General features: G+C 61.1%; 78 protein-coding genes, 1 tRNA gene and 1 pseudogene (2 of these 80 running past the window's edge). 43 read left to right on the plus strand and 37 right to left on the minus strand.

The genetic code is table 11. The annotated features are described in order from the left end of the window. On the plus strand, positions 1–558 hold the 3' portion of the coding sequence (locus tag AB4N47_RS09070; RefSeq protein WP_445941193.1) for a biotin/lipoyl-binding protein. It extends 366 nt beyond the left edge of the window; 558 of the gene's 924 nt are visible here — the last part of the coding sequence; the start codon falls outside the window, past its left edge; it ends in the stop codon at positions 556–558. A 223-nt stretch (positions 559–781) separates the two neighbouring features. Here AB4N47_RS09070 and AB4N47_RS09075 read toward each other — a convergent pair whose 3' ends face one another. From AB4N47_RS09075 to AB4N47_RS09090, 4 genes are all read right to left on the minus strand, one after another. Next, positions 782–2,203 carry a TolC family protein gene (locus AB4N47_RS09075; RefSeq protein ID WP_341637399.1) on the minus strand — a complete coding sequence of 474 codons (1,422 nt, stop codon included), beginning with the start codon at positions 2,201–2,203 and terminating at the stop codon, positions 782–784. Further along, positions 2,200–5,391 (minus strand): efflux RND transporter permease subunit, encoded by a 3,192-nt coding sequence (locus tag AB4N47_RS09080; RefSeq protein ID WP_024013078.1) that lies wholly within the window; start codon positions 5,389–5,391, stop codon positions 2,200–2,202. Before AB4N47_RS09080 ends, AB4N47_RS09075 begins: the two co-directional genes overlap by 4 nt. Before the next feature lie 15 nt (positions 5,392–5,406). Next, complete coding sequence (gene mexE / locus AB4N47_RS09085; RefSeq protein WP_341637400.1) at positions 5,407–6,660, minus strand: multidrug efflux RND transporter periplasmic adaptor subunit MexE; 1,254 nt, start codon at positions 6,658–6,660, stop codon at positions 5,407–5,409. Positions 6,661–6,936: 276 nt separating this feature from the next. Further along, complete coding sequence (locus AB4N47_RS09090) at positions 6,937–7,389, minus strand: DUF805 domain-containing protein (protein WP_122611336.1); 453 nt, start codon at positions 7,387–7,389, stop codon at positions 6,937–6,939. 310 nt (positions 7,390–7,699) lie between these two features. Here AB4N47_RS09090 and gcvA point away from each other — a divergent pair, with 310 nt between their 5' ends. From gcvA to AB4N47_RS09105, 3 genes are all read left to right on the plus strand, one after another. Next, a complete protein-coding gene (gene gcvA / locus AB4N47_RS09095; RefSeq protein WP_341637401.1) occupies positions 7,700–8,605 on the plus strand; it encodes a transcriptional regulator GcvA in 906 nt (301 codons plus the stop codon). A 75-nt stretch (positions 8,606–8,680) separates the two neighbouring features. After that, positions 8,681–9,508: a DMT family transporter gene (locus AB4N47_RS09100; RefSeq protein WP_341637402.1), complete on the plus strand. Its 828-nt coding sequence runs from the start codon at positions 8,681–8,683 to the stop codon at positions 9,506–9,508. Between the two features lie 29 nt (positions 9,509–9,537). Continuing rightward, on the plus strand, positions 9,538–10,299 hold the full coding sequence (locus AB4N47_RS09105; protein ID WP_341637403.1) for an SDR family oxidoreductase: 762 nt from the start codon (positions 9,538–9,540) through the stop codon (positions 10,297–10,299). 6 nt (positions 10,300–10,305) lie between these two features. Here AB4N47_RS09105 and AB4N47_RS09110 read toward each other — a convergent pair whose 3' ends face one another. Beyond that, a complete protein-coding gene (locus AB4N47_RS09110; protein WP_016774850.1) occupies positions 10,306–11,220 on the minus strand; it encodes a LysR family transcriptional regulator in 915 nt (304 codons plus the stop codon). Between the two features lie 270 nt (positions 11,221–11,490). Between AB4N47_RS09110 and AB4N47_RS09115 the strand changes: the two genes are divergently transcribed. The 4 genes from AB4N47_RS09115 to pgm all read left to right on the plus strand — a co-directional run bounded on the left by AB4N47_RS09115 (position 11,491) and on the right by pgm (position 17,735). Next, positions 11,491–12,513, plus strand: coding sequence for a zinc-dependent alcohol dehydrogenase family protein (locus tag AB4N47_RS09115; protein ID WP_016774849.1), 1,023 nt, complete (start codon positions 11,491–11,493; stop codon positions 12,511–12,513). A 550-nt stretch (positions 12,514–13,063) separates the two neighbouring features. Then, positions 13,064–14,530 (plus strand): hypothetical protein, encoded by a 1,467-nt coding sequence (locus tag AB4N47_RS09120; RefSeq protein WP_460154466.1) that lies wholly within the window; start codon positions 13,064–13,066, stop codon positions 14,528–14,530. A 49-nt stretch (positions 14,531–14,579) separates the two neighbouring features. After that, positions 14,580–15,980 carry an aminotransferase-like domain-containing protein gene (locus tag AB4N47_RS09125; RefSeq protein WP_341637405.1) on the plus strand — a complete coding sequence of 467 codons (1,401 nt, stop codon included), beginning with the start codon at positions 14,580–14,582 and terminating at the stop codon, positions 15,978–15,980. Positions 15,981–16,088: 108 nt separating this feature from the next. Next, on the plus strand, positions 16,089–17,735 hold the full coding sequence (gene pgm, locus AB4N47_RS09130; RefSeq protein WP_133336210.1) for a phosphoglucomutase (alpha-D-glucose-1,6-bisphosphate-dependent): 1,647 nt from the start codon (positions 16,089–16,091) through the stop codon (positions 17,733–17,735). Between the two features lie 54 nt (positions 17,736–17,789). Here pgm and AB4N47_RS09135 read toward each other — a convergent pair whose 3' ends face one another. Further along, positions 17,790–18,485, minus strand: coding sequence for a pirin family protein (locus AB4N47_RS09135; RefSeq protein ID WP_016774845.1), 696 nt, complete (start codon positions 18,483–18,485; stop codon positions 17,790–17,792). Positions 18,486–18,742: 257 nt separating this feature from the next. On the opposite strand from AB4N47_RS09135, the gene AB4N47_RS09140 reads away from it, so the two are divergent. Continuing rightward, positions 18,743–21,217 carry a UvrD-helicase domain-containing protein gene (locus AB4N47_RS09140; RefSeq protein WP_341637406.1) on the plus strand — a complete coding sequence of 825 codons (2,475 nt, stop codon included), beginning with the start codon at positions 18,743–18,745 and terminating at the stop codon, positions 21,215–21,217. A gap of 50 nt (positions 21,218–21,267) precedes the next feature. Here AB4N47_RS09140 and AB4N47_RS09145 read toward each other — a convergent pair whose 3' ends face one another. Further along, complete coding sequence (locus AB4N47_RS09145; RefSeq protein WP_038862172.1) at positions 21,268–21,540, minus strand: DUF1652 domain-containing protein; 273 nt, start codon at positions 21,538–21,540, stop codon at positions 21,268–21,270. Between the two features lie 265 nt (positions 21,541–21,805). On the opposite strand from AB4N47_RS09145, the gene AB4N47_RS09150 reads away from it, so the two are divergent. The 14 genes from AB4N47_RS09150 (at position 21,806) to AB4N47_RS09215 (ending at position 43,617) form a co-directional block, all read left to right on the plus strand. Beyond that, positions 21,806–22,621 carry a helix-turn-helix domain-containing protein gene (locus tag AB4N47_RS09150; RefSeq protein ID WP_073476200.1) on the plus strand — a complete coding sequence of 272 codons (816 nt, stop codon included), beginning with the start codon at positions 21,806–21,808 and terminating at the stop codon, positions 22,619–22,621. 52 nt (positions 22,622–22,673) lie between these two features. Next, on the plus strand, positions 22,674–24,080 hold the full coding sequence (locus AB4N47_RS09155; RefSeq protein WP_341637407.1) for an NAD(P)/FAD-dependent oxidoreductase: 1,407 nt from the start codon (positions 22,674–22,676) through the stop codon (positions 24,078–24,080). Positions 24,081–24,111: 31 nt separating this feature from the next. Then, positions 24,112–24,456 carry a cupin domain-containing protein gene (locus AB4N47_RS09160; protein WP_341637408.1) on the plus strand — a complete coding sequence of 115 codons (345 nt, stop codon included), beginning with the start codon at positions 24,112–24,114 and terminating at the stop codon, positions 24,454–24,456. Between the two features lie 54 nt (positions 24,457–24,510). Continuing rightward, a complete protein-coding gene (locus AB4N47_RS09165; protein ID WP_341637409.1) occupies positions 24,511–25,596 on the plus strand; it encodes a polyamine ABC transporter substrate-binding protein in 1,086 nt (361 codons plus the stop codon). A 171-nt stretch (positions 25,597–25,767) separates the two neighbouring features. Beyond that, entirely contained in the window at positions 25,768–26,205 is a 438-nt protein-coding gene (locus AB4N47_RS09170; RefSeq protein ID WP_341637410.1) for a hypothetical protein, read from the plus strand. 448 nt (positions 26,206–26,653) lie between these two features. Beyond that, positions 26,654–28,099, plus strand: a complete 1,446-nt coding sequence (locus tag AB4N47_RS09175; RefSeq protein WP_341637411.1) for a serralysin family metalloprotease — start codon at positions 26,654–26,656, stop codon at positions 28,097–28,099. Positions 28,100–28,189: 90 nt separating this feature from the next. After that, positions 28,190–28,618, plus strand: a complete 429-nt coding sequence (locus tag AB4N47_RS09180) for an AprI/Inh family metalloprotease inhibitor (RefSeq protein WP_163012695.1) — start codon at positions 28,190–28,192, stop codon at positions 28,616–28,618. Between the two features lie 202 nt (positions 28,619–28,820). Beyond that, positions 28,821–30,596 (plus strand): type I secretion system permease/ATPase, encoded by a 1,776-nt coding sequence (locus AB4N47_RS09185; protein WP_341637412.1) that lies wholly within the window; start codon positions 28,821–28,823, stop codon positions 30,594–30,596. Further along, a complete protein-coding gene (locus tag AB4N47_RS09190) occupies positions 30,593–31,942 on the plus strand; it encodes an HlyD family type I secretion periplasmic adaptor subunit (protein WP_122611323.1) in 1,350 nt (449 codons plus the stop codon). The genes AB4N47_RS09185 and AB4N47_RS09190 overlap by 4 nt, the downstream gene beginning before the upstream one ends. 2 nt (positions 31,943–31,944) lie before the next feature. After that, entirely contained in the window at positions 31,945–33,315 is a 1,371-nt protein-coding gene (locus tag AB4N47_RS09195; protein ID WP_341637413.1) for a TolC family outer membrane protein, read from the plus strand. Positions 33,316–33,495: 180 nt separating this feature from the next. Further along, on the plus strand, positions 33,496–36,447 hold the full coding sequence (eprS, locus tag AB4N47_RS09200) for an autotransporter serine peptidase EprS (protein ID WP_341637414.1): 2,952 nt from the start codon (positions 33,496–33,498) through the stop codon (positions 36,445–36,447). Positions 36,448–36,638: 191 nt separating this feature from the next. After that, a complete protein-coding gene (locus tag AB4N47_RS09205) occupies positions 36,639–39,716 on the plus strand; it encodes an autotransporter domain-containing protein (protein ID WP_341637415.1) in 3,078 nt (1,025 codons plus the stop codon). A 58-nt stretch (positions 39,717–39,774) separates the two neighbouring features. Further along, entirely contained in the window at positions 39,775–41,460 is a 1,686-nt protein-coding gene (locus tag AB4N47_RS09210; RefSeq protein ID WP_341637416.1) for a polyurethane esterase, read from the plus strand. A gap of 303 nt (positions 41,461–41,763) precedes the next feature. Further along, positions 41,764–43,617, plus strand: coding sequence for a polyurethane esterase (locus AB4N47_RS09215; RefSeq protein WP_341637546.1), 1,854 nt, complete (start codon positions 41,764–41,766; stop codon positions 43,615–43,617). Between the two features lie 142 nt (positions 43,618–43,759). On the opposite strand, the gene AB4N47_RS09220 is transcribed toward AB4N47_RS09215, so the two are convergent. After that, entirely contained in the window at positions 43,760–43,984 is a 225-nt protein-coding gene (locus AB4N47_RS09220; protein ID WP_016774830.1) for a YgdI/YgdR family lipoprotein, read from the minus strand. A 195-nt stretch (positions 43,985–44,179) separates the two neighbouring features. Between AB4N47_RS09220 and AB4N47_RS09225 the strand changes: the two genes are divergently transcribed. The 4 genes from AB4N47_RS09225 to AB4N47_RS09240 all read left to right on the plus strand — a co-directional run bounded on the left by AB4N47_RS09225 (position 44,180) and on the right by AB4N47_RS09240 (position 50,683). After that, complete coding sequence (locus AB4N47_RS09225) at positions 44,180–45,832, plus strand: VRR-NUC domain-containing protein (protein ID WP_341637417.1); 1,653 nt, start codon at positions 44,180–44,182, stop codon at positions 45,830–45,832. Further along, positions 45,829–48,159, plus strand: a complete 2,331-nt coding sequence (locus tag AB4N47_RS09230; RefSeq protein WP_341637418.1) for an ATP-dependent DNA helicase — start codon at positions 45,829–45,831, stop codon at positions 48,157–48,159. Before AB4N47_RS09225 ends, AB4N47_RS09230 begins: the two co-directional genes overlap by 4 nt. Continuing rightward, entirely contained in the window at positions 48,152–50,071 is a 1,920-nt protein-coding gene (locus AB4N47_RS09235; protein WP_341637419.1) for a hybrid sensor histidine kinase/response regulator, read from the plus strand. Before AB4N47_RS09230 ends, AB4N47_RS09235 begins: the two co-directional genes overlap by 8 nt. A 78-nt stretch (positions 50,072–50,149) precedes the next feature. Further along, the gene (locus AB4N47_RS09240) at positions 50,150–50,683 is read left to right on the plus strand and encodes a hypothetical protein (protein ID WP_016774826.1); all 534 of its coding nucleotides are present in this window, start codon (positions 50,150–50,152) and stop codon (positions 50,681–50,683) included. Positions 50,684–50,917: 234 nt separating this feature from the next. Here the strand turns inward: AB4N47_RS09240 and AB4N47_RS09245 are convergent, their stop codons facing one another. From AB4N47_RS09245 to AB4N47_RS09265, 5 genes are all read right to left on the minus strand, one after another. Beyond that, on the minus strand, positions 50,918–51,211 hold the full coding sequence (locus AB4N47_RS09245; RefSeq protein WP_341637420.1) for a hypothetical protein: 294 nt from the start codon (positions 51,209–51,211) through the stop codon (positions 50,918–50,920). A 184-nt stretch (positions 51,212–51,395) separates the two neighbouring features. After that, positions 51,396–52,739 (minus strand): cation:proton antiporter, encoded by a 1,344-nt coding sequence (locus AB4N47_RS09250; RefSeq protein ID WP_341637421.1) that lies wholly within the window; start codon positions 52,737–52,739, stop codon positions 51,396–51,398. A gap of 42 nt (positions 52,740–52,781) precedes the next feature. Beyond that, complete coding sequence (locus tag AB4N47_RS09255) at positions 52,782–53,393, minus strand: Yip1 family protein (protein WP_341637422.1); 612 nt, start codon at positions 53,391–53,393, stop codon at positions 52,782–52,784. Between the two features lie 87 nt (positions 53,394–53,480). Beyond that, positions 53,481–54,338: a glucose 1-dehydrogenase gene (locus AB4N47_RS09260; RefSeq protein WP_016774822.1), complete on the minus strand. Its 858-nt coding sequence runs from the start codon at positions 54,336–54,338 to the stop codon at positions 53,481–53,483. Positions 54,339–54,567: 229 nt separating this feature from the next. Continuing rightward, a complete protein-coding gene (locus AB4N47_RS09265; RefSeq protein ID WP_341637423.1) occupies positions 54,568–55,722 on the minus strand; it encodes a MalY/PatB family protein in 1,155 nt (384 codons plus the stop codon). 317 nt (positions 55,723–56,039) lie between these two features. Here AB4N47_RS09265 and fdnG point away from each other — a divergent pair, with 317 nt between their 5' ends. The 7 genes from fdnG (at position 56,040) to AB4N47_RS09300 (ending at position 66,042) form a co-directional block, all read left to right on the plus strand. Then, a complete protein-coding gene (fdnG, locus tag AB4N47_RS09270) occupies positions 56,040–59,105 on the plus strand; it encodes a formate dehydrogenase-N subunit alpha (RefSeq protein WP_460154467.1) in 3,066 nt (1,021 codons plus the stop codon). Beyond that, complete coding sequence (gene fdxH, locus AB4N47_RS09275; RefSeq protein ID WP_341637424.1) at positions 59,106–60,041, plus strand: formate dehydrogenase subunit beta; 936 nt, start codon at positions 59,106–59,108, stop codon at positions 60,039–60,041. It abuts the gene before it with no gap. Then, positions 60,038–60,703 (plus strand): formate dehydrogenase subunit gamma, encoded by a 666-nt coding sequence (locus AB4N47_RS09280; RefSeq protein ID WP_122706304.1) that lies wholly within the window; start codon positions 60,038–60,040, stop codon positions 60,701–60,703. The genes fdxH and AB4N47_RS09280 overlap by 4 nt, the downstream gene beginning before the upstream one ends. A gap of 3 nt (positions 60,704–60,706) precedes the next feature. Continuing rightward, on the plus strand, positions 60,707–61,633 hold the full coding sequence (gene fdhE / locus AB4N47_RS09285; RefSeq protein ID WP_341637425.1) for a formate dehydrogenase accessory protein FdhE: 927 nt from the start codon (positions 60,707–60,709) through the stop codon (positions 61,631–61,633). 982 nt (positions 61,634–62,615) lie between these two features. After that, on the plus strand, positions 62,616–64,028 hold the full coding sequence (selA, locus tag AB4N47_RS09290; protein WP_341637426.1) for an L-seryl-tRNA(Sec) selenium transferase: 1,413 nt from the start codon (positions 62,616–62,618) through the stop codon (positions 64,026–64,028). Continuing rightward, a complete protein-coding gene (gene selB, locus AB4N47_RS09295; protein WP_341637427.1) occupies positions 64,025–65,941 on the plus strand; it encodes a selenocysteine-specific translation elongation factor in 1,917 nt (638 codons plus the stop codon). The genes selA and selB overlap by 4 nt, the downstream gene beginning before the upstream one ends. Before the next feature lie 5 nt (positions 65,942–65,946). Further along, positions 65,947–66,042: transfer RNA gene (locus AB4N47_RS09300), tRNA-Sec, on the plus strand. Positions 66,043–66,107: 65 nt separating this feature from the next. Here the strand turns inward: AB4N47_RS09300 and AB4N47_RS09305 are convergent. From AB4N47_RS09305 to AB4N47_RS09330, 6 genes and pseudogenes are all read right to left on the minus strand, one after another. After that, positions 66,108–68,414 (minus strand): hypothetical protein, encoded by a 2,307-nt coding sequence (locus tag AB4N47_RS09305; protein WP_341637428.1) that lies wholly within the window; start codon positions 68,412–68,414, stop codon positions 66,108–66,110. Between the two features lie 337 nt (positions 68,415–68,751). After that, positions 68,752–68,820 (minus strand): annotated as a pseudogene (locus tag AB4N47_RS09310) (DUF6124 family protein); the annotation flags it as partial. Positions 68,821–68,979: 159 nt separating this feature from the next. Continuing rightward, entirely contained in the window at positions 68,980–71,508 is a 2,529-nt protein-coding gene (locus AB4N47_RS09315; protein WP_341637429.1) for a hypothetical protein, read from the minus strand. 234 nt (positions 71,509–71,742) lie between these two features. Next, positions 71,743–72,102: a DUF6124 family protein gene (locus tag AB4N47_RS09320; RefSeq protein ID WP_341637430.1), complete on the minus strand. Its 360-nt coding sequence runs from the start codon at positions 72,100–72,102 to the stop codon at positions 71,743–71,745. 448 nt (positions 72,103–72,550) lie between these two features. Next, the gene (locus AB4N47_RS09325; RefSeq protein ID WP_341637431.1) at positions 72,551–73,846 is read right to left on the minus strand and encodes an OprD family porin; all 1,296 of its coding nucleotides are present in this window, start codon (positions 73,844–73,846) and stop codon (positions 72,551–72,553) included. Positions 73,847–74,143: 297 nt separating this feature from the next. Further along, positions 74,144–75,847 (minus strand): amidase, encoded by a 1,704-nt coding sequence (locus AB4N47_RS09330; RefSeq protein ID WP_341637432.1) that lies wholly within the window; start codon positions 75,845–75,847, stop codon positions 74,144–74,146. Positions 75,848–76,155: 308 nt separating this feature from the next. On the opposite strand from AB4N47_RS09330, the gene AB4N47_RS09335 reads away from it, so the two are divergent. Together AB4N47_RS09335 and AB4N47_RS09340 are read left to right on the plus strand one after the other, a co-directional pair. Further along, a complete protein-coding gene (locus AB4N47_RS09335; RefSeq protein ID WP_341637433.1) occupies positions 76,156–77,271 on the plus strand; it encodes an AI-2E family transporter in 1,116 nt (371 codons plus the stop codon). Between the two features lie 10 nt (positions 77,272–77,281). Then, on the plus strand, positions 77,282–78,895 hold the full coding sequence (locus AB4N47_RS09340; RefSeq protein ID WP_341637434.1) for a mechanosensitive ion channel family protein: 1,614 nt from the start codon (positions 77,282–77,284) through the stop codon (positions 78,893–78,895). Between the two features lie 3 nt (positions 78,896–78,898). On the opposite strand, the gene AB4N47_RS09345 is transcribed toward AB4N47_RS09340, so the two are convergent. The 6 genes from AB4N47_RS09345 to AB4N47_RS09370 form a co-directional block, all read right to left on the minus strand. Beyond that, positions 78,899–80,176 carry an OmpP1/FadL family transporter gene (locus AB4N47_RS09345; RefSeq protein WP_445941183.1) on the minus strand — a complete coding sequence of 426 codons (1,278 nt, stop codon included), beginning with the start codon at positions 80,174–80,176 and terminating at the stop codon, positions 78,899–78,901. An 86-nt stretch (positions 80,177–80,262) separates the two neighbouring features. Continuing rightward, complete coding sequence (gene proP, locus AB4N47_RS09350; RefSeq protein WP_024013032.1) at positions 80,263–81,765, minus strand: glycine betaine/L-proline transporter ProP; 1,503 nt, start codon at positions 81,763–81,765, stop codon at positions 80,263–80,265. Positions 81,766–82,142: 377 nt separating this feature from the next. Then, entirely contained in the window at positions 82,143–83,441 is a 1,299-nt protein-coding gene (locus AB4N47_RS09355; RefSeq protein WP_341637435.1) for a carbohydrate porin, read from the minus strand. A 98-nt stretch (positions 83,442–83,539) separates the two neighbouring features. Further along, positions 83,540–85,945 (minus strand): glucose/quinate/shikimate family membrane-bound PQQ-dependent dehydrogenase, encoded by a 2,406-nt coding sequence (locus AB4N47_RS09360; RefSeq protein WP_143170144.1) that lies wholly within the window; start codon positions 85,943–85,945, stop codon positions 83,540–83,542. 350 nt (positions 85,946–86,295) lie between these two features. After that, the gene (locus tag AB4N47_RS09365) at positions 86,296–87,309 is read right to left on the minus strand and encodes an NADP-dependent oxidoreductase (RefSeq protein WP_341637436.1); all 1,014 of its coding nucleotides are present in this window, start codon (positions 87,307–87,309) and stop codon (positions 86,296–86,298) included. A 55-nt stretch (positions 87,310–87,364) separates the two neighbouring features. Next, positions 87,365–88,153 (minus strand): SDR family NAD(P)-dependent oxidoreductase, encoded by a 789-nt coding sequence (locus tag AB4N47_RS09370; RefSeq protein ID WP_341637437.1) that lies wholly within the window; start codon positions 88,151–88,153, stop codon positions 87,365–87,367. A 139-nt stretch (positions 88,154–88,292) separates the two neighbouring features. Here AB4N47_RS09370 and AB4N47_RS09375 point away from each other — a divergent pair, with 139 nt between their 5' ends. Continuing rightward, a complete protein-coding gene (locus AB4N47_RS09375; RefSeq protein ID WP_341637438.1) occupies positions 88,293–88,895 on the plus strand; it encodes a TetR/AcrR family transcriptional regulator in 603 nt (200 codons plus the stop codon). Between the two features lie 5 nt (positions 88,896–88,900). Here the strand turns inward: AB4N47_RS09375 and AB4N47_RS09380 are convergent, their stop codons facing one another. Further along, positions 88,901–89,302, minus strand: a complete 402-nt coding sequence (locus AB4N47_RS09380; RefSeq protein WP_341637439.1) for a response regulator transcription factor — start codon at positions 89,300–89,302, stop codon at positions 88,901–88,903. Further along, complete coding sequence (locus AB4N47_RS09385) at positions 89,299–90,288, minus strand: response regulator (protein WP_341637440.1); 990 nt, start codon at positions 90,286–90,288, stop codon at positions 89,299–89,301. Before AB4N47_RS09385 ends, AB4N47_RS09380 begins: the two co-directional genes overlap by 4 nt. A gap of 313 nt (positions 90,289–90,601) precedes the next feature. On the opposite strand from AB4N47_RS09385, the gene AB4N47_RS09390 reads away from it, so the two are divergent. Next, complete coding sequence (locus AB4N47_RS09390; protein WP_445941194.1) at positions 90,602–95,800, plus strand: trifunctional serine/threonine-protein kinase/ATP-binding protein/sensor histidine kinase; 5,199 nt, start codon at positions 90,602–90,604, stop codon at positions 95,798–95,800. 111 nt (positions 95,801–95,911) lie between these two features. Here the strand turns inward: AB4N47_RS09390 and AB4N47_RS09395 are convergent, their stop codons facing one another. The 5 genes from AB4N47_RS09395 to AB4N47_RS09415 all read right to left on the minus strand — a co-directional run bounded on the left by AB4N47_RS09395 (position 95,912) and on the right by AB4N47_RS09415 (position 101,742). Next, positions 95,912–96,388: a helix-turn-helix domain-containing protein gene (locus tag AB4N47_RS09395; RefSeq protein ID WP_016774798.1), complete on the minus strand. Its 477-nt coding sequence runs from the start codon at positions 96,386–96,388 to the stop codon at positions 95,912–95,914. Between the two features lie 88 nt (positions 96,389–96,476). Continuing rightward, on the minus strand, positions 96,477–97,589 hold the full coding sequence (locus tag AB4N47_RS09400) for an alkene reductase (RefSeq protein WP_341637442.1): 1,113 nt from the start codon (positions 97,587–97,589) through the stop codon (positions 96,477–96,479). 171 nt (positions 97,590–97,760) lie between these two features. Then, positions 97,761–99,995, minus strand: coding sequence for a xanthine dehydrogenase family protein molybdopterin-binding subunit (locus tag AB4N47_RS09405; protein ID WP_341637443.1), 2,235 nt, complete (start codon positions 99,993–99,995; stop codon positions 97,761–97,763). Further along, the gene (locus AB4N47_RS09410; RefSeq protein WP_130902671.1) at positions 99,992–100,465 is read right to left on the minus strand and encodes a (2Fe-2S)-binding protein; all 474 of its coding nucleotides are present in this window, start codon (positions 100,463–100,465) and stop codon (positions 99,992–99,994) included. Before AB4N47_RS09410 ends, AB4N47_RS09405 begins: the two co-directional genes overlap by 4 nt. Beyond that, complete coding sequence (locus AB4N47_RS09415; RefSeq protein WP_341637548.1) at positions 100,462–101,742, minus strand: c-type cytochrome; 1,281 nt, start codon at positions 101,740–101,742, stop codon at positions 100,462–100,464. Before AB4N47_RS09415 ends, AB4N47_RS09410 begins: the two co-directional genes overlap by 4 nt. Positions 101,743–102,027: 285 nt before the next feature. Between AB4N47_RS09415 and AB4N47_RS09420 the strand changes: the two genes are divergently transcribed. From AB4N47_RS09420 to AB4N47_RS09430, 3 genes are all read left to right on the plus strand, one after another. Next, a complete protein-coding gene (locus AB4N47_RS09420) occupies positions 102,028–103,230 on the plus strand; it encodes an MFS transporter (protein ID WP_341637444.1) in 1,203 nt (400 codons plus the stop codon). A gap of 287 nt (positions 103,231–103,517) precedes the next feature. Next, entirely contained in the window at positions 103,518–104,432 is a 915-nt protein-coding gene (locus AB4N47_RS09425; RefSeq protein WP_024013018.1) for a LysR family transcriptional regulator, read from the plus strand. A 130-nt stretch (positions 104,433–104,562) separates the two neighbouring features. Further along, positions 104,563–106,065 carry a sensor domain-containing diguanylate cyclase gene (locus tag AB4N47_RS09430; RefSeq protein ID WP_460154468.1) on the plus strand — a complete coding sequence of 501 codons (1,503 nt, stop codon included), beginning with the start codon at positions 104,563–104,565 and terminating at the stop codon, positions 106,063–106,065. Positions 106,066–106,071: 6 nt separating this feature from the next. Here the strand turns inward: AB4N47_RS09430 and AB4N47_RS09435 are convergent, their stop codons facing one another. From AB4N47_RS09435 to AB4N47_RS09445, 3 genes are all read right to left on the minus strand, one after another. Then, positions 106,072–107,610 carry a cryptochrome/photolyase family protein gene (locus AB4N47_RS09435; RefSeq protein WP_341637446.1) on the minus strand — a complete coding sequence of 513 codons (1,539 nt, stop codon included), beginning with the start codon at positions 107,608–107,610 and terminating at the stop codon, positions 106,072–106,074. A 195-nt stretch (positions 107,611–107,805) separates the two neighbouring features. Then, positions 107,806–108,927 (minus strand): alkene reductase, encoded by a 1,122-nt coding sequence (locus tag AB4N47_RS09440; RefSeq protein ID WP_130902666.1) that lies wholly within the window; start codon positions 108,925–108,927, stop codon positions 107,806–107,808. Between the two features lie 102 nt (positions 108,928–109,029). Beyond that, entirely contained in the window at positions 109,030–109,707 is a 678-nt protein-coding gene (locus tag AB4N47_RS09445; protein ID WP_073476243.1) for a type 1 glutamine amidotransferase domain-containing protein, read from the minus strand. 212 nt (positions 109,708–109,919) lie between these two features. Between AB4N47_RS09445 and AB4N47_RS09450 the strand changes: the two genes are divergently transcribed. Further along, on the plus strand, positions 109,920–110,504 hold the full coding sequence (locus tag AB4N47_RS09450; protein WP_256809839.1) for a TetR/AcrR family transcriptional regulator: 585 nt from the start codon (positions 109,920–109,922) through the stop codon (positions 110,502–110,504). Positions 110,505–110,662: 158 nt separating this feature from the next. Here the strand turns inward: AB4N47_RS09450 and AB4N47_RS09455 are convergent, their stop codons facing one another. Together AB4N47_RS09455 and paoC are read right to left on the minus strand one after the other, a co-directional pair. Continuing rightward, complete coding sequence (locus AB4N47_RS09455) at positions 110,663–110,995, minus strand: hypothetical protein (protein WP_341637447.1); 333 nt, start codon at positions 110,993–110,995, stop codon at positions 110,663–110,665. Between the two features lie 25 nt (positions 110,996–111,020). Then, on the minus strand, positions 111,021–113,231 hold the full coding sequence (gene paoC, locus AB4N47_RS09460; protein WP_341637448.1) for an aldehyde oxidoreductase molybdenum-binding subunit PaoC: 2,211 nt from the start codon (positions 113,229–113,231) through the stop codon (positions 111,021–111,023). Between the two features lie 266 nt (positions 113,232–113,497). On the opposite strand from paoC, the gene AB4N47_RS09465 reads away from it, so the two are divergent. Continuing rightward, positions 113,498–115,343 carry the 5' portion of a TonB-dependent siderophore receptor gene (locus AB4N47_RS09465; protein WP_341637449.1) on the plus strand. The gene runs 281 nt beyond the window's last position, so only the first 1,846 of its 2,127 coding nucleotides appear in the window; its start codon is at positions 113,498–113,500; its stop codon lies beyond the right edge, outside the window.

The following is a 115,343-nucleotide window of genomic DNA, read 5'->3' on the forward strand; positions in this document are numbered from 1 at the left end:
ATTTCCGGCGAGGAATGGGAGAAAGCCAGTACCGACGTGGCGGTTGCCCAAGCGGATCTGTTGCGCAATCAGGCCAACCTTGGTTTGGCCGAAGCGAATGTGCAACTGGCAATTGCCGCGCTGACCCAAGCCGAACTGGACTTGCAGCGCACCCGCGTCGAATCGCCAGTGAGCGGTTACGTGACCAACCTGCTGACCCGCCAGGGTGATTACGCACAGGCGGGCGGTGCGCTGCTGGCGCTGGTCGACAGCGATTCGTTCTATGTCAGTGGTTACTTCGAGGAAACCAAGTTGCCGCGAATCGAGGAGGGTGATCGGGTACGCATTCAATTGATGAGCGGTGAGCGTTTCGGCGGCACGGTAGAAAGCATCGCCTTCGCCATCGCCGACCGCGAAAACGCACCGGGAAGCCGCCTGCTGGCGAACATCAACCCGAGTTACACCTGGGTGAAACTGGCGCAACGGGTGCCGGTGCGCATTGGCATTGATGGTGACTTTGCCGGCAAGAATCGCCTGCGCGCCGGTACCACCGCCACCGTCACCGTCCTCGAACCCTGATCCCCCTGTAGGAGCTGACGAGTGCAACGAGGCTGCGATCTTTGATCTTGGGACGCAGAGCATCCCCGGCTACATTCCCATCAAGGATCGCAGCCTCGTTGCACTCGACAGCTCCTACACGGGATTGGTGATTCAGTGGCATAAAAAAACCCCGCGACCGAATGATACGCGGGGAAAAAAATTTGGTTGGTTGCGGCCAACCAAAGGAGCTCTTTAACAATCTTTACTTGCTGGCAACTGTCTCCGGTTGCCAGCCGCCGCCGAGGGCCTTGTAGATCGCGACGATGCCGCGATACAGCTCGACTTCGGCCTGGGCCTGAGTGTCTTCGGCGTTCAGGCGCTCACGCTGGGCGTCGAGCAGGACGAGGAAATCGGTGGTGCCTTCGCGATAACGGATTTCTGCCAGATCGGCAGCCTTGCGACTCGATTCGCTCTGACGGATCAGCGAGATCAAACGTTGCTGACGCTTGCCGTAATCGCTGAAGGCGTTTTCCGATTCTTCCAGCGCCAGCAGCACCTGTTGCTCGTAGTTGGCCAGCGCGCCTTCGGCGTCAGCATCGGCGCCGCGCAAACGGGCGCGGACGCTACCCAAGTCAAACGCCGCCCAGGTGATGCTTGGGCCGAGTGCCCAGGCGTTGGCTGCCGAGGAACCGATCTGCGAGCCACGTCCGGCCGTCCACCCGAGGAAGCCGCTGAGGCTGACCCGGGGGAACAGGTCGGCTTTGGCCACGCCGATACGCGCGGTGGCCGAAGCCAGTTGCCGCTCGGCGCTGAGGATGTCCGGACGACGTTTCAGCAGTTCACCCGGATCACCGATCGGCAGCGCCTTGGCGATGGCCGGCAGATCTTTCGGGCTCAGGTCGACGGTCAGCTTGTCCGGGCGTTCGCCGAGCAGGGTGGCGATACGGTTTTTCTGCCGAACCTGTTCCGCCTGCAACTGCGGCACGGTGGCTTCGACGTTGGCCAGACGCGCATCGGCGCGCTCGACATCAAGCTGATCACCGACACCGGCGTCACGCAGGCTGATGGTGATCTTGCGCGACTCCTGCTGGTTGTTCAGGTTGGCCACGGCGATTTTTTCCCGCAGCTGGGCGCCGCGCAGTTGACCGTAGGCGTCGACCAGTTCGGCAATCATGGTGACTTGCAGCTGATACAGATCGGCTTCGGCGGCTTGCTGGTCGGCATCACTGGCTTCCAGATTGCGCTGGATGCGGCCGAACAGGTCGAGCTCCCAGGCCATGTCCAGACCGAGGTCATAGCGCTCGCTATTGACCCGGTCGGTGGTCTGGCCGGGAATCTGGCCCTTGCCCAAGTCACTGCTGGCGCGGCTGGTGATGGTAGGCATCGCGTCGTTGCTGGCGTCGTCGCGGATCGCCCGGGCGGCTTTCCAGCGGGCGAACGCCACGCGCAGTTCACGGTTACCTTGCAGCGACTGGCTCACCAACTGGTTCAGGGTCGGATCGTCGAATTGCTGCCACCAGATGCCTTCGAATTTCGAACGGTCGAAGTTCTTTTGCCCGGCGGCGCCGTCGGTGGCAGTGGTGATATTGGCCGCCTCCGTAGCTGGGGTCTTGTAGTCGGGGCCGACGGCGCAGGCGCTGAGGGCCAGCACCAGCAGACTCGGCAGGAAGACTTTCAGACTCATTGTTGCGCCTCCAGTGGCTTTTGAAGAGTGTGCGCCTTGGCTGCTTTGCGCTGCTCGCCGCGTTCGACAAAGTTACGGATCAGTACGTAGAACACTGGCGTCAGCAGCAGACCGAAGAAGGTCACCCCGAGCATCCCGGAGAACACCGCCACACCCATGGCGTGACGCATCTCGGCACCGGCTCCGCTGGAGAACACCAGTGGCACCACACCCATGATGAACGCGAACGAGGTCATCAGAATCGGCCGCAGACGCAGGCGGCAGGCTTCCAGCACCGCTGCGAGCGGATCGAGGCCTTCTTCCTGTTTATCCTTGGCGAACTCGACGATGAGAATCGCGTTTTTACAGGCAAGTCCCACCAGTACGATCAAGCCGATCTGGGTGAAGATGTTGTTGTCACCGCCGGAGATGATCACACCGGTAATGGCCGACAGCAGGGTCATCGGTACGATCAGGATCACCGCCAGTGGCAGGCTCCAGCTTTCGTATTGTGCGGCGAGCACCAGGAACGCCAGCAGTACGCAGAGCGGGAACACGAACAGCGCGGTGTTGCCGGACAGAATCTGCTGGTAGGTCAGGTCGGTCCATTCGTAGGTCATGCCGTTCGGAAGTTCTTCCTTGAGCAGTTTCTCGATGGCTTTTTCCGCCTGGCCGGAGCTATAGCCCGGGGCTGCGGCACCGTTGATTTCAGCGGTGATGAAGCCGTTGTAGTGCATCACGCGATCCGGTCCCGAGGTGTCGCTGACCTTGATGAAGGTCGCCAGCGGAATCATTTCGCCTTTGTTGTTGCGTACTTTCAGCTGACCAATCTGATCGGATTCAAGGCGGAACTGCTGTTCGGCCTGAACGTTGACCTGATAGGTGCGCCCGAAGCGGTTGAAGTCGTTGGCATACAGCGAACCCAGGTAGATCTGCAGGGTGTCGAAGATGTCGCTGACGGCCACGCCGTGGGTCTTGGCTTTTTCGCGGTCGATGGCGGCATCGACCTGCGGCACGTTCACCGTGTAGCTGGTGAACAGGCCGGCCAGTTCCGGCACGTTGTGGCTTTTGTTGATGATGTTCATGGTTTCTTTGTACAGCTCGTCGTAGCCGAGGTTGCCCCGGTCTTCGATCTGCAGGCGGAAACCACCAATGGTGCCCAGGCCTTGTACCGGCGGTGGCGGGAAGATCGCCATGTACGCTTCCTGAATGTTCGCGTACTGGCCGTTCAAGGCGCCGGCAATCGCACCGGCGGACATGCTCGGGTCTTTACGCTCGTCGAACGGTTTCAGCGTCACGAAGACGATGCCGGCGTTCGGGCTGTTGGTGAAGCCGTTGATCGACAGGCCCGGGAACGCTACGGCGCTTTCCACGCCCGGCTGTTTCAGCGCGAGGTCGGACATGCGCTTGATCACGTCTTCGGTGCGATCCAGGCTCGCGGCATCCGGCAATTGCGCGAAGGCCACCAGGTATTGCTTGTCCTGGCCGGGTACGAAACCGGTCGGCGTGCTGGAGAAACCGAAGAAGGTCAGCACCATCAGGCCTGCATACACGAGCAGGGCGATGCCGCTGCTGCGGATGACCCGGCGCACGGTGCCGACGTAGCCATGACTGGCACGGTCGAAGAAACGGTTGAACGGACGGAACAGCCAGCCACCGAAGATTCTGTCGAGTACTTTCGAGAAGCGGTCTTTCGGCGCGTCGTGACTTTTCAGCAACACAGCAGCCAGCGCTGGCGACAAGGTCAGCGAATTGAACGCCGAGATCACTGTAGAGATCGCGATAGTCAGTGCGAACTGTTTGTAGAACTGCCCGGTGAGGCCGGAAATGAATGCCGCCGGAATGAACACCGCGCACAGCACCAGTGCCGTGGCCACGATCGGCCCGGTCACTTCCCGCATGGCGCGCTTGGTCGCTTCGACTGGCGTCAGTCCGAGTTCGATGTTCCGTTCGACGTTCTCCACCACGACGATGGCGTCATCCACCACGATGCCGATGGCCAGTACCAGGCCGAACAGCGACAGGGCGTTGAGCGAGAAGCCGAACAGGTGCATGACCGCAAACGTACCGATCAACGATACCGGCACCGCCACCAACGGAATGATCGAGGCGCGCCAGGTCTGCAGGAACAGAATCACCACCAGCACCACGAGGATCAGCGCTTCGAACAGGGTGTGCACCACCGCCTCGATCGAGCCACGGACGAAAATCGTCGGGTCATATACGATGCTGTAGTCCATGCCCTGCGGGAAGCCTTTCTTCAGCTCTTCCATCTTGCCGCGCACTTCGTTGGAAATGTCGATGGCGTTGGAACCGGGACGCTGGAAGATCGGGATCGCCACCGCCGGCTGATTGTTCAGCAGCGAGCGCAAGGCGTATTGGCTGGAACCCAGTTCAATGCGTGCAATATCCTTCAGGCGAGTGATCTCACCGTCATCGCCTGCACGAATGACGATGTTCTCGAACTCTTCCTCGGAAACCAGACGGCCTTGGGTGTTGACCGACAGCTGGAAGCTTTGCGCGGTCGGGGCAGGGGGCGCGCCCAGTTGACCGGCGGCGACCTGACGGTTCTGCTCGCGAATCGCGGTCACCACATCGGTCGCGGTCAGATTGCGCGAAGCGGTCTTGTTCGGGTCGAGCCAGACGCGCAGCGAGTAGTCGCCCATACCGAACAACTGCACATCACCGACACCACCGAGGCGAGCGAGCTCATCCTTGATGTTGAGGATCGCGTAGTTGGACAGGTAAAGCATGTCGTAGCGCTTGTCCGGTGAGGTCAAGTGCACAACCATGGTCAGGTCGGGCGAAGCCTTGTCGACGGTGATACCGATGCGCGTCACCTCCTCGGGAAGCTTCGGCTCGGTCCGGGTCACCCGGTTCTGCACCTGCACCTGCGCGTTGTCCAGGTCGGTACCCAGGGCGAAGGTGATGGTCAGGGTGATCTTGCCGTCGGCGGTCGATTGCGAGGACATGTACAGCATGTTCTCGACACCGGTGATCGCCTGCTCCAGCGGAGCGGCCACGGTTTCACCGATGACTTTGGGGTTTGCCCCCGGGAAGTTGGCGCGCACGACCACGGTCGGCGGCACGACTTCCGGGTATTCGCTGATCGGCAACTGGAACAGCGAGATCGCACCGGCGATCAGGATCAACAGCGACAGCACCGCTGCAAAGATCGGCCGGGAAATGAAGAATTGGGAGAAATTCATCGGAGTTGTCGTCCCTTAACCGCGTGGGGTCGTAGCAGCCAGCTTCGCAGCCGAACCCGATGCGCCCTTGGCAGGGGCAACTTTGGGCAGGTTGCTGGCTTCCAGCGCTTGACGTTGTTGAGCGAGGGCGGCGAGGGTCTGCTCGCTGGCCATCGGAATCACTTCAGGGGTGACCGGTGAGCCAGGACGAACCCGTTGCAGACCCTTGACGATGATGGTGTCGTCCTTGTTCAGACCGTTGCGGACGATGCGCAGGCCTTCGATCTTCGGACCGAGTTCAACGGCGCGGTAGGCGGTCTTGTTGTCGCCATCCATCACCAGCACGAACTTCTTGCCCAGGTCAGTGCCCACGGCTTCGTCATTGATCAGCATGGCGTTGTAGGTGCCGCTGCCGACCAGTTTCAAGCGAGCGTAGAGGCCCGGGGTGTAGGTGCCGTCAGCGTTGTCGAAGACGGCACGGCCACGGATGGTGCCGGTTTTCGGATTGACCTGGTTGTCGAGGAAGTTCATCTGGCCGAGGTGCGGGTTGCCGTCCTCGTTGGACAAGCCCATGTACACCGGCGTGGTGGCGCCGCGCTGGCCGTTGCGGGCCAGTTGGGTGTATTTGAGGAACACGCGTTCGTCGGCGTCGAAGTAGGCGTAGACCTTGTCGGTGGAGACGACGCTAGTCAGCGCGGTAGTGTCGGCGGTCACCAGGTTGCCGGCAGTGATTTCGGCGCGGCTGACGCGGCCGCTGATCGGTGCGGTCACGCGGGTGAAGCTCAGATTCAGTTTGGCCAGGTCCAGTTGTGCCTGCAGGGCACCAACCGCGGCGCGGGCCTCTTGGGCAGCGCTGGTGCGCGAGTCGGCCAGTTCAGCGGAAATGGCGTTGCTGGTACGCAGGCGTTCGCCGCGAGCGGCTTCGTTTTCGCTGCGAGTGGCGGTGGCGCGGGCTTGAGCAACCAGCGCTTCGAGGCGGCGTACCTCGGCCTGGAACGGACGCGGGTCGATCTGGAACAGCAGGTCGCCTTTCTTGACCAGCGCGCCTTCGGTGAACGCGACCTGATCGATCTGGCCCGATACCCGTGGCCGGATTTCAACGGTTTCCGGCGCTTCGAGGCGCCCGGTAAATTCGTCCCACTCGTTGACCGGTTGTTCCAGCACCTTGGCTACGCTGACTTTGGCAGCGGGCGGGGCGCCGGCAGTCTCCGGAGTTTTGCCGCAGGCGCTCATCACCAGTACGGCCAACATGGCCAACGGGAAGCGCAAATGTTTGAGTGATTGTTCCATGGATGCAATCCGCCGAAGTATTGAAGATGGGCGGATGATGCTCGGCGCGGGTGTGATGGCACGAATCGAATGAAGCAAAGGTAACTATCATTCGGAATGATATAAGCGCCGAGGCAGCTCTCTAGCATGCACCTTTCGTTAGGGGGCTAACAATGTGTTTTCTTGCAAATCTGTCTTGCGTGGCCAGCAATGATCCAGCAAGGCCTTTGTGAGAGGGGAGTCATATATAAAGAAACGGCCATGAAGGCCGTTTCGATCCGCGATTGCGGCTATTGATCAGTTGAAGCCTTTGCGGTTGGCACCGAAGCGATTCGGGCCAGGCTGGCTGTCTTGCGCCAGAAACACGATGTTGACGATGGGCAGCAGAATCCACCAGCCGCTGCGGTCAGTGTCGTGCATGCGCCGTACGCCAACAGCGAGGCTCGGCAACAGCATCGCCAGGTTGTACACGCTCTGCAAGGCGCCACCGGTCTTGAGCATGGCGTCGAAAACGCTCATGACAATAGCGATGCCCATGTTGATCAGAAAGAACATCCAGTATTCACGGCGCGTGGCGCGTCCGGTGAACACGGCATATTTCTTCAGTGCTTCCACGTATGGGTTGCCGCTCGCCATGACGGGGCCACTGGCAATGGAATGCAGTGGCGCTTGAGGTGCGCCGCATTGGGGGCATGCCAGTGCCAGAGTACTTATTTCCTTGGCGCAACCACGGCAGAAAACCAGGCTCATGTTTTTTTCCCTAAAAAATGGTCAGTCGAAAGACGGGACAGATACATCCCGGTGTTTTCGTTGGTGCAAACACCGCCGCCAACGAGAGCAAAGACTGAATGCCCGACTCTCCATTGGCGGGGCGGCGGTAATCTAATCGTTACCATAAGGTTTGTCATCGGCTCTGGGCTTTCGATTTGTGGGTCTGCGGCTAAACCCAAACCCGATCGTCACCAAATCCACTTGGGGCGAGAGGCATGCGAACGCATTTCGCTCTAACATGAGCTGATATTCATGCCGTCAGCTTCTGCCACCCCCGGAACTTTCATATATGCGCGACCTGCCCCCGACCGCGACCCTGCGGGCTTTCGAAGTGGCCACTCGGCACCCGACGTTCACGGCTGCCGCTCAAGAACTGCACGTGACCCAAAGCGCCGTCAGTCATCAGCTCCGGCACCTGGAAGAACTTTGGGGATTGCAATTGTTCGAGCGCGGCAAGTCGTTACGCCTCACTGCGGCGGGGGCGACGCTGGCGCCGATCGTGCGCGAATTTTTCATGAGCCTTGAAGCAACGCTGGAGGATCTGCGCGAGCAAAAGGACAGGGTTCGCCTGACCGTCAGCACCACTTATTCGTTTGCCTTGAAGTGGCTGCTGCCACGCTTGCCGAATCTGTCGCGCCTGCACCCGGAGCTGTTGGTGTCGCTGGATACCACGGACACGATCATCCATTTTGCCAGCGGCGAAGCCGATGTCGCCATTCGCTTGGGCAAAGGCAATTATCCCGGTCTGTATTCGGAGTTCCTGTTCGGTGAGCAGGTGTTTCCCGTGGCCAGTCCCGAACTGCTGCAGCGCGTCGGCAGGCCGTGCAGTCCCGCGGAGTTGCTGCAGATGCCGTTACTTATCCGCGACGGCGCCGAGTTGGCGCCGAAATGGGAGGTGTGGTTTCAGTCCGTCGGGCTGGAGTTTTTACCGCTGCGCGAAGGCGTCAGGTTTGGTGATACCAATATGACGGTGGAAGCTGCGTTGCTCGGCCAGGGTGTGGCGCTGGTGCGCAGCGGCCATGTCGAAAACGAAATCGCCGACGGCCGTCTGGTGAGGCTGTTCGATGTGCCGTTCACTTCGCCTTTGGCCTACTATTTCGTCTGCCCCAAAGGCATCGAAGCCCAGGCACACATTCTCAGTTTTCGTGATTGGTTGCTCAGTGAAGCATTGAAGGTGCAGAACCCCCAGCGCTGAAGCATGAGCTTTTGCTCATGCTGCAATGAGGAAACTTCGCTGTAATGCCAATGCCCGAGATGCCTAGAATGCGGCATGCCAATCCATCTCGTACTCCTCGTTCTGTTCGCCGCACTCCTGCACGCCAGCTGGAACGCGCTGCTGCGCGGCGGTGCCGATCGCCTCTGGTCGATGACAATAATGTGCGTGGCCATCGCCATCGTCTGCCTCATCGCCACCTTTTTCATGGCCGCGCCTGCACCTGAGAGCTGGGGGTATGCGCTGCTCTCGGCACTGCTGCATGTCGGCTACAACCTGTTCCTGGTGCGCAGCTATCGGGTCGGCGACCTTGGGCAGATCTATCCGATTTCCCGTGGGTCGTCGCCGGCGCTGATCACCCTCGGCGCCGCGCTGTTTGCCGGCGAAACCATTACTCCCGCTGAGCTGCTCGGCATCGGTCTGGTATCCGGCGGAATCATTTCCCTGGCCTTTCGAGGGCGCAGCCTGTCGGTGCCGAGCCTGCCGTATGCGCTGGGCACCGGTTGTTTCATCGCTGCCTACAGCGTGGTCGATGGCATTGGCGCCAGAGTGTCGGGGGCGCCGCTGGCTTACACAGTTTGGATGAGCGCCCTGTGGGGCGTGCTGATGCCGCTGGTGTATATCGGCCTGCGCGATGCTCGCAGTCTGTTTTCCGTACGGCCCGGAATGCTGACCGCTGCGGTCGGCGGACTGGTCTCGTTGCTGGCCTACGCAATCGTTATCTACGCCATGAACGAAGCGCCACTGGGCGCGGTGTCAGCCTTGCGCGAAACCAGCGTGTTGTTTGCCGCATTGCTCGGCTATTTGTTCCTCGGTGAAAAGCTCACCGTCCGCAGGATGCTGGCCTGCGTGGTCATCGCTAGCGGCGCCATCATCATCGGCTGACACAGACCAACTGCTCAGGAGAACGTCGCATGGATAAAGTCTCGCAAGCACCGCTGATTCTGATCACCGGCGGCAGTCGCGGAGTCGGCGCCGCGACCGCCCGACTCGCCGCAGCACAAGGCTACGACGTCGCCATCAGCTACGTCGCCAACGAGTCCGCCGCTCTTGAGGTGGTGGCGGATATCGAAGAATTGGGACGCAAAGGCCTCGCGGTGCGTGCTGACAGTGCTGACCCCGAGCAGGTTGCTGAACTGTTCTTGGCTATCGATCGTTCATTCGGGCGTATCGACGTTCTGGTCAATAACGCTGGCGTTCTGGCAAAACAGTCACCCATGGAGGACCTGAGCTTCGAACGCATGCAACGCATCTTCGCGGTCAATGCTCTGGGACCGATCCTGTGCGCGCAGCAGGCGGTGAAGCGAATGGCTTACCGGCACGGCGGCACAGGCGGCGCGGTGATCAACGTTTCTTCTGCCTCCGCACGCTTGGGCAGCGCGAATGAATACGTCGACTACGCAGCATCGAAAGGTGCGCTGGAAACTTTCACCATCGGCTTTGCCAAGGAAGTCGCGCGCGAGGGAATTCGGGTCAACTGCATTCGCCCGGGGCACATCTATACCGACATGCACGCCAGCGGCGGCGAACCGGGGCGAGTGGATCGCGTGAAGGAGTCGATCCCGATGGGGCGGGGCGGTCAGCCGGAAGAGGTGGCGCGGGCCATTTTGTGGCTGGCCAGCGCGGAGGCTTCGTTTGTCACCGGGACTTTTCTGGATGTGACGGGTGGCAAGTAGGTCCGGCTACAGACTATCCGGATCGCCAAAAAACATCTGAATCCGCGACCTCAACCACCGCTCTCCCGGGTCGTTATCCTGCGACCCACGCCAGGCCATGTGCAGTTCAAATGTACGCGTCGGCAGCGGTGGATCTTCAGCCCGCAGACCGCCGGCTGCCGTCAGTGCCTCAGCCGTGTAATCCGGCACGGTCGCGACGATATCGGTGCCCGCCAGCAGCGTGCCGAGTCCGTTGAACTGTGGCACCGCCAGCACCACGTGCCGTTTGCGTCCGAGTTTTTCCAGTTCTTCATCCACGAAACCACTGAGGTCGCCAGCGAACGACACCAGTGCGTGCGGTCGGGCGCAGTAGTCGTCCAGGCTAAGCGGCCCCGGCACGGTGTCGGCGCGCAGCAGCTTCGGTGCGCTGCGGCGCAGGACCTTGCGCTTGGCGTTGGCTGGCAGGTCGGTGGTGTAGCTGACGCCGATGGAAATCTCGCCGGAGGCCAGCAGGCCAGGCATCAAGATGTAGTTGACCCGCCGCACCACGAGGACGATGCCTGGTGCTTCGGCGCGCAGGCGCTTGAGCAGCATGGGCAGCAGGGCGAATTCGACGTCGTCGGATAATCCAATGCGGAACACCGACGTGCTGGTCGCCGGATCGAAATCGGCGGCACGACTGACGGCGGTCGAGATCGAATCAAGGGCGGGCGAGAGCAGGGCGAAGATTTCCACCGCGCGGGCGGACGGCTCCATGCTGCGGCCGGTGCGGACAAACAAGGGATCGTCAAACAGGCTGCGCAGACGCGACAGCGCCGCACTGATAGCCGGTTGGCCGAGGAACAATTTTTCCGCGGCCCGAGTCACACTGCGTTCGTGCATCAATGTTTCGAACACGATCAGCAGGTTCAGGTCGACACGACGCAGGTCATTACGATTCATCTGGAGTCCTGGCAGAGTCATCAAACTTGACGAGGGCGACCATATGAGAACAATGGCCGGCATGAATCTTACGGGGAAAGGCTGGTACTCTGCACCGGAAAATTCAGCTTTACTGCGACGGTGGCAGGCCTTTTTTCATGGAATTTGCCAATGCCGCCCTTGATGCGGAATCAATGACAGGCATGTCGACTATTAATAGCCACTGATGGTCTTGGGTCGAAAGCCCAGATAGAGTTCATGGCATTAGAGGTTACTTTGACGAGGTTTGCGATGTCCCGCACGATCCGTTTTCACAAGTTTGGTCCGGCCGAGGTGCTCAAATGCGAAGAGCATGCGGCTGCTCAGCCAGGTCCTGGCGAAGTGCAGGTGCGTGTCGAGGCAATCGGCATCAGTTGGTACGACACCCTGTGGCGCCAGAATCTGGCGTCGTCCCAGGCACGTCTGCCTTCGGGCCTCGGTCATGAAATGGCTGGCGTGGTCACTGCGGTGGGCGCTGATGTCGACGACCTGTCCGTCGGCGACAAAGTGGCCAGCTTTCCAGCGGAAAGCCCGAACGACTATCCGGTGTACGGCGAGTCGATCGTCCTGCCGCGCACCGCGCTGACCCGTTATCCCGATGTGCTCAGCCCGATCGAAGCGAGCGTACATTACACGCCGCTGCTGATCGCCTACTTCGCTTATGCCGATCTGGCACGGGTCAAACCCGGTCAATTTGCGCTGGTGACTGACGCCAGCCACTGCGCCGGCCCGTCGTTTGTGCAATTGGGCAAAGCGCTGGGTGTGCGAGTGATCGCCGCGACCAAATCGGCGGAGGAGCGGGAGTACCTGCTGTCCCTCGGTGCGGAGAAGGTCATCGTCACCGAAGAGGAAGATCTGTTGATGCGCATCAACAAGATCACCGACAACCGCGGCGTCGATGTGGTGTTCGATGGTCTTGGCGGCCCGCAGATGTCATTGCTCGGCGATGTGCTGGCACCACGCGGCAGTCTGGTGCTGTACGGCTTGCAAGGTGGTAACCAGACCCCGTTCCCGGCGTGTGCGGCGTTTCAGAAGAACATCCAGTTCTTCGTGCACTGCATCGGCAACTTCACCGGCAAGCCGGAGCTGGGCATTGTCCAGGACCACGTCGCTCTGCAGCGTGCTTTGCGTGACATCAACCAGTTGACCGCTGACCGCGTGCTCCTGCCGCTCAAGACTCGTGTATTCGCGTTCAACGAGTTCGTCGAAGCGCATCGCTACATGGACGAATGCCCATGCCGCGAGCGAGTGGCCCTGCAAGTGGAAACCGCGTAAATCCGCTCATCAGAGTCCGTGGCCGCCACGGACTCTTTTCTGTTTAGATCCTCTGCTGTCAGTAAACCCTTCCCGATATCGAAGCATCGGCCCTTCAGCAACTGAACTGGTTTTTGCCTTCGATCTGTATCTTCTAATCACACTATAAGCACTGATAATTGAATGATTACTTTCATCTCAAGGAATGAGCTATGGCTGTGCATTCAATTTGTCCAAGGCAATATCAAATGGCTGGCTCGGCTGGCTTCGCCAATTTCTGTTTAATTGCTGTAGGGCGTTTCGGAAGTTGCTTCTACTTTTCTTGTAATGATTTGTCGTGGGACGTTGTGGGAAGTTTCCTCAGATCATTTTCGAATGGCGAAAGCCCAATGAATACGGGTGGTTGAACGTGACGCTTGGCATCTGGATGGCTTTATTCAGGTGAAGTGTTTCAAATAACTACAACTTTGTAAGTGTTAGCATTTCAGCGTCTATTACTTATTGATCCAATTGCCGCGCGCCCATTGTCATGTCTGCGCGGCATGAAACTTTTGATACCGGGTAAATACCGATGAGCACGATCCATGATCAGGCAATGAACTATGTCTATCAGCAAGTATTGCAGCGTCTGCTGAGTTTCTTTTCCCGAGCCGAGCGTACGGCATTGCAGTTGTTGATACAGCGCCTGGTGGTGGCCGCAGGCGGCATGGAAAACATTGGGCAATTCAAGGTGCTGGTGCCTCAGTCCGGCCTGCGTGACGGCTGCTACACCCTGGCTTTGCTCCGGGCTGCGCAGTTGACCATTGCCGGACGTGCTCCGGCGACCTTCCAGTTGCGCGTGGCTTCCCTGCGCTGGAGTGGCGACAGCCCGCTCGCCCTGCAAAACCTGCATCGCAGCTACAGCGCGCTATTCCTTTATGACGATCCACGGGTCGAGGTGCTGATGGTCGATAACCGCGAAGTGCTGCCGTTCGACCATCGCACGCCTGTGAGCAACGAAGGGCGTGAGGCCAGTCGCGTCAATCTGCTGCTGGTCGGGCACTGTCGCACCTGGCTGGAAACGCCTGAATTATGGGATGAAGCCTATCTGGCGACGGCCGAGTACTACAGCCAGATCGCCCGCTGGAACAATGGTGTCGACGCCATGATCAGCACTGAAACCAAAGGCAGTCAGCAGCATTTCCTCGAAGGCCTGAACCGTGCAATGCAGCGAGTGGCAATAGCCGGTCCAGAACTGGTCACTGCCGGATTCGAAGCGCTTTTTCCGCTGCTCGACGGGCTCGGTGATGATTTTTACCGCGAGCTGCGCGCAGATGACGACCGGATAGCGTGGCGCCCGGAAGGTGAGTTCGAAGCCTGCCGGCGCACCAGTTTTATCGACATCAACGACATGATGGTCGGCAAAATCGAGGATCGCTGGCCGCTGCTGGGCGAATTTCTCGGTTATGAACCTGACGACCTGGCGCTGTACCAGGGCGAAGCGGTATTCGCTGACCCTCTGATCTCGGCGCACGTGCGAGGTTTGTACGCACGCTTCATCGAGGGGCGCGACTATGAGGCGGGTATCGACGATTATGTTCGTCACACGCTGGCAGACATGCGGCGAAAACAGGTCGCCGAATCTGTCTGCGAGCACTTGCTGGCCAGCTATGACAATGCCGGCGGGCCAGAGCAGCTGCGGGCGCTTGCCGAGGATTACCTCATCAATGGTTTCGGATTGAGCGAAACGCAGCTGGTGTGCCTGCTGTTTGCACCGTTCATCGACAACGGCAAAGGGCTCGAGCGGTTCCTGCGCAACTGTCATCCCGGCATGCTGGTCGCCATGCCTGACCTGCACCGCGCCATGCAAGGCTTGCACGCGCCGGAGCAGGTTTTGAAGTGGATAACGGAAGTGAGCGGGTTGCCGGTCAGGTTGGTGATCCGCCTCTATGCAACGGGCCCTGTGCAGATTCATGCGCCCGCGCAATTGGCCTCGGAGAGTTCGGGTTCGGATGAGGCGCGTTCGGCTGCGCCGTTCGAGCGGTCGACGGAACGCTGACGGTGAGCCGGAGCCTGGGTTGTGAACCGATATCTACGGAAATGAGGGTGTGAAAAGCGCGCGGGACAACGACTTTGTTTATCAGGCAGTTTATCGATATCTGACCACGCTGATTGATGACGCCGGAGGTGGTGCGGCGGTACGCATGCCTTCCTTGCGACAACTGGCGGATCGACTGAATGTCTCCATTTCAACGGTGCAGTACGCCTATTCGCTCCTGGAGAAGGAAGGTCGAGTCTATTCGATAGCCAAGTCAGGGTATTACGCGCAAGCGCTGTTCAGCATGGATGCGCCCGGCAACGGCAATGATCTGCTGGAGACCGTGTACGTCAACGCCAGACGTCCCGGAATGTGTGTGTTGAGCGCCGACGAACCGGCCTCGCTGCAACCGCTGGACAGTCCGTTGTTGACGCTGGAACGTGAGCTTCTGCGCCAATATCCGCGTCAGCTACAGACATTCGTGCAACCTTGCGGAGAGCTGGAATTGCGGGTTGCCCTCGCGGCGCGGTACACGAGTTCGACGGAGCATTTCTGGCATGCCGATGACATCTACATCGGTGCCGATCTACGCGGGGTCCTGGAAATTCTGATTTCGGTGCTTGAATTGCGTCACGCCAGCGTAATTGTCGAATCACCGTGCGACTGGGTGATACTGCGTCTGCTCGAGTCGTGCGGGGTGCGCGTGATCGAATGGCCATTGCTGGCCGAAGGCGTGCTTGACCTGTCGGTGCTGCAATCGCTGCTGGAGAACGAGCCAGTACGTCTGGTTCTGTTGTCGTCAGTGTTGAGCATGCCCCACGGCAAGGGTTTCACCCATGAGCGTCAGCAGGCCGCTGCGCAGTTGCTCAATCAACATGGCGTCTGGGTACTGGAAAACGACTGCTACAGCGAGCTTGACGAGCGCAATGATTCACAGCGTTTGCGCAGTTGGCTTGATCCTGAGCGTCTGCTGGTGTTTTCCACTTTCGAGAAATTCATCGGCGCTGAAGCGCCATTCGGCTTTGTCCTGTCGCGTCACTGGCGTGAGGCGCTGCAACGCCATTTTCTGCTGCGCGCATTTCGCTTGTCGCCGATCCGCCAAAAGGCGATTGCCCGGTTGTTGAACGGCGGGCGGCTTGATCAGCATTTATCTGTGCTGCGGCGAATGCTGGGTGAGCGGCGAGCCGTGTTGATCCAGGTTCTGCGCGAACGTTTGGGCGATACGCTGCAGATCGTCGAGCCGCAGGGCGGGGCGACGGTGTGGGTGCGTTCGTTACGGCCGGTCGACATGGCGAATGTGTTCCGTCGCCTGCTCAAGCAACAGATCATCGTGGCCCCCGGCGAGCTGTTCAGCCTGCACGGTCTGCATGCGGATCATCTGCGGATAAGCGCGTTGCACCACGGCGAGCGGGATCTGCCGAGTGTCATCGGCTTGCTCGGCGATGCCTTGCGCCTGTCACCCGGTCAATAACGTTAAAAAACATCGGGCGAGTTTCGGATACATCCCGTCGCACAGTGGTCAAACTGCCAGTAAACTGCGCTGCATTTCCTGAACCACTCCGATTTCAGAGGTTTTTGCATGACACTCAGTCCTTTTGCGGGCAAACCGGCACCGGCAGAACTGTTGGTCGATATCCCGCGACTGGTTACGGCCTATTACACCGGCCAGCCTGATGCATCGATTTCTACCCAGCGAGTGGCGTTCGGCACGTCCGGCCACCGCGGCAGTTCGTTCGATTTGAGTTTCAACGAATGGCACGTTCTGGCCATCAGCCAGGCGATCTGCCTGTATCGCGAAGCCCAGGGCATTACCGGCCCGCTGTTCGTCGGCATCGACACCCATGCATTGTCGACCCCGGCCGGCGCCAGCGCACTCGAAGTCCTCGCCGCCAACGGCGTCACCGTGATGATCGCCGAAGGCGATGAGTACACGCCGACCCCGGCAGTTTCCCACGCCATTCTCTGCTACAACCGCGGCCGTACCTCTGGCCTGGCGGACGGTATCGTCATCACGCCGTCGCACAACCCGCCACAAAGCGGTGGCTACAAATACAACCCAACCAACGGTGGCCCGGCCGATACCCACATCACCAAGTGGATCGAAGCCAAGGCCAACGAGCTGCTGGCGAACAAACTGGCCGGGGTCAAACGCATCAGCTACGAGCAAGCGCTCAAGGCCAGCACCACCCATCGTCACGATTACTTGAACACCTATGTCGCCGACCTGATCAACGTCATCGACTTCGATGCCATCCGCGACGCCAAGCTGCGCCTGGGTGTCGATCCGTTGGGCGGAGCAGGGGTGCGCTACTGGTCGGCCATCGCCGAACACTACCGTCTTGACCTGGAAGTGGTGAATAAACAGGTCGATTCAACGTTCCGTTTCATGACCGTCGACTGGGACGGCCAAATCCGTATGGACCCATCGTCCAGCCACGCGATGCAGGGCCTGATTGGCCTGAAAGAGCGCTTCGACGTGGCATTCGCCTGCGATCCGGACCATGACCGCCACGGCATCGTCACGCCGTCCGGTGGTTTGCTCGCGCCGAACAACTATCTGGCGGTATCCATCGACTACCTGTTCCAGAACCGTCCGCAATGGCGCGCCGATGCCGCTGTCGGCAAAACCGTGGTCAGCAGCGGTCTGATCGACCGCGTGGCCAAGCGCCTGGGCCGTCGCCTGTACGAAGTGCCGGTCGGTTTCAAATGGTTCGCCGATGGCCTGTTTGACGGCTCGCTGGGTTTTGGTGGTGAAGAAAGTGCTGGCGCCTCGTTCCTGCGCAAGGACGGTGGCGTATGGAGCACCGACAAGGACGGCCTGATCCCAGCCTTGCTCGCCGCCGAAATGACGGCGCGCACCGGACGCGATCCAAGCCAGGCCTACCGCGCCCTGACCGATGAACTGGGCGAACCGTTCTCGGTACGCGTCGATGCCAAGGCCAACCCTGAGCAGAAGGCGCTACTGAGCAAGCTGGCGCCGGAGCAGGTCACTTCGACCGAACTGGCTGGCGAGAAGATCCAGAGCATCCTCAGCCACGCACCGGGCAACGATCAGGCCATTGGCGGTCTGAAAGTCATGACCGAGAACGGTTGGTTCGCCGCGCGTCCTTCGGGCACTGAAGACATCTACAAGATCTATGCCGAAAGCTTCATCGGCGACGACCACCTCAAGCAACTGGTGGCCGAGGCGCAAACTTTGGTAGATGGCGCCATTTCCAGCAAATGATGCGCACATGAAAAAGGGCAACCGTAATGGTTGCCCTTTTTTATTGCCTGCAGATCAAGCCAGGTCGACCAGTACGATTTCGCTGTCCTCGATCGCCGTGACCGTCAGCACTTGCTCGTGGGCCACCGCCACGCCGTCCCGCGCCTGCGCGCGCAGCCCGTTGACCTCGATCACGCCCGTGGCCGGAACCAGATAGGCGCGACGCCCTTCGTCGAGCCGGTATTCGGCGGTTTCACCGGCCTTGATATTGGCCGCCACCAGACGCGCATTGGCGCGAATGTGCAGGCTCTCATCGTCGCCGTCCTTACCGCTGGCCAATGTGACAAAACCTTCGCGCTCGCCTTTGGGAAACGGCTTGGCGCCCCACGACGGCGGCGCACCGGTTTCGGTCGGCAGAATCCAGATCTGGAAGATCTTGGTTTCCTTGTCTTCCAGGTTGTACTCGCTGTGAGCGATGCCGGTGCCGGCGCTCATCACTTGTACGTCGCCGGCTTCGGTGCGGCCCTTGTTGCCGAGGTTGTCCTGGTGCGTGATGGCACCTTCTCGCACGTAGGTGATGATTTCCATGTCGCGGTGCGGATGCTGCGGGAAACCGGTGCCTGCGGCGATGATGTCGTCGTTCCACACGCGCAGGTTGCCCCAGCTCATCCGCTGCGGATCGTAGTATTCGGCAAAGGAAAAGTGGTGATGCGCATCCAGCCAGCCATGATGGGCGCCGCCCAGCGAGCTGAAGGGTCTGAGTTCAAGCATGATCGTCTCCTAATAAGGGTCGTCAGGGGGCGGACCCCGTGGTTGATGACGACGATCATCTATCAGCCAATCATCGATAAAAAGCGCAAAAACTGCCGCATCATGATCAGGTAATTTGATGGGAATGCGCTTCGACATCGTCTCATCCGACTTTCAATTCGTCGCCTAAACCGATGACCTGTAAGCATTTCGCTAGAACTCATCAGCAAATCCAGACACCATAGCCGCCACAGCCTCACACCCTGGAGTCCGTCAGCGTGGCGCAACACACCCCCGATCTTCCCCCTGAACTTCGTCCACTGGCCGAGATGCCCTGGTTCAAACGTCTGGCCGCACGATTCTTTGGTCACGGATTGACCAAGCTGCGCGCCCAGCACCGGGCGTCGTGGCTGCACGGGCAAGCCGACGGATTTCGCAGTGGCCACACCGCTGGCGTCGAATACGGTTTCAAGGAGGGCAAGCTTGAGGGGTTGGAGGAAGGCCGCCAGGTGCTGCTGATTCGCGACAGCCGCAACACCGAGCATCGGCCGCCCAGCGTCGATAACCACCTGTTCGATGACTGGCGCCTGCCGCTGACGGCGGAACTGAAGAAGCGCATCAAGGCTGACGTTGCCCGTTTGCTTCCGCCCCACGCCCAGCCCAGCGCCGCGCAGTGGAAGATGATCTTCAGCGATACGCCGTCCACCTCGGTGGTCGCCGGTGCCGGCGCCGGCAAGTCGACCACGCTGGTGCTGCGCATTCTCTTGCTCAGCCATTATCTGGGTTTTGAGCTGGATTCGATGACCGTGGTGACCTTCACCCGCGAATCGCGAAAGGACTTCATCAACAAACTGATCGAAATCTTCACGCTGTGGGGGCAGCCGCTGAACCTCAAGCAGGCGCGCGAGCTGGTCAGAACCTTCCACTCGCGCATCCTGCCGATGGTCCGCAGCCTGCCGGGTTTCGAGCGTTTGCAGGCCTTCGAGAACCTCAGCGATCGCCCGCACAGCGGCGCAGAGGAGGTCGACAGCAATCCGTTTGACCTGCGTATCAATGACGCACAGCGACAGCAACTTAATGCTTGTTATCACCGGCTGTTCAACGACGATGAACGTTTCCGCCAGTTGATCCAGCCGCTGTCCCGCGCGGGTTTGCAATTAAAGGAACTGGAACGCGATCACCCCGATGTGCAGAAACGCATGGCGGTCACCGAACTGGCGGCCAAGCGCGATGAAGAGCTCTGCGATGTCATCGAGGATCTGTGGTTTCGCGCCGGTGCGTGGCCTATCCAAGGCATTGAGCCGAATCGGCAGGCCTTCGAAATCAATGGTTCGAAGTTCCACGCTCATGGCTATATTCCCAGCCTCGATGCCTGGATGGTGCTCGGCTTTGATCCCAGGGAAAACGCCCAGCTGACCCGACCCAACGCCAAGCTGAGTGTCCGTGCAGAGTGGGCGGTCAAGCGCACCCTATTTCAAGCTTTCTGCCGTAAACCATTGATATGGCTAAATAGTTACGAGTCATCCAGACGCGTTCTTGCGACGTTGGCCGGAGATGCCAGCGCCGGTCCCGGCTTTGATTACAAGGTCAAAGGCGAGCTGGCATCGGCGCCATTGCTGGATTGTTTTGTCGCCGCAGCAGGCTTTATCGAAAACCTCGGCCTGGATGTACCGGACGCGGTCAGTCGGATGAGCTTCGCCAAGGACGATCCCGATCGCTTTTTCTTTGAAGCCCTGAGCCTGTTCTGGCGCGCATTTGAAGATCACCTGCTGGATCAGAAACCGCCAGTGATGACCTACAACCGCATGTTCGCGCTGTTCAGCGAGCACTCGCCGGAAAACCTCAAGCTGCTCAGCGATGAGTTGCTGCGGCCGATGGCGCATTTGATGATCGACGAATTCCAGGACGTATCGCCGCAGATCGTTTCGTGGATTCGTGCCAGCCTCAATGAAATCCGCAGCCGTGGCCCGGCGATGCACATCGGGCGAGGGGCGCAGCGGTCGTCGCTATTGTGTGTTGGCGATGACTGGCAGTCGATTTACGGTTGGCGCGGCAGCTCACCGAGCTATTTCATGGAGTTCAACAAGGAATTTCCTTCACCGAGCACCACAAGAGTGATGCTCAGTGACAACTATCGCAGCCATCAGCACATCATCGACGCCGCCGAACACATCGTCCGTGCAGCGCCGGCAATCGCAGGCAAGAAGGCCAAGGCCAGTGGTGAGCCCAAGCCGCTTCACCCGGTCAACGTGCTTGAGCGGGATGATGAAGCATTGGGTCAGCGCCTGGCCGAGCATTACCGGCGGGGTGATTCAATCTTGATGCTTTATCGAAAAAGCAGCGATAAGTTATTGATAGATAAGCATATTCAGCCTGTACTTAATGTAGATTCGAGCTTGCCCTACGAAGCGCGGCGGCTGAAGCAACTGACCTATCACAGCGCCAAAGGCTTGCAGGCTGATGCAGTATTCCTGCTGGGTGATTGCCAGCATCTGACCAGCTCTCCGTACAAGAATCAGGTCTATCGCATGGCGGGATTGGGTAAAAGCGGTGACAGCGAGCCATACGACACTGCGCAAAAGGACGAAATCCTGCGCCTTGCCTACGTCGGTATCACACGCGCCGTCAGTCATTGCTACTGGTATGTCGAACCGCAGGAAACCCAAGCGGTAAACATGCCGAGGGCGTCGGATCGAGTCGCCAAGGGCAAGCCCTTCTTCGTCGACCATCGATGCGAAAAGGCCAGTGCCTGACCCATAAAAAAGCCCGCATCGCTGCGGGCTTTTTGTGTTAAATCAGGTGGTTATGCGTAGTTCTTGAGAGATTCCGGAGGAGTGAACGCTTCCAGCTCATCCTCGATGGCTTCGATCATGCGCTCGACGTCCGCCGCGTTCATCACCGTTGCGCAGGGAATGCCGGCGATGGCGATCATGGTTTCGCCGCTGGCACGATCGAAAAGACGGGCGATCATGCTGCCCGGCGCATCCATCGTCGCCTCGAAACCCATGGGATGAAAATGCCAGCGCATCAGCTGGCAAGCGTTTGGAAAGGTGACTTTGCTGAACCCTTTATTCATGGTGTTGCCCGCCTGCTTCATCGAGCGCTTCCTTTTGCTCATGTTAGGTGGGAAGAGCCTTCATTGGCTCAACCAGTGCTTGAGCTTTAAAAGTAGCATCCGTGTGTGAAAAAACTGTGAGTTTTTTCAGTCCGTTTAGCGATTGATTCGCATTTTTTGATGTAAGTCACTGGCTCATCGATTATCGCCAAAACGCCACCATGGATTTTTCATTGAAGCGGCAGAGGAAGTTGGGCAAGCTCGGTTCTTTTTCGCCGAGCCTCTTATGCACGCCGATGACGACGGCCCAGAACAGACCCAGGCCACGGCGGCCACGGTCATGCGCTATCACCTGAGCTGGAAACACCGGGATCTGGACAGCGTCATGGCGCTTTATCACGCCGAGATCCAGTACAACGATTTCTTTCAGAACCGGGTGCTCGGTCTGGATGAGTTACGCGAATATGTGCGCGTGAGCATGCCGCGAGAATCCGACGAACTGCTCGAGCATTGCGACCGAATCCGGGTGGATGGCAACACCGCGTTCATTCAATACGAGGTGACCTTGCGTGGCGGCGATGGCCTGGTGTCGTTTCGCTCCAGCGAAGCGATCACGGTCAAGGACGGCTTGATCTGGCGCGTCAACGAGTATGCCTCGCTGGTGCGTACTCAAGCCGACGGCAGTTCGGCACAGAGTCAGCGTCCGGCGGTCAGTCGGCTGGGTCTGTCACCGCGGCAGCTGAGTTTCATGGCCGAAGACCTGCAGCAGTATTTCGAAAAGCAGCAGCCCTATCTGGACCCTGAGCTTGACCTGCAACGGGTGGCGAAGGAGTGCGGGTACAGCCGTAATCAGATCTCCTATCTGCTCAATCAGGTGCTCGGGCAAAGCTTCTATCGCTACGTCAATCAGGCGCGCCTGCAGCATTTGCTGCGTGCGCTGGACAGCGCCACGCCGCCGTTGCGTGTCGACGAGCTGGCGTTTGCCGCCGGCTTCAATTCGCTGTCAGCGTTCTACAAATGCTTTCGCGAACACACCGGCCAGTCGCCCAAGGCCTACGCCAAACAAATTTCTCTGCGGGCACGCGCGCAAGACATCCACTGAAGGCAGCCACTAGGATCGACGCCATCGAAGGTTTTCAGTGGCGGAGTCTTGCATGTCGGCGTGGCGCACGATCAGTTTGTGGATGGATCAGCTCGATGAGCCGCTATTGGCGCGGCCTGCGCTTGAGCGGGACCTGGACGTCGACGTGGCGATCATCGGCGCCGGTTACACCGGACTGTGGACGGCGTACTACCTGAAAAAACAGGCGCCCGGCCTGGATATCGCCATCGTCGAGGCGCAAACCGCCGGGTTCGGTGCGTCCGGACGCAATGGCGGCTGGCTGATGGGTAATTTGCTGGGCGAGGACCGTTTGCTCGCAGGCTTATCGCCGCAGCAGCGCAGGGCGTCGTTCGATCTGCTGCACAGCATCCCCGATGAAGTGGAGATCGTCCTCGAACGCGAGGGCATTGACTGCCACTACCGCAAGGGCGGGGTGCTTTATTGTGCGGCGCGCTACCCAGAGCAGGAAACCGTTCTGCGTGATTACCTGAGCAAGCTGCACGCCCAAGGCCTTACCGATAACGACTACCGCTGGCTCAGCCCCGAGCAATTGGCCCAGCAGATCCGCGTGGCCAAGCCCTACGGCGGCATTTTCGCCCCTCATGTCGCGACCATTCACCCGGCGAAGCTGGTCCGTGGTCTGGCGCAGACCGTGCAGAACATGGGCGTGAAAATCTACGAAAACAGCCCGGTCAACCACTGGCAGTCCGGCAGTCTGCGTACCGCCAAGGCCAGCGTGCGCAGCCGCTGGATCGTGCCCGCCGTGGAAGGTTATTCGGTGACCTTGCCGCCACTTGGCCGTTATCAATTGCCTGTGCAAAGCCTGATTGTCGCCACCGAGCCGCTGTCCGCTGCGACCTGGGACGAAATCGGCCTCAATCGCGGCCAGGCCTTCAGTGAATTCAGCCGTCAGGTCACCTATGGCCAGCGCAGTGCCGACAATCGTCTTATCTTCGGCGCCCGTGGCGGGTATCAGTTCGCCGGCAAGCTGCGCCATGACTTCAACCTCACCCGCGATGAGGTCGAACTGCGCCGCTATCTGTTCGGTGAACTGTTCCCGCAGCTGAAAAATGTGCAGATCACCCACGCCTGGGGCGGCAACCTTGGCATGTCGCGGCATTTCAAGCCGCACATGCTTTGCGACCGCGCCAACGGCATCGCGCTATCGGGCGGTTATGGCGGCGAGGGCGTCGGTGCCAGCAATCTCGGCGGCCGGACGCTGGCCGATCTGATTCTTGAGCGCGACAGCGAGCTGACCCAACAACCGTGGGTCCTGCCCGACGGTGGCATTCATGCGCTGCGTGCCTGGGAGCCAGAGCCATGCCGCTGGCTCGGCTACAACGCGATCATCAAAAGTTTCGTGCACGAAGACCAGACCCTGGCCAATCCCGCGACCGCGCCCTGGCGGCGCAAGCTCGCCAGCCGGGTTGCCGGGTTCATGGAAGGTTTCATGCACTGAACGTCGTTTCCCTCAATAAACAGGTCACGCCATGAGCATCACCCAATTCAAGAACGCCGCCACGCTTGAGCTCGAAGAATCCAACCCGGTCGCCGTGCCCCTCGGCGAACCCGTCGCAATTGCCTCGACCATCAGCGTCGAGCGCGACGACGGTGTTGAAACCGGCGTCTGGGAATGCACCCCGGGCCGCTGGCGGCGGCAGATCACCGCGCAGGAGTTCTGCCATTTCATTTCCGGGCGCTGCACCTTCACCCCCGACGGTGGCGGCGAAACCCTGCACATACAAGGCGGCGACGCACTGATGTTGCCAGCCAACACGCTCGGGATCTGGGATATCCAGGAAACCGTGCGCAAGAGCTACGTGCTGATTTTCTGATTGTTTGATCCTTTGATTGCCTGCCAACAAAAAAGCCCATACAGGAATCGCCTCATGATCCAGAAAACCCTCGCATTGGCGCCGCTGCTGCTGGCCGCTTCCGTCAGTCACGCGGCCGAGACGGTCAAGGTCTACAACTGGTCCGACTACATCGCCCCGGACACCACGAAGAATTTCCAGAAAGACACGGGCATCGGCGTCACCTATGACGTCTATGACAGCAACGAAACCCTCGACGGCAAGTTGATGACCGGCAAATCCGGTTACGACGTGGTTTTTCCGTCGAACCACTTCATGGCGCGGCAGATTCAGGGTGGGGCGCTGAAGAAACTCGACAAGAGTCAGTTGCCGAACTGGAAGAATCTAAACCCGGCGCTGCTCAAGGCCTTGCAGACCAACGACCCGAACAACGAGCACGGTTTCCCTTATCTGTGGGGCAGCACCGGTATCGGCTACAACATTGCCAAGGTCAAAGCGGCGCTGGGCGACAACGCGCCGGTGGATTCCTGGGATCTGATCTTCAAGCCTGAGTACATGGAAAAACTGCAGAAGTGCGGCGTGGCGATCCTCGACAACGGCCCGGAACTGCTCCCGGCGGCGCTCAACTACCTGGGCCTGCCGCACCACAGCAAGAATCCCGAAGACTACAAGAAGGCCGAAGCGCTGCTGATGAAAGTGCGGCCCTACGTCAGCTATTTCCATTCCTCGAAGTACACCAGTGACCTGGCCAACGGCGACATCTGCGTAGCGGTGGGCTTTTCCGGCGACATACTGCAAGCGGAGAACCGCGCCAAGGAAGCCAAGAACGGCGTCGAGATCGGTTATGCGATTCCCAAGGAAGGCGCGGCGATCTGGTTCGACATGGTCGCCATGCCCGCCGACGCACCAGACGAAAAGGCCGGCTACGCCTTCATGAATTACCTGCTGCGCCCCGATGTCATGGCCGGCATCAGCAACTACGTGCACTACGCCAATGGCAACGAACAGGCCGACAAACTCATCGATCCGGCGATCAGGAACGACACCAAGGTTTACCCGAGCGCGGAAATGATGGGCAAGCTGTTTGCACTGGAAGCCATGCCGCTGAATATCGACCGGATTCGTACGCGGGTGTGGAACAAGATACGGACGGGGAGTTGATCGAGGTCTACCGGGTGCTAAAGCGCCCGGCGTTACAGTGTTGGCGGGAATTAGCACGAAAAAACAGGGTTTGCACCTGTCATTGTTGACAGGTCCAGCTCCGCTGCAAATTGGATTTAATGCCTTGGCAGGAGGGCGAAATGTCGCCTTTCCTTACTGAGGATTTTAATGATGAGCAATGAGAATGGTCTGGAGAATGTATTGAAGGGAGCGGTGAAAAACCTTCGTAGTGGTAAGGAATTAAAATTCTTCGCCAGTGAAACCCATCGCGACGAGCAGGGAGGGACGCTCAGATTTCATGGCACGATGGTCGACCCGGAGGGCAATAGCAGCTTTCATCTTTCATCTATCGCAGTGAATCTCAGCAACAAGGCTGATGCCGGCACAGAGATTCCGCTCACGGACGCGCGAGTTCTTTTTGTGGCTTACACCCGCTCTGGGGCGACTACTGAACCCAGGCATTTTTACGCAGACAAGGAAAAGCCGGGCTTTGTGACGCTCCAGCATTCAGGGGATCGCATCAATGGTAAATTGCAATTCACAACTGAAGCCGTTGGAGACGACAGTTACGAGGTCGACGTGATCTTTGACCAGGGTCCTTCTCGATAAATCGCCCTACAGAAGTCGGTGGGTGCAACGAGGCTGCGATCTTTTGAATTTGACTTTTGAAGGTCAATATCAAGAGATCGCAGCCCGTTGCACTCGTCAGCTCCTACGGGCCGAGTAAGTCGCAGAGTTGATATCAAAGCACTGGCACCGCTGACTGAAAGTGTGACTTGCCCAACAAATCCAAACTTAGCGATATTTAATATTTAAATAGAAAATCGTCAGACAATTTCCACCCTCGCCGCAACTAAAAACAAACTTTTCTCCCCGCACGCTTTGTTTACGGCAGTTTCCTGATACCACCAAATTGGATCGCAAAAAAACTCTTTACGACAGATTTCAAATTGTGTCAGGTTCGTTACGCCTTCATTGGGCGAGTGATAGGACGATCTCGCCAAAGATCGTCCTGTCGGACAAAAACTGTTCCATTGCTAAACAAGGAAGTGTGTTTATGTCGAAAGTTAAAACCAATGCTGTTGATTCCGCCGAACAGGCTTTCCAGCTGGCTGCATTCAGCTCGGCGTACAACCAGATCAATAGCTTCAGCCATCAGTACGACCGCGGCGGCAACCTCACGGTCAATGGCAAACCCTCGTACACCGTCGACCAGGCGGCTACCCAATTGCTGCGTGACGGCGCTGCCTACCAGGACAAGGACGGCAGCGGCAAGATCGAACTGACCTACACGTTCCTGACCTCGGCCTCGAACAGCACGATGAACAAGCACGGGATCAGCGGGTTCAGTCAGTTCAGCGCGCAACAGCAGGCGCAGGCCAAGCTCGCCATGCAGTCCTGGGCCGACGTGGCCAATGTCACCTTCACCGAGAGAGCCTCGGGCGGCGACGGGCACATGACCTTCGGTAACTACAGCGGTGGCCAGGATGGCGCTGCGGCGTTTGCCTATCTGCCGGGGACCGGCGCTGGTTATGACGGCACCTCGTGGTACTTGATCAACAGCGGTTACACGCAGAACAAGAACCCGGATCTGAACAACTACGGTCGTCAGACCCTGACCCACGAAATCGGCCATACCCTTGGCCTTGCGCACCCTGGCGACTACAACGCCGGCAACGGCAACCCGACCTACAACGATGCGACTTATGGCCAAGACACCCGTGGCTACAGCGTCATGAGTTACTGGAGCGAGAGCAACACCAACCAGAACTTCAGCAAGGGCGGCGTCGAAGCCTACTCGTCAGGCCCGCTGATGGATGACATCGCCGCGATCCAGAAGCTCTACGGCGCCAACACCAGCACCCGCACTGGTGATACCACCTACGGCTTCAATTCCAATGCCGGCCGTGATTTCCTCAGCGCATCGTCGTCGAGCGACAAAGTGGTGTTCTCGGTGTGGGATGCCGGCGGCAAGGACACTCTCGACTTCTCCGGTTTCACCCAAAACCAGAAGATCAACCTCAATGACGCTTCGTTCTCTGATGTGGGCGGCCTGGTCGGCAACGTGTCGATTGCCAAGGGCGCGATCATCGAGAACGCGATTGGTGGTTCGGGCAGCGATCTGTTGATCGGCAACAGCGTGGCCAACGAACTGAAGGGCGGTGCCGGCAACGACATCCTGTACGGCGCTGGTGGTGCTGACAAACTGTGGGGCGGTTCTGGTTCGGACACTTTCGTGTTCGCCGCCAGCTCGGATTCCAAGCCGGGTGCGATCGATCAGATCCTCGATTTCGTCAGCGGTCTGGACAAGATCGACCTGACCGGTATCACCAGCGGCGCGGGCCTGCACTTCGTCAACAGCTTCACCGGTTCGGCCGGCGATGCCGTGCTGACCTCGTCGGGCGGCAACAGCCTGTTGTCGGTGGATTTCTCCGGGCATGGCGTGGCTGACTTTATTGTCAGCACCGTGGGCCAGGCTGCGACCAGCGACATCGTCGCGTGATGTGAAGGGAAAGCGGCGCCCTGGCGTCGCTTTCTTCACTTGCATCGATAGCTGCTGTACGCAACGCTACAGGCTGGAGCGAAATTTCCCATGACCTACAGAGCTTTTACCTACACGGCATCGGCGTGGCTTTCAGCGGCGCTCGTTACGATTTCAGGAGCAACAGCGATGGCAAGCAGCCTCAGACTTGAAGAACCTTCCGTGTTTGCCGGAAAGTGGCAGGCAACACTGTCCAGCACAGTCGATGACCTGCGAGCGCAAAAGCTCCAGGACAAGCCTTCGAATACTTGTAGCGTCGAACTGCTCGCCAACAAGACCGTTGGCCAGGGCGCAGACTGTCTGGGTGCTTGGCTCGAGCAAGCTCCGATCGGCTGGTTTCCTGATCCTGACGGCTTGTCGATCACCGGTAACGAAGGCTCAAGAATCCAGTTTTTCAGCCGACAACGTGACGGGTTATATCTGGCGACTTTGAAGTCCGGGCTGATCGTCACGCTGGAACGTACGGCGCCCAATAACTGATCTGCCTTTTACAAACCAATATAGCTATAGCGATTCGTCGCATGGTTATAAGCAAGGTAAATAAAATCAACTGCGCCGCATTAATCCGCGCTAGTTGTTATGAAAGTGTAAATGGGCACCACGGAAGTGTATTCCGGGATGGTCGCTTAATTAATTGAAGTCGCGCCTCTCCAGGGCGATGAATACTGTTCAGGAAGAATCAATGAAGATGGCGAAGGCCCCAGCCACCGCTCCGTTAATCAAGGCACTGGGTGACTACAAGAGCATCTTGATCAGCGTCGGCTGTTTTACCGCGCTGATCAACGTGCTGATGCTGGTGCCGTCCATCTACATGCTGCAAGTCTATGACCGGGTGCTGTCGTCACAGAACGAAACCACCCTGGCAATGCTGTCGCTGATGGTGGTCGGCTTCTTCGCCTTTATCGGCCTGCTGGAAGTGATCCGCAGCTTTATCGTCATCCGCATCGGCAGCCAGTTGGAGCGCCGCTTCAATCTGCGCGTCTACCAAGCCGCATTCGAGCGCAATCTGTTCAAGGGCGAAGGCAACGCCGGGCAGTCGCTGGGCGACCTGACCCACATTCGCCAGTTCGTTACCGGCCCGGCGCTGTTCGCCTTCTTCGATGCGCCGTGGTTTCCGGTCTATCTGTTTGTCATCTATTTGTTCAATGTCTGGCTCGGCGTGCTGGCTACGGCGGGCGCGCTGTTGTTGATCGCTCTGGCCTGCCTCAACGAATACATGACAAAAAAGCCCCTCGGCGAAGCCGCCGGTTTTTCCCAGCAGTCCAGCCAGTTGGCCACCAGCCACTTGCACAACGCCGAAACCATTCAGGCGATGGGCATGCTCGGCTCGCTGCGCAAGCGCTGGTTCGGGGTGCATTCGCGCTTTCTCGGCTTGCAGAACCAGGCCAGCGACACCGGCGCGGTGATCAGTTCGCTGAGCAAGACCCTGCGCCTGTGCCTGCAATCCCTGGTGCTGGGCCTGGGCGCGTTGCTGGTGATCAAGGGCGACATGACTGCGGGGATGATGATCGCCGGTTCGATCCTGATGGGCCGCGTGCTGAGCCCGATCGATCAACTGATCGCCGTATGGAAGCAGTGGAGCGGGGCGAAGCTGGCTTACCGCCGTCTCGATGCGCTGTTGCAGGCGTTTCCACCCAGCGACGAGGCGATGGCACTGCCGGCACCGAAAGGCCAGATCAACTTCGAACAAGTCAGCGCCGGCCCGCCGGGGCAGCGTGCAGCCACTTTGCACATGGTCAATTTCAATCTGAGTGCTGGTGAAGTGCTGGGTGTGCTCGGCGCTTCCGGTTCCGGCAAATCGACGCTGGCTCGAGTGCTGGTCGGTGTGTGGCCGGTTCTGGGCGGCACCGTGCGCCTCGACGGCGCTGATATTCATCGCTGGAACCGCGATCAGCTTGGTCCTTACATCGGTTATCTGCCGCAAGACATCGAATTGTTCAGCGGCAGCATCGCCGAGAACATTGCGCGTTTCAGTGAAGCCGATCCGCAAAAAGTCGTAGCTGCCGCGCAACAGGCTGGCGTTCACGAAATGATCCTGCGTTTGCCGCAAGGCTACGACACGCAACTGGGCGAGGACGGCAGCGGCTTGTCCGGTGGCCAGAAGCAACGCGTGGCCCTGGCCCGTGCGCTTTACGGCACGCCGAGTCTGGTGGTGCTCGATGAACCCAATTCCAACCTCGACACCGTCGGCGAAGCCGCACTGGCCAGCGCCATCGCGCAACTCAAGGCGCAAGGCACCACGGTGATTCTGGTGACGCACCGTTCTTCGGTGCTGGCTCAGGCTGACAAATTGCTCGTGCTCAACGATGGTCGTTTGCAGGCGTTCGGCCCGAGTCAGGATGTGCTCAAGGCACTTTCCGGTCAGCAGGAACAGCAACGCGAAAAAGCCGCACAAGCACCGGGCGGGCTCAGCATGAGCCGGCAGTATCAGCCCACGACAAGGAATTCGGGTGTATGAGCAGCGCCAGCATGAACACTGAAAACGAAGCGAACATGGAACACGCCTACCTCACCGAGCGCCCGGAACGCGATGCGAAATTCTTCGCACGCCTGGGCTGGATTCTGGCCATCGTCGGCGCTGGCAGTTTCTTCACCTGGGCGGCACTGGCGCCGCTGGATCAGGGCATTCCGGTGCAGGGCACCGTGGTGGTGTCGGGCAAACGCAAGGCTGTGCAGTCGATGAGCAGCGGCGTGGTCAGCCGTATTCTGGTGCGCGAAGGCGAGATCGTGAAGCAGGGCCAGCCACTGTTCCGCCTCGATCAGACGCAGGTCGCCGCCGATGTGCAATCGCTGCAGGCGCAGTACCGCATGGCTTGGGCCAGCCTCGCGCGCTGGCAGGCCGAGCGCGACAACCTCAAACAGGTGACCTTTCCGCCTGAATTGAGCAACGACCCGGACCCGCGCCTGGCGCTGGTGCTGGAAGGCCAGCGGCAACTGTTCAGCAGCCGCCGCGAAGCGTTCTCCCGGGAGCAAGCGGCACTGCGCGCCAACATCGAAGGCGCCACTGCACAACTGGCCGGCATGCGCCGCGCCCGCAGCGACCTCAATGCCCAGGCCAGTTCCTTGCAGCAACAGTTGAGCAACCTGCAACCGCTGGCCGACAACGGCTACATCCCGCGCAACCGCTTGATGGACTACCAGCGGCAACTGTCGCAAGTGCAGCAGCAGTTGGCGGAAAACACCGGTGAAAGCGGCCGCGTGGAGCAGGGCATCCTTGAATCGCGCCTGAAGTTGCAGCAGCACGGCGAGGAATACCAGAAGGAAGTGCGCACGCAACTGGCCGATGCGCAGCTGAAAAGCGTGACGCTGTCCGAACAGCTGACCTCCGCCGGTTTCGACCTGCAACACAGCGAGATCCTCGCCACCGCCGATGGCGTGGCGGTCAACCTCGGTGTGCACACTGAAGGCGCCGTGGTGCGTCAGGGCGAAACGCTGCTGGAGATCGTTCCGCAAGGCACCACCCTGGAAGTGGAAGGGCACTTGCCGATCAACCTGATCGACAAGGTCGGCACGCATTTGCCCGTGGACATTCTGTTTACCGCGTTCAACCAGAGCAAAACCCCGCGCGTGCCCGGCGAAGTCAGCCTGATCTCCGCCGACCAGATGGTTGATGAGAAAACTGGCGTGCCGTATTACGTGTTGCGCAGCAGCGTCAGCGATCAGGCGATGGAAAAGCTCAACGGTCTGGTGATCAAGCCCGGCATGCCGGCGGAAATGTTCGTGCGCACCGGTGAGCGTTCACTCCTCAACTACCTGTTCAAACCGCTGCTTGATCGCGCCGGTTCTGCGTTGACCGAGGAATAAGGATGTTCGGCTGTATGAAAAAGCTTTGCATGCTGGGGGCCGCAATGACGCTGCTCGCGAGTCACTCGGCAGTCGCGGCCATGGGGCCGTTCGAGATTTACGAACAGGCGTTGCGCAATGATCCGGTGTTCCTTGGCGCGATCAAGGAGCGTGATGCGGGTCTGGAGAACCGTGCGATTGGCCGCGCCGGCCTGCTGCCTCGGATCGGTTACACCTACAACAAGGGCCGCAACTCGTCCAAGGCGACGTCTCTGGATGATCGTGCGCGCAATCGCACCGATGAGCGCAACTACAACAGTTACGGCTCGGCGCTCACGGTGCAGCAACCGCTGCTCGATTACGAGGCTTATGCGGCGTATCGCAAAGGTGTGGCGCAGTCGTTGTTCGCCGACGAAGCGTTTCGCGGCAAGAGTCAGGAACTGTTGGTGCGCGTGCTGGATAACTACACCAAAGCCTTGTTCGCCCAGGACCAGATCGACATCGCCCAGGCGAAGAAGAAGGCCTACGAGCAACAGTTCCAGCAGAACGAACACATGTTCAAGCAGGGCGAGGGCACGCGCACCGATATTCTCGAAGCCGAGTCGCGCTATGAGCTGGCGACTGCCGAGGAGATCGAAGCGCGCAACGAGCAGGATGCCGCTTTGCGCGAGCTGGGCGCGCTGGTGGGCGTGCCGGCGGTGGACATCGGCGATCTGGCGCCGCTTGGTCAGCAATTCCAGACCTTCACCCTGCAACCGGCCAACTTCGACACCTGGCATGAACTGGCGATCAGCAACAACCCGAACCTCGCTTCGCAGCGGCAGGCCGTGGAAGTGGCGCGCTACGAAGTCGAGCGCAACCGCGCCGGGCATCTGCCGAAAGTCAGTGCTTATGCCTCGATGCGCGACAACGAGTCCGAAAGCGGCAACACCTATAACCAGCGCTACGAAACCAACACCATCGGCCTGGAAGTCAGCGTGCCGCTGTACGCCGGCGGCGGGGTATCGGCCTCCACACGGCAGGCCAGCCACACCATGGAACAGGCTGAGTACGAACTGGATGGCAAGACCCGCGAAACCTTGATCGAACTGCGCCGCCAGTTCAGCGCCTGCCTGTCCGGGGTGAGCAAATTGCGCGCTTATCAGAAGGCCCTGAAGTCGGCCGAGGCGCTGGTGGTCTCGACCCGACAAAGCATTCTGGGCGGCGAACGCACCAATCTCGATGCGTTGAATGCCGAGCAGCAACTGTTCACCACCCGCCGCGACCTGGCCCAGGCGCGCTACGACTACCTGATGGCCTGGACCAAATTGCATTACTACGCCGGGACGCTGAATGAGCAGGATCTGGCGCGGGTGGACGAAGCATTTGTGGTCGCGCAACAGCCCTCACCCTGACCCTCTCCCAGAGGCAGAGGGGACCGCGATAGCTGCATCGACGTGAACGACCGAGCCGGACGCAGGTTTTGACATCAACACAAATCGGCTCCCTCTCCTCGGGGAGAGGGCTGGGGTGAGGGGAACGGGCGACACCGCAATTCAGCCCTGACCAAAACAACAAAAACGAGAGTGATGAACATGGACGTACGCATCAAGCCGATCTCGGTCGGTACCCTGTTGCTTGTGATTTCTGCAAACCAGGCTCAGGCCCAATACCTGGAACCCGGCCAGCCCAGCAATCCGGCCAGTTGGCGCAGTGCCGAGTTCCTGCGCGACTGGGGCCTGCAACGCATGCAGGCCGATCAAGCCTACGCAGCCGGCATCACCGGCAAGGGCGTGAAGATCGGCGCGCTCGATTCCGGTTTCGATGCCGCCCACCCGGAATTCTCCGCCGATCGCTATCACCCGGTCTCGGCCAGCGGCAGCTACGTTGATGGCTCAGCGTTCAATGTCGACGGCACGCTCAACCCCAACAACGATTCCCACGGCACTCACGTGGTCGGCACCATGGGCGCCGCCCGTGATGGCAGCGGCATGCATGGGGTGGCGTACAACGCGCAAATCTACGTCGGCAATACCAACAAGAACGACAGTTTCCTTTTCGGCCCAAGCCCTGATCCGCGTTATTTCAAAGCGGTGTACGACAGCCTCGCCGACGCCGGCGTGCGGGCGATCAATAACAGTTGGGGCAGTCAGCCGCCGGATGTCAGCTATCGCACCCTGGCCGACCTGCACGCCGCCTACGCGCAGCACTGGAACAAGGGCACCTGGCTCGACGCCGCTGCCGACGTTTCGCGGCGCGGTGTGATCAATGTCTTCAGCGCCGGCAACAGCGGTTACCCGAACGCCAGCGTGCGCTCGGCGCTGCCGTACTTTCAGCCGGATCTGGAAGGTCACTGGCTGGCGGTGTCCGGGCTCGATCAGAGCAATCAGCAGAAGTACAACCAGTGCGGCATCGCCAAATACTGGTGCATCACCACGCCGGGGGCGAAGATCGACAGCACCATTCCCGGCGGCGGTTATGCGATCAAGTCCGGCACCTCGATGGCGGCGCCGCACGCGACCGGCGCCTTGGCGCTGGTGATGGAACGCTATCCGTACATGAACAACCAGCAGGCGCTCGAAGTGCTGCTGACCACCGCCACCCAGCTCGATGGCTCGGTCACCAACGCACCGAACGAGCGCGTCGGCTGGGGCGTCGCCAATCTCGACCGGGCGATGCGCGGGCCGGGGCAATTGCTCGGTGCGTTCGACGCGAATCTGGGGGCAGGGCAGCGCGATGTCTGGAGCAATGACATCTCCGACAAGGCGCTGCTCGAGCGTCAAAAAGAAGACCTCGCCGAGCACAGCGCCTGGCAGCAAACCCTGCAGGACAAAGGCTGGCAGAACGGTCTCCCGGCCGGCGCCAGTCAGCAGGAGCAGACCGATTACGCCGTCGGCATGCTCCGTGATGCGGCAGCGGCGAACCGGGTGTACGAGGGCAGCCTGATCAAGTCCGGCGCCGGGCAATTGCTGCTCAGCGGCGCAAATACCTATCGCGGCCCGACCACGGTCAACGGTGGTCTGCTGACGGTCAACGGTTCGCTGACCTCAGCGGTCACCGTCAACAACAGCGGCACCCTCGGCGGCTCCGGACGCATCGGCGCGTTGACCGCCAACAGCGGTGGCCGGGTCGCACCGGGCAATTCCATCGGCACCTTGAACGTCGCTGGTGATGTGACATTAGCCCCGGGCTCGACGTACGCCGTTGAGCTGTCGCCTACCAGCAGCGACCGCATCGTTGCCGGCGGTACGGCAACCGTCAGCGGCGCCAGCGTCAGCCTGGCGCTGGAAAACAGCCCGACCTTGCTCAGCAGCGCCGAAGCGCAAAGCCTGCTCGGCCGCCAGTACAACATCCTGCAAGCGGCAGGCGGCGTGCAGGGACAGTTCGCTGCGGTGGTGCCGAACTACCTGTTCATCGGCGGCGCCCTCGACTACGCCGCAACCGGCATCCAGCTGAATATCCAGCGCAATGCCACAAGCTTCGCCAGCGTCGGGCAAACGCCGAACCAGCGTTCGGTGGCGGCGGCAGTCGAAGGGCTGGGCGCTGGCAATTCGGTTTACGAAAGTGTGCTTCGTGCACCGACTCAGGCCTCGGCGCAGCAAGCCTTCCAGCAACTGAGCGGCGAGATTTATCCGGCGCTGGGGACGATGCTGATCAACGACAGCCGCCAGTTGCGTGATGCGGTCGGCGAGCGGCTGCACGATGAATCGGCGACTCGCAGCAACGGCTGGATCAAAGCCCTCGGCGCCTGGGGCAGCACCGATTCCAGTCACGATACGGCCGGCTACAACACCTCGATCGGCGGCCTGCTGGCGGGCGTCGACGGCGCGCTGGACGAGCAGACCCGCATCGGTCTGGTCACCGGTTATAGCGACAGCTCCTTGAGCATGGGTTCGGGCACGCATTCCTCGGCGAAAGTCGACAGCTACCACCTCGGCGCTTACGCCGGGCACGACATCGGCGCCTGGCGCTTGAGCAGCGGTGCGGCCTACAGCTGGCATCGCGGCGATGTGAAGCGCGATCTGCAATACGACGAGGTCAGCGCCAAGCAGAAAGCCAAACTCGACGCGACCACCACCCAAGTCTTCGCCGAGGCGGCGTATCGCTTGCAGCTGCAACCGTTGGCGCTGGAACCGTTTGCCAACCTGACTTACCTGCATCTGGACACCGAGGGCTTCACCGAGAAGGGCGATGCCGCTGCCTTGAAAAGCTCTGGCGATCAGCGCGACGTGGTGTTGAGCACTCTGGGCATGCGGGCGAGCAAAACCTTCAATCTTTCCAGCCAGCAGGCGCTGGACGTCAGCGCTCGTCTCGGCTGGCAGCACAGCCTCAGCGATATCGATTCCGAGCAACATGTGCGCTTTGCCAATGGCGGCACGCCGTACGCGGTGGAGAGCTCGGCGCTGGTACGCGATGCAGCGCTGGTCGGCGTGCAGGCCAGTCTGGCCCTGAGCAAGGATGTGCGGGTCAACCTCGATTACACCGGCCAACTGGCCAGCCGCGAGAACCTGCATGGCGTGGGCTTGAGCCTGAACTGGCAGTTCTGATTGCATGTGTTTGAGCCACCGTGGCGAGGGGATTTATCCCCGCTCGACTGCGCAGCAGTCGCAAAACCTGTGTTTACGTGGGTTGGAAAAATTCCTTGGGGGGTCGCTTCGCAACCCAACGGGGATGAATCCCCTCGCCACAGCTATTGAAACAACCGGATTTTTCGCAACATCACTAAGGAAGGTCGTGGATGGATAACAACAATACCCCCGCGCAATCGGGTGGCCGCTTTGCCCTGAAAACCCTGACAGTCGCCATGCTCTGTGCCAGTGCGATGGCGCAGGCAGCGCCTTACGTGGAAAACGGCCGCAACGGCGATCCGTCGAGCTGGCGCAGCAATGAATTCAAAGCCGACTGGGGCCTGGGCGCGATCGGCGCGGATTACGCCTACGCCGCCGGCTACACCGGCAAAGGCGTGAAACTGGGCATCTTCGATCAGCCGGTCTACGCCGCGCATCCGGAGTTCTCTGGCAGTAACAAAGTCGTCACCCTGGTCACCAGCGGTATCCGCGAATACACCGACCCGTATATTCCGGTGAAAGCCGGCGACGCGTTCCGCTATGACGGTTCGCCCTCGGTCGGCTCCGATGGCAAGCTCGGCGCCCATGGCACCCACGTCGGCGGTATCGCGGCGGGCAGTCGCGACGGCGGGGTGATGCACGGCGTCGCTTTCGGGGCGCAGATCATCAGCGCCGACAACGGCGACCCGGGGCCTGAAGACGGCATCGTGCGTGGCAACGACGGCGCGGTGTACAAGGCCGGCTGGGATGCGCTGATCGCCAGCGGGGCGCGGATCATCAACAACAGCTGGGGCATCGGCATCACCGACCGCTTCGACCTCGGCGGACGCGATCCGGCGTATCCGCACTTCACCGTCAACGACGCGCAGTTGCAGTTCAACGAAATCCGCACGCTGCTCGGCACCAAACCCGGCGGCGCCTACGACGGCGCGATTGCCGCCGCACGCAGCGGCATCGTCACTATTTTTGCCGCCGGCAACGACTACAACCTGAACAACCCGGATGCCATTGCCGGCCTCGGCTACTTCGTTCCGGACATCGCGCCGAACTGGATCACCGTCGCCGCATTGCAGCAGAACCCGGACACCGCCAGCGCCAATCCGTACGTGATCAGCACGTTCTCCTCGCGCTGCGGCTACACCGCCAGTTACTGCGTGTCGGCGCCAGGCACCAAGATCTACAGCTCGATCATCGAAGGCACCAACGCCGACAACTTGACCACCGGCTACAAGAATTACAACGGCACCTCGATGGCCGCGCCACATGTGGCCGGTTCCATCGCGGTGTTGATGGAGCGCTTCCCGTATATGTCCGGCGATCAGGTCGCCAGCGTGTTGCGCACCACCGCCACCGACCTCGGCGCACCGGGCATCGACGCCTTGTACGGCTGGGGCATGATCAACCTGCGCAAGGCCATCGATGGCCCGGCGATGTTCGTCACCGAGCAGGACATTCCCGAGGAATTCCGCGTGCAGGGCGCTTACGGCTCCGGCCAGTTCGTGGCTGACTTGCCGGGCATCGGCGCGATCATCGATCAGGGCAAACCGACCGAGCGGGTGTGCAGCGACATCACGTGCGGCCTCGACACCTGGCGCAACGACATCGGCGGCCACGGCGGCCTGACCAAGCAAGGCATCGGCACTTTGGTGCTGACCGGCAACAACACTTACAGCGGCCCGACCCTGGTCAACCAGGGCCGTCTGGCCATCAACGGTTCGCTGCAATCGGCGGTCACCGTCAACAATGGCGGCATCCTCGGCGGCAATGGCCGCATCGGCGCGCTGGCTGTGAACAGCGGCGGTACGGTGGCACCGGGCAATTCCATTGGCACCCTGAATGTGGCGGGGGACGTGACCTTCGCGCCGGGTTCGACCTACGCCGTAGAGCTGTCGCCAACCAGCAGCGATCAGATCGTCGCAGGCGGCAAAGCCGTCATCGACGGCGCCACGGTGAGCCTGTCGCTGGAAAACAGCCCGACCCTGCTCAGCACCGGCGAAGTGCAAAGCCTGCTCGGCACTCGCTACAACATTCTGCAAGCGGCGGGTGGCATTGAAGGGCGTTTCGGTCAGGTCTTGCCGAATTACGCCTTCCTTGGCGGCACTCTGGATTATTCGGCGGACGGCATTCAACTGGCGGTCGGGCGCAATGAGGCATCGTTCGCCAGCGTCGGTCTGACGCCGAACCAGCGCGCCGTCGGTGCGGCTGCTGAACGTCTGGGCGCGGGCAATGCGCTGTTCGAAACCCTGTTGCTGTCGCCCAACGCGGCGTCGGCGCAGCAGGCCTTTCAACAGTTGTCCGGCGAGATTCACCCGGCCATCGGCACGTTGCTGATCAACGACAGCCGTTACCTTCGCGAAGCCGTCGGCGAACGCCTGCGTGAGCGTGATCTGTTCAATGCCGATGCGCCGACTGACGATCGCAGCAACGTCTGGGTCAAGGTTCTCGGCTCGTGGGGCGAGAGTGATGGCGGGCACGACAATGCCGATTCCAACAGCTCCATCGGCGGGCTGCTGGCTGGCGTCGACGGTCTGATTGCTGAAGATACCCGTCTCGGTTTCGTCACCGGTTACAGCGACAGCTCGTTGAGCATGGGCAGCGGCACGCATTCGTCGGCCTCGGTCGACAGCTACCACTTGGGTGCGTATCTGGGCCATGAAATCGACGCGTTGCGCCTGACGGTCGGCGGCGCCTACAGCTGGCATCGCATCGATGTGAAGCGTGATCTGCAGTTCGGCGACGTCAGCGGCAAACAGAAAACCAAGCGTGACGCGACCACCGCGCAACTGTTCACCGAGGCCGCATATGATCTGGGCCTGCAACCGATGAACCTGGAGCCGTTCGCCAATCTGTCCTACGTGCACCTCAACACCGACAGCTTCACCGAGAAAGGTGACGCGGCCGCGCTCAAGGGTGGTGAAGACAACCGCGACGTGGTGCTGTCGACCCTCGGCGTGCGCGCCAAGCGCAGTTTTGCCGTGTCGGACAAGCATCAGCTGGAACTGGGCGCCAGCCTCGGCTGGCAGCACAACCTGAGCAGCGTCGATGCCGACAGCCATCTGGCCTTCGCCAACGGCAACAGCGCGTTCACCGTGCAGAGCGTGTCGATGGATCGTGACGCTGCCGTGGTCGGCGTGCGCGCCGGGCTGGCGCTCAATCGCGACGTGCGGGTCAACCTCGACTACAACGGCCTGATCGGCTCGAACGAGAAAGATCACGGCGTCGGTCTGACCCTCGACTGGCAGTTCTGAGGCGTAACCGGCAGCGCTTCGCGGGCTGCCGGTTTTTCAAGGAAAAGGAGCGCTGCACATGGGATTGTTCGATTACAAAAATGCCGACGGCAAGGGGCTTTACAGTGATGCCATCGCACTGACGCTCTATGCCTACACGCCCACCGGCAAACCATTGCCGGCCACCGCGTGGGCACCGGTCACGGCGACGGCGCTGGGCTATCAGGGCAAGGTCGGCGCGCAAGGCACGTTCTTCGGTGAACAGGACGGCTTCACCAGCGCCGAGGCCGAAGTGCTCGGCAAGTACGACGCTGCGGGCCAACTGATCGGCCTCGGCATTGCCTTTCGCGGCACCGGTGGGCTGGGTTACAGCGACACTTTCGGCGATCTGAAAAACAATCTGCTGGCAGCGGTCGGGCCGTCGGATTACGCCAGCAACTACGCGAAAAACGCCTTCGACAATCTGCTCAAGGCCGTCGCCGCTTTCGCGATCGCCAACGGTATTGCCGCCAAGGATGTGTTGATCAGCGGCCATAGCCTCGGCGGGCTTGGGGTTAATAGCGTCGCCGAGTTGAGCGCGGACAACTGGGGAGGCTTTTACAAGGATGCCAATTACATCGCCTTCGCCTCGCCGACCCAGAGTTCCGGCAGCCAGGTGCTCAATATCGGTTTCGAAAACGATCCGGTGTTCCGTGTGCTAGATGGCACCACGTTCAGCACGGCGTCGATGGGCAAGCACGACAAGCCCCACGAATCGACCACCGACAACCTCGTCAACTTCACCGATAACTACGCCTCCACGGCGCAAAACCTGGTGCCGTTCAGCATCGCCAATCCGCTGAACTGGTCGGCGCACAGTTCACTGGGCTACGCCGATGGCTTGAATCGGGTGATCGATTCGGCGTTCTACAACCTGACCGAGCGCGACTCGACGATCATCATCGCCAATCTCGACGAGGCATCGCGGAGCAAGACCTGGGTCGAGGACCTGGGCCGCAGCGGCGAGCCGCACAACGGCAGCACCTTCATCATCGGCACGCAGAGCAGCGACTGGCTCAAGGGCGGCGCGGGTAACGACTTTATTGAAGGACTGGACGGCGATGATCGTTTCCGCGATGACGGCGGTTACAACGTCATTTTTGGCGGCCAGGGCCATAACACCTTCGAACTGCAAAAGCCGCTGCAGAACTTCAGCTTCGCCAACGACGGCGACGGCACGCTGTACGTGCGCGACGCCTACGGCGGCGTCAGCCTGACCCGCGACATCGGCGCGCTGGTCAGTAAAGAGGCCGGTTCGTGGTGGGGCAGCAAGGAGATCACTTGGGGTGTCACCGCCAAGGGTTTGAGCAATGGCAGCGAACTGACCCAGTACAACCATTCGCTCAGCGGTGATGGTTATGGCAATGCCTTGCATGCCACGGCCGATGGCGACTGGCTGTTCGGCCTTGGTGGCGATGATCAACTGATCAGCGACAAGTCGCAGGTGACTTTCGTGGGTGGCGCCGGCAACGACGTGATGACGGCGGTGGGTGGCCACAACACCTTCCTGTTCAGCGGCGCGTTCGGTTTCGATGCGATCAATGGTTATCAGGGCAGCGACAAACTGCTGTTCATGGGCGTCGAGGGCGCAGGGCAGGGTTATGACTACAAGCAGCATGCCGCGCAGTCTGGTTCCGACACCGTGCTGAAGATTGGCGATTTTGCCGTGACGCTGATTGGCGTCGGCGTGGCTAACCTGACGGACTCGAGTTTCGTCTTCGCCTGATTCCGAAGTTGCAGGAGATCTCATTGTGGGAGCAAGCCTGCTCGCGAATGCGCTGGTTCAGGCGATTGTGATGTTGAATGTGCTGCCGCCTTCGCGAGCAGGCTCGCTCCCACAGGTACGGCGTACACGTGATCGTTCCCACGCGCCGCAAAGGAATGCAGCCGGGCACGCTCTGCGTCCCACAAGATCGCAGCCTTCGGCAGTTCCTACAGAGGCTGTGCAAGATGTAACGAATGCTCCGGAGCCTCGCGCTCTGGCTGTGAGCTATCTCTGACAATTCCAACAACAAGAGAGGCAATGGCAATGGGTGTATACGACTACAAGAACTTCGGCACAGCCGATTCCGCGGCGCTGTTCAGCGATGCCATGGCGATCACGCTGTATTCCTATCACAACCTCGATAACGGTTTCGCCGCAGGCTACCAGCACAACGGCTTCGGCCTGGGTCTGCCGGCGACGCTGGTTACCGCGCTGATTGGCGGCACCGATTCGCAAGGGGTGATCCCCGGTATCCCGTGGAATCCCGATTCGGAAAAACTCGCCCTCGAGGCCGTGCAAAAGGCCGGCTGGACGCCGATCAGCGCGGCGCAATTGGGCTACGACGGCAAGACCGACGCACGCGGGACATTCTTCGGCGAGAAGGCCGGCTACACCAGCGCGCAGGTGGAAATCCTCGGCAAGTACGACGCTCAGGGTCACCTCACTGAACTGGGGATCGCCTTTCGCGGCACCAGCGGCCCGCGCGAAATCCTCATCGGTGATTCGATTGGCGACGTGATCAACGATCTGCTCGCGGCGTTCGGCCCGGCAGATTACGCAAAGAACTATGTCGGCGAAGCCTTCGGCAATCTGCTCAACGATGTCGTCGCATTCGCCCGGGCCAACGGCCTCAGCGGCAAGGACGTGCTGGTCAGCGGCCACAGCCTGGGCGGTCTGGCGGTGAACAGCATGGCTGACTTGAGCGCTGGCAAGTGGGGCGGCTTCTTCGCCGACGCCAACTACATCGCTTACGCCTCGCCGACGCAAAGCAGCGGCGACAAGGTGCTGAATATCGGTTACGAAAACGACCCGGTGTTTCGCGCCCTCGACGGCTCGACTTTCAGCAGCGCTTCAGTGGGCGTGCACGACGCGCCGCATGCCTCGACCACCGATAATATCGTCAGCTTCAACGACCACTACGCCTCGAACGCCTGGAACGTGCTGCCGTATTCGATCCTGAATATCCCGACGTGGATTTCGCACCTGCCCACTGGCTACGGCGACGGCATGACCCGCGTGCTGGAATCGAAGTTCTACGACCTGACCAGCCGCGACTCGACGATCATCGTCGCCAACCTGTCCGAGCCGGCGCGGGCCAACACGTGGGTGCAGGACCTCAACCGCAACGCCGAAACTCACAAGGGCAGCACGTTTATTATTGGCAGTGACGGCAACGACCTGATCCAGGGCGGCAGCGGCAATGACTATTTGGAAGGCCGCGCCGGCAATGACAGCTTCCGTGACAGCGGCGGCTACAACATCATTCTGGGCGGGCAGGGCAGCAACACCCTCGACTTGCAGCAGACGGTGAAGAACTTCGATTTCGCCAACGACGGCGCTGGCAACCTGTACATCCGCGATGCCAACGGCGGGATCAGCGTCACCCGTGACATTGGCAGCATTGTCAGCAAAGAGCCGGGTTTTCTCTGGGGCGTGTTCAAGGACGACGTGCTGCACAGCGTCACGGCCACGGGGTTGAAAGTCGGCAGTAACCTCACCGCTTATGAATCGAGCGTAAAAGGCACGGCCAGTGCTGACATGCTCAAGGCGCATGCCAGCGGTGACTGGCTGTTTGGCCTGGAGGGCAATGATCATTTGCTCGGCGGTGCGGGCAATGACGTGTTTGTCGGTGGTGCTGGCAATGACCTGCTGGAATCGGGCGGCGGGGCGGATACGTTTCTGTTCAATGGCGCGTTTGGCCAGGATCGTGTGGTTGGCTATACGGCCGATGACAAACTGGTGTTTCTTGGCGTGCAGGGCGTGTTGCCGGGGGATGATTTCCGTGCCCATGCGTCGGCGGTCGGGCAGGATACTGTGCTGACGTTTGGTGGGGATTCGGTGACGTTGGTAGGGGTGGCGCTTGGCAGCCTCAACAGCGACGGGATCGTGATTGCCTGATGGTTACGCGGCGCCAGTAATGGCGCCATCGCTGGCAAGCCAGCTCCCACAGAGTCTGAGTCGTACATCCACTCTGTGAACGACACAAGACCTGTGGGAGCGGGCTTGCCCGCGATTGAAGGATAACGCGGTAATTATCGGATCAGTCTTCCTTGCGCACGGTCGCGACTTCATCGGCGCGAACCTTGACCTTGGCGCCGGAAATGTCCTCGAATTCGTAGAAACCGTCTTCGGTCTCGGTCTTTGGCATGTCCTCGGTCAGGTACTGGGTGCCGTTCTGCAACGTCACCACGGTCTGGGTCGAACAGCCGCCCAGCGCCAACAGGGCGGCGACCGCTACAGGAATGCCCAGCATCTTGATTTTCATACCCACCTCTGACTCCTTGCTTGAATGTGATTGCGGGCATTGTCGGCCCTGTAACGCGGTTGGTGCCAGCAGCGGCGGAAAAGTTCGATGGCGGCGCGAAAAAATGCCATTGATCTTTTTCCGTTTGCGCCGGGCGGGGCTGAGCTGTTATCTGTACGCATAACCAGTGTTCGCTTGCCGTGGCTTTGAATTCCCGTGACCTCCAACCCTCTCGACGATCCGTTCTATTACCTCAAAAACTTCCGGCAAGTGCTTGATTGGCTTGGGCTTCGCTATGCCGATGTGATGAGCACAAGCGAGCACGGCTTCATTCGCGACTTCAACACGCTGCCGCAAGCCTCGCAGGGATTGTTGGTACGCATGGTCATGCGCAAGGGCATTCACTTTCGCGCGAGCAAACTCAACTATCTGGAAATCGGCGACATTGCCGAGGCGGCGCGGCCGTTGCTCGATCACGGCTGGCTCGACGAACACGCTGCGCTGACCTTGGCAGAGTTGTTCGATGTCTTGCTCAAGGCCGAGCTCCTGCAAGCGTTCGGCACCTTTATAGAACAGCCGAAAGGGCGCAAGGACGAGTGGCTGCCGGTGCTGGCCGAACAGTTCAGCGAGGCGCAGCCCCTGCGTGTCTGGGCGCCGCAACTGGCTGATCGGCTGTTCAGCCTGACCCTGATGGACCTGTGCGATCGCCTGCGGTTGATGTTCTTCGGCAATCTGTATCAGGACTGGTCGGAGTTCGTCCTGGCCGACTTGGGCATCTTCACTTATGAAAAAGTCGAGTTCTGTGCCGATTCCCGAGGTCTGCGCAGTCGCGAAGACGTCGACGCCTGCCTGTTCCTGCATCAGTGCCAACTGCGTTTCGAGGCCGGCGAACCGCTGGACGAGATCGTCGAGCAGATCAACGCCGTGCAATTCGACAACCCGTGGCTGCGCCGCCGGCAAGCCAAGGCGTTGTTCCAGATCGGCCAGTACGCCGAGCGCATCGGCGACTTTGCCCTGGCCCTGACTGTTTACCGCGACTGCGCTTATCCGGGCGCACGGCTGCGCATGATCCGTGTGCTCGAACGCTGCGGCGAATACGCGCTGGCGCTGGAGCTCGGCACGCTGGCTGAACAGGCACCGCAAAGCGCGGCCGAGCAACAAGGTTTGCAACGCATCGTCCCGCGTCTGCGGCGTAAACTCGGTGGCCCGCCGCTCAAGCGCGCCAAGGCCAGAGAGGTCGAGCGCCTCGACTTGCACCTGCCGCGCACCGATCCGGCGCGGTCGGTGGAATTTCACGTACAAGCGCACTTGCACGCCGATGACGGCCCGGTGCATTACGTCGAGAACAGCCTGATCAACTCGCTGTTCGGCCTGTTGTGCTGGCCGGCGATCTTCGCGCCGTTGCCGGGTGCGTTCTTTCACCCGTTCCAGCGCGGCCCGGTGGATCTGCTCAGCGAAGACTTCCTCGAGCGCCGCGCCGAACTGTTTCAGGCCTGCCTGGGCGAACTCGATGACGGCCGCTACGCCGAGACCATCCGCCAGCGCTTCGTCGACAAGTGGGGCATCCAGTCGCCATTCGTGTTCTGGGGCGCGCTCAACGAAGACTTGCTGGAACAGGCGCTGGCCTGTCTGCCCGCCGAACACCTGAAACACTGGTTCAATCGCCTGCTGCTCGACATCAAGGCCAACCGCGCCGGCATGCCGGACCTGATCCAGTTCTGGCCGCAGCACAAGACCTACCGGATGATCGAAGTCAAAGGCCCCGGCGACCGCTTGCAAGACAATCAACTGCGCTGGCTGGAGTTCTGCCACGAGCACCAGATGCCGGTGGCCGTGTGTTACGTGCAATGGGCGGAGCAGAGCGCTTGAGTTACAGCGTTGCCGTGCGTGCGCTGGGCGAGTTCACCGCCAAGACCGGCGACCTCGACCTGCGCTTCACCCCGTCACCGACCGCGCTGGAAGGCATCGTCGGCCATCGCACCGTGGCCTCGCGGCGCAGCGAGCAGTACCAGAGCGAAGTGGCGCTGCAAGGCGAATTCGGCGCACTGAAGGTCAAGGGCAGGGCGGATGGTTACGACCCGGCGCAAAACTGCCTGGAAGAAGTCAAAACCTATCGCGGCGACCTGAGCAAGCAACCGGCCAATCACCGCCAGTTGCACTGGGCGCAGGCGAAGATCTACGGCTGGTTGATGTGCCAGAAACTGCAATTGCAGCAGATCAATCTGGCGCTGGTGTATTTCGACGTCGTCAGCGAAAAGGAAACCTGCCTGGTTGAATCCCACAGCGCCGAGTCGCTTCAGGGGTTTTTCGCGCAGCAGTGCGCTTTGTTCCTGCAATGGGCCGAGCAGGAAATGGCCCACCGCGAAGCGCGCAATCTGGCCGCGCAGCAACTGGCGTTCCCGCACACGGATTTTCGTCCCGGCCAACGGCATCTGGCCGAATCAGTGTTCAAAGCCGTCAGCACCGGTCGCTGCCTGATGGCCCAGGCGCCGACCGGCATCGGCAAAACCCTTGGCACGCTGTTTCCGATGCTCAAGGCCCTGGCGCCGCAGCAACTGGACAAGGTGTTCTTTCTCACCGCCAAGACGCCGGGGCGCAAACTGGCGCTGGATGCCAGTCAGGTGTTGTTCAAGCAAGCGCCGGATCTGCCGTTGCGGGTGATGGAAATGGTCGCCCGCGACAAGGCCTGCGAACATCCGGACAAAGCCTGTCATGGCGAATCCTGCCCGCTGGCCCAGGGTTTTTATGATCGCTTGCCTGCCGCCCGCGAAGCTGCCAGCCGCATCAACCTGCTCGATCAGGCAGCGATGCGTGAAGTCGCCGCGCAGCACAGCGTGTGCCCGTATTACCTGAGTCAGGAAATGGCCCGCTGGGCGGACGTGGTGGTTGCCGACTACAACTATTACTTCGACTTCAGCGCGCTGCTGTTCGGTCTGGCCCAGCTCAATCAGTGGAAAGTCGCGGTGCTCGCCGACGAGGCGCACAACCTGGTCGAGCGCGGCCGGCAGATGTACAGCGCCAGTCTCGACCAGTTGACCCTCGGCACTGTGCGTAAAACCGCCCCCGCCGCGTTGAAAAATTCCCTGCAACGGGTCAACCGCGAATGGAACGCGCTGCATGCGCCGCAACTGGCGGCCTATCAGGCCTACGACAAGGCGCCGGACAAGCTCCTGCACGCCATCTCGCTGTGTTGCGCGGCCATTGGCGATTACCTCAACGAACATCCGCAAGGTCTCGACAGCGGCTTGCAGAACTTCTATTTCGATCTGCTGCAATTTGCCCGGGTCGCCGAGCTGTACGACGAGCACTACCTGTTCGATATCAGCAAACGCGACCTCGACCGCAAGCGTCCACTGTCACAACTGTGCCTGCGCAACGTGGTGCCGGCGGCGTTCATCGGCCCGCGCCTGACAGCGGCGCGCAGCAGTGTGCTGTTCTCGGCCACGCTGAGCCCGCGCAACTACTACGCCGACCTGCTCGGCACGCCCGCCGATACGGTGTGCATCGACGTCGAATCGCCGTTCAGCGCCGAGCAGTTGCGGGTGCACATCGTCAGTCAGATCTCCACGCGTTTTAACCATCGCCAAGCCTCGCTGGAGCCGATCGTCGAGCTGATCGCCCGTCAGTTCAGCGAGCGACCGGGCAATTATCTGGCGTTCTTCAGCAGTTTCGATTACCTGCAACAGGTCGCGACGTTATTGGCCGAGCGCCATCCGCACATCACCCAATGGCTGCAATCGCGGGGCATGGCCGAGGGCGCGCGGCAGGCGTTTCTCGACCAGTTCAGCGCCGACAGCCAGGGCGTTGGCTTTGCGGTGCTGGGCGGCGCGTTTGGCGAGGGTATCGATTTGCCCGGTGCGCGGCTGATCGGCGCGTTCATCGCCACGCTGGGGCTGGCGCAGCTCAACCCGGTCAACGAGCAGATGAAGCGGCGCATGGCCGCCATTTTCGGCGCCGGCTACGACTACACCTATCTGTACCCGGGGATGCAAAAAGTCGTACAAGCCGCCGGGCGGGTCATCCGCACCCGCGAGGATCGTGGAACGGTCATGCTGATCGACGATCGCTTTGCCGAAAGCCGCATCAAGCAGCTGTTGCCGCGCTGGTGGGCGATCAAAAGCGAACCGGCGCTTTTCAAATCGACGGATTCACGCATACTTCAGCCCATGACAGTGGCTGGTGAGTGTGATGAGTGAAAACAACAGGACCGCAGCGATCGAAGACAGTCGTTTCCGGCTGCTGATCGACGCGGTTGTCGACTATGCGATCTACATGATCGACCCCGACGGTACCATCACCAGTTGGAACTCCGGCGCCAAACGCTTCAAAGGTTATGAAGAAGCGGAAATCATCGGCGAGCACTTCTCGCGCTTCTATACCCCGGAAGACCGCGCCAACGGCATGCCGCAACGGGCGCTCGACACGGCGATTCGTGAAGGTCGCTTCGAAGGCGAGGGCTGGCGCGTGCGCAAGGACGGCACGCACTTCTGGTCGCACGTGGTGATCGACCCGATTACCGACCCCAACGGCAAGCTGCTCGGGTTCGCCAAGATCACCCGCGACCTCACCGACCGCAAAATGGCCGAGGAAACCCTCAAGCAAAGCGAACAGCAGTTCCGCCTGCTGGTGCAGGGCGTCACCGACTACGCGATCTACATGCTCAGCCCCGAAGGCTGCGTCAGCAACTGGAACCAGGGCGCGCAGCGCATCAAGGGCTATTTGCCGGAAGAGATCATCGGCCAGCATTTTTCGATTTTCTACACCCCCGAAGACCGCGAACTCGGCGAGCCGCAGCGTTCGCTGGAGATTGCCACCCGCGAAGGCCGCTTCGAGAACCGCAGCTGGCGGATGCGCAAGGACGGCACGCGGTTTCTTGCCCACGTGGTGGTCGATGCGATTCGCGGCGACACCGGCGCGTTGCTCGGCTTCGCCAAGATCACCCGCGATGTCACCGAGGCCCACGAAGCGCAGCAGGCCCTGGAAAAGACCCGCGAGGCGTTGTTCCAGGCGCAAAAGATGCAGGCGATCGGCCAACTCAGCGGCGGCATCGCCCATGACTTCAACAACCTGCTGACGGTGATTCTCGGCAACCTCGAGATCGTGCAGAAACGCATCGGCGACGCGCCGAAAATCGCCCGACTGCTGGAAAACGCCACCCAAGGCGCCTTGCGCGGTGTCTCGCTGACCCAGCGCATGCTGGCCTTCGCCCGGCGTCAGGAACTGAAGACCGAATCGGTGGATATTGCGCACTTGGTCCAGGGCATCACCGGGCTGCTGCGTAGTTCGCTGGGGCCGGGCATTCGCATCGAAACGCGCTTCCCCGACGATCTGCAGCCAGTTCTGGCCGACAGCAATCAGCTGGAACTGGCGATCCTCAATCTGGCGACCAATGCCCGCGATGCCATGCCCGAGGGCGGCACGGTGATCATTCAGGCGCAAGCCGAAGTGGTGCTGGAACAAACTCATTCGACCCTTGCGGCGGGGCGTTACGTCTGCCTGAGCCTGATCGACAGCGGCGAAGGCATGGACGAAGCCACGCTGGCCTGCGCCCGTGATCCGTTCTTCACCACCAAAGGCTTGGGCAAAGGCACCGGGCTGGGCTTGTCGATGGTGCACGGCTTCATCGAGCAGTTGGGCGGGCGCTTTATTCTGAAAAGCGAGAAGGGCCACGGCACGGCGGCCGAGCTGTGGATTCCGGTGGCGCTTGAGCGTACGGCCAGTCGCCCGGCGTACAGCAACGCAGCGCCGATCGCAGTACCGCGACTCAGCGTGCTGGTGGTCGATGATGATTCACTGGTGCTGACCAGCACCAGCCTGCTGCTGGAAGACCTCGGCCATCGCGTTATCGGCGCGACTTCCGGCGCCAAGGCGCTGGAATTGTTCGATCAGGGCGAGGTGATCGATCTGGTGATCACCGACATGGCCATGCCGCACATGAGTGGCGCGCAACTGGCCCAGGCCGTGCGCCTGCTCAAGCCGGATCTGCCGATCATTCTGGCTACCGGTTACGCCGAACGCCTCGAAGGTTTCGCCGCCGAACTGCCGCGCCTGCCGAAGCCGTTCACTCAAGTGAACCTGGTGCAGATCATCGCCCAATCGATGAAGTGACGCGCTGGTCGATCCGGCTGAACTAGTGCTGACGCGTGCCTTTCCAAAAGTCTTGTTTACTTTTGGAGGGCACGTCTCTTGTCGCGCATATTGACCCAGCCAAGCGCTGTTGAAGAAGCTTTGGCCGAACACGACGCCAAGATGTTTGGCTCACCCAAGGAACGGTTGGATTTCTATCGCCGGGAAATCCAGTACGAAACCAGCATCCTCGCCAACCGCACCGACGCCTACCTCGCGGCGCAGTCGTTTCTGGTGATCGCTTTCGCCTCGTGCATGGCCAACCTCAATCCCGAGTGGGGCAAGATGTTCACCCTTGTCGTGCCGCCGTTTCTGGCGCTGCTCGGTGTGCTCAGTTCACTGAATGCCTGGCCGGGGATTCGTGCGGCATACGACATCATCGATCATTGGCACTTCAAGCAGAGCCAGTTGCTGCACAGCGAGCCGGTGATGGGCGCGGCTTACGATGAGTCGCCGCTGTTCAGTGAGATGGAATCGAGCCACAAGGGCTATCGCAAGTCGCTGCTGTTCTCGGTGCGCACGCCTTGGATTTTTGCCACGTTCTGGGTGATGTTGGGGGTGTATGCGGTGTTTATTCAGGTGACCAATCCTTGAGGTGGGTTGGTCGGGGGCAGGGTAAAGGAGCTGGATTTTGTGGTGTCTGTGAGATCTAACCCCCTCACCCCAGCCCTCTCCCCCAAGGGGGCGAGGGGGAAAGGGAGCAGGTCTTCATGCTTTTCAAAATCTACATTCGGCGCGGTATGCCAGGTCGGTGTAGCACATGAGAACACCTCGGTCAGTCCCCTCTCCCTCCGGGAGAGGGCTAGGGTGAGGGGCTTTTGACTTTTTTCACGCAAGTTCCAGCTCACGCCGCGGCGTAACAGCATTCTGCACCGCCGCCGGGATCGGCGGGAAATCCTCATTCAGCACACACAGATGATCAATCGCATCTTCAAATTTCGCATCGGCTTTCTTGCGCAGTGCCCGGTATTGCTCAAAGCGTTCGAAGTCGGTCGGCGTCTGTTCCAGCAGCGCGTTGGCCGCTCGGTTCAGTTCGTGGGCCTCTTCGAACAGTTGACGATTGCGTTCCAGAGCCAGTGCTCTGCAAGCCTTGATTTGCGCAGGAGTCGAGCATTCGTTCATGACCGTGACCTTGTTTGTGTCGGGGTTCCGTTTAATAGGCTGTTCACCGCAGGGGAACCGAACCTGCCGGGCCGCGCTGGATGATTGGCGCGGTTAAAGTTGTGACCGTTGGGTCGCGCCCGGCGATCCATTTTTTTGCAGAAAAATCTTCGATCATTTCCAGACAGGCGCAGCGGTCGACGAATCAACTTTTTCGTTGCTTCAGACGTTCATAGCGCGCCAGCATTGGTTGTGTGCTGATGCCATGCAGCAGAATGCTCAGGGCCACCACCGATAAAGTGATGTCGGTACAGACCTTGGCCACGTCGGAATCGAGGCCATGGTTCAGGGCGAAGAACAGATAGAACAGGCTGCCGATGCCGCGAATGCCAAACCAGCCGATCAACAACCGCTGCGGTCCGCTGAGCAGATTGCCCCATGGCATCAGCGCCACGCTCAGCGGGCGAATCAGGCAGAACAGCACCGCGCCGATCCACAACGCCCGCCATTCCCAGTGCGCTATCAGGACGACGCCGAGCAGGGTCACCAGAAATACTTCCATCGCCCGCTCGACCAGACTGCCGAACGCCAGCATGTCGCCCATCATGATCCCCGCTGCAACCTGGCTGTCTTCCAGCTTTTCTGTGTCGCCATGCACGGCGTTCTGCGGTTCGACGTTCTGATGACCGACCACCGGCTGCACCAGATGCTCGGCAGGTGCCTGGGTGATGCCCGTGGATTTGACTTCCTCCTGACGCAGGCCGAGGCCGGCAGCGAAGACCGCGAGAAAGCCGTAGCCGCCAATGGCGTCGGCGACCACGTAGGACAGCGCGATCAGCGCGAGGGTCAGGTAATCGTTGGGGCCGAGGGTGCTGTCCTCGTTGTGAATGCGCAGCAGCAGGGCGATTCGACCGATGCCACGGCCCATCCAGTAACCGGTGAGCAAACCGGCCGGCACCGCCCACAAGAGGCTGCGAACCACCCAGTGCTGCCATTCGCTGGCGCTACCGTCACCGTGCAGCAACAGCAAACCAAGAATCACGAAAGGGAAGGCCACGCCATCGTTGAGCCCGGCCTCTCCGGAGAGGCCAAAGCGCACGCGATCAACATCCTGCGCATCATTGACCTGCACCAGCGCGGCGAGCACCGGGTCGGTCGGCGCCAGAATCGCGCCGATCAGCAAGGAAGGCCCCCACGGCAATTGCAGGCCCCAGTGCAACAGCAGGCACACGCCGATAATCGTCAGAATCATCACCGGCCCGGCCAGACCAAAAGCGATGCGCCAGGACTTGTTGCGCAGTGGCAGACGCAATTTCAAACCGCAGACGAACAAGGAAAACAGCACCGCGACTTCCGTCAGGTGCTCCATCCACAACGACGACTCTTCCAGCGGCAATTGCAGCAGGTCGAGGCCACTGGGGCCGATGGCGATGCCCAGCAGCAGACATACCGCCGAGGTGGTGACCGGCATCCAGCGCAACCATGACGACGTCAGAGCCAGCGTCAGCAGCACGGCGCCGAGCACCGCGACCCATACGCCAAAACTCATGACCGCTCACTGCGGTGAATTTCCAAGGGCAGGCGCACCGGGTCAGCTCACGGTCGTGCGCAGGTACTCGGGGATGAGCACGTTGAACCACAGCAGAATCATCGACACCAGCATGGTCACCAGCACCAGCAGGCCAACGCCCCACACGCAGGCCGAATACATCAGGCCTTGCTCCTTGCGCTCATGCATGAAGGTCGGCAAGCCGACGAACAGCAGAAACGTCGAATAGATCGACGCCGCGCCGAGCACCAGAATCGCCAGCCAGCGGCTCGGGTACAGCCCGGCAATCCCGGCGAGGAAAAACGGCGTCACCGTGTAGGCGGCAAAACCGATGCATTGATTGAGCGTCGGCCGCGCATCGAACGATCGCGACATCCAGCGAATGAACCCGCCCATGACCGCGACACCGGCGACGATCGTCACGTACAGCAACACGCTCAGTTGCAAGGCGCTGGCCGTGCTCAATCGCACGTTTTCACCCACGGCGAGGCTCCAGCCGACCTGGGTGGTGCCGATGAACAGGCACACGGCCGGAATCAGCGCGAGCAGCAGCAGATGCGCGAGGTAGTGGCGGGGATGGGTTTCTTCTTCGCGGCGGATATCGGTCCAGGCGAAGTTGGGTTGGGTGAAGAGTCTGACGAGGGGGGCGGACATGACAACCTCCTGTTCCTGTTGGCCCGTAGGCGCTTACAGGTATGGAGAGATGCCATGCCGCTCGGGTTCAGTTTTTCTGCTGCACGGTTACAGCATCGGTTTGCCGCCGGTCACGCCGTAGCGCTGGCCGGTGATATAGCTGGCTTCGTCGGAGGCCAGCAGCACGTAAATCGGCGCGACTTCCACCGGTTGGCCGGGACGGCCGAGCGGGGTGCTGCCTCCGAAGTTCTGTACTTCTTCATCGGGCATGGTCGAGACGATCAGCGGCGTCCAGATCGGGCCAGGGGCGACGCTGTTGACGCGAATTTCCTTCGGCCCGAGCATCTGCGCCAGGCCACCGGTGAAGTTGGCGATTGCGCCTTTGGTGGTGGCGTAGGCCAGCAGGGTCGGCTTGGGCATATCCGAGTTGACCGAGCTGGTGTTGATGATCGACGAACCGGGGCGCATGTGTTTGATCGCCGCCTGGCAGATCCTGAACATGGCAGTGATATTCACGTCGAAGGTCATCACCCATTCGTCATCGGGGATTTCTTCAAAGTTTTCGTGGGTCATCTGGAACGCGGCGTTGTTGACCAGAATGTCGATGCGGCCAAAGCGCTCGACGGTCTTGTCGACCAGCGCTTGGCACTGCGCTTTCTCGGCGATATCGCCCGGCAGCAGGATGCACTGACGCCCGGCCTGCTCGACCCAGCGTGCGGTTTCCTTGGCGTCTTCGTGTTCATTCAGGTAAGCCACGGCGACGTCGGCACCTTCACGGGCGAAGGCAATCGCCACCGCGCGACCGATGCCGCTGTCAGCGCCGGTGATCAGGGCAATCTTGCCGGCCAGACGGCCGGAACCGACGTAACTTTGTTCGCCGCAGTCTGGATACGGTTCCATCTTGCGTTGCGAGCCGGGCACCGGTTGGGCTTGTTTCGGGAAGGGTGGTTTTGGATAGTCAGTCATCGCAGGGTCTCCTGATTTCAAGGCCAGTGTTCCGGGTTGACCCGGTGGCTTTGCCTTGAGTTCGATCGGATTTGCGCTGGATTTAGTTGGCTATGCAAAACCAATGTGGGAGCGAGCCTGCTCGCGAAAGCGGTCTGTCAGACGATAAATATGTCGACTGACACTGCGCTTTCGCGAGCAGGCTCGCTCCCACAGGGGATCACTTACACAGGGGAATCTCGGGGCAGGATCAGAGATTGCGGTTAGCCAAAGCCCGCTCCATCCGCGCAATCCCTTCTTCCAGCAACGCCCTCGGGCAACCGAAGTTCAACCGCACGAACTGCTGATGCTGGTCACCAAAATCCAGTCCGGCACTCAGCCCGACCTTGCCTTGTTCGAGGAAGAACTGCTGCGGATCCGGCAGATCGAGCGCGGTGCAATCGAGCCACGCCAGATAAGTGCCCTGCGGCACATTGATGGTCACGCCCGGCAGGCGCGTGCGCACCGCGTCTACCAGCCAGTCGCGGTTGGCCTGCAGGTAGGTTTTCAGTTCGGCGAGCCACGGTGCGGCTTCGCTGTAGGCGACGCGGGTGGCTTCCATGCCCAGCGGGTTGACGCTGTCGACCATGCCGCAGCGAGCGTGGTTGACGCGTTCGCGCAGAGCGGCGTCCTGAATGATCATGAACGAGGTCTTGAGGCCGGCGATGTTGTAGGCCTTGCTCGCCGACATCAGGGTGATCGTGCGTTTGGAAATCTCGGGGCTCAGTGATGCGGTGGGAATGTGCACGCGGCCGTCGAAGCACAGTTCGGCGTGAATTTCGTCGGAGATGATCCACGCGTCCTGCGCTGCGCAGATGTCCGCGACTGCCTGCAACTCTTCGCGATCGAAGACCTTGCCGATCGGGTTGTGCGGGTTGCTCAACAGCAGGGCGCCGCCGCCTTTCAGCGACTCGCGCAGTGCGTCCAGCGGCGTGGCGTAAGTGCCATCGGCCTGGGCATTGAAATCCAGCTCGACCTTGTTCAGGCCCCAATGCCCCGGCGCATGACGCAGCGGCGGGTAGTTCGGCACTTGCACGACGACATTCTGCTGCGCCTGGACCAACGCCTTGAGCGCCATGTTGAAGCCGGATTCCACGCCCGGCAGGAAGATCAGCTCCTGCGGTTTGACCTGCCATGAATACTTGTTCCACAGGTCGGCGACGATGGCTTCGCGAAGGTTGTCTTGCGCCACGCTGTAACCGAGCAGCGGGTGCAGCAGGCGCTGTTGCAAGGCTTCGACGATGACCGGCGGCGCGGCAAAATCCATGTCAGCGACCCACATCGGCAACACATCCGCCGGGTAGCGGCTCCACTTGGTGCTGCCAGTGTGGTGGCGGTCGAACAGCTGATCAAAATCGAAAGTCATGCGCGGTCTCGTCAAGGCGGAGTTGGTTCTGCCGGACATTCTATGCGCAACGCCATCTGTGTGGGAGCGAGCCTGCTCGCGAATACGTCGGGTCAGGCAGCATCGAGTTGAATGACCCACCGCTTTCGCGAGCAGGCTCGCTCCCACAGGGGTTGTGTGCTGGCTGGAAATCCGGGCCAGACACCCGACGGTCGGTTTTCACACAATCGGCAAGGTCTTTGTCTACAGTGAAAAAGTCGGCGCCAAGGCGTCGCAACCGTGATTGTCCAGATAAAGCCCGGCACAAGTACCGGGTTCCACCTGATCAGGAGTGCACGATGGATCTCAGCCGTCGTCAGTTCTTCAAGGTCGCCGGTATCGGCCTTGCAGGCTCAAGCCTGGGCGCGTTGGGCATGGCCCCGACGGCGGCCTTCGCCGAGCAGGTGCGTCACTTCAAGCTCGCCCACACCCGTGAAACCCGCAACACCTGCCCGTATTGCTCGGTCGGTTGCGGTTTGATCATGTACAGCCAGGGCGATGCCGGCAAGAACGTGGCGCAAAACATCATTCATATCGAAGGCGATTCCGACCACCCGGTCAATCGCGGCACGCTGTGCCCGAAAGGCGCGGGCCTGCTCGACTTCATTCACAGCCCCGGCCGCTTGCAGTACCCGCAAGTGCGCAAGCCCGGCAGCAATGAATGGACGCGCATCGGCTGGGACGAAGCCCTCGATCGCATCGCCGACCTGATGAAGGCCGACCGCGACGCCAACTTCATCGAGAAAAATGCCAACGGGCAAACGGTGAATCGCTGGCTGACCACCGGTTTCCTTGCGGCGTCGGCGGCATCCAACGAAGCCGGCTACATCACCCAGAAGGTGATTCGCAGCCTCGGTCTGCTGGGGTTCGATAACCAGGCGCGTGTCTGACACGGCCCGACGGTGGCAAGTCTTGCCCCGACGTACGGCCGTGGTGCCATGACCAACACCTGGACCGATATCGCCAACGCGAATCTGATCCTGGTAATGGGCGGCAACGCAGCAGAAGCGCATCCGTGCGGCTTCAAATGGGTGACCGAGGCCAAGGCGCATAACGCTGCGCGGCTGATCGTGGTCGATCCGCGTTTTACCCGGACCGCTTCGGTGGCCGACTATTACGCGCCGATCCGCACCGGCACCGACATCGCCTTCATGGGCGGGCTGATCAATTACCTGCTGACCGAGGACAAGATCCAGCACGAATACGTGCGCAATTACACCGACGTGTCGTTCATCGTCAAAGCCGGCTATGGCTTCGAAGACGGCCTGTTCAGCGGCTATGACGCGGAAAAACGCAGCTATACCGACAAGTCCGGCTGGGGCTACGAGTTCGCCGAGGACGGTTTCGTCCGCGTCGACCCGACCCTGCAAGACCCGCGCTGCGTTTATCAACTGATGAAGCAGCATTACAGCCGCTACAACATCGACCTGGCCAGCCAGATCTGCGGCATGCCGGTCGACGCGATGCAGAAAATCTGGGAAGAGATCGCCACCTGCTCGACACCGGGCAAGACCATGACGATTCTCTACGCCCTCGGCTGGACGCAGCACTCGATCGGCGCGCAGATCATCCGCAGCGCGGCGATGGTGCAACTGCTGTTGGGCAACGTTGGCATGCCCGGCGGTGGCGTCAATGCGCTGCGCGGACACTCGAACATCCAGGGCCTGACCGACCTCGGTCTGCTGTCCAACGCCTTGCCCGGCTACCTCACGCTGCCCAGCGACAGCGAGCAGGACTACGGTCAGTTCATCTTCAAACGCACACAGGTTCCGCTAAGACCGGGGCAGCTCTCGTATTGGCAGAACTACAGCAAATTCCACGTCAGCCTGATGAAATCCTGGTACGGCGCCAAAGCCACCGCCGAGAACAACTGGCTGTTCGACCATTTGCCGAAGCTCGACATCCCCAACTACGACGTGCTGAAGATGTTCGACCTGATGAGCCAGGGCAAGGTCAACGGTTACTTCTGCCAAGGCTTCAATCCGATCGCTGCGTTGCCGGACAAGAACCGCGTGATGGGCGCATTGGCCAAGCTCAAGTGGCTGGTGGTGATGGACCCGCTTGCCACGGAAACCTCGGAGTTCTGGCAGAACGTCGGGCCGTACAACGACGTGAAAACCGCCGAAATACAGACCGAAGTCATTCGCCTGCCGACCACCTGTTTTGCCGAAGAGGACGGCTCGCTGGTCAACAGCAGCCGCTGGCTGCAATGGCACTGGAAAGGCGCCGATGGCCCCGGTGAAGCGCAGACCGACATTCGCATCATGAGCGAACTGTTCCTGCGCCTGCGCCAGCGTTATCAGAGCGAGGGCGGCAAGTTTCCTGATCCGCTGCTGAAACTGTCGTGGCCGTACAAGATCCCCGACGAGCCTTCGCCGGAAGAACTGGCGCGGGAAATCAACGGCAGCGCGGTCAGCGATTTCACCGATGCCAGCGGCGTTACGGTCAAGGCCGGTACACAACTGGCCGGCTTCGGTTTGCTCAAGGATGACGGCAGCACCGCGTCTGGCTGCTGGATTTTTGCCGGCAGCTGGACCGAAGCCGGCAATCAGATGGCGCGGCGCGACAACGCCGACCCATTTGGCATGCACCAGCATCAGGGCTGGGCGTGGGCCTGGCCGGCCAATCGGCGGATTCTCTACAACCGCGCTTCGGCGGACCCGGCGGGCAAACCGTGGGATCCGAAAAAGCGGCTGGTGTGGTGGAACGGCAAGGCCTGGACCGGCACCGACGTCCCTGACTACAAGGCCGACGTGCCGCCGGAAGCCGGGATGAATCCGTTCATCATGAACCCCGAAGGCGTCGCGCGGTTCTTCGCCGTCGACAAGATGAACGAAGGCCCATTCCCTGAGCACTACGAGCCGTTCGAAACGCCGATCGGCATCAACCCGCTGCACCCGCAGAACAAGAAGGCCACCAGCAACCCGGCGGCGCGGATCTTCGATTCGGTCTGGGAAACCCTCGGCGAAGCCAAGGACTTCCCCTACGCCGGCACTAGCTACCGGCTTACCGAGCATTTCCACTTCTGGAGCAAGCACTGCAAGCTGAACGCGATCGCTCAGCCCGAGCAATTCGTCGAAATCGGCGAGGTGCTGGCGAACGAGAAGGGCATCGCTGCCGGTGATCGCGTGCGGGTCAGCTGCAAGCGCGGCTTTATCGAGGCGGTGGCGGTGGTGACCAAACGGATCCGGCCGCTGCAGGTCAACGGCCAGGTCGTGCATCAGATCGGCATCCCGCTGCACTGGGGTTTCACCGGCCTGACGCGCCACGGTTACCTGACCAACACCCTGGTGCCGTTCCTCGGCGATGGCAACACTCAGACCCCGGAATCCAAGTCATTCCTGGTCAACGTGGAGAAACTGTAAATGGCCAGCCAAGACATCATTGCCCGCTCGGCCACCACCACTGTGCCGCCGTCGGTGAGGACTCAGCAGGGCGTTGCCAAGCTGATCGACACGACCAAATGCATCGGCTGCAAGGCCTGCCAGGTCGCATGCTCGGAATGGAACGAGCTGCGCGACGAGGTCGGTCACAACCACGGCACCTACGACAATCCGCAGGATCTGACGGCGGATTCGTGGACGCTGATGCGCTTCACCGAGCACGAAACCGAAGCCGGCAACCTCGAATGGCTGATCCGCAAGGACGGCTGCATGCACTGCGCCGAACCCGGTTGTCTGGCTGCGTGCCCGAGCCCCGGCGCAATCATTCAGCACGCCAACGGCATCGTCGATTTCGATCAGGACCACTGCATCGGTTGCGGCTATTGCATCACCGGTTGCCCATTCAACATTCCACGCATTTCGCAGAAGGATCACAAGGCCTACAAATGCACGCTGTGTTCCGACCGCGTGGCGGTGGGGCTGGAGCCGGCCTGCGTGAAAACCTGCCCGACCGGCGCCATCGTCTTCGGCACCAAGGAAGACATGCAAGAACACGCCGCCGAACGCATCGTCGACCTGAAAAGCCGTGGCTTTGAAAACGCTGGTTTGTACGACCCGGCAGGCGTTGGCGGCACCCACGTGATGTACGTGCTGCACCACGCCGACACGCCAAAAATCTACGCCGGTTTGCCGGACCATCCGGCGATCAGTCCGCTGGTGGGTTTGTGGAAAGGCATCAGCAAACCCCTCGGCCTGCTGGCGATGGGCGCGGCGGTGCTGGCCGGGTTCTTCCACTACGTGCGCATCGGCCCGAATCGCGTCGAGGAGGACGAGCATCCGACGCCACCCGACACCTCGGTGCACGTGGTCGACCCGGCGGTGCACACCTTCGATCCACGCGGGGAGGAGCGGCCATGAGCAACAAGACGATCCTGCGTTACAGCGCCAACCAGCGCACCAATCACTGGCTGGTGGCGATCCTGTTTTTCATGGCCGGGTTGTCCGGGCTGGCGTTGTTTCATCCGTCGCTGTTCTGGCTCAGTAATCTGTTCGGCGGCGGCACCTGGACGCGGATCCTGCACCCGTACATGGGCATCGCCATGTTCGTGCTGTTCCTCGGCCTGGTGTTCAGCTTCTGGCGCACCAACTTCTTCATCGCCAATGACCGCCAGTGGCTGCGGCGGATCAATCGGGTGATGGTCAACGACGAAGAAAGCGTACCGCCGGTGGGCAAATACAATGCCGGGCAAAAACTGCTGTTCTGGACTTTACTGCTGTGCATGCTCGCGTTGCTGTTCACCGGGCTGGTGATCTGGCGCGCGTGGTTCAGCGCGTACTTCGGCATCACCACCATCCGCTGGGCCATGCTGTTGCATGCGCTGGCCGGGTTCGTGCTGGTGCTGAGCATCATCGTGCACATCTACGCTGGTTTGTGGATCAAGGGTTCGGTCGACGCCATGTTGCATGGCTGGGTCAGCCGGCCGTGGGCGAAGAAACACCATGCACTGTGGTACCGCGAGGTGACCCGCGACGAACAGCCTCGGGACGTGCCCGAGCGACCGCTGACGAAAAAGGGCTGACTTTTGCCAAGCATTCTTGAACCTGGGGAAATCGAGGCGGCGGCCAGTTCGCCGCCGTTTCTGTATCTGCCGCCACGTAACCTGTTTGCCCTGCGCGCTGAGCGCCTTGAGCGTCTGGCCGAGGGCAACGGGTTGGCGGATTATCTGCAGCTGATGGCCGGGTTGTGCCGGGCGCAGCAGCAGGTCTTCGACGATCCGCCGCTGACCGCGCCGTTTGATGCGCAGCGTTTCGAAGCCTGTCAGCAGCACGGTCTGCCGCCGTTCGCCGCAGACACCTTGGTGCGCGAGGATGCCTGGCAGCCGTGGCTGAATGCCTTGCTGCAGCGCTATGCGCCTGCGGATCAGCCAGCGGTGATCGACGCGCTGGATACTTTGCGCGGCGCCAGTCCCGGCCAGTTGCGCGCGTGGGCAGTGGCGCTGGTCAGCGGTCAATATTCGCTGGTGCCAGCGGCGCTGGTGCCGTTTCTCGGCGCGGCGCTGCAAACCGCCTGGAGCCACTGGCTGCTGAGCGTGCCCCAGCTGCAACTCAAACCCGGTGACAGCCTCAGCCAATGCCCGGCCTGTGGTTCACCGGCCATGGCCGGGGTGATTCGCCATCGCGGCAAGCACAACGGTTTGCGTTATCTGGTGTGTTCGCTGTGTGCCTGCGAATGGCACGTGGTGCGGGTCAAGTGCGTGTATTGCGAGCAGAGCAAAGGCCTTGAATATCTGAGCCAGGAAGACGACCGGCACAGCGCCGAACAGGCCCCGCTGCGCGCCGAAGTCTGCTCAAGCTGCAACAGCTACCTGAAATTGCTCTACCTGGAGAACGACGCCGAAGCCGAGGCGTTGTCGGCAGATCTCGGCAGTTTGCTGCTGGACATGCGCCTGGCCCAGGACGGTTATCAGCGTCTGGCGCCCAATCTGCTGCTGGCGCCGGGAGACGACTGACCAGCGCAAACTTGTGGGAGAGGGGTGTGCTCCAACAGGTCTATGTGCCGAATCACAAAGCCGGGTCAGCCACGGATTTCCCTGTGGGAGCGAGCCTGCTCGCGAAGGCGGCGGGTCAGCCACATCCACACCAACTGACACACCGCATTCGCGAGCAGGCTCGCTCCCACAGGTTTTTGTGGTGACCAACAATGTTCATTCAACCCCGAATCCCTGTGGGAGCTGGCAAGCCAGCCACAGATTTGTGTGCCGAATCACAAAGCCCGGTCAGCCCCGGATTTCTCTGTGGGAGCGAGCCTGCTCGCGAAGGCGTCAGGTCAGCCACATCCACACCGACTGACACACCGCATTCGCGAGCAGGCTCGCTCCCACAGGTTTTTGTGGTGACCAAGAATGTTCATTCCACCCCGAATCCTTGTGGGAGCTGGCTTGCCAGCGATTCGCTTGGCACATCCACCACGTTCTTTGACTGACCCACCGCAATCGCTGGCAAGCCAGCCACAGATTTGTGTGCCGAATCACAAAACCCGGTCAGCCCCGGATTTCTCTGTGGGAGCGAGCTTGCTCGCGAAGGCGTCTGGTCAGCGACAACCACACTAACTGACACACCGCATTCGCGAGCAGGCTCGCTCCCACAGGTTTTTTGTGGTGACCAACAATGTTCATTCCACCCCGAATCCCTGTGGGAGCTGGCTTGCCAGCGATTCGGTCGGCACATTCACCGCCTTCTTTGACTGACCCACCGCAATCGCTGGCAAGCCAGCCACAGATTTGTGTGCCGAATCACAAAGCCCGGTCAGCCCCGGATTTCTCTGTGGGAGCGAGCCTGCTCGCGAAAGCGTCAGGTCAGCCACATCCACACTGAATGACTTACCGCTTTCGCGAGCAAGCTAGCTCCGGCAGTGCGTCTACACTTCTGAAACCCTTTTGGGAGCAAGCTTGCTCCCAAAAGGGATTGTTTCAGTGAAATCAGGAGTGGCTGATGTCTTCCAGCGTTGCCCTGCGGTTGCCGTCCATTGATGGCTTGTTGCGTCACCCGGCGTGCGCGCCGTTGGCCGAGCGTTACGGCCGGGATTCGTTGCTGACGGGCCTGCGTCAGTTGCTCGATGAATTGCGGCCCGGCGTGTTGAGCGGGCAATTGGCAGCTGTGGAAATCGGCCCCGAAGTGCTCGCCGGCCGCGTCGGCGAACGCTTGGCGCAACAACAACGCAGCCAGGTGCGCCGGGTATTCAACCTGACCGGCACGGTGCTGCACACCAATCTCGGTCGCGCCTTGCTGCCCGAGGAAGCCATCGAAGCGGTGCAAATTGCTGCACGTTATCCGCTCAATCTCGAATTCGATCTGGCCAGCGGCAAGCGCGGTGATCGTGACGATCTGATCGAAGGCCTGATCCGCGAACTGACCGGCGCCGAAGCCGTCACCGTGGTCAATAACAATGCCGCCGCCGTGCTGCTGACCCTCAACAGCCTCGGCGCGCGCAAGGAAGGCATCATCTCGCGCGGTGAGCTGATCGAAATCGGCGGCGCCTTCCGCATCCCCGACATCATGGCCCGGGCCGGCGTGCGCCTGCACGAAGTCGGCACCACCAACCGCACCCATGCCAGGGATTACCAAGCGGCAATCGGCCCGCGCAGCGGTTTGATCATGCGCGTGCATGCCAGCAACTACAGCATCGAAGGCTTCACCGCGCGGGTGCCGACTGCGGAACTGGCCGAGTTGGCTCACGCTCATGGCTTGCCGTTGCTGGAAGATCTGGGCAGCGGCAGTCTGCTCGACCTGACGCGCTGGGGCCTGCCGGCGGAACCGACGGTGCGTCAGGCCTTGCTCGATGGCGCCGACATCGTCACCTTCAGCGGCGACAAATTGCTTGGCGGGCCGCAGGCCGGATTGATTGTCGGGCGCAGAGAACTGATCGCGAAGATCAAGAAGAACCCGTTGAAACGCGCGCTGCGGGTCGACAAGTTGACCCTGGCCGCGCTGGAAGCGGTGCTCGGTCTGTACCACGACCCTGATCGCCTCGCCGAGCGTCTGCCGAGTCTGCGTCTGCTGACCCGTCCGCAAGCCGAAATTCATGCTCAGGTTGTGCGTTTGCAACCGTTGCTCGCCGATGTGCTGGGCGAGCTCTGGCAGGTCAGTGCAGTCGAGGCGTTGGGCATGATCGGCAGCGGCAGCCAACCGGTGGCGCGTCTGCCGAGCGCGGCGCTGTGTTGTCGCCCGCAAGTGTCCAAGCGCTGGCGCGGGCGTTATCTGCTCAATCTCGAAGCGGCGTTGCGCGGTTTGCCGATCCCGGTGCTCGGGCGAATCGGCGACGATGCGCTGTGGCTGGATCTACGCCAGCTCGACGATGAGCCAGCGTGGTTGGCGCAGTTGGCGCAATTGCAGGTCGATTCGTGATCGTCGGCACAGCGGGGCACATCGACCACGGCAAGACTTCGCTGTTGCAAGCGCTGACCGGGCAAACCGGCGACCGCCGCCCGCAGGAGCGCGAACGCGGCATGACCATCGACCTTGGTTATCTCTACGCCGAACTCGCAGCGGGCGCCGGGCTGACCGGCTTCATCGACGTGCCCGGCCACGAAAAATTTACCCACAACATGCTCGCTGGTGCGCAGGGCATCGATCTGGTGTTGCTGGTGGTCGCGGCCGACGACGGCGTGATGCCGCAGACCCGCGAGCATCTGGCAATCGTCGAACTGCTCGGCATTCCCCGCGCGCTGGTGGCGATCACTAAATGCGACCGCGCGGGAGCGGGCAGGGTGGAAGAGGTGCAGCGCCAGGTGCTCGACCTGCTCGCGCCCGGACCATTTGCTGATGCGCCGATTTTTACCGTGTCGAGCTTGAACGGGCAGGGCGTCGATGAGTTGCGCGCGGCGTTATTGCAGGCGCACAACGAGGTGCAGGCGCACGGTTGTGAGGGCGGCTTTCGTCTGGCGATCGATCGGGCGTTCAGCGTCGCGGGTGCGGGGATTGTGGTCACGGGCACGGCGTTGTCGGGCACGGTTGCGGTGGGCGACAAACTTGTCTTGGGGCCTGCCGGCAAATCGGTGCGCATCCGTGGCCTGCACGCGCAAAACCAGGCCGCCGAACGAGCCTTCGCTGGCCAACGCGTGGCGTTGAACCTCAGCGGCGATCGTCTGGAACTGGCGCAGATCCACCGTGGTCACTGGCTGCTTGCGGACTGGCTGCACGCCCCGACCCAGCGCATCGACATCGACTTTCAGCTGTTGCCCGGCGAGCGCACCTTTGAACACTTTCACCCGGTACATCTGCACCTTGGCACGCAAGATGTCATCGCCCGCGTCGCCTTGCTGCAAGGCCCGCGCCTGAGCCCCGGCGAGCGCATGTTCGCGCAACTGCTGATCAACGCGCCGGCTCACGCAGTGAAAGGCGATCGATTGATCCTGCGCAACGCCAGTGCCCAGCGCACCCTTGGCGGCGGCGTTGTCCTCGACCCGTTCGCCCCGGCGCGCCAACGCCGCAGCCCGGAACGCCTCGCCCAACTGCAAACCCTCGCCCTCAGCGTCAGCCTCGAACAGGCCCTGCCGGCACTGCTCAACCACAGCCCCGGCGGCCTCGACCCGCAACGCCTGGAACGCCAGTTCAACCGCCCGCGCGCGCAGTGGACGCTGGCTGAAAACATCCGCCTGGTCGACACCCGCCAAGGCCCGCTGCTGTTCAACGTGCAGCGCTGGGGCCAGTTGAAATTCACCTTGCTCGAACAATTGGCGCGATTCCACGAACAGGAACCCGACCAGATGGGCCCGGACCGCGATCGCCTGCGCCGCTTCAGTGCTCTGGCGCTGGAGCGCTCGACCTTCATCAGCCTGCTCGACGAATTGCTCAACGCCGGCTCCATCCTCGCCAGCGGCCCCTGGCTGCACCTGTCCGATCATCAGGTGCGCCTGAATGCCGACGACGAAACCCTCTGGGAGCAATTACAGCCGTTATTCGAACAGGCCGGTTTCGACCCGCCGTGGGTACGCGACGCGGCGAAAATGCTCGGCGAAGAAGACGCCAGCATCCGCCTGCTCCTGCGCAAACTGGCACGGCTGGGCCTGATGCACCAGGTTGTGCGCGACCTGTTCATCAGCGACATCGTCCTGCGGCAAATGGCAGCCCTGCTGCTGAAACTCGCCGAAGAAAATCCCGTGATTGAGGTGACAACTTTCCGTGATGCGCTAGGCTTGGGACGCAAACGCTGTATTCAGTATCTGGAATATTTCGACCGCCTCGGCCTGACCCGCCGCCTCGGCGAATCCCGCCAGATCCGCCCAGACAACGCGCTGGCCAACGCCTGCGCACCCTGAGTTCAGGAAGACAATCGCGCCCGGTGGCGCGGCCGGGCTTCAAACCCGGTTGGGGACGGCATCCGTTCCCGGGCAGGTTCGACTCCGGCTGTCTTCCGCCATCATTGGAAAAGCAAAAGATCGGTGTCTTCGGTTAGCAAATGACCTAAGGAGTTAATGAAAGGGGCTAAGAATTATTTTCAATTTCGCTTCTCGGTATCTTTTTTAGGCGGATATTGTCTAGCTTAATTACTGCGTCCGCATATAATACTATGGAGATTTTTGAGAATGCCTTTGTTTGAGGGGAGCCAAGAAAAAAACTTATGAAGGCCTTGCCCCAACTGTTAGTTGCAGATAATTCCTGCTGCGGCAGAGTTATTCTATCGCCATCCAGTAAAGCTGGTGTCATAATAAGACGGAATGTTACTGGACGTGAGCTCAGGTAATCGAAGCTGAGAGCGCAAGCCACTCCCCTTTCAAGGTGTTCATATGATTTTGAGATGTATAAGGCATGAAAGCTTTGGCCTAGTTGAGATATTGCATAATAATCATCGTTCTCTTTGATTGCTGATCCTGCTCCTTGCTCAAATTGCCAGCCATTACTCTCATAGTTTGTAAAGGTAGTTAAGTCATCAATGCCAGTGTCGATATTGAGTATTAGAGGGTGAAATAAAATTCTTTTGGTGTCGTCGATACTTCCATCAAATACAACAGCCATTTCTATAAATAGTTTTGATCCATCTTCCATCCTAACAAGCCCAGCCAACGGAACCGGATGCTTGATCCCGCCCAAATCATCCGCCGTCACTTCTTTCCCTTTATAAGCTTCATGAACGAACCCTGTACTGCCATCACTCTTAATCTCCCTGTAAATCAAATCGTACCGCTGCCCAATAGCTATCAACGGCCAATCCGTCGTCCGCGTATGATCCGTCGCCAACAAATCCGCAGGATCCAGCTCATCTCCCGTCACCCGGTCGATCGTCGGCGTGGGCAGACGAGGATCTCCGTCGGCAATGTCCTGCACACTCAGTATCAGCGGCAGGGAATCCCGTGTTTCAGACCCGGTTGTCTTGCTGTATTTCGCAGTGACATTGCCACCGAAACTGTACGCGAGCACTTTGTTGTCCAGCGCAATTTCCTGCGTGCCCAGCACTTTGACCACGTGAGGCGGCGAGGTGTAGGAGCCATCGGCAGGAGTGCCCGGGGCGGCGATCCAGCACACTTGGATTACTTCATCAAGCTGAATGGAAGGATCAAAGACCAAAGCGGTCAGCGCATCTTTCGCGGCAAGCGGATCCAGACTGTTGCCTAGTGCCTGTTTGATTATGGGCGCTACCAGATCTGGCGCCGCTTCGCCGATGATCTCGGCCTCGGCCGTTCTGGAGTGCCCAATGACGTTGCCCGCCGGCCGTTCCAGTTCAAATCGCACTTGTAGGCGTGCGCCGGAGGTGAGCTGATCGTTGGGTAGCTCCAGAATGCACGGCAGCAGCGCCCCGAACTTGTCGGTGATCACGCCCGGTTGAGTCGATTTTTCGGCTGAATCGTTCAGCCGATAGAAGCCCTTCACCGTGTCGCCCTTTTGAAAATCAGGGGCGGTGGCAACAACGACGATCAGTAGCGGCCGGCCGTCGAGTTTATCGAGATCCACAATCGCTGGATCGTCCATGTCATCGTCGGGATCCTCGCGCAGGATCGGCTGGGGCAGGAAGTTTCGCTCAAGATCAATGTTGGCATGAATGTACTTCGACCAGCGGTTCCGGTGAGTGTCGTTGGCCAGTTGATCGACCACCGTGTAGGAGAACGGGCAGTTGTTCATGCTGCCAATTTTTTTAAGGGTGTCAGGACCGATCAGCACCGAGAATGCGTTGCCCGCTTGTTCCGGCGTCACCGTGTGGGTGAAGGGCTGGCGGTTGATCTCGTATTTCACCTTGTCGTAGGCCCGGCAATAAGGGTAATCGAACGTCAGAAGTACGCCTTTCTCGGCCTGATCCTTGCCAATCACCGCCGGGTTGCCGAGCCCTTCGGGCAGACTGATCAGCAGCCCCGGATGATCGCCGGTGCCAGGCACATCATTGCCGCCGGGCAACGTGTCGTTGTAGAGCGCCCACGCTTCGATGGATTTGTTTTCATTGCCGGCGATGCTTTTCAGCATGTATTGGATTTTGTTGATGACGCCGTCGTGAAGTGCCCTCTGGAACACGGGGAAGGTCATTCGCTCGTTGATGACTGGCTGTGGAACGCCGCTCTGCTCACCGTTGACGAAGAGTCTGATGTCGACATATTGACCAACGTCCAGTGGCGGATCGACCACTACCTGCACGCCCGCAGCGAGGACGCCGTTGCGCGTGACCTCCCTGAAAATCCCCAATGGCACGCCCAGCACCGATACTTTGTCGGGCGGCGGCGGGTCGATGATAACGCCCCCCGTCGCCTGCAAAATTTGCACGGGATGCAGCGCCATGATGGCGTTGTCGGGTTGAGCGTTGTCCATCGCACACCTTCCTGATGTAGCGGCCAGAGAGCCCTGGCCGGGATGGAGATATCAGATACCGGGTGGGGGAAGTTGGCTACTGTCAGATCTGACAGTGGAGGGTGGTTAAGCGACGAATGGTAGGTCGCTGCGGATGCAGGTCGTGTGGGAGCGAGCCTGCTCGCGAATGCGGTTTTTCAGTCGACATCTCAGTGACTGATATTCAGCTTTAGCGAGCAGGCTCGCTCCCACAGGATCTTCAAACGTCGCAGGATTTGTGTCCCACCAGGATCAATGTGGGAGCGAGCCTGCTCGCGAAGGGGCCAACAGCGGCAACGCATAATTCAGCCGGCCCGCATTACCCCGGCAACTCCAGATTATCCAGCACCCGATTCACCGCCAGTTCCCCGAGCATGATCAGTTGCGCAGTCTCCGTAGTCGTAGGCTCTGCTGGGCGCGAAGACGTTCTATCGCTGGAAACTTTTTCAGTTCCTCGAATATTCCGGCCGCGTCAGGCTGGCTTATACCTCGGTGATTACGGATGAATCCGCCCCGATAAGTCAATGGCCCGCACCGACGCGCGTTATTAGTTATTGACTTGCCTTAAACGGATGTTGTCAATACTGAATACACCGTTAAGTGTTACGATGTATAAATTAAAGACGTTAAGCGGTTTGGGTATGCTGAATATTGCACTGTGATATTGCCAGTCACTTCCTCCAGGTAGCTGTACGATTGGGCCTTCAATTCCGCTGTAATCAAACTCGAAACCTAGATTGTGGATCGATCGATATTTAAAGCTAAATTCGAATAATTGACGGCCCGGAATTTCGTTATAGGATTTAGTCAGATTAAGTGAGTAATATTGGTTGGAGTCTTGAGCTGAAACAAGAAAATATTCTCCTTCTTTATATTCGACGAATGCGCCCCCGCCATAACGAAGTTTCCAGTTGTTCCAGTCGTAATCTGTAAAAGTTGTTAGGTCATCGAACCCTTTGCTTATGTGATAAGCGCGGTTTGGGAGTGCAGTTTTTCTGCCCGATTCATTTCCATCGAAATTGACTTGAACCTCGACCTTCAAGGTCGAACGGTTCGCCAGTGACGCCAGTTTTGTTACAGGAACAGGATGTTTTAACCCACCCAAGTCTTCCGCCGTCACTTCTTTCCCTTTATAAGCCTCTTCAACAATTCCCGTACTGCCATCAATCTTGATCTCCCTATAAGTCAAATCAATCCGCTGTCCTACAGCTATCAACGGCCAAGCCGTAGTCCGCGTATGATCCGTCGCCAACAAATCCGCAGGATCCAGCTCATCTCCCGTCACCCGGTCTATCGTAGGCGTGGGCAGACGAGGATCTCCGTCCGCAATGTCCTGCACACTTAGTATCAGCGGCAGGGAATCCCGTGTTTCAGACCCGGTTGTCTTGCTGTATTTCGCAGTGACATCGCCACCGAAACTGTACGCAAGCACTTTGTTGTCCAGCGCAATTTCCTGCGTGCCCAGCACTTTGACCACGTGAGGCGGCGAGGTGTAGGAGCCATCGGCAGGAGTGCCCGGGGCGCCGGTCCAGGTCACGACGATTATGTCATCGAGCTGAATGGAAGGATCAAAGACCAAAGCGGTCAGCGCATCTTTCGCCGCAAACGGATCCAGGCTGTTGTCTTGCGCCTGTCTGATTTTTGGCGCTAACAGGTCCTCGGCTGCCCGAATCGTATAACTACGAACCCGAAGCGGTACCGCTTTTGTCTTGTCCTTAAGCCCATCAAGATTGACCGCACAAACCACTCTCAATTGGCTTCCATCTTTCAGGTTTTTCAACCACTCGACTTGCGCCAGCAACGAAATCCTGTCGGCCAGTTCACTAGGCCCGCCGGTCGAGATTTCGTTGGTTACCGGGTTCCCATCCGCGTCGACGCCTTCAAAATCAACCCAAACCGGGTGGGTCTGTTGCATCAGTGGGATTTTTTCCGAGAGCACCCGCACATCATTCGGTAGTTCCGGAACATTGAGCTGTTGCCCCATTTCCCCCGCAATATTCGGAGTCGGCAAGCGCGGGTCATCCGCCGCGATTTTATCGATGACCACCTCCAGAGGAGGGGATTCGCCGCTGGGCACGCCATCTCGAATCAATACCCACGACACCTGGATTGTTTTGCCTTGATGAGCGAGGAGGAACGCCACGCTGAATGTGAAATTGGCGCGTTGGTTGGTGTTGAATGCCACTTGCGGAAATGATGATCCCGGTACGCCATCGACAATCTTCAGCGTCGCCTTGTCGTTTGCCAAAGCGGCTTTGAACTCGGCCCGCACCTTCACTCCGCCTTCACTTGCCAGCACATCGATTGGGGAGACGGCGTTAACGAGTGTAGGAGGCTCTTGGGAGATCTTGTCCAGATCCACTTCCACGAACACGGCATCGGACCAGGTTGGAGGGCCGGACGGGTTGGTCAGGTAGTCGACAACGCGATATTTGATTTCGAAGGTTTTATCGTTGCCACCCTCGATCAGCTTGTCTTTCGGGATGTCGATCACAACACTTTTTGGTACGGGAGGCAGGGGCGACACAACGCTGGGTGTGAGCTGATATATGTGATGCACACCATTGCAAGACACAAAAATCCGGTCATACCACTGCACGTTGGCGTAGGTGACAGTCACCTTGAACTTGTCAGCTTCCGCCTGGTTGATGACCTTGTGGCTGACGGTGAGATTCAATACCGGAGGTAAATCACCGGGCGGAGAGGTTCGATGGTAGAGCACCAGCTCAGGTGTGAGTTCATCATTCCCGGACGTGCGCTCAATGTAAATTTTGATGCGGTTAAGGCCTTTTTGCAGTAAGCCGGCAGGCAGGCGCAAGGGCGTATCGTCGCTTTCGTTGCCCTCAGCGATGGTGGTGCTAGGCCCTTTGTTGTCGTTGGCCAGCAGGATGAGCTTATCGTTCTTGGTCTGATTCAAGTAAGCCAGCATGAGGATCAACAAGCCCTCGGTTTCATTGGCTTTCACAATGGTGACGCCGCCATGGACGTCTGCCATTGCAGGTTCCAGCTCAACCATTTCGGGGGCTTGCGGGCGGGTCAGTGCAAACGGTTCAACGAAGTTACGGACGCGGCTCATTGCATTCTCCTTGCATGACGTAGGAACGCTCTTGCTGCATCTAATGCGAGACCGGCCGGGCCGTCACCTGTCAACTCTGACAGGTAGGAGGGGGTTTGCGATGAACGGTCATGAAGAGTGTTCCCATGCACAAAGGCATGCAGACGGGACGCTCCGGGTCCCATCGGGAGTCGAACGCGGAGCGTCCGTTGAGGCATTCCCACGCAGGAGCGTGGGAACGATCATCGGGCTCCGCTACTGCGGCAGCTCCAGATTATCCAGCACCCGATTCACCGCCAGTTCCCCGAGCATGATCAACTGCGCAATCCCCATCAGCGTCCTTCGCTGCGATGGCTTGACCAGCCCGGCGAATTCCTGAGCGATGGTTTTGGCCGAGGCGAGGGTTTCGCAGGCGTTGGCCAGCAGGTCTTCGTTTTTCGTGTCGGCGGTGACGGCGTACATCGCTCGAGGGCTGAAGGGGGGAGGGGTGCAGCCGGGTGGGCAGAGGTAGTGGTCGAGGGCGCGGTCGGCGGCTTGGTGGAGTTTTTTTGAGTCGAGGGATTCGTAGGGGGAGGTGGGGTCGGTTTCGGGTGGGTTGGGTGTTGGTTTGATCATGGTAAAGCTCCTATTAAGTGGAGCCGTCAGGCACTGTCGCTAAACAGTGAGGTGGCGGCTGTACGCAGGTTAGCGAACCGGTTATAGGCACCCGGCAGACCCGAAGGTCTCCCACATACAGCCACCATGGCGCAGTCGCAGACAATGAACCCGCGACAAAGCATGGAACGCTGATGCACCTATTCAAGATCCGGGTCGCTAAACCCGATCGCTGATTCGTCAGCGACCGCACCACAATAGAACCCGCTCCCAAGGCGCACAAGCCGGCGGATTCTGGCTTGGCTGTAGGCAATGGCGCAAGGATTTGTAGCCTGGAAGGCGTGTCTGGAGGTGTCTTTTAAACAACTTCGTTTAAATCGAAGAATTGCGCCGAACCTGATGGCCTCTTCGCGAGCAGGCTCGCTCCCACAGTTGGAATACTGTTTTCAGCAAGAGCTGAGTGGGTGGTTCAGAAACCCAGCGGGTACTGGATGACCACGTAAATCCGGTCAATATCATCGCCAGCCTGCGCTTGGTTGGCGCGGTGGCTGACGTGGGACAGCTGCACCGACAGATCCTTCGCGGCGCCGGACTGCACGACATATTTCAGGTCGATGTCGCGTTCCCAGTGCTTGCCGCCGCTGCCTTGTTGCGGTTGATAGTCGCCACTGCTGGCGTCGAACGGGTTGTAGGCGCCGCCCTTGGGGGCGTGGGTGCCGTCGATGTGGCTGCCGCTGACGTAGCGGGTCATGAAGTTCAGGCCGGGGATGCCGAAGGCGCCGAGGTCGAGGTCGTAGCGGGCTTGCCAGGAGCGTTCGTTGGCGCCGTTGAAGTCGGCGTATTTGATCGAGTTGGCGAGGTAGATCGAGTCGCCACCGACGAAATCGAACGGCGTGTCGCCATTGATCCGCTGCCAGCCGAGCATCACCGCGTGCGCGCCGAAGCTGTATTTGCCGGAAAGGCTGAAGGCGCTGTTGTCGATCTCGCCGGCCAGGGCGCGGCTGGTGTCGCGGGTGTGGTAGAGGTTGGCGTCGAGCAGCACGCCGGACTGTTTGAAGTGCAGGTTGCCGTAGTACTGGTGCCAGGTGTCGCTCAGTTCCGAGGCATACAACGCGCCGCCGATCGGGCTTGAGCTGAACAGATCGGCACCGACGAAGCTGATGCCACCCGCTTCGGTGTTGGCGCCGTAACCGTAGAAGTCGCCTTGGCCGGAAGAGCTGTCCTGGTTCTTGAACGCGGTGAAATGCCCGGCGACCAGATTGACGTTGTCGAACTCGGCGCTGTTGAGCAAAAAGCCTGTGGCGTATTCCGGTTGCAGGCGTTTGTCGGAGGTGTCGAAGACCGGCGTTTCTACGGTCATTTCACCGAAGGCCAGAGTGGTGCGCGAAGCTTTCAATTTGAGCGCACCGCCCGCGCTGGAATAGTCGTGTTCGCTGCGGCCATCGCTGTCGACCGGTAGCAGACCGGTGCCGGAATGGCCCTTGCCGCCGTCGAGTTTCAGGCCGGCGAAGGCGTGGGCGTCAATGCCGAAGCCTATTGTTCCTTCAGTGAAACCGGATGAGAAGTTACCGATAAAGCCCTGTGCCCATTCCTGTTTGTAGTTTTTCCCCGAGGGCGTGGGCGAGCGGTAGTCGTTGCTGAGGTAGAAGTTGCGTAGCAGGACATCGCTTTTGGCGTCGTCGAAGAAGCCGCTGGCATGGGCGGTGCCGGTCAGACCGCAGAGCATGGCAAGCAGGGTGAGGCGGGAGGGCGCGCGGTTGATCATGGTCAGGGCCGGTGGTAATTCGAATGGCGCTGATGATCGAAGATTGGGAACAAAGAGGATTGGGTTGATGTGCTGAGTTGGCAGCTTTCACCACAAAACCTGTGGGAGCGAGCCTGCTCGCGAATGCGGAGTGTCAGTTAACGAAAATGCTGACTGACACAGCGCTTTCGCGAGCAGGCTCGCTCCCACAGTTTGAGTCGGGGGTAGTCAATTAGAACTGTGGCGGCCGTCAGGCCGTCAGGCCGCCATCGCTGGCAAGCCAGCTCCCACAGGGTGTGTGGGAGCTGACACAGTGCATTAAGCCAGCGGCGGTGTACGCGGTGGGATCTGGCGTTTGCTGCCGGTGGATTCGAAGGCGGCGGCGAAGCGCAGCAGGTTCGAGTCGTCGTAGGCGCGGCCGGCGAAGGTCAGGCCGACGGGCATGCCGATGTCGGCCATCACGCCCATGGGCACGGTGACGGTCGGCACGCCGAGGTGGCGGATCGCGAGGTTGCCGTTGGCCACCCAGACGCCGTTGCTCCAGGCAATGTCGGCCGAAGCAGGATTGACATCCGCATCCGCCGGGCCGACGTCGGCGACGGTCGGAAACAGCACGGCGTCGAGGCCGAGGCTGTCCATCCAGTCTTCAAGGTCGATGCGTCGGGTCTGCTCCAGACCACGCAAGCCATCAGGCACGGTTGGGATTTCATTCCACGGCGTGATGCCGCGTTCGGCCATGCGCACGTATTCGTCCATGCCGGCGGCCAGATCGCCTTCTCGGTTAGGCAGCGTGCCCGGGTCGTGCGGGAAGATCTTCGGCCCGTCGACGTCAACCAGACGATTAAGCTTCGGGTCACCGTTGGCTTGCAGGAAGTCGTCGAACGCCCAGGCTGTCAGATCCCACAGTTCATGATGGAGAAACTCTTTCGACACCAGCCCACGGGTGAACACGGTTGGCGCGCCAGGGCGGTCGCCTTCGCAGTTGGAGACCAGCGGGAAATCGGTTTCGACGACTTCGGCGCCAGCGGCCTCAAGGGCCTGACGCGCCTGTTTCCACAAATCGATCACGGATGCGCGGGTGTTGATGCGCTGGCCGGTCGGGCCGCCAATGCCGGGGGCTTCGCTGGTGCCCGCGTCCGGGTCGGCATTGATGTACATGCGCGGGATGGCGAAGCGTTTGCCGGCCAGGGCTTTGGCATCTGCGGCCAGCTCGCTGTACGCAGCCGGGCGCACTTCGCTGACACGCGGGATCGGCACCCACGGTTGCAGGCGCCAGAGGTCGCCACGGGTGTCGGTATCTTCGGCGACGACCACGTCGAGCACTTCGAGCAGGTCGGCCATGGTCCGCGCGAATGGCACGACGACGTCCATGGTCGGGGTCAACGGCCAGTTGCCGCGCACCGAGATTACGCCGCGCGACGGGGTGTAGGCGCACAGGCCGTTGTTCGACGCAGGGCCGCGACCGCTCGACCAGGTTTCCTCCGCCAGACCGAACGCAGCGAAACTCGCAGCGGTCGCGGTGCCGGCGCCGTTGGACGAGCCGGAGGCGAACGGGGCGGTGAGGTAAGCGGCGTTGTACGGGCTTTCAGCGCGGCCATAGACGCCGCGTTGCATGCCACCATTGGCCATCGGCGGCATGTTGGTCTTGCCCAGGCAAATCGCACCGGCAGCGCGCAGGCGTTCGATGGTGAAGGCGTCGCGATGGGCGACTAGATCGGCAAACGCCGGACTGCCGGAAGCGGCGGTCAGGCCCTTGACCAGATAACTGTCCTTGGCGGTGTAGGGGATGCCATCGAGCGGGCCGAGGGTTTCACCTTTGGCACGGCGGGCATCGGAGGCGCGGGCTTCGTTCAGTGCTTCGGGGTTGCGCACGACGACGGCGTTGAGTGCCGTCGGGGTGTCGGCGCCGTCGTAGGCATCGATCCGTGCCAGATAGGCCTGCACCAGCTCCACGGCATTGGTCTGGCCGGATTCGAGGGCAGCGCGCAGTTGGGCGATGGAGACTTCGGTGACTTCGATCATCGGGTCACCTGTTGAGCGTGGATGTTCTGGGCAGGGGTTTTCATAGCGGTTCTCGTGGCACGGCTTGAAGCGACAAGGTCGGGACTGGCGCCTATTTAACACCATGTTTCCGTTTCCTGCAGTGAGGGGTTGCAAGTGCAACTGTGTGACGGCTGACCCGCCGCTATCGCCGGCAAGCCAGCTCCCACAGGTTCTGTATGAATCAATAAAATGCATTCAGGCACAAATCCCGCGCCCCACAGGAAGACCAGCCGAACATGTTCTAGGCTCAGCGCATCCCGAATGCTGCGTCGCTCAGGAATGTTGCCATGGAAGATAAGCCGCTGATTGCCTTCAACAGTTCCAAAGCCTTGCTCGACGTGCTGATCCGCGCCGGGTTGATCGCGACCCTGGTGCTGTTCTGCTACGACATTTTCCATCCGTTTCTCAATGTGATGCTGTGGGCGCTGATCCTCGCGGTCACGCTGTACCCACTGAACCAGAAACTCGGCGCAAAACTCGGCGACCGTTACGGTTGGGCGGCGATTGTACTGGTATTGCTGGGGCTGGTGATCCTGATGGTGCCGCTGAGCCTGCTCGGCGCATCCGTGGCCGATTCGGTGAAGGTGGGCATGCAAACCGTGGAAGCGGGGCAGTTCGAGATTCCGCCGCCACCCGCCAATGTCGCCGACTGGCCGCTGATCGGTGCGCCGTTGTATGGCATCTGGATGCACGCTTCGCAGGACCTGAGCTGGGTGTTCAAGGAACTCGCGCCGCACCTGACCAGTTGGGGCCGGGTGCTGTTGCATCAGGCCGCCGGCGTCGGCGCAGGTATCGTGGTGTTTGTCGTGGCACTGATTGTCGCCGGACTGATCATGACCCACGGCGAACGCGGCCATCGCACAGCGGTGGCGATCACCACGCGGATTTCCGGCCCGGTGCGTGGCCCGCAGATCGCGCAGCTGTGCACTTCGACCATTCGCGCGGTGGCGCAGGGCGTGGTCGGTATCGCTTTTATCCAGATGATCCTGATCGGCGTGGCGCTGGTGATCATGGGCGTGCCCGCTGCCGGTGTGCTGGCGTTGATGGTGTTGCTGTTGGGCATCATGCAACTGCCGGTGCTGCTGATCACCGTGCCGGTGGTGGTGTTCGTCTTTGCCCATGACGGCGTCGGCCCCGGCACGATCATATTCGCCGTGTGGATGGTGATCGCCGGGCTCTCCGACAACGTGCTCAAACCGATGTTGCTCGGCCGTGGCGTGGCCGTGCCGATGCCGGTGGTGCTGATCGGCGCGCTGGGCGGCATGGTCACCAGCGGCATCATCGGCCTGTTCACCGGGCCGGTGATCCTGGCGGTCGGTTATGAATTGTTCATCGGCTGGGTCTATCAACCGGCCGACGTCAGCGGAGTGCTGGACGAAACCTCTCACGACAATCAGCCATAAGGAACGGCGCATGCGTAACAGGCTGATGGTGCTGGCGATGCTGCTGGCTGCAACACTGTGGTCCGGGCTCGGCCAGGCACTGGAAGACACCACGACAGCAACGGGCGAAGCGGTAGAACTGAAGGTGGCCAACCGCAGCATCATGCTGTTTCGCGCGACCATCCTCGGCGAGGCGCCGGCCTCACGGGTCAAGCGGGCGAAGCGGGTGATCAGTGAAGCGCTGGAAGAAGACCCGGAACTGAAAATCAGCACTGATTCGATCCAGAACAGTTACATGGTGCTGATCGGCAATACCCGTGCGTTCATCGTTGCACCGAAAGACGTCGATAGCCTGGCCTATTCCTCGGTGCAGGAAGCCGCCGAGGGCGCAGCGGAAAAACTGCGCCAGGTGGTCAACGAGACCCGTGAGGCGCGCAACGTGCAGATGATTGTGCGTTCGCTGGCGCTGGCGGCGGTGGCCACGCTGATCTATCTGACGCTGCTCTGGTGCCTGTCATGGCTGCGCCACAAGCTGTTGGCGAAACTGCCGGCGCTGATGGATCGCCACACCAAGGCGCTGAAGGTCGGGCGGGTGCAACTGATCGATTCGAATTTTCTCTACCCGTTGGTCAGCCGCTGCCTGTTGTTCCTGCGCTGGTTGCTGATCCTGCTGCTGTCCTACGAATGGCTGGGTTTTGTCCTGTCACGCTTCCCTTATACGCGGCCGTGGGGCGAAAGCCTCAACAACTATCTGGTGGAACTGGCTGGTTATCTGTTGCAGGGCATCGTCGATGCGATACCGGGGCTGGGCGTGGCGCTGGCGATTTTCTTTATCGCCCGGGGCGTGACCGCATTTACCCGACGCATCCTGCGCCGGATGGCCGCGCCGGGGACGTTCAGTTGGCTCAACCATGAAACCCTGCAACCGACGCAGCGCCTGACCGCGCTGGCAGTCTGGCTGTTTGCGCTGGCGATGGCTTATCCCTATCTGCCCGGCGCCGGGACGGATGCGTTCAAAGGCTTGTCGGTGCTGATCGGCCTGATGATATCCCTCGGCGCCACCAGCGTCGTCGGGCAAGCGGCGGCCGGGTTGATCCTGACCTACACGCGGACTTTGCGCCCCGGCGAGTTTGTCAGGATCGGCGAGTACGAAGGCACCGTCACCGAGCTGGGCATGTTCACCACGCGGATTCGCACCGGCCTCGGTGAAGTGCTGACGCTGCCCAACTCGATGATCACCGGCACCGTGACCAAGAACTACTCGCGCACCGTGCAAGGTCCGGGGTACGTGGTCGACACGGTGGTGACCATCGGCTACGACACGCCATGGCGCCAGGTCGAAGCGATGTTGCTGGAGGCGGCCAAACGCACGCCGGGCGTGCTCGAAGACCCGCCGGCGCAGGTGTTCCAGACCGCGTTGTCGGACTTCTATCCCGAGTATCGCCTGGTGGCCCAGGCCATCCCCAGCCAGCCGCGCCCGCGTGCGGTGTTGCTGAGCATGCTCCACGCCAATATTCAGGACGTGTTCAATGAATACGGCGTGCAGATCATGTCGCCGCATTACCTGGGCGATCCGCAGCAGGAAAAACGCGTGCCGCCGGAGCAGTGGTTCACCGCCCCGGCGCAGGCGCCGAAGGATGAGTGATCCCTAGAATCGCCAGACCACGCCGCCGCCCAGCACATGCAGGGCGGCGTTTTTGTATTCGCCGGAAACCGAGCCGCCGGAGCGCGCTTTGGTCTGTTGCACGTCCATGTCGCCGAGGTAGATCAGCGTGTAGCTCATGTGCACGTCGACATCGTCCTGCAATGCATAGCTGACCCCGGTCGCCAGGCGCCACGCTTCATTCATCGGGTTGTCGACGGTGCGATCCTTGTCATCCACTGCCGAGGAGTCGTAACCGAGGCCGACGTTCCAGCGCAGTTTCGGGTTGATCTGGTGCTGCGCGCCTATCGAGGCATGCCAAGTGTCCTTGTATTGCCGCTGCGCAGTTCTGGAAGTCGCGCCCAGGTCGGTATCGACTTCCACGCCGACCTTGCCGAAATCGCTCCAGTCCTGCCAGCCGAGGCTGCCGAGCAGCGTCCACTGCGGATCGAGCTGGTAGGACACGCTGGTGGTGACGGTCTGCGGCACGTTCATGTCGACGTTCAGCTGATCGGCGTCGAGACGGTTGAGCGCCAGACGCAGCAGCGGATTGGTGATTTTCTTCAGCTCGGGTTTGTCTTCGAATTTGAGCTTGATCTTGCTGGTCCAGGCCAGCCCGAGCTTTGTGCGCTCGTTGAGGTTGTAGAGCACGCCGACGTTGGCGCCCGTGCCCCAGTCGGTGTCCTTGTAACGCAACTGACCATCCTCGGCGTTGCCCAGACCGAGCACGTTATTGTTGACCGCCACTTCGGTGCGGAAGTAGCCGAGCATGAAGCGCGGGCCGAGGCCGACGGACAGGTCGTCGGTGATCTTGTAGGCATAGGTGGGCTGGAATGACACGCCGAGAATGGCCGACTCCTGGGTGAAATAGCGCCCGGCCCAGTCATCGTCGTAATCCACCGCCAGACCGAAATTGCCGTACATGCCGAAGCCGATCGAGGAGCGCTCATCGAGTTGATGGCTGATGAAGAAGCTGGAGCCGGGCAGGTACTTCAAGGCGTTGCCACCTTCGTTGCCGCCGAAGGTATTGGCGTTGTCGCGGGAGAAGCTGACGTCGCCGAGGATCAACTGCGCGTTGAAGTTGATCTGAGTGCCGGCCAGTTGGCTGATGCCCGCCGGGTTGGTCATCAGAATGCTCGGGTCGCTGGCCATGACCGCAGAGCCGGCGTTGGCCAGCCCGGTGCCTTCGTGGCCGGCCTCGTAAATCATGATGCCGCCGGCTTCGGCCTGGAGGCTGGCGAAGAGCAATCCGCCAGCGACCGAACTTTTCATCAGCTTGAACATGTGAACTCCTTGAATGGCATGCGATCCGGTTTCAAGGCTAGCTCAAGCTCGGCGCGGCGTCGGACCGATTGCCGACGTCGCACTGATCAATCGATGCGCGGATGCTGGAGCGCCAGTTCCTTGCGCTTGGCTTCCAGCGCGGCGATTTCGGCATCGATGTCTTCGATTTTCTGTTCGATGTTGTCGTGGTGTTCCTGCAACAGCTCCTTGGCCTCTTCCAGGTCGGAAGCCGCCGGGGCCGCGCCGCGCAGGGGCTTGTTGGCGGTTTCCTTCATGGTCACGCCAGTGACCAGACCGACCACGGCGATGACCATCAGGTAATACGCAGGCATGTACAGATCGTTGGTGCTTTCCACCAGCCAGGCCACGGCAGTCGGGGTCAGACCGGCGATCAGCACCGAAACGTTGAAGGCACTGGCCAGCGCGCTGTAGCGGATGTGCGTGGGGAACATCGCCGGCAGGGTCGAGGCCATCACGCCGATGAAGAAGTTGAGCAGCACCGCGAGGATCAGCAGGCCGGAGAAGATCAGGCCGATGCTGCCGCTGTTGATCAGCATGAATGCCGGAATGGCGAAGATGAACAGGCCAATGCTGCCGACGACGATGAAGGGTTTGCGGCCGATCTTGTCGCTGATGAAACCAATCAGCGGCTGCACGAAGAGCATGCCGACCATGATCGCAATGATGATCAGCACGCCGTGGTTTTCGCTGTAGTGCAGGTTGTGCGTCAGGTAACTCGGCATATAGGTGAGCAGCATGTAATAGGTGACGTTGGTCGCCGCCACTACGCCGATGCAGGTCATCAGGCTGCGCCAGTGTTTGGTTGCGACTTCCTTGAACGACACTTTCGGGCCACCGGCGAGGCCTTCGCGGTCGCCTTGTTCGAGTTTTTCCACGTGTTGCTGGAAGGCCGGAGTCTCTTCCAGGGCGTGGCGCAGATACAGGCCGATCATGCCCAGCGGCAGGGCGAGGAAGAACGGAATCCGCCAGCCCCATTCTTCGAAGCGTTGTTCACCGAGGATGGTTGAAATCAGCACCACGACACCGGCGCCGAAGACGAAACCGGCGATCGAGCCGAAATCCAGCCAACTGCCGAGGAAGCCGCGCTTACGGTCGGGCGCGTATTCAGCGACGAAGATCGAGGCACCGGTGTACTCGCCACCGACCGAGAAACCCTGAGCCATTTTCGCCAGCAACAGCAGGATCGGCGCCCAGATGCCGATCGAAGCATAGGACGGAATCAGGCCGATGGCGAAGGTGCTCAGGGACATGATGACGATGGTCGCGGCGAGGACTTTCTGCCGCCCGTATTTGTCGCCGAGCGCACCGAAGAACAAACCGCCAAGCGGACGGATCAGGAAGGGCACGGAGAACGTCGCCAGCGCGGCGATCATTTGCACGCCGGGATCGGCGCCGGGGAAGAAAACCTTGCCGAGCACATAGGCGACAAAGCCGTAGACGCCAAAGTCGAACCATTCCATGGCGTTGCCCAGTGCGGCGGCGGTGATCGCCTTGCGCATCTTGGCGTCGTCGACAATGGTGATGTCTTTCAAACCGATCGGTTTGACGGTGTTCTTGCGTGATTTCATTGCGCTGTTCCCGCTCGCTGATCCAGATTACCGCTGCGATGCCATCTCCATGATGGCGCCGGCTCTTCTGGCTCAGATACATGCGGACACGAAATAATTCACCGATGGGCTGGAATTAATTTCCTGCCCGCCGCAAATCCTCTGTATCCCGCTACGGCAGCGGCGAATCCAACTCTCCGACCTGACCCAAACCCCCTGTGGGAGCGAGCCTGCTCGCGAAGGCGGCGCTACATTCAACATCGCAGTCGCCTGACCCGGCGTTTTCGCGAGCAGGCTCGCTCCCACAGTGGTTTTGTGTTTTGCAGGGATTTTGCGCACGCCGCCAATCCTGTAGGAGTAAGCCTGCTCGCGATGACGGCAGCCCTTTCACCACAAGGTTAAAGCGCAGCCTTCACCTGCAAACCCACCACCAGCGCATTATCGATGTCCTGCCCGGAAAACGCCCCCGGTTCGATGATGTATTGCAGGTTCGGGCGCAGGGTCAGCCATGGGGTGGCCTGATAGCCGTAACCCAACTCGATCAACTGCTCGGCGCTATCGAGGTTCGGAAACGCAGCACCATTGGCCAGCGCGGCATCCTGCTGCACATCACGGCTGCGCGGGTTCGGCACGGCGCGGCCGTAGCCCAGCGCCAAGGTGTCACGCGGGCGGCCTTCGAACGGTTTGTACAAAACCACGCCGGTGCCGTACCACTTGCTGAACGGCGAGGCCGCTTCGCTGGCCGCCGAATACTGACCGAATGCATGCAGGCTGCGGCCTTCGGAGGTCGGCGAACGCCATACGGCCTGATCGATCAGCAAATAATGCCCGCCACGACCGGACACCTCGTCGTCGCTGCCAATGCGGTTGACGTCGGAGCTGTCGTAGTAATAGCCGAGCTTGTACTCGCCCGGCAGCTCGCCGGCGTGTTTGTACACCAACTCGATCGGCACAACGGTGCCGGTGGTGTGCTTCGGCCCCAGATGCCAGGCGCGGCTGGAATTGCCGTTGCTCTCGGGGTCGACGTTGAACGCTGCCACACGCAGCTGCCAGGACGGCGACAGGTCGTATTTGACCCGCACGCCCAGACGCGCGTTGGGGTAGTTGGTCCAGCCGCTGCCGCCGGACATGTTCAGCGGGTGACCGCAGAAACCGGCGTTCATGAAGTTGCACAGAATGCCGCTGTCGAGGCCGCCGAGGTCGTTGCCCATGGCCATGTAGCCGAGCTTCACGTTCAGCGCCGGGGTGAACAGGCTGCGCTCGTAACTCAGTTCAGTCAGGCGGGTGTACAGGCCGCCGTAGTTTTCCTGAATCGGCAGGCGGTTGCCGACCAGATCTTCCGATGCGCTGTTGCCGCGCCGGTCGTTGATGGTCAGTTGCACTTTGCCGGCGTTGTCGACGCCGTAGAGTTTGCTCAGATCAAACTGCACGCCGAGCTTGATGTTCTGCGAGTAGCGCGCCGAACGGTGCAGGCCGCCGTCGGCGTTGTAGGCGGTTTCGCCGCTGTAATCGCCAGTGAACTTGACGCCATCTTCATCGAGTTGATGACGCAAGCCGCCCCAGTCACCGGTCAAGGTGCTGCGGGTCAGTAGATCGGAATCGCTTGCGGCCAGCGCGGGGAGGGCAGTGGCGCAGCTCAGGCCCAGCAACAGGCCAGTGGAAAGCTTGGTACGAGAAAAGCGAACAGCCGATGACATGTGAATCCTTCCCTGCTGAAATCTTTAACGCAATAAAACAGCGACGCGGTGCTTTGGGGCACCGCGCGCTTGGAGGAGGTTGGTCGTGCGGCAGCGAGTTACGGCAGGGCGTAAGCCATCACGTAATCGCCACGATCGGTCGACTGGCGTGCGCCGCCAGCGGTGACGACGATGTACTGCTTGCCGGTCTTCGGCGAAACGTAGGTCATCGGGCCGCCCTGGCTGCCGACCGGCAGACGGGCTTTCCAGACTTCTTCGCCGTTGCCGCTGTTGAAGGCGCGCAGGTAGAAGTCCTGGGTGCCGGCAATGAAGATCAGGCCGCCCTGGGTCGACAGGGTGCCGCCGAGGGTTGGCAGACCGATCTTGATCGGCAGGTGCATGCGGATGCCCAGGGGACCGGTGTCTTCAACGGTGCCGACCGGAACCTGCCATGCGACTTTCTGGGTCTTCATGTCGATCGCGGTCAAGGTGCCGAACGGCGGCGCCTGGCACGGAATGCCGGCCACCGACAGGAAGCGGTTCTTGTTCACCGCGTACGGCGTGCCTTTGAGTGGAACAGCGCCCATGCCGGTGTTCAGTGCTTCGCCACCGCCAGCGGCCTGGCCTTTGTTCTGCGACGGGATCATCTGGATCCACAGACCCAGGCGCATGTCGTTGACGAAGATGAAACCGTGCACCGGATCAGTGGAGATGCTGCCCCAGTTCATGCCGCCCAGCGAACCCGGGAAACTCAGCGATTTGTCGGTACCCGGTGCGGTGTACAGACCGTCGTAGCGCATGCTCTTGAAGTCGATGCGGCAGAGCAACTGGTCGTACGGCGTGGCGCCCCACATGTCCGATTCGGTCAGGTGCTGCGCGCCGATCTGCGGCATGCCCACGGATTTCGGCTGAGTCGGTGAGTACGGCTCGTTAGGGATGTTCGCGGCTTTCACCGGTACTTCCTTGACCTCGGTCAGCGGCTTGCCGGTGGCGCGGTCGAGCACATAGATCTGCCCGGCCTTGGTGCCGATGACCAGCGCCGGAACGCTTTGGCCGTCCTTGTCGAAGTCGATCAGGCTCGGCTGCATCGGCAGGTCGAAGTCCCACAGATCGTTGTGCACGGTCTGGAACACCCAGCGTTCTTCACCGGTGCTGGCGTCCAGCGCGAGGATCGAGGCGCCGTACTTGTGGTCCAGTTCGCTGCGCTCGACACCATAGATGTCGGTGGACGAGCTGCCCATCGGCAGGAATACCGTGTTGGTCGCCGCGTCGTAGGACATCGGCGCCCAACTGTTCGGCGTGCTGCGCACGTAGGTTTTGCCGTCGGCCGGCGCGTTGCGATCCTGCGGGTTGCCCGGGTCGAACGCCCAGCGCATGGCGCCGGTGATTACGTCAAAACCGCGAATCACACCGCCCGGCATGTCGCTTTGCACGTTATCGGCAACACGACCGCCAACCACCACGGTGGTGCCGGCCATCAATGGCGCGGACGACAACTGATAGTAGCTGTCCGGCACATCACCCAGGCCGGCCTTCAGATCGACCTGGCCGTTGTTGCCGAAACCCTGGCAGAACTCGCCGGTGTCAGCATCGACCGCGATCAGGCGGGCATCGATGGTGTTGGTCAGCAGACGACGCTGGCAGTTGGCAGCCGGCTCGGGTTTGGCTTCAATGATCGAAGAGTTGCTCGGCTGAGCGATGGTGACGGTGGCATCGAAATAGGCCATGCCACGGCAGCGCTGCCAGACTTTCGACTGGGCGTTGATCTGGTTTTTCCAGATTTCCTTGCCGGTGTCGGCGTCCAGCGCGATCAGGTTGTTGTGCGGGGTGCAGATGAAGACTTTGTTGCCGACCTGCAGCGGGGTGAGCTGGTCTTCGGCGCCGTTGCCATCGCTCTCGGCGACGTCACCGGTGTGGTAGGTCCACGCGACTTTCAATTTGTCGACGTTGTTGCGGTTGATCTGATCGAGCGCGGCGAAGCGGCTGCCACCTTCGGTGTTGCCGTAGTGCGCCCAGTCTTTCTGCGCCTTGGCCGGCTCGACCGGAGTCAGGCCCGGGCCAGTGCCAGTCGCGGCAACGGTTGGGTGGGCGACGAACATGTTGCCCGCCGCAACGGCCACACCGACCGCGAGCACAGCGGCCACGGCATACGCGCCACGACCGGCGACGCGGCCATTGGCGCGCGCCAGCAGCGGGTAGACCAGAGCGACGACCATACCGATCGCGCTGAACATGAACAGCCGCGAGAACACCGGCCAGAACACCAGCCCGGCGTCAGCCACGGCCCAGATCGCGGTGGCCACGAGAAATGCGGCGAACAGCCAGGCGCCTGCAGTTTTCTTCAGTGCGATCAGCACCCCGGAAACGGTCATCGCCAGACCGCCGACCAGGAAGTACCAGGAACCGCCCAGGCTGACCAGCTTCACACCGCCGGCCGCGAGCGCCAGACCGAGCAGGGCGATGATCACGCCAAGGCCGACCAGAATGAACGTTGAAACGCCTGAGACGCGTTGACTGTGGTTCACATTGAAAGTCCCGTTTGAATGAAGCGCGGGATTATAGCGGTAACTAACCATTCAGTTAACCGCAGTTTTGCCATGAAAACGTGCACTTCTGTGAATCAAGCGTGGTGCAGGATTAGCAAAACGCAAGTTGAGAGGGGTTTCTCGACGTTTCAGCGGGGATGGCGAGTCGGGCTTGCAGTTGCAATGCACATATACAAACACCGCGCTGAATTCACCCCTCACCCCAGCCCTCTCCCCGAGGAGAGGGAGCTGATTTGTGGGCTTTTTGGGATATATGTTCGACTCGGTATCTCAGATCGGCGTTACCCGCGCATTCAGCTCGGTCAGTTCCTTCTCCCTCTGGGAGAGGGTTAGGGTGAGGGCGTTTCAGGATCGATCACGATGGCAACCTTGCCCTTGGCCCGACCTTGTTCAACGTAGTGCAACGCGTCAGCTATTTGATCGAACGGAAAAGTACGATCAACCACCGGTTTGATCACTCCTGCCTCAATCAACGCAGTGATTTTGTGCAACTGGATGCCATCGGCACGCATGAACAGAAACGAATAACCCACCCCACGCTTGCGCGCCTTGCGCCGAATACCACTGCTGAGCAGGCGCATGACCAGCCCAAGCGGCCACGACAAACCCTGCTCCCGAGCGAACTGCGCAGTCGGCGGCCCTGACAGGGAAATCAGCTGCCCGCCCGGTTTCAACACCGTTAACGATTTCTCCAACACATCGCCGCCGAGGCTGTTGAGCACCACGTCGTAGTCGCGCAGAATGGCGAAATCCTGCTGCTTGTAATCGATCACCACATCAGCGCCCAGCGCCTTGACCCACGCGACATTCGCCGTGCTGGTCGTAGTCGCAACAAAAGCGCCGAGGTGTTTGGCCATTTGAATGGCGACCGTGCCAACGCCACCGGAGCCGGCGTGAATCAGCACCTTCTGGCCTTTTTGCACGTTGGCGACTTCGACCAGGGCCTGCCACGCCGTCAACGCCACCAGCGGCATGCAAGCCGCCTCGGTCATGGCGAGATTGGCGGGTTTCAACGCTACCGCTTGTTCGTCGACAGCGAGGCGTTCGGCAAACGTGCCAATCCTGTTTTCAGGCGCACGCGCATAAACCTCATCGCCCGGCTTGAAACGCTTGACCGCCGCACCGGTGCTGAGCACCACGCCGGCGACATCGTTGCCCAATATCAAAGGCATTTGATAGGGCAGGATCATCTTGAATTCGCCGCTGCGAATCTTCAGGTCCAGCGGATTGACGCTACTCGCGCGCACTTCGATCAGCACGTCGTGAGCGCCAACCAGCGGTTCGGGCAGGTCGCCAATCCGGCCGTTCTGCTTGCCGTAGCGCTCGATGAAAAATGCCTTCATTGCGGATGCTCTTGTCGGTACGAACCCGCCGGCATAGCGGCGGGTCTGGATGAGGTCAGGCCTGAGTCAGATAACGTTGCGCCACCGCCGACTGGCGGATCTGCCCCAACAGGCCTTGCCGCGCCGCTTGCAAGGCATCCCAGCGCTCGCCTTCGTGCAGCGGCGGGATGGTCACGACTTCGCGACGGTCGAAGCCGACCAGCGCGGCGTCGACCATGTCGCCGACTTCCATGATGTCGGTGAGGGTGTTGATGTCGATACCGGCGCGGTCCCAGATTTCCGTGCGGGTGGCCGCAGGCAATACGGCTTGCACATACACGCCTTGTGGCGACAGTTCCAGGCTCAGGCCCTGGGAGAGGAACAGCACGAACGCCTTGGTCGCGCCATACACCGACATGCCGAACTCCGGCGCCAGGCCCACCACCGAGCCGATGTTGATGATTGCGCCGTCGCCGGCCTTGGCCAGACGCGGGGCGATCGCACTGGCCAAACGCACCAGCGCCGTGGTGTTTAGCGCGACCAGTTGCGCCACGCTGTCGGTGCTCTGCTCGATAAAGGTACCGGACTGCGCCGCGCCGGCATTGTTGACGAGGATGCCGATGCGCGCGTCGTCACGCAGACGCGCCTCGACCGTTTGCAGATCGCTGAGTCGGGTCAGATCGGCTTGCAGCACTTCGACATTGACGTTGTGTTCAGCGCGCAAACCGGCAGCAAGGGTGTCCAGGCGCGCCTGGTCACGGGCGACCAGCACCAGATCGTGCCCGCGTTGGGCGAAACGTGCGGCGTAGACGGCGCCGATGCCGGTGGAGGCGCCAGTGATCAGAACAGTAGGGCGAGTAGTCATGGTGTGGGCTCTTTGTCAGTTGAAGACTGATTGCGGGCCTTTAGGATGATGATCGAAATCTAACCTGTCAACGGTTTTGATTATGGCTAACATCTATGTATCATCGGCCGATGAATTTTCAGCGCTGGAGGTAGCCAACATGCGCGTATCCAAGGCTCAGGCTCAGGCCAATCGCGAGCACATTGTCGAAACCGCTTCAGTGATGTTCCGCGAACGCGGTTATGACGGGGTCGGCGTAGCTGACCTGATGGCGGCCGCCGGTTTTACTCACGGCGGTTTCTACAAACACTTCGGCTCCAAGGCCGACCTGATGGCCGAAGCGTCGGCCAACAGCCTGGCGCAGTCCACGGCCGCCGCCGAAAGCATGAGCGTGCAGGATTTCATCGACGTGTACGTGTCGCGCGAGCATCGTGACGGCCGTTCCACCGGTTGCACCATGGCAGCGTTGTGCGGCGATGCGGCGCGGCAGTCCGGGGACGTGAAAGCGGCGTTCGCTGAAGGCATCGAGCGCACGTTGCAGACGCTCGGCGAGAGATACCCGACGGCAGCGGATGCACCGCAAGGTGAGGGCAGGACCCGGATGATCGACCTGCTGGCCCGCGCCGTCGGGGCGGTCATGCTGTCGCGCGCCTGCCCGGATGACTCGGCGCTGGCCGATGAGATTCTGGCGGTGTGTCACGCTTCGATGACTGAGTCGCTACCCGCGATCGAAACTGCGGAAGAAGCCACGCAGGACAGCTGAAGCGATCAGTGCTGGCGGTGCAGGGCCTTATCGAGTGCCGCCAGCAAAACCTCTTCTTCGAAGGGTTTGCACAGGCATTCAAACGCCTGGTAATGCCCGGACTCAGCCAGCGCCGCCTCGTCCCAATGGGCGGACATGCAGATCACCGGAAACTGTCGCGACAGCTGGCGCATCACGTCGATGCCGGACAGGCCGGGCATGCGCAGATCCAGCAGCAGGCAGGCGATCTCGGCGAAGTCGGCTTCGGCGAGAAACGCTTCGCCACTGGCATAAACGTGCGCGCGATAACCGACCGAACGCAGCAGATTCGACAGGCTTTTGCGCACCGACGCGTCGTCATCGACGATGCAGACAATCGTCGGTGGGGTGTTTTCGATCGCCGTCGGGCGACCCGCCGGGGCGCTCACGACAGGCTCGATGGGCCAGGCGAAGGCGCAGCGCTGATCAGTCCGTAGAGTTCGACGAGGTTGACCAGCGAGCGGGTCTGCATCTTCGCCATGATGTGTTTGCGATGAACCTTGGCGGTCACTTCACTGGTGCCCAATTGATTGGCGATCTGCTTGTTCGACAGGCCACCGACAATCAGCGGCAGCACCTCGCGCTCACGCGGTGTCAGCTGCGCCGCCAATTGCCGCGCGTGCTGAACCCGTTGCCATTGATTGAACGCCGTCGCGGCGTGTTGACGGGTGCTGCGCAGAATGCCGAGCAGTTCATCGTCATTGAATGGTTTGGTCAGGAACTCCACCGCGCCGGCCTTCATCGCCTGCACCGACATCGGAATCGTGCCGTGGCCGGTCATGAAGATCACCGGCCACGGCAAGCCGCGCTCGTTCAGCGCTGCCTGCAATTGCAGGCCTGTGGTTTCGGGCAGGCTGACGTCGAGCAGCAGGCACGCCGGGCCATTGGCGATGTCGGCCTCGAGCATTTCTTCGGCGGACTGGAAAATCCGGTGCTCGATGCCTTCGGCGCGCAACAAGCGGCTCAGCGCGGTACGCACGCAGGCCTCATCGTCAACGATGAACACCGGCACCGATTGCGTATCGACCGACGGCGGCTGCGCCACCATCGGCGCCGAGGCCAGGGCGTTGAACACGGGCAGTTTGGGTTCGCGGTCTTTCAATAATCGGTAACCTCGACGGGCAACCGTCTGGATGATTTCTTTTTCCCCGAGCAGTTTGCGCAGCGAGGAAATCTGCACTTGCAGATTGTTCTCTTCGACGACGATATCCGGCCACACCTGATTGATCAGCTCGTCCTTGCTGACGATGCGCCCATCGGCCTGCATCAGTACCGAAAGTATTTCGAACGCCCGCCCGCCCATGCGCAAGGGCCGGCCATCGAGAAAGGCTTCGCGCCGTTCCAAAGAAATCGTGGCTTGGCCGAGTCGGATCATGCGGGCCTCTGCGTTGCGGTGAGAAGGACAGGGCGCGGGCGCCGGGTTATCAGGTTCGTACGCTAGGGGACAGCCTGGCATAAAGCAATTATCCCGAGGGATAAGACGTGCGCTTGTATAGCGCAAGAAACAGCCGCGCAAGGCTCTGGACGGCCATCTTGAGGCTGCGGACGGACATCAGCGCAGCGGCTGGCCCTCTGGCAAAAAAACGCTGGGTATACTTCGCCACCAGCCCGAATCCCATTTCCAGCGGTGAATGCGTATGCCCGGCCAGCCATCTTCATCTGCAATTTCCCGCGCGGCCGATGCGCCGATGCTCGATGAAGAATGGCTGGAGAACTGTCGGTTCAGTCTGCTGCGCCGTGACCATGAACTGACCTGGTTCAGCCTTGAAGACGGCCGCTCGGGCCAGAGCTGGTTCGCTGTGCGTGCGCCGATCCAGCGTCCGGCGCTGTGCCAGCGGTTGGAGCGCGATTTCCATTTGCAGTTGCCTTCGCAGTGGGCGCTCAACCCGCTCGCGCTGATACGTTCGGCGGACGGGCCGGTGTTGGTCTACCCGCAATGGGGCGCGCCGCTGACTGGACTGATCGACGCCGCCGGCTTACCACTCGGACGGGTGCTGAATATCGCCGTCGCCGCTGCCAATGCGCTGGTCCACTCTCGCCATCCGGAAACACCGCAAAACCCTGTGGGAGCGAGCCTGCTCGCGAAAGCGTCATTCCAGCCGACATCACCCCTGACTGACCCACCGCTTTCGCGAGCAGGCTCGCTCCCACAGTGTTCTTTATTGCCTTGGCATTTGCTGGTCGATGCTGACGACAGCGTCAGGCTGATGGGCTTTCACACCCACGCGCAGGAAACGCCGGCGACCGAACTGCCGAGCCTGGAACACTGGCCTTATCTGGCGCCGGAACAGCTGCAGCGCGACGGCGTCGATTCCGATGAGCGCAGCGACGTCTATGCGCTGTCGGCAATCATCTACGAGGCGCTGACCGGGCGCCCGCCGCTGATCGCTCGCGACGCCTCGCAATGGTTGCATGTGCACGCCGCCGTCCAGCCATTGTCGCCAGCTCAATATCAACCCGACCTGCCGCAAGGCATTTGCCATGTGCTGCTCAAGGGCCTGGCCAAGGAGCCGGACGCGCGCTATCAAAGCATCGAATCGCTGGCCGCCGATCTGACCTGGTGCCTGCGGCAATGGCAGAAAAAAGGCCAGATCGAAGCGTTCCGCCTCGGTGCTTTCGATGCTCGCGCAACGGCCACGCGCGGCGATGTGCTGTTTGGTCGTGATGACGAACGTCAGCAGCTGCTTGAACAGATCCGGCGCGTGCGTAGCGACGGCATCGCTCGGGTGCTGCTGGTTGCCGGCGCACCGGGGGCGGGGAAGTCGACGCTGATCCAGCAAGTCCTGCGTAGCCAGGCACCCGGTTATTGGGCCAGCGGCAAGATCGAACTGCTGAACAATGACCGCCCCTTCGCGCCGCTGGCGCAGATTTTTCAGTCTCTGATCAGCCAAGTGTTGACCAAGCCCACGCTGGCCTTGCAGGCCTTGGCCGAGCAACTGCGCGAAACCCTCAAGGGCCGTGGCCGCTTGCTGCTGGACCTGGCGCCGGAAGCCGAACTGCTGATTGGCGCCACCGCCGAACTGCCGAACATGCCGGCGCGCCACGCCCTGGATCGAGTCAATCGGGCGCTGCTCGATGTGCTCGAAGTCTTTGCGCAACCGGGGCATCCGCTGCTGCTGTTTATCGACGACTTGCAGTGGGCTGACGACTCGACGCAGGCGTTTCTCAAAGCCTTTATCGCCCGACCGACGCGGCATCTGCTGCTGGTTCTGGCGTATCGCGAGGGCGAGTTGACGGAGCATCTGGGCGGCTGGCTCGATGAGATGCGCAGAGCACCCGCGCTGCCAGTCAGTGACCTTCGACTAGGGCCGCTGTCGGTGCAGGCCGTTGCGCAACTGATGGCGGTCGAACTCGATGCTGACGTCGACAACCTCGAGGCGCTGGCCCGCGTCGTGCACTTCAAAACCGCCGGCAATCCGTTGTTCGTCAGCCAGGTGGCGCGCGCGCTGGTGGACGAGCGTCTGCTGCGTTTCGACGCGACGACGCGGCGCTGGGTGTGGAATCAGGCCGAAGTGAACGGCTATCGCTACGCCGACAACGTGGCCGAATTGATGGTGCAACGCTTGCAGCGTCTGCCGGCCAGTGCCCGTGAAGTGTTGCGCACCGCGGGTTACGTCGGTGGCCGCTGTGACGAAACGCTGTTGGGCGATTTGCTGGGGGACGATCCGGCGCAATTGCTGCGTGACGTGGATTATCTGGTCAGCGCCGGATTTCTTCTGCGCGAGCCAAGCCAACTGGTGTTTCCCCACGATCGGGTGTTGGAAGCCGCCGCTGCGCTGACCGCACCGGCCGGGCGTTCGGCTGAGCATGCGCGCATCGCGGCCGCCATGCTCGATCAATGCGGCGAGCAGCGGCAGGCGCGCGTCTTCGACATCGCCAGTCAGATTCAGCGCAGCGCCGGCAATGCGCTGCAAGCGCCTCGACGCGCTGAATTCATCCAGTTATTGCTCGAAGCTGCCGAGCGCGCCCGCGATAGTGCCGCTGTCGAGCAGGCCGTGGATTATCTGCGCAGCGCCGAGGTGTTACTCGGCGACAACGGCTGGACGCAGCTCTACCCGCAAGCCTTCGCGGCGCGCTGGCTGGCAGCCGACTGCGCGATGTTGCTGGCGGATCTGCCCGGCGCGCAACAGCGTCTTGACGATTGCCTGGAACACGCTGCCACCGTGCTGGACCGGGCGAAAACCTACCGCCTGCGCGCCAGCCTGCGCACCTTGCATTCCGATTACCACGGCGCGATCGGCGAAGCTCTGGCCGGTCTTGCGTTGCTCGACATCGACCTGCAGCGACAACCCTCGAAGGCGCAACTGGGCGAAGCGTTCGAACGGGTTCGGCAATTGGTCGGTGCGCGACGGATCGCTGAGTTGACGGCGTTGCCCAAAGCCAATGAGCCGCGAATCGAAATGGCCATGGAACTGCTGAGCACGCTGATCGCCTCGTTCTTCGTGCAGGACGACATTGCTTTTCTGCACTTGGCGAAGATGGTCGAACTGACTTTGCTCCATGGCACCACGCCGAGCAGCGGCTACGGTTTCGCCTGGTACGGCGTGATGATCGCCGACCGTTATGGCGAGTATCTGGACGGTGTTGCTTTCGCCGAACTGGCGCTTGATCTGACTGATCTGCACGGCTATGAGGCGGGGCGCACCGGCACGCTGGTGGCGCTGGATCAGGTCAGCGCGTGGACCCGGCCGATGGCCTACGCGCGGCAGAAGGCCTTCGCCGCGTTTGAGTGCGGTCAGGCCGGCGGCGATCTGGGCATGTCGTGTTACGCCTGCAACCACATCGGCTCCGATCTGCTGTTCATGGGCGAGCCGCTGCCAAACGTGTTGAACGAGCTGGACGTCGGCCTGAGTTGGGTGCGGCAGTTTCACTACATCGACATCGAGCGCATTCTGCTGGCGCAACAGGCGTTTGCCAGCGATTTGCGCAATGGGCCTGAGCCTCGTTCGATCGCAATGCTGGATGCTTTGGAACATGACCGTTTTGGCCCGCTGCATCGCGACCGTGTTTCACAGCCGACGCTGTTGTGGATGTGGTTGTATTCGGGCATGTCGGCGTTGTATTTCGGCGAAGTGCGTTACGCGTTGCGCCGTTTCGAAGACGCCGAGGCGTTGACCTGGTCGCTGCCGGCGCACATTGATCTGGCGCATTACTACCTGTTCTACAGCTTGGCACTGGCCAGTCCCGAGGCGCCGGGCTCTGTTGCCGAAAAACTGCAGAAACTGGAGCAGCAACGGCAGCGTTTTCTGCCATGGGTCGAGCTCAATCCTTCGACCTTCAGCAACAAACTGCTGCTGATCGAAGGCGCGATGGCCCGCGTGCGCGGCGAAGGGCTGGCCGCCATTCGCTGCTTCGACCAAGCGCAAATCGCGGCGGCCGCTGCCGGATTTATCCATGAGCAAGCACTGGCACATGAACAACTGGCCGAGGTCTGTCTGGCCAACGGCCTGGTCTCCGGCACGCATCATCACCTGCGTGTTGCGCGCGACTGCTATGTGCTGTGGGGCGCTGAAGCCAAGGCGCGCCAGCTCGAAGCGCAGCATCCGTTTCTCGCCCACGAGCATTCCCTGGAAGCGGGAACGCCGGTGACGCGGGTGCGCCTTGATCTGGAAGTCGGCATTGAAGCGGCACGCGCGGTCTCGCAAGAGGTGTTGCTTGATCGGCTGGTGGAGACCTTGATGAATCACTTGATGATTCAGGCGGGTGCCGATCGCGGCGCGCTGCTGTTGGTCGCCGAGGGTGAGTTGCAATTGGCCGCTGCCGCGCATGTCGAGGCGGGCAACGTGCGGGTCAGTCAGGACAACGATCGCTCGCTGGAGCAGATCGCGCCGGTTTCAGTACTCAATTCGACCATGCGCACGCGCACGCCGCTGGTGCTCGACGATGCCCGCGCCGACTGCCCGCAAGCCTACAGCGCCGACCTGCGCGAGCGGCAGACGCGCTCGCTGATGTGCCTGCCGTTGCTCAAGCAGGGCGCGCTGATCGGTCTGGTGTATCTGGAAAACAGCCTGGTACCGAAGCTGTTCAGCGCCGAACGCCTGACCATGCTGGAAATCCTCGCCTCGCAGGCAGCGGTGTCGCTGCAGACCGCGCGGCTGTATGCGCAACTGGTCGAAGACAACCGCTTGCGCGCGCAGATGGAAGCCGACTTGCGTAGTTCGCGGGCGGAACTGGCGCGCAACTCGCACCTGAAAATGATGGGTGAACTGTCGGCCTCGATCGCCCACGAAATCAGCCAGCCATTGCTGGGGATTTCATCGAACGCCTCGGCCAGTCTGCGCTGGCTCAAGCGCGACACGCCTGATCTCGACGAGGCTATTCAGGGACTGGAAGACATTCGCTCCGACAGCGCCCGTGCCACCGAGATCGTCCAGGCCTTGCGCGCATTGGCCAGGCAGGCGCCGTTGCAACGATTGCCGGTGTCGATTGACGCGTTGATCGGTGAGGTCGTGCAACTGACGGCCAGCGATATGCACAATCGCGGGGTGAGCTTGCGCACGCAACTCAACGCTGCTGACCCGGTGCTGGGGGATCGGGTGCAGATCCAGCAGGTGATCTACAACCTGATCGTCAACGCGCTGGAAGCAATGGCTGGGCAGGGCGTGACTGACGGGCGCCTGGTGATTGAGTCGACGCTGTCCGATGGGCAGGTCTGCGTGGCTTTTCAAGACAACGGGCCGGGGATCGCCGAGCATCAGCGTGAAGAAATTTTCGATGCGTTCTTCACCACCAAGGGCAGCGGCATGGGCATGGGCCTGGCGATTTGCCGAACGGTGATAGGCGCCCATGGTGGGACTTTGCGCGTGGAAGACAGCGAAGAGGGCGCGCGGATCTGCTTCAGACTGCCGCTGGCGCCGGACGCCAGGATCAAAAGCCCCTCACCCTAACCCTCTCCCGGAGGGGAGAGGGGACTGACCGAGGTGTTTGGTCGAGCTAAAAAAAGCCGCGAAAAATCGCGGCCAAAAGGGAGGAGTGAACAAAACCCTTTGAAATTCCACTCAGGGCCGCAGTTCCGTCAAGCGCTGGCCCATCGTCGAATTCAGCAACCCATCGCTGAGCCGCCAGACATCCGCATCCACCAGCGCCACCCGCGCTCCGCACATCAGTTGGCGCCAGACCTTCGGCGGCATGCCCACCATGCGCCCGAACGTGCGGGTGAAGTGCGAGTGATCGGAAAATCCGCATTCATAAACAATCTCGGTAATCGCCATCGAGGTCAGCAACAGCCCTTTGGCCTTGTCGATCTTCATCTTCAGCATCCATTCCTGAGGCGAGCAGCCGGTGACGATCTTGAACGCCCGGGAAAAGTGGCTGCGTGACAGATTGCAATGTTCGGCAATCTCGCTGACGCGCAGGCTGCGGCTCAGATCGTGCAGCATGTAGGCCTTGGCGCGGCGTTCCTGCCAGCCGGACAGTGCGCCCAGTGGGCGAGCCAGGTGGCAGGAAGGGTCTGACTTCACCGATTGCGGGTTCATGGCGGCTCTCCTGATCGATGGGCAAAGTCTGGCCGCAGGCTTTATTTAAAGTCCTTAAACAAACCTTAAAAGTTATGAAGCCCAAGCCTCAGGCGTGAAACGGATAATCGACGTAACCACGCTGATCGCCGCCGAAGAAACTGCTCGGATCCGGCGCGTTCAGTTCAAGCCCGTCGTGCAGCCGACGCGGCAGATCCGGGTTGGCCAAAAATGGCCGGCCAAAGGCAATGATGTCGGCGCGATCGGCGTTCAGCGCCTGTTCGGCGGACTCGGCGTCGTAACCGCCAGCGAGGATCAGCACGCCGTTCCAGGTCTGGCGCAACTGGGCGATGATCGCGTCCCAGCGCGGGTCGAAGTTTTCGTCCTTGACCGTGCCGACCATGGCCGGCTCGACCAGGTGCAGGTAGGCCAGATTCCACTGGTTGAGCGCCTCGACCAGATAACCGAAGGTCGCTTCAGGCGTGTCATCGCCCATGCCCATGAAGCGGCCCATTGGCGTCAGCCGCACGCCAACGCGCTCGGCACCGACTTCATCAGCGACGGCGGCGACCACTTCGAGCAGAAACCGCGCACGGTTTTCCACACTGCCGCCATAGGCGTCATCACGCTGGTTGCTGTTGCTGTTGAGGAACTGGTCGAGCAGATAACCGTTGCCGGCATGGATCTCCACGCCGTCCATGCCAGCGTCCAACGCGTTGCGCGCGGCGCGGCGATAGTCTTCGACGATGTCGGCGATCTCCGCCGTTTCGAGGGCGCGCGGCACTGGCACATCACCCCACACGCCATTGCCTTGTTCATCGACGATAAAGGTCTTGCCCGGCACTGGCAGGGCGCTTGGCGCCACTGGCAAACCGGCGTCAGGCTGAAAGCTCGGATGCGAGACCCGGCCGACGTGCCACAGCTGCATGAAGATCAGACCGTCGGCCTCGTGCACCGCCGTGCTGACTTCGCGCCAGGCCTGCACTTGCGCATCGGTGTAGATCCCCGGCGTCCACGCATAGCCCTGGCCTTGCTGAGAAATCTGCGTGGCCTCGGTGATGATCAGCGCGGCACTGGCGCGTTGGCGGTAGTACTCGGCGTTCATTGCGGTCGGCACGTCGCCCGGCTGGCCAGCGCGCGAGCGGGTCAGGGGCGCCATCGCCACGCGATGGGCAAGGGTGTAAGGGCCGAGTGCGATAGGTTGGAACAGGCGACGGGTCATGGGTAGCTCCGGATTTCGATGAGTAGGGTTCAAGCGCGGCAGCCAGGTGCCGCGCGCTGTGCAGGTAACTTAACCGGGGGTGGCGGGGCTGATAATCCGTGGCCGGCGCTACGCAGTTTTGCGCGCAACGCAACGGCACCCGCGCTCATCGCTGATGAACGCGGGCGTGGTTCAGGCGGGTTGGGTCGAGCGAGTCAGCGGCAGATTCAGCCAGCGCCGGCCGGTGGCATTGCTGACCGCGTTGCCGAGAGCAGCAGCCATTGGCCCTTGGACGATTTCGGCAGCACCGAGGAAGGGTTCGCCCGGTTGATCGAGCAGGTGCACGTCGACTTTTTTCGGCAATTGCGTAAAGCGCAGAATCGGATAACCGCTCCAGTCGTAGCTGCGAATGCCGCCAGCGTCGTAGGCAACTTTTTCGTAGAGCGTCCAGCTGGCCGACTGGACGATGCCGCCCTCGACCTGATTGCGCAGGCCATCTGGGCTGACGATCTGGCCAACATCGACCGCTGTCACCACATGATCGACACGGATTTCGCCGGTCTGCGGATGCACCCGCAGTTTCACCGCAAGGGCGCAGTAACCCATGATGTTCTTGTAGCGGGCGAAGGCAAAACCGATCCCCGCGCCGGGTTCGCTGCTCTTGTGGGGCCAGCCGATTTCGTCACGTACGCGCTCGATCACGGCACGAGCACGCGGGTCGCGCAGATGCGCCAGGCGCAACGCCAGCGGATCGAGCCCGGCCTTGATCGCCAACTCATCAATACTTGCCTCGATGGCGAAGATGTTGATGTGCGCACCGAGCGAGCGCATGGCCGAAGTGCAGAAGGGCATGGTGGTGACGAAATTCATGTTGATCCGCGTCGCGCCCAGCTCGTACAGCGGCACCGCGTTGCGATCGCCATCACCTTCGGGCTGGGCGATTGGCACCGACGGCGCCGAGGCGAAGGGTTTCGCCAACAGGCGTGCCGGCAGCAGGCGCCCGGCATTGACGATGCGTTCGTTGTGCGGCGTGGTCCACAGCTCGTAGTTCCAGTCCTGCAAACGGCCCTGACTGAGGCCGGCATCGACTTCGGTGACCATCGCCGAACTGTACGGCTCCCAGAGATTTTCCTGCTCGCGCATCCATTGCACCCTGACCGGCGTGCCCGGCAGGCGCATGGCGATCAGCGCGGCATCGGCGGCGGCATCATCGGCGCCGTTGTGACCGTAGCAACCCGAGCCTTCGGTGTGAATGCAGCGCACGCGTTCCGGCGGCAGACGCAGCATTTCGGCGATGCCTGCGCGCAGCGGATAGACGCCCTGGGTGTGGGTCCACACCGTGAGCACGCCATCGTTGAACCAGGCCACCGCACAGGACGGGCCGATCGAACCGTGCATCAAGTACTGCTTGGTCACTCGCGCCTTGAAGCGAGTCTCGGTCGCGCTGCCGGGATTGCCGTTGTTGCTGATCGGATAGCGCTTGGAGGGCAATTGCTTGAGCAAATCATGAATCCCGGCGGCTTCGGGAATCGCCTCGCCACCACTCCACTTGGCACTTTCAATGCCGCTGCGCATGGCCTTGATCGCTTGCCACTCATCACGGGCGACCACGGCCAGATAGTTGCCGTCGCGAATCACTTTGACCACGCCGCTCAACGCCTCGACGGACGCGGCATCGAACGCCTGAAGCGTGCAGCCGGGACGCGGCGGGCGAATCACCCGCGCATGCAGCATGCCCGGCAAGCGCATGTCCTGCACAAATGCCGCGCCACCGCTGACCTTGGCCGGGATGTCCAGGCGCGGCAGGTTGTGGCCGATCAGTTTGAAGTCGGCCGCCGCCATCGCCGGTGATTGCGCCTTGGCGTACTGGTGCACATCGACATGCTTGACCGCGTCGGCATATGCCATGCGCTGACCATTCGGCCCTTCGATGATGCCGTCGCGAGTGCTCAGTTGCGCAGCATCGACTTGCCAACTGCGCGCGGCGGCGTCGACGAGCATTTCCCGCACCTGCGCGGCCGCGTTGTACAGCGCGGTGCCGCTGTCGAAAATACTGTGGCTGCCGGCGGTGTAGCCTTCGTTGGGCGTCAGTGCGGTGTCGGCGGTGAGCAAGTTGATTGCGCTGGCCGGCACCTGCAAACGCTCGGCAGCAATTTGCAGCAACGCGGTTTTCACCCCGGTGCCCAGCTCGACCTTGCCGGTGTACACGGTGATGCCGTCGGCGCCGATTCGAATCCAGGCGTCCAGGTATGGGTTGGTGCGCAGGCTGCCGGGCAGATCGGGGGCAAGGACCACGGTGCCAAGGGTGTCGACTTCGGTGTCGGCCAAGGCACGCCGCGCTACCGGCATCAGCGTGAAGGCCATGAGCAACGCGCCGCCACGCAGGAAGGCCCGGCGGCTGGGGTTCAAGCCGTTTGCTGCGCTCATGTCAGGCTCCCGTTGTGCCCGGCCACCTGTTTGATCGCCTCGATAATGCGCAAGTGCGTGCCGCAACGGCACAGATTGCCGGCCATGTGTTCGCGGATGGTTTGTTCGTCCGGGTGCGGATCGCGTTCGAGCAACGCCTGCGCGCGCATCAGCATGCCGGCGATGCAGTAACCGCATTGCGCGGCCTGCTTGTCGATGAATGCCGCTTGCAACGGGCCGGGTTTGTCTGCGCTGCCGAGGCTTTCCACGGTGCGGATTTTTTTCCCTTCAAGGCCTGCGCAGGGCGTGAGGCAGGCGAACACCGGTTGGTCGTCGACGATCACCGTGCACGCGCCGCACTGGCCCAGGCCGCAACCGTACTTGGCGCCGTTGAGGTTCAAGTGGTTGCGCAGCGCATACAGCAGCGGCATGTCCGGTTCCAGCTCCAGCGCTTGGGCGGCTCCATTGACGGTGAGAGTGATCTGGCTCATTTCGTCTCCTGACGTAACGCTTCAATAGTGGAAGAGAGGTCGGCCCATGGCTGCTCGGGTCTGGCTTGCTCGCGCAGATACGCGGCGAGGGCACCGAGCTGGGCGTTGTCGAGGCTGGCGGCGAACGGCGGCATCACCGGGCCGGGCGCGCCGGGAATGGCGGGCTCGCCTTCAAGCACGGTCTTGAGAAAGTTGCGCGAGCTGGCCGCTTGTAGCGCCGAGGTGCTTTCCAGGCCTGGGCGGCCGTCGATTTCGCGCATCGGCGCGGCGGGTGCGTGACATCCGGCGCAGGCGCTGCTGAAGAGCAGGGCGCCGGTTGTGTGATCCGCTGGAATACCTGGCTGCTTTTTCGCGGTGGTTTCGCTCACCGCGTGCGGGTTTTTCAGGCTCAGCAGGTAGTCGGCAATCGCCTCGGCTTCGCTGGCCGGCAAGCGCGCCAGACTCAGGCTGACCGGGCGCATCGGGCCGGCGGGCGTGCCGTGGCCATCGACCACGTCAGCGCGCAGATAGCCGACCAATTGCTCGCGATTCCACGGATTGGCGCGTTGGCCGAGGCCGACCAGGGCCGGCGCTTCCCAGCCATCGACGCTGCCGCCCTTCAAATACTCCGAGGATTTCTCCGCGCCGATCAGGTTCAGCGGTGAATGACAGCCGGCGCAGTGGCCCGGGCCGTCGACCAGATAGCGTCCGCGATTCCATGCCGCGCTGTGTTCGGCCAACGGCGTCAGTGGCTCGCCATGCAGAAACAGCAGATTCCAGAACGACACCAGCGGGCGGATGTTCATCGGGAAATTCATCTGGTTCTGCCGCGCCGGGGCGCGTACGGCGGGGCCGCTCATCAAGTAGGCATAGGCGTCGGCGATGTCTTCGGAGCTCATGCGCCGGTAGTGCACGTAGGGAAAGGCCGGGTAGAGAAAGTGGCCGTCGCGGGCAATGCCTTCACGCATCGCCCGCTCGAAGGCCGGCAGTGACCATTCACCGATGCCGGTCTGCGCATCCGGGGTGATGTTGGTGCTGTACAGCGTGCCGAACGGCGTCACCAGCGGCAGCCCGCCAGCCAGGTATTCGCCGCCGGGGCGGGTATGGCACACCGCGCAGTCACCGGCCTCGACCACCCGTGCGCCGCGTTGCAACTGCGCAGTATCGAATGACGTCGGCCGTTTGATTGGCGCGATAGCCGGGCGCCACATCAGCGCGACGGCGACGATCAGGCCGAGCACCGCGAGCACGCCGACGCTGATCCACAGGGTTCTGGATTTGAGCAAATGGCTGATCATGGTCGGCAGAAAAACGCGGCGGACAGTGGTAGGACGAGTGCAGTGCGGGTCATGGAAACGCTCCTTGTAGCAGCCGGGGAAGGGCGCCGATGCGGACGTCAGCGCCAGGGCCAAAGCGTAGAGAAGACCCTTGCAGCGGAGAATCACCGGCCCGCGCAACAGCGCGTTGCGCCACAAGCAACGTTGCGCGCCACGCATCAGTGCGTTGCCAGTGGCACGGATTCTCGCGGCCGCCGGCTGACCGTAGCCTTGGCACAACTTTCCCGAACTCAACGAGGTGTCACCATGCTTACGGGCAACCCTGCCGTTGCGGCCCCGGCCGAACAGCCTGCTTCACTCTCCGGCCTGATGGTCGCGTTTCTGGCATTTTGCTGCGGCGCGGTCGTCGCCAACCTGTATTACGCACAACCCATCGTCGAACTGATCGCGCCGCAGATCGGCCTGTCCAGCGCCAATGCCAGCCTGATCGTGTCGCTGACGCAGTTCGGTTACGCGCTGGGTTTGTTGCTGCTGGTGCCGCTGGCTGACCTGATGGAAAACCGCCGTCTGGTGGTCGGCTTCACCCTCGCTGCAAGTGTGACGCTGCTGTGCGCTGGCCTGACTCATTCGCCGTCGCTGTTCCTGCTGCTCTCTTTGCTGATCGGCCTGACCTCGGTGGCGGTGCAGATTCTCGTGCCGTTGGCCGCACATCTGGCGCCGGAAGCCAGTCGTGGCCGTGTCGTCGGCAATATCATGAGCGGCTTGCTCTTGGGGATTCTGCTGTCGCGGCCGCTGTCGAGTCTGTTGGTTGAAGTGTTCGGCTGGCGCGGGGTGTTTTACAGCGCGGCGGCACTGATGGCGGTGATCGCGCTGATTACCGCTGTGGCACTGCCGCGCCGGGTACCGACGCACAAAGCCACTTATGTCGCGTTGATCGGTTCGGTGTTTGCCCTGGCCCGGCGCTTTCCTGTGTTGCGCCAGCGTTCGCTGTATCAGGGTTTGCTGTTCGCCAGTTTCAGCCTGTTCTGGACCCTCGCGCCGATTGAGTTGATGCGTCACCACGGTTTCAGCCAGGCGCAAGTGGCGGTCTTCGCCCTGGTCGGTGCGGTGGGTGCGATTGCCGCGCCAATTGCCGGGCGTCTGGCCGATGCCGGCCACGGTCGTCGCGGTACCTTGGTGGCGTTGTTGCTGGCGCCGCTGTCGCTGTTGATCGCCGCGTTGCCGGGCAGTGGTTACGTGTGGCTGGTGGTGTGTGCGGTGCTGCTGGATTTTGCCGTGCAACTGAACATGGTCCTCGGCCAGCGTGAGGTCTACGCCCTCGACCCGCACAGCCGCGCCCGCCTGAATGCGGTGTACATGACCAGCATCTTCGTCGGTGGCGCCCTCGGTTCACTGGTCGCCAGCCCGCTGTACGAACACTTCGGCTGGAACCTCTCGGCCGTCGCCGTGGCGGTGTTGCCGGCGCTGGCGCTGGCGTTGTTCCTGAGTCGCAAGGCTGAGCGCAGCTGAATCAAAAGAACCCCACAAATCCCCCCTGTGGGAGTGAGCCTGCTCACGAAAGCGGTGGGTCAGCCTGCCCATCAATCGCCTGATCCGACGCCTTCGCGAGCAGGCTCGCTCCCACAGGGTCTTGGGTATACAGGCCGAGCGCTGACCCGTCATAAAGCCATTGTGGCAACGAGGTACTCGAGATGGACTTGTTTCCCGCACCAGGCGCCCTCAAGCACGACGATACAAGACGTGTGGCGAGCGCTGATGCACAATCAGCGGCGTTCCCTCACCACCGGACCCCGCTTATGGACAAGTTGCTGGCATTGAAGATGTTTGTTGAAACCGTGCGCTGCGGGGGCTATTCCTCGGCGGCGCGCAAGCTTGGGATTTCGACGTCTTCGGTGACACGGCAAGTGGCGGGGCTGGAAAACGAGTTGGGCGCCAGCCTGCTCAATCGCACCACGCGCAATACCAGCGTGACCGTCGCCGGCCAGACCTATTTCGAGAAGGCCGTGGCCATTCTCGATGCCATCGACGAAGCCGATGCGGTGGTCGCCGATCGTGGCAGTGATGCCCAAGGCCGCTTGCGCATCAGCGTGCCGGTGGAGTTTGGCCGGCGGCTGATCGCGCCGCACCTGAGCCGCCTGCTTGAACGCCATCCCGGGCTAGAGATCAGCCTGTCGCTGAGCGATCAGGTCAGCGATTTGCTCAGCGAGCAGATCGACGTTTCAGTGCGGCTCGGCTCGACGGTGGTCAGCGAGGACATCGTCAGCAAACGCGTCGGCCACTTTCAGCGTTGGATTGTCGCCAGCCCGGATTATCTGGCGCGCAGCGGCGTGCTGGAGCATCCGCGGGATCTGCTCGAGCACCAGTGCCTGCGCTTCGACTACGGCGGCAGCCATCACCACTGGACCTTTCAGGGCGACGAAGAGCCGATTCAGCTCAACGTCCAGGGTCGCCTGCAAAGCAACAACGCCGACATCCTGCGCGAAGCGGCGATTGGCGGTGGCGGGGTGGCGCTGCTGGCCGACTGGCTGGTGCGCGACGACGTCGCCGCCGGACGCCTGACGCGCTTGCTTGAGCACTACGAGGTCAACCCCGGCAGTGCCAGCAGTTGCATCAACGCGCTGTACCTGCCCAACCACCGTGGATCGAGCCGGATCAACGTGTTCATCGATTTTCTCGTGGAAATCCTCAAACCCGCCGCACCTGCCGCTTAGCGCTGCACACTCTGTTGCTGCAGCCGCTGCACACTGCTTGTATGCTTGCGCCCCGGAACACGTGGCCGCCGTGAGTGCCGACGTTCGAATGATGGCTGGAATGGATACCGGACTTCCTTAAGGTACTGACGTGAAGCGTGATACTCGCCTTGTAATGCTCCTGCTGCTGGTGATCGGCTGTTCCCTGACTTCGCTGACGATCTGGAAAGTCTGGTCTTCGCGCGAGCGTGCGCTGGCGGAAGTCGATGTGCATGGCCTGAACCTGACCCAGGCGCTCAACACCTACACCGAAGGCATCGTCCGGCAAAGCTCGCTGCTCTTGCTCGGGCTGGTCGAACTTCTGGAAACCGAGGGTAACGGCCCGGCGCAGATTCAGCGCATCCAGAGCCTGATCGACCGCCAGCAGCCGCTGATGCCCCAGCTTAGCGGCATCATCATCTATGACCGGAACGGGCATTGGCTGATGTCTTCCAACCGGCCGATTCCGGAGGGCGCCAACAGTAGCGACCGCGCCTATTTCATTCATCACCGTGACAGCGCGAGCCGCGAGCCCTTTATTGGCCCGCCGATCCAGAGCCGTGCCAATCACGAATGGGTGGTGACCATCAGTCGGCGCTTCAACGACGACGGTGGGCAGTTCGCTGGCGTGGTAGCGGTGACGCTGGGGGTGGAAAACTTTTTGCGCGTGTTCGGCAAACTCGACGTTGGCCAGGACGGCGCGATCGGTCTGTCTTACACCGATGGCACGCTGCTGGTCCGCTATCCGTTCCGCGAGCAGGACATGGGCCGCAACTTCTCCAAATCGCCGATCTACGCCAAATACCTCGTCGACCGCTCGGTCGGCACTGCCTCCTACACCTCCAGCCTCGACGGTGTCGAGCGGCTGTACGCATTCCGTAAAAGCGAAAGCCTGCCGCTGATCACCACCGTGGCCCTGGGCAAGGATGAAGCGCTGGCGGCGTGGCGTATCGAAGCGGCGTTGTCGGCGGTGGTAGTGATCGGGCTGCTGGGGCTGACCGGATTGATCGGCTGGTTCCTGATTCTCGATATCCGCCGCCGCACTGAGGCTGAAGAGGCGTTGCGCGATGCCCAACAGCAGTTGCTTGCGTCCAATCGGCAGCTGGAATTGCTGGCGCTGAAGGATGCGCTGACCGGCCTGGCCAACCGCCGCTGTTTCGATGAAACGCTGACGGTGGAAGCGCGGCGGGCGCAGCGTGACGGGACCTCGCTGGCCTTGCTGATGATCGATATCGACCACTTCAAATTGTTCAACGATGCCTTGGGCCACGTCGCTGGCGATGCCTGCCTGCAAGCGGTCAGCAAGATTCTTGAAGGCTGCGTGCGACGCCCCTCGGATCTGGTCGCGCGCTACGGTGGCGAGGAAATGGCGGTGATCATGCCGGCCACCGACAGCGCCGGGGCGACCGTGGTGGCGCAACTGATGCTCGAGCGTTTGCAGCAGGCGAACATCGCCCACCCGGGCAGTCCGTTTGCTCGGATTACGGTGAGTATCGGCATGGCGGTGGGGACGGGCGCTCAGCTGGATTCGCTGCCGGCGTTGATCCAGACCGCCGATCAGGCGCTGTACCGGGCGAAAGCGGCGGGGCGCAACGGGATGGCCGGGCAGGCCTGAGGCGCACTAGAAAGCTTCGCCGCTATCCAGTTTCGCCAACAGCATTTGTCCGCGTAGCCACAGTGCATCCTGCTTGGCCAGCGGCATGCGGTCGAGGTTCTTGTACATCATGCCCATGCGCTGATTGCCGCGCAGGATATCGCCGTGGCGCATGAGGAAATGCCAGTACAGCGCATTGAACGGGCAGGCATCGTCCGCGCTGCTTTCCTTGACCTTATAGGCGCAGTCGCCGCAGTAATCCGACATCCGATTGATGTACTGGCCGCTGGCGCAGTAAGGCTTGGAGCCGAGATAACCGCCGTCGGCGTGCATGACCATGCCAAGGGTATTGGGCAGTTCGACCCAGTCGAAGGCGTCCATGTAGATCGCCAGATACCACTCACAGATTTCCTTCGGCGCAATCCCGGCGAGCAAGGCAAAGTTACCGGTGACCATCAGGCGCTGAATGTGGTGGGCGTAGGCATGTTGCAGGCTTTGGCCGATGGCCTGGCGCATGCAGTTCATCTGTGTCTGCCCGGTCCAGTAGAACTCCGGTAGCGGACGCGAGTTGCCAAACACGTTGCCCTCGGCGTAGTCCGGCATCTTCAGCCAGTACACGCCGCGCACGTATTCACGCCAGCCGATCAGCTGCCGAATAAAGCCTTCGGCAGCGTTGAGGCCGATGCTCCCCGACCAGTACGCCGCCTCGACATCGCTGCACAGCTGGCGCAAATCGAGCAGGCCGATGTTCAGCGCCGCGCTGATCCGCGCGTGAAACAGGAACGGCTCGTCGCTGGCCATGGCGTCCTGGTAATCACCGAAGCCGGCCAGCGCATAGTCGAGAAAGTATAGCCACAGGGCCTGGGCATCGGCGTGGGTCACCGGGTAATTGAAGTCATCCAGCGTGCCGTAATGGCTGGCGAAGCGCTCGCCGACCCATACCAGCACCTCTTGGGTGATTGCGTCATTGGCGAAACGTGCCGGGTAGGGCGGTTTAGCGTGTTTGGGCAGCGCCTTGCGATTCTCCGCATCGAAATTCCACGCACCGCCGACCGGCGTACCGTCGCCATTAAGCAGCAGCCGACTCTTGCGCCGCATCTCGCGGTAGAAAAACTCCATGCGCAGCTGCTTCTTGCCGCTGGCCCAATTGGAGAACTCTTCGCGGGAGCAGAGGAAACGGCGGTCTGAATGCCAGTGCACGGGCAAGCCCGAATCTTTGATTGACTGCTCAAGGCGCCAGTCGCCGCATTCGGTGATATGAATCTCTTCGGCGCCGGTGAGGGTTCGCCAGCGCTGTAGTTCGCCGGGAATTGAGCCGCTGTTGTCCGGGTCATCGAGGCTGACGTACTGGACGCGGAAGCCTTTATCGCGCAACGCCTCGGCAAAGTGGCGCATTGCGCTGAAGATCAGAGCGATCTTTTGCGGATGATGGGCGACGTGGGTCGCTTCCTCCATGACCTCGACCATCAGCAGCAGGTCGTGCTGGGGATCGAGTGGCTGCAGGGAGGCCAGGTCGAATGACAGCTGGTCGCCGAGAATCAGGAGCAAGCGGTGGGCAGGGGGCATGGAGCGAAGTCCGGTCAGAGATTCGAACTCCAATAGTTATACAGATTGTTTGTTATGTATAGGTTTTAGCGGCCACTGACATCCGGTAGTGGGAGCGAGCCTGCTCGCGAAAGCGTCCTGTCAGTCAATACAAATGCTGACTGACCCACCGCCTTCGCGAGCAGGCTCGCTCCCACAGGGATTTGGGTGGGGTTCTTAGGCGGGGTAGGTCGGATAGTCGATATAACCCTCGGCACCGCCGCCATACACCGTCGCCGGGTTCAATTGGTTCAACGGCCAGTCATTGGCAATCCGCGCCGGCAGGTCCGGGTTGGCCATGAAGGGCCGGCCAAACGCGACCAGATCCGCCAGCCCCGACTCAAGCAATTGCGCGCCGGTTTTGGCGGTGTAGCGACCGGCATAAATGATCGCGCCGCTGAACGTGTCGCGTACGGCCTGGCGAAAGGTCTGCGGCATCGCTGGCGCGTTGTCCCAGTCGGCTTCGGCGATCGACAGGTAGGCGATGCCGACGTCTTCAAGAATCTTGATCGCGGCAATGTAAGTTGTGTGCGGATCTTCCTCGACCAGGCCCAGGTATGTCCGCGCTTCATCGGTGGTAGTGAACAACGGCGCGAAACGCACACCGACCTTGTCCTTGCCAATGCATTCGGCGACGCCGGCCACCACTTCGCGCAAGAAGCGCAAGCGATTGTCCAGCGAGCCGCCGTACTGGTCGGTGCGCAGGTTGCTGTGGGCGGAGATGAACTGGTTGACCAGATAACCGTTGGCGCAATGCAGTTCGATGCCGTCGAAACCCGCCTCCATCGCGTTGCGCGCGGCCTGGATGTACAGCTGAATCAGTTCCTGCACTTCATCGGTGCTCAGCGCGCGCGGCGCGGACGGCGGCACCAGTTCACCGACACCGGGCGCGGTTTCGATGAACACGCTGACGCGGTCCGTGGCGACCGCAGAGGCCGACACCGGCGCATCGCCGTTGGGCTGCAACGCCGTGTGCGAGACCCGACCGACATGCCAGAGCTGGGCGAAGATCACGCCATCCACGGCGTGCACCGCCTCGGTGACTTTGCGCCAACCGGCGATCTGCTCCGGCGTGTGAATGCCCGGCGTCCACGCATAACCCTGGCCGCGCGGTTCGATCTGCGTGCCTTCGGTGACCAGCAAACCGGCACCGGCGCGCTGCTGGTAATACTCGGCCATCAACTCGTTGGCGACATTGCCCGGCTGCGTGCTGCGCTGGCGGGTGAGAGGCGGCAGGACGATGCGGTTTTTCAGGGTGTGGTTGCCCAATTTAGCGGGCGTGAAAAAAGCGTTATTCATGGAGTAAGCCTGGAATCTGATTAGACCAGTCGACTAGTGACTGGGCAAAAAAACAACGCCGGGCGGTACGCACACGGCGTTGATCGGGTTGGAGCGATGGATTCAGCCGAGCATCTTCAACAGCTTTTCGGCAACGGCGGCAGAGCTGGCCGGGTTCTGGCCGGTGACCAGTTGACCGTCAGCCACCACATGCACTTGCCAATCGGCGACTTTCGAATAGCGCCCGCCAAGGCGCTGGAACTCGTCTTCGATAAGGAACGGCACCACGTCAGTCAGGCCGACCGCCGCTTCTTCGGCATTGGTGAAGCCGGTGACATCACGGCCTTTGACGATTGGCTGGCCGTCAGCGCGCACAACATGACGCAACACGCCAGGTGCGTGGCAGACAAAACCGTGAGGTTTATTGGCGCGGTCGAAAGCTTCGATCAGTGCAATCGAGGCCTTGTCTTCGGCCAGATCCCACAGCGGGCCGTGGCCACCTGGGTAGAACACTGCGTCGAAATCTTCGGCCTTCACGTCAGCCAAACGGCCAGTGGTGGCGAGTGCCTGTTGTGCGGCCGGATCGGCGCGGAAGCGATCGGTTTCGGCAGTCTGCGCGCTTGGCTCATCGCTTTTCGGATCGAGCGGCGGCTGGCCGCCGGCAGGCGATACCAGGGTGACGTCGGCGCCGGCGTCCTTGAAGGCAAAGTAGGGCGCGGCGAACTCTTCCAGCCAGAAGCCGGTTTTCTTGCCGGTGTTGCCGAGTTGATCGTGGGAAGTCAGAACCATCAAGATTTTCATAGAGCACCCTTGGGTTGGTCTGGCATCGGCAGGAGGCGAGGGATTCGCTTGTTGTCGGTGCCGCATGAATTTGTGTGTCGGGGCGCAGCATAGTTTCCAATTAGACCAGTCGTCTAGTAATTTTTTCAGAAAATGTTTTTGCCCGTCGGTTATGGCAAACTCCCGGTCCTGAAAACTATACGACTGGTCTATTGTCTGGAATTTTGCGCACCATGAAGCCGACCTTTGACGACACCCGCCAACACTTGCTCGACACCGGCCACCGGATGATGGCCGAGAAGGGCTTCACCAGCGTCGGCCTCAACGAGATCCTGCAGACCGCCGGCGTGCCCAAGGGCTCGTTTTATCACTACTTCAAATCCAAGGAGTTGTACGGCCAGGCGCTGCTCGAGGATTACTTCGTCGACTACCTCGCCGACATGGAGCGCCGCTTGACGCTGCCGGGGCTGACTGCTTTCGAGCGTTTGATGGATTACTGGCAGGGCTGGCAGAACCGCTGCACCCTCGAAGGCCACGGCGATGAATGCCTGGTGGTGAAACTCAGCGCCGAAGTCGCCGACCTGTCCGAATCAATGCGCCTGACCCTGCGCGACGGCGCCGAACGCATCGTCGCGCGGATCACCGAATGCATCGAACAAGGCCAAAATGACAAAAGCCTGCCCGAGGGCGATGCGCGCAAGTTGGCAGAGACGCTGTATCAGCTCTGGCTCGGTGCCAGCCTGCTGAACAAATTGCAGCGCACCGGACAGTCGCTGGAAACTTCGATGGCGATGACCCGGCAGTTGTTGCAAGTCTGAGCCTCGCCGCAGATCCCTTGTAGGAGCGAGCCTGCTCGCGAAGACGGCGGCACATTCAACATCTTCATCGCCTGACCCAAACCATTCGCGAGCAGGCTCGCTCCCACAGGAGATCTGTGTTGATTGGTGGGATTGGAGACCAGCAGGCCATTCAAAACTCAGGCAGAACTGCTGTCCTCTTCAGGCAGTTGGGCAAACCAATGCGCATACGGTGTATTGCTCACTTTGAATCGGTTGTAATCCGGGCTGCCGTCATCCCACCACACCGGCCCGCGCTCACCCAGCGCGACTTTGGCCTCGTTGACGCGATCTCTCGCCGACTTCAATGCCTGTGCATCCTCCGCACGCTTCGCCTCTTTGACCGCACGCCGCGCTGACATGAGTTCGGCTACAAACGCCTCACGCTCGGCGGCCGGCAGCGCTGGATTGCTGCAACGCCACAGCTGTTGCTTGACCACAAAATAGCGGCCATCGGGGGTGGTGGGGTACATGGGCGATATCCTGCGTGATCCAGTCTCAGACCGGGTAGGACAACTCGCCGATGAGTTTATCCAGCGTAATCGGATAATCGCGCACCCGTACGCCACAGGCGTTATAGATCGCGTTGGCGATGGCCGCCGCCGCGCCGCTGATACCCAGCTCACCGACGCCTTTGGCCTTCAGCGGGGTGGCGTACGGGTCGACTTCATCGAGAAAGATCACTTCCTGATGGGGAATGTCGGCGTGCACCGGCACCTCGTATCCGGCCAGATCGTGATTGACGAAAAAGCCGATTCGATGATCCACCGCCAGCTCTTCCATCAATGCCGCGCCGGCGCCCATGGTCATGCCGCCGATGATCTGGCTGCGCGCGGTTTTCGGGTTGAGGATGCGCCCGGCGGCGCACACGGCCAGTTGCCGACGCAGGCGAATTTCGCCGGTCGCCGCATTGACCGCGACCTCGGCGAAATGCGCGCCGAAGGTCTGCTGGGCGAAGCGCTGGGCAAGGTCACCGTATTCCATGCGGTCCTCGCCCGTCAGCTCGCCATTGGCTGCGGCCTGAGCCAAGCCAACCTGCTGCGAGCCTGCGCGAATCTGTGCATCGACAAACTCGGCTTGCTGCGGGTCAATCCCGACGGCGCGAGCGGCGGCCTCACGCAGTTTCACGCACGCGGCATACACCCCGGCAGTGGAGGAGGCGGCGCCCCACTGGCCGCCGGAGCCCGACGATTCCGGAAACCGCGAATCGCCCAAGTGCACCACGACACGGTCCAGCGGCACGCCCATCATTTCGGCAGCGGTCTGGGCGATGATGGTGTAACTGCCGGTGCCGATGTCGGTCATGTCGGTTTCCACGGTGATGACGCCTTGACGATCGAGACGCACCCGCGCCGCCGAAGCGGTCGTCGGTGCGCCGCGAATCGCCGAGGCCAGCCCGATGCCGATCAGCCAACCGCCCTCACGGCGCTGAGCGGGTTGAGGGTTGCGCTGACGCCAGCCGAAGCGTTCGGCCCCAGTGTTCAGGCATTCCACCAACTGCCGTTTGGAGAACGGCCGCGCCGGTTGCTCCGGATCGACCTGCGAATCGTTGAGGATGCGCAGTTGCAGCGGATCCATTTGCAGCTTTTCGGCCAGTTCATCCATGGCGATTTCCAGCGCCATCATCCCCGGTGCCTCGCCCGGCGCGCGCATCGCCGAACCCTCGGCGAGATCGAGCACGGCGAGATTCAAACGGGTCATGCGATTGGCCCCGGCGTAAAGCAAGCGGGTTGACGCGGTAGCTGCTTCGGCGCGTCCGCCGCGCAGATTGCCCGACCAGCTCTCGTGGCCGATCGCCGTGATCACGCCGTCACGGTTGGCACCGATGCGCAGGCGCTGAAGCGTCGCCGGGCGGTGAGTCAGGTTGTTGAACATCAGCGGCCGCGGCAGCGCGACTTTCACCGGTCGCCCGGCATGTCGAGCGGCCAGGGATGCCAACACTGCGTCGCAAAGAATCGTGCCCTTACCGCCGAAACCACCGCCGATATACGGCGAGATCAGGCGCACATCTTCCTTGGCGATACCGAGGGTTTTCGCCAGATCGCGCACGCCCCAGTTGATCTGTTGGATCGATGTCCACAAGGTCAACTGCGTGCCGCTCCAGCGGGCAATGGTTGCGTGCGGTTCCATCATCGCGTGGGCCTGGTCAGGCGTGCTGTAGTGCTGATCGATTTGCACGGGCGCAGCGTTGAAGGCGCCTTCGAAGTCACCGACGCTGGTCTGCGGCGGCGGGCCGAAACCGGCCGGTGGCGGTGGGTTTGCGGAGTCTTTCGCCGCAGCCAGATCGAAGGAACCTGGTTCGGCCACGTAGCGGATGTCGAGCAAGCCGGCCGCCGCGCGGGCCTGTTCAAAGGTGTCCGCGACGACAATCGCCACGGCCTGGTGATAGTGATCGACCTGCGGCCCGGCCAAGGCCCTGGCTACGTAAAACTCGCCTTTGGCCAATGGCCCGGCGTTTTCGTAAGTGACGATGGCAATCACCCCGGACGCTTCCCGCGCTTGCGTGGAATCGATCGAGGCAATGCGCCCTTTGCCGATCCCGGCGCCGACGATATAGCCATAGGCGGCGTCCGGCACCGCTGCGTTTTGCTCGTAGGCGTAGGTGGCGGTGCCGGTGGTTTTCAACTTGCCGTCGATGCGGTCGGCAGGTTGGCCGATCACCTTCAGCTGGTCGATCGGATTGGAGCCGGCCGGGGTGTCGAATTTCATCTGCGAACTCCTTTCAGACAGGCTGGCGGCGCCCACGTAGCGCGGCGCAGCCATCGATTGACGTCGGATCCCTACGATCCTAGGCCATCGACGCCCTGCTGATAATGCGCGGTTTCAGGATGGAATGATGAATCCCGCTCACCAATCCTGATCAACATGACAAATAAGAATACGTTTCAATTACTAATGCGACCGTATACCATGCGCGGCGTTTTCAATGGCGGTTTTGCCCTTCGTTCTGGCCTATTCGTAAAGGTTTTCACCTCATGCGTCGAACTCTGCTTTCCATTTGTGTGCTGCAGGCGTTGTCTTCTTCCTCGTGGGCTGAATCAGCCGAACCGACTACTTCAACGCTTGAGCTGGAAGCCACCGATGTGGTCGGCACAGCGGATTACGAAAGGGCAGACGGCCCGGTCCAAGGCTACCGCGCGACTCGTTCGGCCAGTGCCACGCGCACCGACACTTCGATTCACGAAACCCCGCAGTCGATCAGCGTGGTGACCAAGGACGCCGTCGAAGACCTCGGCGCGACGCGTTTGCAGGATGCGCTGGATTACGCCGGTGGCGTGGGTCGGGCGAACAATTTCGGGGGGCAGGGCCTGACCACCTTCACCGTGCGCGGTTTTACCACCGGTGAGTTCTACCGCAACGGTTTCCCGATCAACCGTGGCTACCCGAACATGCCTGACGCCAATACCATCGAGCGTCTGGAAGTGCTGCGCGGCCCGGCGACCATGCTCTATGGCCGTGGCGATCCCGGCGGTACCTTCAACGTGGTGTCGAAACAGCCGTTGCCCGAGCGCACCGTTACGTTAGGCAGCCAATTGAACGACCAAGGCATGAAGCGCGGCACCCTCGACGCTTCCGGGCCGCTCGATGAAGAAGGGCGTCTGGCCTATCGCTTGAATGTGGTGGGCGAGGGCGGTGACACCTTCCGCGATCATGTCGAGACCGAGCGCTACGGCATCACGCCGGTGCTGACCTGGCAGGCCACCGACGCGACCAAGCTGATTTTCGAAGGCGATTTCATGCGCAACAACGCGCCGCTCGATCGCGGCGTGACGCGCTACCCGGCGCAGATCGGCACTGCCTCGCGCGATACCTTCTTTGGCGAGAAGGACGTCGGCAAGCTGCACAACGACAACAACATGGCGCAGTTGCGTTTCGAGCACATGCTCAACGACGACTGGACCCTCGGCGGCGGTTTCCAGTGGCTCGACGGCTCGCTCAAGGGCAACGCGATCGAGGCCAACGGCATTGCCGCTGACGGCCGCACGCTGGGGCGCAACTTCAACTACCGCAAGCTGGAATGGACCGACAAGGACACCCAGCTCAACCTCACCGGGCATTTTGATACTGGCGGTCTGCAGCACACCTTGCTCACCGGCATCGAGTACGAAGATTACGACTACAAGTCGATCATCCAGCGCTCCAGCGGCGCGGTCAGTGCCTACCCGATCGACATCTTCAATCCGGTTTACGGCCAGCCACGCCCGGCGCTGACCCGCACGCCGACTCACGACAAAGAGAACCTCAAGACCTACGCGGCATTCGTGCAGGATCAGGTAGCCCTGACCGACAAACTGAAAGTGCTGGCCGGCGCACGTTTCGAGCGCTTCGAGCACGATTACGAAACCTACGTGCCGGGCGGCAAGAGCTGGCAGGCCAGCGACAACGCCGTCACCCCGCGTATCGGCGTCACCTACGATTTGACCGATACCCTGGCGGTCTACGCCAACACCGCGCGCTCGTTCAAGCCCAACACCGGCGCCAGTCGCGAAGGCGGCGGCTTCGCTCCAGAGAAAGGCAAGTCCTACGAGATGGGCGTGAAGTGGGAAGCGCTGGATCAGCAGTTGAGCGTCGACGCGGCGATCTACCAGATCGAAAAACGCAACGTGCTGACCACCGACCCGGTGGATTCGACCTTCAGCGTCGCCGCCGGTGAAGTACGCAGCCGTGGTTTCGACGTCAACGTCACCGGCAACCTCACCCCGGAGTGGCGAGTGGTCGGCGGTTACGCTTACGTCGACGCCGAGGTGACCAAGGACAACACGCTGCGCTCCGGCACGCGCCTGCTGAACATCCCGAAGAACAGCTTCAGCCTGCTCAATA

The sequence above is a fragment of the Pseudomonas sp. S3_G06 genome (genome assembly GCF_054667565.1).

What these genes read in the sequence shown, in the direction of transcription:
- AB4N47_RS09075 (WP_341637399.1), bottom strand. Translation starts at nt 2,203, where the DNA reads ATGAGTCTGAAAGTCTTCCTGCCGAGTCTGCTGGTGCTGGCCCTCAGC.
- AB4N47_RS09080 (WP_024013078.1), bottom strand. Translation starts at nt 5,391, where the DNA reads ATGAATTTCTCCCAATTCTTCATTTCCCGGCCGATCTTTGCAGCGGTG.
- mexE (WP_341637400.1), bottom strand. Translation starts at nt 6,660, where the DNA reads ATGGAACAATCACTCAAACATTTGCGCTTCCCGTTGGCCATGTTGGCC.
- AB4N47_RS09090 (WP_122611336.1), bottom strand. Translation starts at nt 7,389, where the DNA reads ATGAGCCTGGTTTTCTGCCGTGGTTGCGCCAAGGAAATAAGTACTCTG.
- gcvA (WP_341637401.1), top strand. Translation starts at nt 7,700, where the DNA reads ATGCGCGACCTGCCCCCGACCGCGACCCTGCGGGCTTTCGAAGTGGCC.
- AB4N47_RS09100 (WP_341637402.1), top strand. Translation starts at nt 8,681, where the DNA reads ATGCCAATCCATCTCGTACTCCTCGTTCTGTTCGCCGCACTCCTGCAC.
- AB4N47_RS09105 (WP_341637403.1), top strand. Translation starts at nt 9,538, where the DNA reads ATGGATAAAGTCTCGCAAGCACCGCTGATTCTGATCACCGGCGGCAGT.
- AB4N47_RS09110 (WP_016774850.1), bottom strand. Translation starts at nt 11,220, where the DNA reads ATGAATCGTAATGACCTGCGTCGTGTCGACCTGAACCTGCTGATCGTG.
- AB4N47_RS09115 (WP_016774849.1), top strand. Translation starts at nt 11,491, where the DNA reads ATGTCCCGCACGATCCGTTTTCACAAGTTTGGTCCGGCCGAGGTGCTC.
- AB4N47_RS09120 (WP_460154466.1), top strand. Translation starts at nt 13,064, where the DNA reads ATGAGCACGATCCATGATCAGGCAATGAACTATGTCTATCAGCAAGTA.
- pgm (WP_133336210.1), top strand. Translation starts at nt 16,089, where the DNA reads ATGACACTCAGTCCTTTTGCGGGCAAACCGGCACCGGCAGAACTGTTG.
- AB4N47_RS09135 (WP_016774845.1), bottom strand. Translation starts at nt 18,485, where the DNA reads ATGCTTGAACTCAGACCCTTCAGCTCGCTGGGCGGCGCCCATCATGGC.
- AB4N47_RS09145 (WP_038862172.1), bottom strand. Translation starts at nt 21,540, where the DNA reads ATGAATAAAGGGTTCAGCAAAGTCACCTTTCCAAACGCTTGCCAGCTG.
- AB4N47_RS09150 (WP_073476200.1), top strand. Translation starts at nt 21,806, where the DNA reads ATGCACGCCGATGACGACGGCCCAGAACAGACCCAGGCCACGGCGGCC.
- AB4N47_RS09155 (WP_341637407.1), top strand. Translation starts at nt 22,674, where the DNA reads ATGTCGGCGTGGCGCACGATCAGTTTGTGGATGGATCAGCTCGATGAG.
- AB4N47_RS09160 (WP_341637408.1), top strand. Translation starts at nt 24,112, where the DNA reads ATGAGCATCACCCAATTCAAGAACGCCGCCACGCTTGAGCTCGAAGAA.
- AB4N47_RS09165 (WP_341637409.1), top strand. Translation starts at nt 24,511, where the DNA reads ATGATCCAGAAAACCCTCGCATTGGCGCCGCTGCTGCTGGCCGCTTCC.
- AB4N47_RS09170 (WP_341637410.1), top strand. Translation starts at nt 25,768, where the DNA reads ATGAGCAATGAGAATGGTCTGGAGAATGTATTGAAGGGAGCGGTGAAA.
- AB4N47_RS09175 (WP_341637411.1), top strand. Translation starts at nt 26,654, where the DNA reads ATGTCGAAAGTTAAAACCAATGCTGTTGATTCCGCCGAACAGGCTTTC.
- AB4N47_RS09180 (WP_163012695.1), top strand. Translation starts at nt 28,190, where the DNA reads ATGACCTACAGAGCTTTTACCTACACGGCATCGGCGTGGCTTTCAGCG.
- AB4N47_RS09185 (WP_341637412.1), top strand. Translation starts at nt 28,821, where the DNA reads ATGAAGATGGCGAAGGCCCCAGCCACCGCTCCGTTAATCAAGGCACTG.
- AB4N47_RS09190 (WP_122611323.1), top strand. Translation starts at nt 30,593, where the DNA reads ATGAGCAGCGCCAGCATGAACACTGAAAACGAAGCGAACATGGAACAC.
- AB4N47_RS09195 (WP_341637413.1), top strand. Translation starts at nt 31,945, where the DNA reads ATGTTCGGCTGTATGAAAAAGCTTTGCATGCTGGGGGCCGCAATGACG.
- eprS (WP_341637414.1), top strand. Translation starts at nt 33,496, where the DNA reads ATGGACGTACGCATCAAGCCGATCTCGGTCGGTACCCTGTTGCTTGTG.
- AB4N47_RS09205 (WP_341637415.1), top strand. Translation starts at nt 36,639, where the DNA reads ATGGATAACAACAATACCCCCGCGCAATCGGGTGGCCGCTTTGCCCTG.
- AB4N47_RS09210 (WP_341637416.1), top strand. Translation starts at nt 39,775, where the DNA reads ATGGGATTGTTCGATTACAAAAATGCCGACGGCAAGGGGCTTTACAGT.
- AB4N47_RS09215 (WP_341637546.1), top strand. Translation starts at nt 41,764, where the DNA reads ATGGGTGTATACGACTACAAGAACTTCGGCACAGCCGATTCCGCGGCG.
- AB4N47_RS09220 (WP_016774830.1), bottom strand. Translation starts at nt 43,984, where the DNA reads ATGAAAATCAAGATGCTGGGCATTCCTGTAGCGGTCGCCGCCCTGTTG.
- AB4N47_RS09235 (WP_341637419.1), top strand. Translation starts at nt 48,152, where the DNA reads ATGAGTGAAAACAACAGGACCGCAGCGATCGAAGACAGTCGTTTCCGG.
- AB4N47_RS09245 (WP_341637420.1), bottom strand. Translation starts at nt 51,211, where the DNA reads ATGAACGAATGCTCGACTCCTGCGCAAATCAAGGCTTGCAGAGCACTG.
- AB4N47_RS09250 (WP_341637421.1), bottom strand. Translation starts at nt 52,739, where the DNA reads ATGAGTTTTGGCGTATGGGTCGCGGTGCTCGGCGCCGTGCTGCTGACG.
- AB4N47_RS09255 (WP_341637422.1), bottom strand. Translation starts at nt 53,393, where the DNA reads ATGTCCGCCCCCCTCGTCAGACTCTTCACCCAACCCAACTTCGCCTGG.
- AB4N47_RS09260 (WP_016774822.1), bottom strand. Translation starts at nt 54,338, where the DNA reads ATGACTGACTATCCAAAACCACCCTTCCCGAAACAAGCCCAACCGGTG.
- AB4N47_RS09265 (WP_341637423.1), bottom strand. Translation starts at nt 55,722, where the DNA reads ATGACTTTCGATTTTGATCAGCTGTTCGACCGCCACCACACTGGCAGC.
- fdxH (WP_341637424.1), top strand. Translation starts at nt 59,106, where the DNA reads ATGGCCAGCCAAGACATCATTGCCCGCTCGGCCACCACCACTGTGCCG.
- AB4N47_RS09280 (WP_122706304.1), top strand. Translation starts at nt 60,038, where the DNA reads ATGAGCAACAAGACGATCCTGCGTTACAGCGCCAACCAGCGCACCAAT.
- selA (WP_341637426.1), top strand. Translation starts at nt 62,616, where the DNA reads ATGTCTTCCAGCGTTGCCCTGCGGTTGCCGTCCATTGATGGCTTGTTG.
- AB4N47_RS09305 (WP_341637428.1), bottom strand. Translation starts at nt 68,414, where the DNA reads ATGGACAACGCTCAACCCGACAACGCCATCATGGCGCTGCATCCCGTG.
- AB4N47_RS09315 (WP_341637429.1), bottom strand. Translation starts at nt 71,508, where the DNA reads ATGAGCCGCGTCCGTAACTTCGTTGAACCGTTTGCACTGACCCGCCCG.
- AB4N47_RS09320 (WP_341637430.1), bottom strand. Translation starts at nt 72,102, where the DNA reads ATGATCAAACCAACACCCAACCCACCCGAAACCGACCCCACCTCCCCC.
- AB4N47_RS09325 (WP_341637431.1), bottom strand. Translation starts at nt 73,846, where the DNA reads ATGATCAACCGCGCGCCCTCCCGCCTCACCCTGCTTGCCATGCTCTGC.
- AB4N47_RS09330 (WP_341637432.1), bottom strand. Translation starts at nt 75,847, where the DNA reads ATGATCGAAGTCACCGAAGTCTCCATCGCCCAACTGCGCGCTGCCCTC.
- AB4N47_RS09335 (WP_341637433.1), top strand. Translation starts at nt 76,156, where the DNA reads ATGGAAGATAAGCCGCTGATTGCCTTCAACAGTTCCAAAGCCTTGCTC.
- AB4N47_RS09340 (WP_341637434.1), top strand. Translation starts at nt 77,282, where the DNA reads ATGCGTAACAGGCTGATGGTGCTGGCGATGCTGCTGGCTGCAACACTG.
- AB4N47_RS09345 (WP_445941183.1), bottom strand. Translation starts at nt 80,176, where the DNA reads ATGTTCAAGCTGATGAAAAGTTCGGTCGCTGGCGGATTGCTCTTCGCC.
- proP (WP_024013032.1), bottom strand. Translation starts at nt 81,765, where the DNA reads ATGAAATCACGCAAGAACACCGTCAAACCGATCGGTTTGAAAGACATC.
- AB4N47_RS09355 (WP_341637435.1), bottom strand. Translation starts at nt 83,441, where the DNA reads ATGTCATCGGCTGTTCGCTTTTCTCGTACCAAGCTTTCCACTGGCCTG.
- AB4N47_RS09365 (WP_341637436.1), bottom strand. Translation starts at nt 87,309, where the DNA reads ATGAAGGCATTTTTCATCGAGCGCTACGGCAAGCAGAACGGCCGGATT.
- AB4N47_RS09370 (WP_341637437.1), bottom strand. Translation starts at nt 88,153, where the DNA reads ATGACTACTCGCCCTACTGTTCTGATCACTGGCGCCTCCACCGGCATC.
- AB4N47_RS09375 (WP_341637438.1), top strand. Translation starts at nt 88,293, where the DNA reads ATGCGCGTATCCAAGGCTCAGGCTCAGGCCAATCGCGAGCACATTGTC.
- AB4N47_RS09385 (WP_341637440.1), bottom strand. Translation starts at nt 90,288, where the DNA reads ATGATCCGACTCGGCCAAGCCACGATTTCTTTGGAACGGCGCGAAGCC.
- AB4N47_RS09390 (WP_445941194.1), top strand. Translation starts at nt 90,602, where the DNA reads ATGCTCGATGAAGAATGGCTGGAGAACTGTCGGTTCAGTCTGCTGCGC.
- AB4N47_RS09395 (WP_016774798.1), bottom strand. Translation starts at nt 96,388, where the DNA reads ATGAACCCGCAATCGGTGAAGTCAGACCCTTCCTGCCACCTGGCTCGC.
- AB4N47_RS09400 (WP_341637442.1), bottom strand. Translation starts at nt 97,589, where the DNA reads ATGACCCGTCGCCTGTTCCAACCTATCGCACTCGGCCCTTACACCCTT.
- AB4N47_RS09405 (WP_341637443.1), bottom strand. Translation starts at nt 99,995, where the DNA reads ATGAGCGCAGCAAACGGCTTGAACCCCAGCCGCCGGGCCTTCCTGCGT.
- AB4N47_RS09410 (WP_130902671.1), bottom strand. Translation starts at nt 100,465, where the DNA reads ATGAGCCAGATCACTCTCACCGTCAATGGAGCCGCCCAAGCGCTGGAG.
- AB4N47_RS09415 (WP_341637548.1), bottom strand. Translation starts at nt 101,742, where the DNA reads ATGATCAGCCATTTGCTCAAATCCAGAACCCTGTGGATCAGCGTCGGC.
- AB4N47_RS09420 (WP_341637444.1), top strand. Translation starts at nt 102,028, where the DNA reads ATGCTTACGGGCAACCCTGCCGTTGCGGCCCCGGCCGAACAGCCTGCT.
- AB4N47_RS09425 (WP_024013018.1), top strand. Translation starts at nt 103,518, where the DNA reads ATGGACAAGTTGCTGGCATTGAAGATGTTTGTTGAAACCGTGCGCTGC.
- AB4N47_RS09435 (WP_341637446.1), bottom strand. Translation starts at nt 107,610, where the DNA reads ATGCCCCCTGCCCACCGCTTGCTCCTGATTCTCGGCGACCAGCTGTCA.
- AB4N47_RS09440 (WP_130902666.1), bottom strand. Translation starts at nt 108,927, where the DNA reads ATGAATAACGCTTTTTTCACGCCCGCTAAATTGGGCAACCACACCCTG.
- AB4N47_RS09445 (WP_073476243.1), bottom strand. Translation starts at nt 109,707, where the DNA reads ATGAAAATCTTGATGGTTCTGACTTCCCACGATCAACTCGGCAACACC.
- AB4N47_RS09450 (WP_256809839.1), top strand. Translation starts at nt 109,920, where the DNA reads ATGAAGCCGACCTTTGACGACACCCGCCAACACTTGCTCGACACCGGC.
- AB4N47_RS09455 (WP_341637447.1), bottom strand. Translation starts at nt 110,995, where the DNA reads ATGTACCCCACCACCCCCGATGGCCGCTATTTTGTGGTCAAGCAACAG.
- paoC (WP_341637448.1), bottom strand. Translation starts at nt 113,231, where the DNA reads ATGAAATTCGACACCCCGGCCGGCTCCAATCCGATCGACCAGCTGAAG.